The 109,526-nt window shown below is 67.3% G+C and carries 110 protein-coding genes (1 of these 110 running past the window's edge); 58 read left to right on the top strand and 52 right to left on the bottom strand.

What is annotated here, in order from left to right:
• Positions 1-627, top strand: partial view of an SMP-30/gluconolactonase/LRE family protein gene (locus tag GV161_RS18910; RefSeq protein WP_152017150.1) — the 3' portion only. Its footprint begins 303 nt before the window's first position; the window shows 627 of its 930 coding nt (coding positions 304-930); the start codon falls outside the window, past its left edge; it ends in the stop codon at positions 625-627.
• A 3-nt stretch (positions 628-630) separates the two neighbouring features.
• On the opposite strand, the gene GV161_RS18905 is transcribed toward GV161_RS18910, so the two are convergent.
• The 4 genes from GV161_RS18905 to GV161_RS18890 all read right to left on the bottom strand — a co-directional run bounded on the left by GV161_RS18905 (position 631) and on the right by GV161_RS18890 (position 4,964).
• Positions 631-1,704: an AbrB family transcriptional regulator gene (locus GV161_RS18905; RefSeq protein ID WP_152017149.1), complete on the bottom strand. Its 1,074-nt coding sequence runs from the start codon at positions 1,702-1,704 to the stop codon at positions 631-633.
• Between the two features lie 255 nt (positions 1,705-1,959).
• Complete coding sequence (locus GV161_RS18900) at positions 1,960-3,150, bottom strand: pyridoxal phosphate-dependent aminotransferase (protein WP_152017148.1); 1,191 nt, start codon at positions 3,148-3,150, stop codon at positions 1,960-1,962.
• A 153-nt stretch (positions 3,151-3,303) separates the two neighbouring features.
• Positions 3,304-3,723, bottom strand: a complete 420-nt coding sequence (mscL, locus tag GV161_RS18895) for a large conductance mechanosensitive channel protein MscL (RefSeq protein WP_152017147.1) — start codon at positions 3,721-3,723, stop codon at positions 3,304-3,306.
• A gap of 227 nt (positions 3,724-3,950) precedes the next feature.
• Positions 3,951-4,964 (bottom strand): zinc-binding alcohol dehydrogenase family protein, encoded by a 1,014-nt coding sequence (locus GV161_RS18890; protein WP_152017146.1) that lies wholly within the window; start codon positions 4,962-4,964, stop codon positions 3,951-3,953.
• Between the two features lie 96 nt (positions 4,965-5,060).
• Between GV161_RS18890 and GV161_RS18885 the strand changes: the two genes are divergently transcribed.
• Together GV161_RS18885 and GV161_RS18880 are read left to right on the top strand one after the other, a co-directional pair.
• On the top strand, positions 5,061-5,417 hold the full coding sequence (locus GV161_RS18885; RefSeq protein WP_152017145.1) for a helix-turn-helix domain-containing protein: 357 nt from the start codon (positions 5,061-5,063) through the stop codon (positions 5,415-5,417).
• 78 nt (positions 5,418-5,495) lie between these two features.
• On the top strand, positions 5,496-9,071 hold the full coding sequence (locus GV161_RS18880) for a PAS domain-containing hybrid sensor histidine kinase/response regulator (protein WP_152017144.1): 3,576 nt from the start codon (positions 5,496-5,498) through the stop codon (positions 9,069-9,071).
• A gap of 119 nt (positions 9,072-9,190) precedes the next feature.
• Here the strand turns inward: GV161_RS18880 and GV161_RS18875 are convergent, their stop codons facing one another.
• The gene (locus GV161_RS18875) at positions 9,191-9,754 is read right to left on the bottom strand and encodes a thioesterase family protein (protein WP_152017143.1); all 564 of its coding nucleotides are present in this window, start codon (positions 9,752-9,754) and stop codon (positions 9,191-9,193) included.
• Between the two features lie 288 nt (positions 9,755-10,042).
• Here GV161_RS18875 and GV161_RS18870 point away from each other — a divergent pair, with 288 nt between their 5' ends.
• The 4 genes from GV161_RS18870 (at position 10,043) to GV161_RS18855 (ending at position 12,673) form a co-directional block, all read left to right on the top strand.
• A complete protein-coding gene (locus tag GV161_RS18870; protein ID WP_193219601.1) occupies positions 10,043-10,507 on the top strand; it encodes an Lrp/AsnC family transcriptional regulator in 465 nt (154 codons plus the stop codon).
• 62 nt (positions 10,508-10,569) lie between these two features.
• Positions 10,570-10,827, top strand: coding sequence for an exodeoxyribonuclease VII small subunit (locus GV161_RS18865; protein WP_152017142.1), 258 nt, complete (start codon positions 10,570-10,572; stop codon positions 10,825-10,827).
• 23 nt (positions 10,828-10,850) lie between these two features.
• A complete protein-coding gene (locus GV161_RS18860) occupies positions 10,851-12,104 on the top strand; it encodes a YcxB family protein (protein WP_152017141.1) in 1,254 nt (417 codons plus the stop codon).
• A complete protein-coding gene (locus tag GV161_RS18855; RefSeq protein ID WP_152017140.1) occupies positions 12,101-12,673 on the top strand; it encodes a hypothetical protein in 573 nt (190 codons plus the stop codon). The genes GV161_RS18860 and GV161_RS18855 overlap by 4 nt, the downstream gene beginning before the upstream one ends.
• Here the strand turns inward: GV161_RS18855 and GV161_RS18850 are convergent.
• Positions 12,657-13,577, bottom strand: coding sequence for a LysR family transcriptional regulator (locus GV161_RS18850; RefSeq protein ID WP_152017139.1), 921 nt, complete (start codon positions 13,575-13,577; stop codon positions 12,657-12,659). The two genes, GV161_RS18855 and GV161_RS18850, sit on opposite strands and share 17 nt — an antisense overlap.
• A gap of 85 nt (positions 13,578-13,662) precedes the next feature.
• Between GV161_RS18850 and GV161_RS18845 the strand changes: the two genes are divergently transcribed.
• The gene (locus GV161_RS18845) at positions 13,663-14,211 is read left to right on the top strand and encodes an NAD(P)H-dependent oxidoreductase (protein WP_152017138.1); all 549 of its coding nucleotides are present in this window, start codon (positions 13,663-13,665) and stop codon (positions 14,209-14,211) included.
• Positions 14,212-14,257: 46 nt separating this feature from the next.
• Here GV161_RS18845 and GV161_RS18840 read toward each other — a convergent pair whose 3' ends face one another.
• Entirely contained in the window at positions 14,258-14,848 is a 591-nt protein-coding gene (locus GV161_RS18840) for a biotin transporter BioY (protein WP_152017137.1), read from the bottom strand.
• Between the two features lie 163 nt (positions 14,849-15,011).
• Entirely contained in the window at positions 15,012-15,680 is a 669-nt protein-coding gene (locus tag GV161_RS18835; protein WP_152017136.1) for a GntR family transcriptional regulator, read from the bottom strand.
• A 112-nt stretch (positions 15,681-15,792) separates the two neighbouring features.
• Between GV161_RS18835 and GV161_RS18830 the strand changes: the two genes are divergently transcribed.
• Entirely contained in the window at positions 15,793-16,713 is a 921-nt protein-coding gene (locus GV161_RS18830) for a pirin family protein (RefSeq protein ID WP_152017135.1), read from the top strand.
• A gap of 11 nt (positions 16,714-16,724) precedes the next feature.
• Complete coding sequence (locus GV161_RS18825; RefSeq protein ID WP_152017134.1) at positions 16,725-17,666, top strand: DMT family transporter; 942 nt, start codon at positions 16,725-16,727, stop codon at positions 17,664-17,666.
• A gap of 36 nt (positions 17,667-17,702) precedes the next feature.
• Here GV161_RS18825 and GV161_RS18820 read toward each other — a convergent pair whose 3' ends face one another.
• A complete protein-coding gene (locus GV161_RS18820) occupies positions 17,703-18,932 on the bottom strand; it encodes an MFS transporter (RefSeq protein ID WP_152017133.1) in 1,230 nt (409 codons plus the stop codon).
• A 182-nt stretch (positions 18,933-19,114) separates the two neighbouring features.
• On the opposite strand from GV161_RS18820, the gene dxs reads away from it, so the two are divergent.
• Positions 19,115-21,025, top strand: a complete 1,911-nt coding sequence (dxs, locus tag GV161_RS18815) for a 1-deoxy-D-xylulose-5-phosphate synthase (RefSeq protein WP_152017132.1) — start codon at positions 19,115-19,117, stop codon at positions 21,023-21,025.
• A 99-nt stretch (positions 21,026-21,124) separates the two neighbouring features.
• Positions 21,125-21,883 (top strand): TlyA family RNA methyltransferase, encoded by a 759-nt coding sequence (locus GV161_RS18810; protein WP_152017131.1) that lies wholly within the window; start codon positions 21,125-21,127, stop codon positions 21,881-21,883.
• Here GV161_RS18810 and GV161_RS18805 read toward each other — a convergent pair.
• Complete coding sequence (locus tag GV161_RS18805; protein WP_152017130.1) at positions 21,880-22,365, bottom strand: hypothetical protein; 486 nt, start codon at positions 22,363-22,365, stop codon at positions 21,880-21,882. The genes GV161_RS18810 and GV161_RS18805 overlap by 4 nt on opposite strands.
• A gap of 86 nt (positions 22,366-22,451) precedes the next feature.
• On the opposite strand from GV161_RS18805, the gene GV161_RS18800 reads away from it, so the two are divergent.
• The 3 genes from GV161_RS18800 to GV161_RS18790 all read left to right on the top strand — a co-directional run bounded on the left by GV161_RS18800 (position 22,452) and on the right by GV161_RS18790 (position 26,080).
• Positions 22,452-23,210 carry an SOS response-associated peptidase gene (locus GV161_RS18800; RefSeq protein ID WP_152017129.1) on the top strand — a complete coding sequence of 253 codons (759 nt, stop codon included), beginning with the start codon at positions 22,452-22,454 and terminating at the stop codon, positions 23,208-23,210.
• A gap of 62 nt (positions 23,211-23,272) precedes the next feature.
• The gene (locus GV161_RS18795) at positions 23,273-24,880 is read left to right on the top strand and encodes a gamma-glutamyltransferase (RefSeq protein ID WP_152017128.1); all 1,608 of its coding nucleotides are present in this window, start codon (positions 23,273-23,275) and stop codon (positions 24,878-24,880) included.
• A 57-nt stretch (positions 24,881-24,937) separates the two neighbouring features.
• Positions 24,938-26,080, top strand: a complete 1,143-nt coding sequence (locus tag GV161_RS18790; protein WP_159650293.1) for an AGE family epimerase/isomerase — start codon at positions 24,938-24,940, stop codon at positions 26,078-26,080.
• On the opposite strand, the gene GV161_RS18785 is transcribed toward GV161_RS18790, so the two are convergent.
• Genes GV161_RS18785 through GV161_RS18775 form a run of 3 tightly spaced genes read right to left on the bottom strand, consistent with a single transcriptional unit; the run spans position 26,077 to position 29,380 of the window.
• Positions 26,077-26,709 carry a DUF4166 domain-containing protein gene (locus GV161_RS18785; protein ID WP_152017126.1) on the bottom strand — a complete coding sequence of 211 codons (633 nt, stop codon included), beginning with the start codon at positions 26,707-26,709 and terminating at the stop codon, positions 26,077-26,079. The two genes, GV161_RS18790 and GV161_RS18785, sit on opposite strands and share 4 nt — an antisense overlap.
• 3 nt (positions 26,710-26,712) lie before the next feature.
• Positions 26,713-28,119, bottom strand: coding sequence for an FAD-binding oxidoreductase (locus GV161_RS18780; RefSeq protein ID WP_152017125.1), 1,407 nt, complete (start codon positions 28,117-28,119; stop codon positions 26,713-26,715).
• A gap of 19 nt (positions 28,120-28,138) precedes the next feature.
• Positions 28,139-29,380, bottom strand: coding sequence for a methyltransferase (locus GV161_RS18775; protein ID WP_244624267.1), 1,242 nt, complete (start codon positions 29,378-29,380; stop codon positions 28,139-28,141).
• Between the two features lie 95 nt (positions 29,381-29,475).
• Between GV161_RS18775 and GV161_RS18770 the strand changes: the two genes are divergently transcribed.
• Genes GV161_RS18770 through GV161_RS18760 form a run of 3 tightly spaced genes read left to right on the top strand, consistent with a single transcriptional unit; the run spans position 29,476 to position 31,610 of the window.
• Positions 29,476-30,519: a cysteine synthase A gene (locus tag GV161_RS18770; protein ID WP_152017123.1), complete on the top strand. Its 1,044-nt coding sequence runs from the start codon at positions 29,476-29,478 to the stop codon at positions 30,517-30,519.
• A gap of 4 nt (positions 30,520-30,523) precedes the next feature.
• On the top strand, positions 30,524-31,099 hold the full coding sequence (locus tag GV161_RS18765; protein ID WP_152017122.1) for a hypothetical protein: 576 nt from the start codon (positions 30,524-30,526) through the stop codon (positions 31,097-31,099).
• 4 nt (positions 31,100-31,103) lie between these two features.
• Positions 31,104-31,610 carry an MOSC domain-containing protein gene (locus GV161_RS18760; RefSeq protein WP_193219600.1) on the top strand — a complete coding sequence of 169 codons (507 nt, stop codon included), beginning with the start codon at positions 31,104-31,106 and terminating at the stop codon, positions 31,608-31,610.
• A 9-nt stretch (positions 31,611-31,619) separates the two neighbouring features.
• Here GV161_RS18760 and GV161_RS18755 read toward each other — a convergent pair whose 3' ends face one another.
• From GV161_RS18755 to GV161_RS18745, 3 genes are all read right to left on the bottom strand, one after another.
• Positions 31,620-32,987, bottom strand: coding sequence for a dicarboxylate/amino acid:cation symporter (locus GV161_RS18755; protein ID WP_152017121.1), 1,368 nt, complete (start codon positions 32,985-32,987; stop codon positions 31,620-31,622).
• Positions 32,988-33,174: 187 nt separating this feature from the next.
• A complete protein-coding gene (locus GV161_RS18750; protein WP_152017120.1) occupies positions 33,175-34,953 on the bottom strand; it encodes an SLC13 family permease in 1,779 nt (592 codons plus the stop codon).
• A 39-nt stretch (positions 34,954-34,992) separates the two neighbouring features.
• Positions 34,993-35,982 (bottom strand): magnesium transporter CorA family protein, encoded by a 990-nt coding sequence (locus GV161_RS18745; protein WP_152017119.1) that lies wholly within the window; start codon positions 35,980-35,982, stop codon positions 34,993-34,995.
• A 252-nt stretch (positions 35,983-36,234) separates the two neighbouring features.
• On the opposite strand from GV161_RS18745, the gene GV161_RS18740 reads away from it, so the two are divergent.
• Complete coding sequence (locus GV161_RS18740; RefSeq protein WP_159650292.1) at positions 36,235-38,697, top strand: methyl-accepting chemotaxis protein; 2,463 nt, start codon at positions 36,235-36,237, stop codon at positions 38,695-38,697.
• Between the two features lie 10 nt (positions 38,698-38,707).
• Here GV161_RS18740 and GV161_RS18735 read toward each other — a convergent pair whose 3' ends face one another.
• Together GV161_RS18735 and GV161_RS18730 are read right to left on the bottom strand one after the other, a co-directional pair.
• Positions 38,708-39,568 carry an NAD(P)-dependent oxidoreductase gene (locus tag GV161_RS18735; RefSeq protein ID WP_152017117.1) on the bottom strand — a complete coding sequence of 287 codons (861 nt, stop codon included), beginning with the start codon at positions 39,566-39,568 and terminating at the stop codon, positions 38,708-38,710.
• A gap of 14 nt (positions 39,569-39,582) precedes the next feature.
• On the bottom strand, positions 39,583-40,440 hold the full coding sequence (locus tag GV161_RS18730) for an SDR family NAD(P)-dependent oxidoreductase (RefSeq protein WP_193219599.1): 858 nt from the start codon (positions 40,438-40,440) through the stop codon (positions 39,583-39,585).
• A gap of 79 nt (positions 40,441-40,519) precedes the next feature.
• Here GV161_RS18730 and GV161_RS18725 point away from each other — a divergent pair, with 79 nt between their 5' ends.
• Positions 40,520-41,311, top strand: coding sequence for a class I SAM-dependent methyltransferase (locus tag GV161_RS18725; protein WP_152017116.1), 792 nt, complete (start codon positions 40,520-40,522; stop codon positions 41,309-41,311).
• A gap of 20 nt (positions 41,312-41,331) precedes the next feature.
• On the opposite strand, the gene GV161_RS18720 is transcribed toward GV161_RS18725, so the two are convergent.
• A complete protein-coding gene (locus GV161_RS18720) occupies positions 41,332-43,107 on the bottom strand; it encodes an acyl-CoA dehydrogenase (protein ID WP_152017115.1) in 1,776 nt (591 codons plus the stop codon).
• Positions 43,108-43,386: 279 nt separating this feature from the next.
• Between GV161_RS18720 and GV161_RS18715 the strand changes: the two genes are divergently transcribed.
• From GV161_RS18715 to GV161_RS18695, 5 genes are all read left to right on the top strand, one after another.
• Positions 43,387-44,361 (top strand): L-threonylcarbamoyladenylate synthase, encoded by a 975-nt coding sequence (locus GV161_RS18715; RefSeq protein WP_152017114.1) that lies wholly within the window; start codon positions 43,387-43,389, stop codon positions 44,359-44,361.
• Positions 44,362-44,442: 81 nt separating this feature from the next.
• Entirely contained in the window at positions 44,443-45,351 is a 909-nt protein-coding gene (locus GV161_RS18710; protein WP_152017113.1) for a LysR family transcriptional regulator, read from the top strand.
• Between the two features lie 115 nt (positions 45,352-45,466).
• Positions 45,467-46,186, top strand: coding sequence for a GntR family transcriptional regulator (locus tag GV161_RS18705; protein ID WP_152017112.1), 720 nt, complete (start codon positions 45,467-45,469; stop codon positions 46,184-46,186).
• On the top strand, positions 46,183-47,571 hold the full coding sequence (locus GV161_RS18700; protein ID WP_152017111.1) for a hypothetical protein: 1,389 nt from the start codon (positions 46,183-46,185) through the stop codon (positions 47,569-47,571). Before GV161_RS18705 ends, GV161_RS18700 begins: the two co-directional genes overlap by 4 nt.
• Before the next feature lie 46 nt (positions 47,572-47,617).
• Positions 47,618-48,592: a tripartite tricarboxylate transporter substrate binding protein gene (locus tag GV161_RS18695; protein ID WP_152017110.1), complete on the top strand. Its 975-nt coding sequence runs from the start codon at positions 47,618-47,620 to the stop codon at positions 48,590-48,592.
• A gap of 3 nt (positions 48,593-48,595) precedes the next feature.
• Here GV161_RS18695 and GV161_RS18690 read toward each other — a convergent pair whose 3' ends face one another.
• Positions 48,596-49,582 (bottom strand): MDR family oxidoreductase, encoded by a 987-nt coding sequence (locus tag GV161_RS18690; RefSeq protein WP_152017109.1) that lies wholly within the window; start codon positions 49,580-49,582, stop codon positions 48,596-48,598.
• Positions 49,583-49,669: 87 nt separating this feature from the next.
• Positions 49,670-50,905, bottom strand: a complete 1,236-nt coding sequence (locus tag GV161_RS18685) for an MFS transporter (RefSeq protein ID WP_152017108.1) — start codon at positions 50,903-50,905, stop codon at positions 49,670-49,672.
• A gap of 183 nt (positions 50,906-51,088) precedes the next feature.
• Here GV161_RS18685 and GV161_RS18680 point away from each other — a divergent pair, with 183 nt between their 5' ends.
• On the top strand, positions 51,089-51,442 hold the full coding sequence (locus GV161_RS18680; protein ID WP_152017107.1) for a VOC family protein: 354 nt from the start codon (positions 51,089-51,091) through the stop codon (positions 51,440-51,442).
• Between the two features lie 69 nt (positions 51,443-51,511).
• The gene (locus tag GV161_RS31365) at positions 51,512-51,646 is read left to right on the top strand and encodes a hypothetical protein (RefSeq protein ID WP_257791809.1); all 135 of its coding nucleotides are present in this window, start codon (positions 51,512-51,514) and stop codon (positions 51,644-51,646) included.
• A gap of 44 nt (positions 51,647-51,690) precedes the next feature.
• Here GV161_RS31365 and GV161_RS18675 read toward each other — a convergent pair whose 3' ends face one another.
• The 6 genes from GV161_RS18675 to GV161_RS18650 all read right to left on the bottom strand — a co-directional run bounded on the left by GV161_RS18675 (position 51,691) and on the right by GV161_RS18650 (position 57,471).
• Positions 51,691-52,608 (bottom strand): dihydrodipicolinate synthase family protein, encoded by a 918-nt coding sequence (locus tag GV161_RS18675; RefSeq protein ID WP_152017106.1) that lies wholly within the window; start codon positions 52,606-52,608, stop codon positions 51,691-51,693.
• Positions 52,609-52,651: 43 nt separating this feature from the next.
• Entirely contained in the window at positions 52,652-53,182 is a 531-nt protein-coding gene (locus tag GV161_RS18670; protein WP_152017105.1) for an O-acetyl-ADP-ribose deacetylase, read from the bottom strand.
• A gap of 75 nt (positions 53,183-53,257) precedes the next feature.
• Entirely contained in the window at positions 53,258-54,775 is a 1,518-nt protein-coding gene (locus GV161_RS18665; protein ID WP_152017104.1) for a tripartite tricarboxylate transporter permease, read from the bottom strand.
• A 22-nt stretch (positions 54,776-54,797) separates the two neighbouring features.
• Positions 54,798-55,286, bottom strand: coding sequence for a tripartite tricarboxylate transporter TctB family protein (locus tag GV161_RS18660; protein WP_152017103.1), 489 nt, complete (start codon positions 55,284-55,286; stop codon positions 54,798-54,800).
• Between the two features lie 92 nt (positions 55,287-55,378).
• Complete coding sequence (locus tag GV161_RS18655; protein WP_152017102.1) at positions 55,379-56,374, bottom strand: tripartite tricarboxylate transporter substrate-binding protein; 996 nt, start codon at positions 56,372-56,374, stop codon at positions 55,379-55,381.
• 62 nt (positions 56,375-56,436) lie between these two features.
• A complete protein-coding gene (locus tag GV161_RS18650) occupies positions 56,437-57,471 on the bottom strand; it encodes a 4-hydroxythreonine-4-phosphate dehydrogenase PdxA (protein WP_152017101.1) in 1,035 nt (344 codons plus the stop codon).
• Between the two features lie 242 nt (positions 57,472-57,713).
• Between GV161_RS18650 and GV161_RS18645 the strand changes: the two genes are divergently transcribed.
• Positions 57,714-58,400 carry a GntR family transcriptional regulator gene (locus GV161_RS18645; RefSeq protein WP_152017100.1) on the top strand — a complete coding sequence of 229 codons (687 nt, stop codon included), beginning with the start codon at positions 57,714-57,716 and terminating at the stop codon, positions 58,398-58,400.
• Positions 58,401-58,424: 24 nt separating this feature from the next.
• Here GV161_RS18645 and GV161_RS18640 read toward each other — a convergent pair whose 3' ends face one another.
• Together GV161_RS18640 and GV161_RS18635 are read right to left on the bottom strand one after the other, a co-directional pair.
• Positions 58,425-59,657, bottom strand: coding sequence for an HlyD family secretion protein (locus GV161_RS18640; protein ID WP_152017099.1), 1,233 nt, complete (start codon positions 59,655-59,657; stop codon positions 58,425-58,427).
• Positions 59,658-59,667: 10 nt separating this feature from the next.
• Positions 59,668-60,123 carry a hypothetical protein gene (locus GV161_RS18635; protein ID WP_152017098.1) on the bottom strand — a complete coding sequence of 152 codons (456 nt, stop codon included), beginning with the start codon at positions 60,121-60,123 and terminating at the stop codon, positions 59,668-59,670.
• Positions 60,124-60,275: 152 nt separating this feature from the next.
• Between GV161_RS18635 and GV161_RS18630 the strand changes: the two genes are divergently transcribed.
• From GV161_RS18630 to GV161_RS18600, 7 genes are all read left to right on the top strand, one after another.
• Entirely contained in the window at positions 60,276-61,190 is a 915-nt protein-coding gene (locus GV161_RS18630; protein WP_152017097.1) for a LysR family transcriptional regulator, read from the top strand.
• A 117-nt stretch (positions 61,191-61,307) separates the two neighbouring features.
• Positions 61,308-62,183: a shikimate dehydrogenase gene (locus GV161_RS18625; RefSeq protein ID WP_152017096.1), complete on the top strand. Its 876-nt coding sequence runs from the start codon at positions 61,308-61,310 to the stop codon at positions 62,181-62,183.
• 65 nt (positions 62,184-62,248) lie between these two features.
• Positions 62,249-63,385, top strand: coding sequence for an ABC transporter substrate-binding protein (locus GV161_RS18620; protein ID WP_152017095.1), 1,137 nt, complete (start codon positions 62,249-62,251; stop codon positions 63,383-63,385).
• Between the two features lie 110 nt (positions 63,386-63,495).
• Positions 63,496-64,374 carry a branched-chain amino acid ABC transporter permease gene (locus GV161_RS18615; RefSeq protein ID WP_152017094.1) on the top strand — a complete coding sequence of 293 codons (879 nt, stop codon included), beginning with the start codon at positions 63,496-63,498 and terminating at the stop codon, positions 64,372-64,374.
• Positions 64,371-65,384, top strand: a complete 1,014-nt coding sequence (locus GV161_RS18610) for a branched-chain amino acid ABC transporter permease (protein ID WP_244624266.1) — start codon at positions 64,371-64,373, stop codon at positions 65,382-65,384. Before GV161_RS18615 ends, GV161_RS18610 begins: the two co-directional genes overlap by 4 nt.
• On the top strand, positions 65,381-66,124 hold the full coding sequence (locus GV161_RS18605; RefSeq protein ID WP_152017093.1) for an ABC transporter ATP-binding protein: 744 nt from the start codon (positions 65,381-65,383) through the stop codon (positions 66,122-66,124). The genes GV161_RS18610 and GV161_RS18605 overlap by 4 nt, the downstream gene beginning before the upstream one ends.
• 99 nt (positions 66,125-66,223) lie before the next feature.
• Positions 66,224-66,958 carry an ABC transporter ATP-binding protein gene (locus GV161_RS18600; protein ID WP_152017092.1) on the top strand — a complete coding sequence of 245 codons (735 nt, stop codon included), beginning with the start codon at positions 66,224-66,226 and terminating at the stop codon, positions 66,956-66,958.
• Between the two features lie 75 nt (positions 66,959-67,033).
• Here the strand turns inward: GV161_RS18600 and GV161_RS18595 are convergent, their stop codons facing one another.
• Positions 67,034-68,023 (bottom strand): NADPH:quinone reductase, encoded by a 990-nt coding sequence (locus GV161_RS18595; RefSeq protein WP_152017091.1) that lies wholly within the window; start codon positions 68,021-68,023, stop codon positions 67,034-67,036.
• Between the two features lie 89 nt (positions 68,024-68,112).
• Between GV161_RS18595 and GV161_RS18590 the strand changes: the two genes are divergently transcribed.
• Positions 68,113-68,550, top strand: coding sequence for a helix-turn-helix domain-containing protein (locus GV161_RS18590; protein ID WP_152017090.1), 438 nt, complete (start codon positions 68,113-68,115; stop codon positions 68,548-68,550).
• Here the strand turns inward: GV161_RS18590 and GV161_RS18585 are convergent.
• A complete protein-coding gene (locus GV161_RS18585) occupies positions 68,517-69,503 on the bottom strand; it encodes an MBL fold metallo-hydrolase (protein WP_152017089.1) in 987 nt (328 codons plus the stop codon). The genes GV161_RS18590 and GV161_RS18585 overlap by 34 nt on opposite strands.
• Positions 69,504-69,692: 189 nt before the next feature.
• Between GV161_RS18585 and GV161_RS18580 the strand changes: the two genes are divergently transcribed.
• Both GV161_RS18580 and GV161_RS18575 read left to right on the top strand, forming a co-directional pair.
• Positions 69,693-70,655: a LysR substrate-binding domain-containing protein gene (locus tag GV161_RS18580; protein WP_244624265.1), complete on the top strand. Its 963-nt coding sequence runs from the start codon at positions 69,693-69,695 to the stop codon at positions 70,653-70,655.
• A 73-nt stretch (positions 70,656-70,728) separates the two neighbouring features.
• Positions 70,729-71,853: a zinc-dependent alcohol dehydrogenase family protein gene (locus GV161_RS18575; RefSeq protein ID WP_152017087.1), complete on the top strand. Its 1,125-nt coding sequence runs from the start codon at positions 70,729-70,731 to the stop codon at positions 71,851-71,853.
• Between the two features lie 12 nt (positions 71,854-71,865).
• Here the strand turns inward: GV161_RS18575 and GV161_RS18570 are convergent, their stop codons facing one another.
• The 4 genes from GV161_RS18570 to GV161_RS18555 all read right to left on the bottom strand — a co-directional run bounded on the left by GV161_RS18570 (position 71,866) and on the right by GV161_RS18555 (position 76,707).
• Positions 71,866-73,449, bottom strand: coding sequence for an L-aspartate oxidase (locus GV161_RS18570; RefSeq protein ID WP_152017086.1), 1,584 nt, complete (start codon positions 73,447-73,449; stop codon positions 71,866-71,868).
• The gene (gene nadA / locus GV161_RS18565) at positions 73,446-74,429 is read right to left on the bottom strand and encodes a quinolinate synthase NadA (protein WP_152017085.1); all 984 of its coding nucleotides are present in this window, start codon (positions 74,427-74,429) and stop codon (positions 73,446-73,448) included. Before nadA ends, GV161_RS18570 begins: the two co-directional genes overlap by 4 nt.
• 60 nt (positions 74,430-74,489) lie before the next feature.
• Positions 74,490-75,428, bottom strand: a complete 939-nt coding sequence (locus GV161_RS18560) for a hypothetical protein (protein WP_152017084.1) — start codon at positions 75,426-75,428, stop codon at positions 74,490-74,492.
• A gap of 76 nt (positions 75,429-75,504) precedes the next feature.
• Positions 75,505-76,707, bottom strand: a complete 1,203-nt coding sequence (locus GV161_RS18555) for an MFS transporter (RefSeq protein ID WP_152017083.1) — start codon at positions 76,705-76,707, stop codon at positions 75,505-75,507.
• Between the two features lie 48 nt (positions 76,708-76,755).
• On the opposite strand from GV161_RS18555, the gene GV161_RS18550 reads away from it, so the two are divergent.
• Positions 76,756-77,310 carry an Lrp/AsnC family transcriptional regulator gene (locus GV161_RS18550; protein ID WP_152017082.1) on the top strand — a complete coding sequence of 185 codons (555 nt, stop codon included), beginning with the start codon at positions 76,756-76,758 and terminating at the stop codon, positions 77,308-77,310.
• Positions 77,311-77,313: 3 nt separating this feature from the next.
• Here the strand turns inward: GV161_RS18550 and GV161_RS18545 are convergent, their stop codons facing one another.
• The 7 genes from GV161_RS18545 to GV161_RS18515 all read right to left on the bottom strand — a co-directional run bounded on the left by GV161_RS18545 (position 77,314) and on the right by GV161_RS18515 (position 84,380).
• Positions 77,314-78,042, bottom strand: coding sequence for a class I SAM-dependent methyltransferase (locus GV161_RS18545; RefSeq protein ID WP_152017081.1), 729 nt, complete (start codon positions 78,040-78,042; stop codon positions 77,314-77,316).
• Positions 78,043-78,148: 106 nt separating this feature from the next.
• Positions 78,149-79,582: an aldehyde dehydrogenase family protein gene (locus tag GV161_RS18540; RefSeq protein ID WP_152017080.1), complete on the bottom strand. Its 1,434-nt coding sequence runs from the start codon at positions 79,580-79,582 to the stop codon at positions 78,149-78,151.
• A gap of 38 nt (positions 79,583-79,620) precedes the next feature.
• Positions 79,621-80,316: an ATP-binding cassette domain-containing protein gene (locus tag GV161_RS18535; protein WP_152017079.1), complete on the bottom strand. Its 696-nt coding sequence runs from the start codon at positions 80,314-80,316 to the stop codon at positions 79,621-79,623.
• Between the two features lies 1 nt (position 80,317).
• Positions 80,318-81,067 carry an ABC transporter ATP-binding protein gene (locus GV161_RS18530; protein ID WP_152017078.1) on the bottom strand — a complete coding sequence of 250 codons (750 nt, stop codon included), beginning with the start codon at positions 81,065-81,067 and terminating at the stop codon, positions 80,318-80,320.
• Positions 81,064-82,017, bottom strand: coding sequence for a branched-chain amino acid ABC transporter permease (locus tag GV161_RS18525; RefSeq protein ID WP_152017077.1), 954 nt, complete (start codon positions 82,015-82,017; stop codon positions 81,064-81,066). The genes GV161_RS18530 and GV161_RS18525 overlap by 4 nt, the downstream gene beginning before the upstream one ends.
• Complete coding sequence (locus GV161_RS18520; RefSeq protein WP_152017076.1) at positions 82,017-82,922, bottom strand: branched-chain amino acid ABC transporter permease; 906 nt, start codon at positions 82,920-82,922, stop codon at positions 82,017-82,019. Before GV161_RS18520 ends, GV161_RS18525 begins: the two co-directional genes overlap by 1 nt.
• Before the next feature lie 162 nt (positions 82,923-83,084).
• The gene (locus GV161_RS18515; protein WP_152017075.1) at positions 83,085-84,380 is read right to left on the bottom strand and encodes an ABC transporter substrate-binding protein; all 1,296 of its coding nucleotides are present in this window, start codon (positions 84,378-84,380) and stop codon (positions 83,085-83,087) included.
• A gap of 224 nt (positions 84,381-84,604) precedes the next feature.
• On the opposite strand from GV161_RS18515, the gene GV161_RS18510 reads away from it, so the two are divergent.
• From GV161_RS18510 to GV161_RS18495, 4 genes are all read left to right on the top strand, one after another.
• Positions 84,605-85,747, top strand: a complete 1,143-nt coding sequence (locus tag GV161_RS18510; protein ID WP_152017074.1) for a CaiB/BaiF CoA-transferase family protein — start codon at positions 84,605-84,607, stop codon at positions 85,745-85,747.
• A gap of 7 nt (positions 85,748-85,754) precedes the next feature.
• On the top strand, positions 85,755-86,912 hold the full coding sequence (locus GV161_RS18505; RefSeq protein ID WP_193219598.1) for an acyl-CoA dehydrogenase family protein: 1,158 nt from the start codon (positions 85,755-85,757) through the stop codon (positions 86,910-86,912).
• Between the two features lie 137 nt (positions 86,913-87,049).
• Entirely contained in the window at positions 87,050-87,877 is an 828-nt protein-coding gene (locus GV161_RS18500; protein WP_152017521.1) for a MaoC family dehydratase N-terminal domain-containing protein, read from the top strand.
• A gap of 195 nt (positions 87,878-88,072) precedes the next feature.
• Positions 88,073-90,028 (top strand): bifunctional 2',3'-cyclic-nucleotide 2'-phosphodiesterase/3'-nucleotidase, encoded by a 1,956-nt coding sequence (locus tag GV161_RS18495; RefSeq protein WP_152017072.1) that lies wholly within the window; start codon positions 88,073-88,075, stop codon positions 90,026-90,028.
• 229 nt (positions 90,029-90,257) lie between these two features.
• Here GV161_RS18495 and GV161_RS18490 read toward each other — a convergent pair whose 3' ends face one another.
• Positions 90,258-91,043 (bottom strand): AprI/Inh family metalloprotease inhibitor, encoded by a 786-nt coding sequence (locus GV161_RS18490; RefSeq protein ID WP_152017071.1) that lies wholly within the window; start codon positions 91,041-91,043, stop codon positions 90,258-90,260.
• A gap of 214 nt (positions 91,044-91,257) precedes the next feature.
• Here GV161_RS18490 and GV161_RS18485 point away from each other — a divergent pair, with 214 nt between their 5' ends.
• Both GV161_RS18485 and GV161_RS18480 read left to right on the top strand, forming a co-directional pair.
• Positions 91,258-92,178 (top strand): helix-turn-helix domain-containing protein, encoded by a 921-nt coding sequence (locus GV161_RS18485; protein ID WP_152017070.1) that lies wholly within the window; start codon positions 91,258-91,260, stop codon positions 92,176-92,178.
• A gap of 87 nt (positions 92,179-92,265) precedes the next feature.
• The gene (locus tag GV161_RS18480; protein WP_152017069.1) at positions 92,266-93,990 is read left to right on the top strand and encodes an ABC transporter ATP-binding protein; all 1,725 of its coding nucleotides are present in this window, start codon (positions 92,266-92,268) and stop codon (positions 93,988-93,990) included.
• Positions 93,991-94,008: 18 nt separating this feature from the next.
• On the opposite strand, the gene GV161_RS18475 is transcribed toward GV161_RS18480, so the two are convergent.
• From GV161_RS18475 to GV161_RS18460, 4 genes are all read right to left on the bottom strand, one after another.
• Positions 94,009-94,434, bottom strand: a complete 426-nt coding sequence (locus GV161_RS18475) for a nuclear transport factor 2 family protein (RefSeq protein ID WP_244624264.1) — start codon at positions 94,432-94,434, stop codon at positions 94,009-94,011.
• A 104-nt stretch (positions 94,435-94,538) separates the two neighbouring features.
• Positions 94,539-95,648: a 3-isopropylmalate dehydrogenase gene (leuB, locus tag GV161_RS18470; protein ID WP_152017068.1), complete on the bottom strand. Its 1,110-nt coding sequence runs from the start codon at positions 95,646-95,648 to the stop codon at positions 94,539-94,541.
• A gap of 99 nt (positions 95,649-95,747) precedes the next feature.
• A complete protein-coding gene (locus GV161_RS18465; RefSeq protein WP_152017067.1) occupies positions 95,748-96,134 on the bottom strand; it encodes a RidA family protein in 387 nt (128 codons plus the stop codon).
• Positions 96,135-96,320: 186 nt separating this feature from the next.
• Positions 96,321-97,502: a lytic murein transglycosylase gene (locus tag GV161_RS18460; protein ID WP_152017066.1), complete on the bottom strand. Its 1,182-nt coding sequence runs from the start codon at positions 97,500-97,502 to the stop codon at positions 96,321-96,323.
• Between the two features lie 144 nt (positions 97,503-97,646).
• On the opposite strand from GV161_RS18460, the gene GV161_RS18455 reads away from it, so the two are divergent.
• From GV161_RS18455 to GV161_RS18440, 4 genes are read left to right on the top strand one after another with little or no spacing between them, the layout of a single operon-like run.
• Positions 97,647-97,907 (top strand): SemiSWEET transporter, encoded by a 261-nt coding sequence (locus tag GV161_RS18455; protein ID WP_152017065.1) that lies wholly within the window; start codon positions 97,647-97,649, stop codon positions 97,905-97,907.
• A 40-nt stretch (positions 97,908-97,947) separates the two neighbouring features.
• Positions 97,948-98,304 (top strand): DMT family protein, encoded by a 357-nt coding sequence (locus GV161_RS18450; protein WP_152017064.1) that lies wholly within the window; start codon positions 97,948-97,950, stop codon positions 98,302-98,304.
• Between the two features lie 4 nt (positions 98,305-98,308).
• The gene (locus GV161_RS18445) at positions 98,309-99,070 is read left to right on the top strand and encodes a class I SAM-dependent methyltransferase (RefSeq protein WP_159650291.1); all 762 of its coding nucleotides are present in this window, start codon (positions 98,309-98,311) and stop codon (positions 99,068-99,070) included.
• Positions 99,071-99,102: 32 nt separating this feature from the next.
• A complete protein-coding gene (locus tag GV161_RS18440) occupies positions 99,103-99,405 on the top strand; it encodes a hypothetical protein (protein ID WP_152017062.1) in 303 nt (100 codons plus the stop codon).
• Between the two features lie 3 nt (positions 99,406-99,408).
• On the opposite strand, the gene GV161_RS18435 is transcribed toward GV161_RS18440, so the two are convergent.
• From GV161_RS18435 to GV161_RS18425, 3 genes are all read right to left on the bottom strand, one after another.
• A complete protein-coding gene (locus tag GV161_RS18435) occupies positions 99,409-100,524 on the bottom strand; it encodes a PQQ-dependent sugar dehydrogenase (protein WP_193219597.1) in 1,116 nt (371 codons plus the stop codon).
• A 103-nt stretch (positions 100,525-100,627) separates the two neighbouring features.
• Complete coding sequence (locus GV161_RS18430) at positions 100,628-101,932, bottom strand: SAF domain-containing protein (RefSeq protein ID WP_152017061.1); 1,305 nt, start codon at positions 101,930-101,932, stop codon at positions 100,628-100,630.
• 131 nt (positions 101,933-102,063) lie between these two features.
• The gene (locus GV161_RS18425) at positions 102,064-103,038 is read right to left on the bottom strand and encodes a tripartite tricarboxylate transporter substrate binding protein (RefSeq protein ID WP_152017060.1); all 975 of its coding nucleotides are present in this window, start codon (positions 103,036-103,038) and stop codon (positions 102,064-102,066) included.
• Positions 103,039-103,239: 201 nt separating this feature from the next.
• Here GV161_RS18425 and GV161_RS18420 point away from each other — a divergent pair, with 201 nt between their 5' ends.
• Positions 103,240-104,220, top strand: a complete 981-nt coding sequence (locus GV161_RS18420) for a hypothetical protein (protein ID WP_152017059.1) — start codon at positions 103,240-103,242, stop codon at positions 104,218-104,220.
• Here GV161_RS18420 and GV161_RS18415 read toward each other — a convergent pair.
• Positions 104,217-104,705, bottom strand: coding sequence for a YaiI/YqxD family protein (locus GV161_RS18415; protein ID WP_152017058.1), 489 nt, complete (start codon positions 104,703-104,705; stop codon positions 104,217-104,219). The genes GV161_RS18420 and GV161_RS18415 overlap by 4 nt on opposite strands.
• Before the next feature lie 126 nt (positions 104,706-104,831).
• Between GV161_RS18415 and GV161_RS18410 the strand changes: the two genes are divergently transcribed.
• From GV161_RS18410 to GV161_RS18395, 5 genes are all read left to right on the top strand, one after another.
• Positions 104,832-105,017: a hypothetical protein gene (locus GV161_RS18410; RefSeq protein WP_152017057.1), complete on the top strand. Its 186-nt coding sequence runs from the start codon at positions 104,832-104,834 to the stop codon at positions 105,015-105,017.
• A gap of 10 nt (positions 105,018-105,027) precedes the next feature.
• Positions 105,028-105,258: a hypothetical protein gene (locus tag GV161_RS18405; RefSeq protein ID WP_152017056.1), complete on the top strand. Its 231-nt coding sequence runs from the start codon at positions 105,028-105,030 to the stop codon at positions 105,256-105,258.
• Positions 105,239-105,568, top strand: coding sequence for a hypothetical protein (locus GV161_RS18400; RefSeq protein ID WP_152017055.1), 330 nt, complete (start codon positions 105,239-105,241; stop codon positions 105,566-105,568). Before GV161_RS18405 ends, GV161_RS18400 begins: the two co-directional genes overlap by 20 nt.
• A 147-nt stretch (positions 105,569-105,715) precedes the next feature.
• On the top strand, positions 105,716-105,850 hold the full coding sequence (locus GV161_RS31360; protein ID WP_280179063.1) for a hypothetical protein: 135 nt from the start codon (positions 105,716-105,718) through the stop codon (positions 105,848-105,850).
• Entirely contained in the window at positions 105,847-106,044 is a 198-nt protein-coding gene (locus GV161_RS18395) for a hypothetical protein (RefSeq protein ID WP_152017054.1), read from the top strand. The genes GV161_RS31360 and GV161_RS18395 overlap by 4 nt, the downstream gene beginning before the upstream one ends.
• Before the next feature lie 12 nt (positions 106,045-106,056).
• Here GV161_RS18395 and GV161_RS18390 read toward each other — a convergent pair whose 3' ends face one another.
• Entirely contained in the window at positions 106,057-106,872 is an 816-nt protein-coding gene (locus GV161_RS18390) for a transglutaminase family protein (RefSeq protein ID WP_152017053.1), read from the bottom strand.
• Positions 106,873-107,136: 264 nt separating this feature from the next.
• Here GV161_RS18390 and GV161_RS18385 point away from each other — a divergent pair, with 264 nt between their 5' ends.
• The 3 genes from GV161_RS18385 to GV161_RS18375 all read left to right on the top strand — a co-directional run bounded on the left by GV161_RS18385 (position 107,137) and on the right by GV161_RS18375 (position 109,444).
• On the top strand, positions 107,137-108,339 hold the full coding sequence (locus GV161_RS18385; protein WP_152017052.1) for a pyridoxal phosphate-dependent aminotransferase: 1,203 nt from the start codon (positions 107,137-107,139) through the stop codon (positions 108,337-108,339).
• A gap of 17 nt (positions 108,340-108,356) precedes the next feature.
• Complete coding sequence (locus GV161_RS18380) at positions 108,357-108,956, top strand: sugar O-acetyltransferase (RefSeq protein WP_152017051.1); 600 nt, start codon at positions 108,357-108,359, stop codon at positions 108,954-108,956.
• Between the two features lie 65 nt (positions 108,957-109,021).
• Positions 109,022-109,444: a rhodanese-like domain-containing protein gene (locus tag GV161_RS18375; RefSeq protein WP_152017050.1), complete on the top strand. Its 423-nt coding sequence runs from the start codon at positions 109,022-109,024 to the stop codon at positions 109,442-109,444.
• Positions 109,445-109,526: the final 82 nt, after the last annotated feature.

The raw sequence follows: 109,526 nt of genomic DNA, 5'->3' as shown, positions 1-109,526 counted from the left end.
ACGCGCACCGAGCATGACGGCTCCATCACCGTGCTGGCGAGCCACTACCAGGGCAAGCGCCTGAACTCGCCCAACGACGTGGTGGTAAAATCGGACGGATCGATCTGGTTCACCGATCCCGATTACGGCATCCTCACCGACTATGAAGGCGACAAGGCGCAGAGCGAGATCGGCCGCTGCAATGTCTACCGCATCGACCCGCAGAGCGGCGAGATCGCCGTCGTCGCCGATGATTTCGTCAAGCCGAACGGGCTCGCCTTCTCGCCAGACGAGAGCGCGCTCTACATCGCCGACACCGGCGCGAGCCATGATCCGGAGAACGGGCCGCGCCATATCCGCAAGGTCGCGGTGACCGGCGAAGGCAAGACGCTCGGCGCCTCCTCGGTCTTCGCCACCTGCACGGCCGGACTGTTCGACGGCTTCCGCTTCGATGTCGCCGGCCGGCTCTGGAGCAGCGCCGCCGACGGCCTCCATGTCTACGACCCGGACGGCACGCTGATCGGCAAGGTGCTGGTGCCCGAAGTGGTCGCCAATCTCTGTTTCGGCGGGCCCAAGCGCAACCGGCTGTTCATCTGCGGCACGACCTCGCTCTACTCGCTGATGACGCACACCAACGGCATGGGGTGAGCCTCAGCTCGCGTCCTCGCGCTTCTCCGGCTGCACCCAGCCGACGAGGAATGGCATCAAGAGCCCGAGCAGCATGAAGCGCGTCAGGTGGTGTGCGCCGACATAGAGCGGGTCGAGCCCCATGGCGAAGGCGAGCATCGCCATCGCCTCGAGCCCGCCCGGTGCGAAGGCGGCCATGGCGCTGGCATAGGGCACGCCGGCGAGCCAGGCCGCCGGCCAGGCGAAGGCGAAGGCGACCGCCATTGAGACGACGAAGCCGCCGATCGCGAGCGGGAACAGCGCCGCGATCTCGCCCCGCTTCAGATTTGAAACGCGCCCGCCCATGGCGGCGCCGAGCATGATCATCACCGCGATCGCAATCTCCGGCGGCATGGTGCCAAGGACGAGGCCGGTGCCGTGCAACACTGCGCTCGCCAGCGTCGCGCCGAGGATGAAGGGTGCGGTGATGCCGATGCGCTCGAAGATCAGCCCCGTCACCAACCCGCTGCCGAGCAGCAGCGCCAAGTCGCCGACGCTCGCGATCGCGACCGGAGGCGGTAGGGCGAGTGGGGTGCCGCCGCTGCTCAGCTTCATGATGCTGGGCAGCACAGCGACCAGGACGAGGATACGGAAGAGCTGGATCGCGGCGATGCGGCCGATATTGGCGCCCTTGTCCTGCGCCACCGAGATCACGGCCGAGAGCGCTCCGGGCGCGGCGGCGAGCAACGAATCGATCCAGCTCCAGCGCGCGACGAAGCGCAAATAGGCCCCGGTCGCCAGCATGATGGCGAGGAGGCCGACGACCAGCACCAGCAGCGAGCCGGGATAGCGCGCCGTCGCGGCGAGCGCCTCGGGCGTCGCGGCCGAGCCGATCAGCGCGCCGGACATCACCATCGTCGAATCGAACCAGGGGCGGCGAAGGTCCGGCAGCGGCCGGGTGATGCCGAAGATCGAGACCACCAGCATCGAGCCCGAGAGCCAGGCCGCCGGAACCCCCAGCAAGGTGAAGAGCGTACCGCCGACCGCCGCGCAGGCGATCACCGCCGCTTCACGCGACAAGGTGCGCAGATGGTAGGGGACGTAGCTCGGGACAGGCATGAGGCTCGCGATGCGCCGTCAGGACGCATCGGGCATCAATGAAGGCGGCTGACGCTCAGGTCAAACGCCCCTGGCGCAAGCGGGGCATGACGGTCTGGTCTACTGCCTCGGAAGCCCTCCCCCCGCTTGTGGTGGGGAGGGTTGGGTGGGGGGCAGTACCGCTCGGCACTGGACTGAAAGAAGAGCCCAGCCCTGCTTTCCGGCCCCCCATCCCTAACCCTTCCCCACCGCAAGCGGGGGGAAGGGAAATCGCGGTCAGCCCGCCAGCGCCTTCTGCAGCCGCGCCACTGCCTCGACGAGGTCAGAAGCCTTGCGGGCAAAGCAGAAGCGCAGGCCGGTCTCGCCGCCGGGTCCGAAGGCGGTGCCCGGCGCCAGGCCGACATTGGCCGTATCGACCAGTTCGATCGCCAGTTTGCGGGAATCGGTCCAGCCGTCGACGCTGAAGAACTGGTAGAAGGCACCGTCCGGCGCCTGCAGATTGATGCGGTTGGTCGCCTTCAAGCCCTCGGCGACGATGCGGCGGCCTTCGGTGGCGCGCGCGATCTGCTCGGCGACGAAGGGCTCGCCCTCCTCCAGCGCCGCGATGGCGGCGCGCTGGACGAAGACCGGCGAGCCGGAGGTCGAATACTGGATCAGGTTCTCGACGATCTGGCCGAAAGCCGGCGGCACCTCGATCCAGCCGACGCGCCAGCCGGTCATCGCCCAGTTCTTCGAGAAAGTCTGGACGAAGAGGATCCGGTCCTCCTGCTCCATCACATCGTGGAACGAGGCGGCCCTTGGCGAGCCGTCATAGACGAAGCGGGCATAGATCTCGTCGGCGATGATCCAGATGCCATGTTTGCGGGCGATGGCAAGGATGGCAGCGAGCTCATCACGCGTCGCGGTCCAGCCGGTCGGGTTGGCCGGTGAGTTGATGACGAAGGCGCGGGTACGAGGCGAAATCGCCGCTTCGAGCTTCTGGAGGTCGAGCGTGAAGCGCCCGTCCTTGAACTGCATGGGAACGCAGACCGGGTTGGCGCCGGCAATGCCCATGGCGGCAGCGAAGTTCGGCCAGGCCGGGGTCGGGATGATCAGCTCGTCGCCGACGCCGGCGATCAGCCGAACCGCGATCTGGACCGACTGCATGCCGGAGCCGGTGACGTAGAAACGGTCCATGTTGAAGGGACGGCCATAGAGCGCGGTGTGATAACGCGCCAGCGCCTCGCGCAGTTCCGGAATGCCGCGCTGCCAGGTGTAGAAGGTCTCGCCCTCGGCCAGCGACTTGTTGGCGGCGCGGACGATGAAGTCCGGCGTCGGCAGATCGCCTTCGCCGACCCAGAGCGGGATCAGCCCAGGCTTGAGCCGGCCGTGATTGACGACTTCGACGATGCCGCTCTCAGGGGCGTTGCGCGCCTCGGGGCGCAGATCGGCGATGAGGCTGGTGCCGGCCGGTGCGTGCATGTTCATTTGGCGATCCTTCGGGCGACCCGTCGCGAGAAACATGCAGGCCAATCTAACGCAGATCGCGCCCTGGCGGCATGAATTGACGAGATCGACCCGATCGGTCGCTGTGATGGATCGCCGGGCGTGCCGAAGGCTCGGAACGCCCGGCGAAAGGCGTCAGGCCTTCTGCTTCAGCAGGTCGCGGATCTCGCCGAGCAGGACGACATCCTGCGCCGGGGCCGGCGGTTCGGCAGGGGCAGCAGCGGCTTCCTTGCGCTTGAGCCGGTTGATGCCCTTGACGACCATGAACAGCACGAAGGCGATGATCATGAAGTTGACGGCGATGGTCAGGAAGCTGCCATAGGCAAGCACGGCGCCCTGCTTCTTGGCATCCACCAAGACCGGCGACGTGACGGCTTTGTTGAGTCCGATGAAGTAGTTGGAGAAGTCGACGCTGCCGATGGCGCCGATCAGCGGCATGATGATGTCGCCGACGAGCGATTCGACGATCTTGCCGAAGGCCGCGCCGATGATCACGCCGATGGCGAGATCGACGACATTGCCCTTCAGGGCAAATTCCTTGAATTCCTTGATCATGGCGCGCCTTTCCGAATGCCTGGCCAGTCTTCGGCATCACGCTGCGCAATGCCGCCCCCGTGCGCACGCTAGACCAGCGACACTCATGGTGGAAGCAGGCTTCCGGCCGTTTTCCTCGGCATTTTCTCTCGAAAAAGGTCGATTCCGAACTGCGATCATCCACTATGCGAAGATCGCGCGACGACGAACGTTGCGGCAGCGATCCAGTCCTGCCGCAACGCCTCCCCTCAGAAGCCTTCAAGCACGATCTTGCCCTTGGCCTTGCCGCTTTCGAGCAAGGCATGGGCGCGCCTGAGATTGGCCGCGTCGATCCTGCCGAAATGCTCGCCGAGCGTGGTCTTGAGCTTGCCGGCGTCGACCAGGGCGCTGACCTCGTTCAGCAAGTCGTGCTGCTTGATCATGTCGGCGGTGCCGAAGATGGAGCGCGTGAACATCAGCTCCCAGTGCAGCGAGACGCTCTTGCGCTTGAGCTTCATCACGTCGATCGGCGCGGGATCGTCGATCAGGCCGAAGCGGCCCTGCGGCGCGATCAGCTCGACGATCTCGTCGAAATGCCGGTCGGTCTGCGTGGTCGAGAAGACGAAGGCCGGCGCGCCGATGCCGAGTCCGGCGACCTGAGCGGCCAGCGGCCTGGTGTGATCGACGACATGGTCGGCGCCGAGCTCCCTGACCCAGCTTTGTGTCTCCGGCCGCGAGGCGGTCGCGATCACCGTGACATCGCTGAGTCGCTTGGCGAGCTGGATCGCGATCGAGCCGACGCCGCCAGCACCGCCGATGATCAGCAGCGCATTCGCCGCGCCCGGCACCGCCCGGCGAATATCTATCCGGTCGAACAGCGCCTCCCATGCGGTGATCGCGGTCAGCGGCAGCGCCGCCGCCTCCGCGACCGAGAGGGAGGTCGGCCGGCGTCCGACGATGCGCTCATCGACCAGGTGGTATTCGGCATTCGTGCCGGAGCGGCCGATCGCACCGGCGTAGAAGACTTTGTCTCCCGGCTTGAACAGCGTCGCATCCGGGCCGACCGCCTCGACAGTGCCGGCGGCGTCCCAGCCGAGCACCTTCACGCCACCGTCCTCGGGTTGCGAGCGCAGGCGCATCTTGGTGTCGACCGGATTGACCGAGACCGCCTCGACTTTGACGAGCAGATCACGGCCGGCTGCCTCCGGCTTGTCGAGGGTGAGGTCGAGCAGCGCCTCGGGATGCTCGATCGGATGGGATGCGCGGTAGCCGACGGCCTTCATCGGAAAATCTCCTGTTGCAGGCCGAGAAATACGGATAGGTTCAGGAGCCGCAATACGCACAAATTGGACCAGTAGTATCAGAATGGATACTGTCGGATGCTGAAGACCAAGAAGCGCTACGACTGCGCCGCCGGCTGCCCGGTCGAGGTGACGCTCGACCTGATCGACGGCAAGTGGAAGGGCGTGATCGTCTACCACCTGCTCTCCGGCACGCTGCGCTTCAACGAGATCCGCCGGAAGCTGCCGAGCGCGACGCAGCGCATGCTGACCCGGCAATTGCGCGAGCTGGAGGAGTGTGGGCTCGTCCTGCGCACGGTCTACGCGCAGGTTCCGCCGCGGGTCGACTATGCCCTGACCGAGGAAGGCCGTTCGCTCGAGCAGATCGTCCGCGCCATGCATGCCTGGGGCGAGCGCCGGCTGGAACGGCTGGCGCAGGTCGCGACAGCCGCCTGAGGACAGGCCGAAAGGCCGATGGCGGCGGCGGCGCTGCGGCGATAGATTTGCCGCCGATCGCAGTCGCAAGGAGGCCCGATGCTACCGGCCTGGTCCGTCGTCCTGAGCGCGCTCGGCTATCTTTGCGCGCTGTTCGCGATCGCCCATCTCGCGGACACCGCTGGGCGTCGCCTGATGAGCGGGCGGGCGCGCACGACGATCTATGCGCTGGCGCTCGGGGTCTACTGCACCTCCTGGACCTTCTACGGCTCGGTCGGCTTCGCCAACCGGGCCGGCTTCGACTTCCTCGGCATCTATGTCGGCCCGGCACTGGTGATCGGGCTCGGGCACCGTTTCGTCGCCCGCATCGTCGCCATCGCCAAGTCGCAGAACATCACCTCGATCGCCGATTTCGTCGGCGCGCGCTACGGCAAGAGCGAGCGCGTCGCGGCACTGGTCTGCATCGTCGCGGTGGTCGGCGCCCTGCCCTATATCGCCCTGCAATTGAAGGCGGTGGCGAACTCGCTCTCGGTGTTCTTCGCCGCGGCCGGCGGGCCGCCGCCGATGACCGACATACCGGTGCTGAGCGACCTTGCCTTCCTCGTCGCGCTGGTGCTCGCCGGCTTCGCCTGCGCCTTCGGCACCCGCCATATCGACGCGACCGAGCACCAGGACGGGCTGGTGCTGGCGATCGCCGCGGAGTCGCTGGTCAAGCTCGTCGCGTTCCTCGCGCTCGGCGTCTTCGTCGTCTACGGCCTGTTCGACGGAGCCGGCGATCTCTTCGCCCAGGCGGCGCGTGCCGCCGGCGATACGCCGCCGATCTGGGAGCGGACATCGAGCTGGCCGATGTTCCTGACGCTGACGGCGCTGTCCTCCTGCGCCGCGCTGCTGCTGGCGCGGCAGTTCCACATGGCGATCGTCGAGAATCGCGACGTCCGCGATGTGCGCCGCGCCGCCTGGATGTTCCCGCTCTATCTCGTGCTGATCAACCTGTTCGTGCTGCCGCTGGCGGCGGCGGGTGAGGTCCTGCTGCCGGGGTCAGGCATCGACCGCGACATGACCGTGCTGCTGCTGCCATTGGAGAAGCAGGCCGGCCTGATCGCCCTCTTCGTCTTCATCGGCGGGCTCTCGGCGGGCACCGCGATGGTGATCGTCGCCTCGGTCGCGCTGGCGATCATGATCTCGAACCATCTCGTCACGCCGCTGCTGCTGCGTGGACGCGGCGTCAGCGTCGATCCAGAGCGCGCCGCGGCGCTGATCGAGGGCGGCGAAGGCCGCAGCGGCCCGACCGGCGGCGATCTCGGCTCGCAGGTCGTGCATATCAGGCGAGGCGCGATCGTCGCCGTGATCCTGCTCGGCTATGCCTATTACCGCGCCGCCGGCGAGGCGGCGCTGGTCTCGATCGGCCTGCTCTCCTTCGCCGCCACGGCGCAGATCGCACCGGCCTTCTTCGGCGGGCTGATCTGGCGGCGCGGCACCGCGCTCGGTGCCGCAGCCGGCCTGTCGGCTGGCCTGCTGACATGGCTCTACACGCTGCTGATACCGAGCCTTGCCAATCCGGGCGGCTACTGGGCGGACATCGTCGCGCACGGGCCGCTCGGTATCACCGCCCTGCGGCCGGAGGCGCTGTTCGGCCTGTCGCTGCCAGCCCTGCCACATGGCGTGCTCTGGAGCCTCGGCATCAACCTCGCCTGCTATCTCGGCTTCTCGATGCTGCGGCCGGCGAGCGCCATGGAGCGGCTGCAGGCCAACGCCTTCGTCGAGTCGGACCGGGCGACGATGGCCCAGTCCTTCTCGCTCTGGCGTTCCAGCGTCACCGAAGCCGAGCTGCAATCGACGATCGGGCGCTATCTCGGCCAAGAGCGGACGCAGCGCGCCTTCGAGGGCTTCGCCCATTCGCGCGGCGAAGTGCTGACCGGGACGCACGAGGCCGACATCCACATGCTGCGCTTCGGCGAGCACCTGCTCTCCTCCGCGATCGGCGCCGCCTCATCCCGCCTCGTGCTGTCACTGCTGCTGAAGCGGCGCAATCTCTCGACCGAGGCCGCCTTCAAGCTGCTCGACGACGCCTCGGCGGCGCTGCAATACAATCGCGACATCCTGCAGAACGGCCTCGACCATGCCGGCCAGGGCATCACCGTGCTCGACCGCGACCTCAGGCTCCTCGCCTGGAACAAGGCCTTCATCCAGCTCTACGACCTGCCGCCCTCACTGGTGCGCTTCGGCACCGGGCTCGACGAGATCGTGCGCTACAACGCCCAGCGCGGCGCCTATGGCGCCGGCCGGCACGACGAATTGATGGCGGCGCGGCTGGAGAGCTTCGTCAATGACCGCGAGCCGGTCCGGCTCAAGCTCTACCCCTCGAAGAACGTGATCGAGATCCGCTCGAACCCGCTGCCCGATGGCGGCATCGTCACCACCTATACCGACATCACCGACGCGGTCGCAGCCGAGGAGGAGCTTGAGCGGACCAACGAGACCCTGGAAAAGCGCGTGGCCGAGCGCACCGAGGAGATCAGGCACGTCAACACCGAATTGCAGCGCGCCAAGGCCGAGGCCGACGAGGCCAACGCCTCGAAGACGCGTTTCCTCGCCGCGGCCAGCCACGACATCTTGCAGCCTTTGAATGCAGCCCGCCTTTATGCGTCCGCCCTGGTCGAGCGCGATCGCAGCAGTGCGCAGCCCGACCTCGCCGAGAACATCGACGCCTCGCTCGACGCGGTCGAGGAGATCCTGACCGCCCTGCTCGAAATCTCCAGGCTCGACGGCGGCGCGCTCAAGCCGGAGATCAGCGCCTTCCGGCTCGACGAGCTGATGCGCCAGCTCCAGCGCGAATTCGAGCCGAGCGCCCAGGAAAAGGGGCTCCAGCTCGTCTTCGTGACGACCGCTGTGGCCGTCCGCTCCGATCGGCGCCTGCTGCGCCGCCTGCTCCAGAATCTCGTCTCCAACGCGATCAAGTACACGCCGAACGGCAAGGTGCTGGTCGGCTGCCGCCGGCGCGACGGACAGATCGCGATCGAGGTGCTCGATACCGGGCTCGGTATCCCCGCGAGCAAGCAGAAGACGGTGTTCCGCGAGTTCCAGCGCCTGGACCAGGGCGCCAAGGTGGCGCGCGGCCTCGGCCTCGGCCTCTCGATCGTCGAGCGGATCGCGCGCACCCTCGACCACAAGCTCGCCCTCGCCTCGACGCCGGGGCGCGGCACGCGCTTCTCGATCCAGGTGCCGCGGGCCGCACCGCTGCCGGCGATGGCGACGACGGCGGCCGCGCGCGGCACGCCATCGAGCAGCCAGCTCGCGGGCTTGAAGCTGCTCGCCATCGACAATGAGCCGGCGATCCTCGACGGCATGCGCCTTCTGCTCGGCGGGTGGGGCTGCAAGGTCGAGACTGCCGCCGACCTCGACGAGGCTTCCTCCGTCATCGCCGCCAGCGGCGTGCCGGACGTGCTGATCGCCGACTACCATCTCGATCATGGCGAGAACGGCATCGCGCTGATCTCAACCTTGCGGCAGAAGGTCGGCGGGCTGCCGGCGATCCTGCTGACGGCGGACCGCTCGCCGGAGGTGCGCGAGGAAGCGGCGGCGCTCGACATCCATGTGCTGAACAAGCCGCTCAAGCCAGGCGCGCTACGGGCGCTGCTGGCGCAATGGCGTGCAACAAGGCTGGCGGCGGAGTAACGAAACGCGTCATGCTCGGGCTTGACCCGAGCATCTCGGGCCAAAGGAGGTTCGGTCAGCCCCTTCTCGTCGTGAGATTCTCGGGTCTGCGCTTCGCTCCGCCCGAGAATGACGCCTCTCTACGGCTCCACCGCGGTCCCCGCCTGCCGCAACGCCTCCTCGGCAGCGAGAAACGCCGCGACCTCGGGGCTCGGCTCCGGGCTTTCCGCCATGACGCCCATCTCGGCGAAGAGGCGCTCGGCCGGCACATAGGCCCTGCCCTTGCGATCATATAGCGCCGCCCGCACTAGCGCGACCGCGGCGACGATCTCGCTGCCGTCGCGCCCGTCCGCCAGGACACGGTGCTGGATCACGACCCAGCCCTCGCTCCAGCAGAGCAATCGTGTCTCCAGCCTGAGCGCACGGAACAGGCGGACCTCGCGGCGGAAGCGGATCGTGCCGCAATTGACCACCGGCACCCAGCCATGGCGCAGGATCGCGCGCCACAAGCCGCTGCGCAGCATCAGGTCGGCGCGGCCGAGATCCATCAGCCCCCAATAGCGCGCATTGTTCATGTGCAGGCTGGTGTCGAGATCATGGGGCCATACCCGGAAAGGCAGGATCGAGGCCTCGAAAGGCGGCTTCAGCTTCGGCTGGAAGGGCCGCGTCAGCAGCAGCCAGATCAGGCGGAACCAGAGATTCATGACGGCGTCCCGGATGGAATAGTTCAGTTGTAAACTATTTTACCGCCACGGCCAGACCCGCCTATCCGGTGGATTTGAACGCGCCGCTTCACCTCGACACAAACTGGAAAAATGCGAATGCTGCGCCGCACGATCCTGCGGCTCAAGACGCCGCGACAGCGCCGCCATGCGGATTTGGCGGGATCACGCGCAAGATCATGCTTGCCAAGTGCGCTTTTTGCGCAGAAGCATCTGCGCTTTCCGGTGACCGCGTCAGACGGCACCGGCCCACGGGACGACGCTCCAGCGATGCAGATCGAACTCGATTCCCGCGACAAGACGATCCTGCGCATCCTCCAGAAGGATGGCCGGATCACCAATTCGGACCTCGCCGACAAGGTCCACCTCTCGCCCTCCGCCTGCCTGCGCCGCGTGCGCCAGCTCGAGGAGAGCGGACTGATCCGCGGCTATGTGATGATGCTCGACGAGCGCATCGCCGGCTTCCCCGGCACCGCCTTCGTCTTCGTCACGCTCGACCAGCAGGGCCGCGCCTCGCTGGAGAGCTTCGAGAAGGCGGTACAGGACCTGCCCGAAATCCTCGAATGCCACCTGCTCGCCGGCGCACACGATTACCTGATGCGGGTGATCTATCGCGACAGCGCCGATTTCGAGCGCATCCACACCGACATCATCACGCAATTGCCGGGTGTCACCCGGGTTCAGTCGACGCTGACACTGCGCACGATCAAGAAGACCTCGGCCCTACCGATGTGAGGCGCGGGGTTGCGGCGAAAGGGACCAGAGCCGATAACGGGCCGCCAACTGGATTCGTGCCCGTGACCGACGCCAAGACCAATGCCGATGTCGCCGGCCTGCCCTTCGAGGCGGCCCTGAAGGAACTCGAAGCCATCGTCGCCCGGCTCGAACGCGGCGATGTCGCGCTGGAAGAATCGATCGACATCTACACCCGCGGCGAGGCGCTGAAGGCGCGCTGCGACGCGCTGCTGAAGCAGGCCGAGGCGCGCATCGAGAAGATCACGCTCGGCGCCGACGGCAAGCCGACCGGCACCCAGCCGCTCGACGTCGGGAACTAGGAACGCAGTCGGCGCGGCGCCAGATGCGGACCACGCCCTCCGTCCCGGGCAAGCCGCTTGCGGCTCCGCCTCCGCTCGATCTTGCGATCCAGCTCACCGGCGAGGACCGCGTCGCCGGCGCGATGCATCTCTACCGCGACCTGATCGCGACGCGGCGCCGGAATGTCCCGATCTTCACCGGCATCGCGCTGCTCCTGATTGCGGTCGGGCAGCTTTCGACCTCCTGGGGCGGGCGCGGCCGCAGCGACTTCGTCCTGATGGGGCGCAATTTTCTCGACGCGCTGATCGGCCCAACCGGCATCCTCCTGCTGACCTTCGCTGTGGCGGGCGCCATCGCCTATGCCTTCTTCGGTGCCACCACGCGCCGTCGCCTGCGGCGCTGGTATCGGAACGAAGGCCTCGCGGGCGCGACGCCCTGCAGCTACCGCCTGCATGAGGGCGGCCTCGACAGCAGCGAGCCCCACCATCGCAGCCATATCCCGGCCTGGCGCCTGCGCGGCCTGGCCGAAGGTTCCGCCCACCTCTTCATCGAGATAGACGGCGCCGACGAGCTCATTGCCCTGCCGAAGCGCGACCTCTCGGCCGAACAGCAGAAGCAGCTGCACGGTTGGGCGCGGTTCTGCATCGGCCGGGCGAAACCGCCGGATATCGATGCATCGGAGCAACCGAAGTCGCTCCCGGCTGACGGAGCACATCTCGACCTGCGCTTCCACCTGACGCCGGAAGACCGGACGGCCGCGGTCCTCCGCCAGCAGGAGCGGTTCTGGCCACGCAGCCGCCTGCTGCGCCGAACCGCATTCGGCCTCGCCTTCGCCCTGCTGCTGGTCCCGGCGGTGATGCTGGTCCTGTGGAGCATCGATCCCGATCGCGTGCCGTTCGAATTCGCCCTGCCGCTCTTCGCCGAGATGGCGGTCAAGACATTCTGGCCGATCACCGCCGGGCTCTGCGGCCTCATTCTGCTCGGCCACGTCGTGACGCCGCTGTTCATGCGCCTCAATGCCAGAAGCCTCGGCAAGACCCTGCATCAGCGGGTGAGCGACGACGAAGTCCGCGTCCTAACCTCGCCGGAGGGCGTCGAGAGCCGGCAGCGCGGCCTCCAGAACCGCTATGAGTGGGCTGCCTTTACCGGCATCGAGCGGCGCGGCGAGCACATCTTCCTCGTCCTGCACCACGGCGATCCGCCGCTGCTGCCGGCCCGCGTCCTCAATTCCGACCAGATGCAGCTCTTCGATCGGCTGGCGGCCGAACATATCGGCCGTTCCGGAGAGGCCGTATGACCGGACGCCGCCAGTTTGCCCTTCGCCTTGCTCTGATCGCAGGCTGTGCGCTTCTGGCCGGCCGGGCAGGCGCAGAGCCGGTTGCACTGCCCGACGGCCTCGTCCTCGACCTGCCGGAGGGCTGGCGCGTCGACGGCCCCGCCGAGGGCGAGACCGGCAAGGATGGCCGGACTCGGATTCAGCTGGTCTGCGAGACCGAGGCCTGCAAGCGCACGCAGGAGACCTGCACGATCCTGATGCGCTCTCAGCCCGTCATCGGCGCCGATGACGCAGCTCGGCTCACCTCGCTCTACGCCGCACCGATGGACCGCCATTTCCGCATTCGCGCGGTCCTGCGCAGCACGAGCAAGGATGCGCAGGTGCTGCAGCCATTGGCGCGCGTCGCACTCGGGTCGCGCGACTGGTGGAGGATCGAGACCGATGCCCGCCACAACTACAAGTCCGGGCTGTTCGCCGAGACGGTGATCGACGGACGCTATCTCGGCGTGATCTGCAAGACCTGCGAGACCGGCAGCGAGCGCCATCAGGCCGGCCGCGCCATCATGGCGAGCGTCAGGCCGGCGGATTGACCGCGGCGGCGGCGCCGAGCACGGCCTCGATCAACCGCGCGACATGGCGAGCCGCCGGGTCACTCTCGCTGCGCCGATGCCAGGCAAGGTGCAGCGGGAAGCCCTCGACCGCGACCGGCGGCTCGAAGGTGACGAAGCGATCGGGCTCCTCCGGCGGCAAGGTCCTGCTCGGCAGCAGCGCGATCAACTCGGAACTCAGCAGCAGAGGCGGCACGCTGAGGAAGCTCGGCACCACCAGGCCGATATGGCGCTTGCGGCCGAGCCGGGCGAGCGCTTCGTCGAGCGGGCCATGCGTCTCGCCGCGGCCCGAGACCAGCACATGCGGGAAGGCGAGCCAGCGGTCGAGATCGAAGCCGGCTGCCGCCGGATGATCCCGACGCATCGCGACGACATAGCGCTCGCGCAGCAATTCCCTTCGGGTGAAATCGGCGTCGATCGTCGGAAAGACCGAGATGGCGAGGTCGGCTCGCCCTTGCGCCAGCGCTTCGAGCGTCGCCTGCGCCCCCTGCCAAGGCAGGATGGCGAGGGTCAGGCCCGGCGCGGTCTGCCTGAGATGCCCATAGATCTGGCCGGTCACCAGCGCCGGCGGTAGCTCCGCCGTCATCAGCCGGACGGTCTGCACCAGGCTTTTCAGATCGGGCTCGGGTGCGTCGAGCAGCGCGCCGACCTGGGCGAGGATATCGCGCAAGGGCTGCTGCAGGGCCTGCGCCTTCGCGGTCAGGCGCATCCGGCCCCTGCCCCGCAGCAACAGCGGATCGCCGAAGAGATGGCGGCAGCGTTCCAGCGCACTCGATGCCGCCGGCTGCGACAGGCCGACTCGCTCGGCGGCGCGCGAGACATGCGCCTCGTCGAGCAGGGCCTCGAGCACGACGAGCAGGTTGAGGTCGATCGCCCGTAAATTCATGAAATCGATAATACGATATATCGATCATCCATTGGAGTGATTTCTAAGGTCACCGCATCCTCCTTTCGAACCGACGGAGGTCGCCATGACGCAAACGCTGATCCTGCTCTTCCACCCCGATTATCAAAGCTCGCGCGCCAACCGAGCATTAGCTGAGGCAGCCGGCAGCCAGTCCTGCACTAGCGTTGTCGATATGCAGGCGCTCTATCCTGACGGACGCATCGACGGTGACGTGGAGGCCGCGCGGCTGCTTTCCGCCGAGCGCATCGTCCTGCAGTTCCCGGTGCAGTGGTATTCGACGCCGCCGCTGCTCAAGGCCTGGCAGGACGCAGTGCTGACCCGGATGTTCTACATCCACTATGAAGCGGAGGGTGTGAAGCTCGCCGGCCGGCCACTCCTGATCGCGGCGACCGCCGGCAACATCCCGGAGGCTTACACCCCGAGCGGCGCCAACCTGTTCTCGCTGCGCGACCTGCTGAAACCGCTGCAAGCGACAGCGCATCGCTGCGCCCTCGCCTGGCAGGAACCCTTCCTGATCTATGATGCGCGCCGGGCCGATGCCGAGGCGCTGGCGGCGGCAGCCGACCACTATGTCGCGCGGCTTGCCCAGCTCGAAGCCCGGCAGGCCGCTTGAGCGTCGGAGGGCTCAGCCCGGCGCCGAGGCGCCGGCCTGCCTCAATTCACGCCTCTTCGGCCTTGTTCGTGCGACGCACGAGCGCCATCAGGATCGCGGTCCCCAGCCCCGACTTCACCAGCGAGCCGAGCAGGAAGGGCACGATGCCGACGAGCATGGCCTTCTCCGCACCGATCAGGGTGGCGAGCCAGAGGCCGCCGAACAGCAAGCAGAGTGCATGGCCAAGCAGCATCGAGGCGAAGGCAAAGGCCGGGCGGCTACCATTCCAGCCACGCTCGGCGAGCCAGCCGACCAGGGCGGCAACGAACGGGAAGGAGGCAAGATAGCCGGCGGTCGGGCCCATGAAGGGGGCGAGGCCGCCGCTGCCATTGGCGAGTACGGGCAGGCCGAGCGCCGCCTCGCCGAGCCAGGTGAGGATGGTGAGCGCGCCCAACCGCCAGCCATAGAGCGCCCCGATCAGGATCACCGCCAGGGTCTGCATGGTCATCGGCACCGGCAGCATCGGCACGCTGATCTGCGAGGCGATCGCCAGGACAAGTGTGCCGAGCAGGACGGCGGCAGCCTTGATGTGGGCCGGGCGCGCCTGCAGGCCAAGCGGGCTGAAGCGAGCGGGTGTGGCGTAGCTGAGGTCGCTCATGGCTTCGTCTCCATCGACTGCAGAATTATAGATAATCCTGCACACTGATCTATCCCAGAGTTCATAAGGCCGAACAGATTGCAAGTCAGCAGGGCATGGCGGTCCGGCGCGCAGAAATGCACAGCCGAGCCGCAGCCATGCTTGCAGCGACTATGGGCCGGCTTCAGCCCTGGATCGCGAAGACGTCCCGCGTTCCGCCGGCAGCAGTCCGCACCGGCTTGGAGCCGATCCACTGGACATGGCGGGCGAGGATGGCGGCCGCCTCATCCACCTGCCCCACGCGCAGTGCGGCGAGAATGGCGCGGTGATCGTGATCGGTGCGCGCCTCCCAGTCCGAGCGCCAGGAAGAGAACAGAAAGCGCGCGCTGGCGGCATGAAGATCGTCGATCGCCGCCAGCAAACGCGGCATGGCGCAAGGCGTCACGATCAGGCGATGGAAGCGCCGGTTTGCCTCCTCCCAGGCGCGGACATCCGGCGAATTGTCGCCAGCGCGGGTCGCTTCCTCGGCCTCGTCGAGGATGGCGCGCGTCAGATGCGGGCCGGCATGGCGCAGCGCCAGCACCTCCAGCGCCGCACGCATCTCGGCGACCTCGCGGACCTCGCGCAGGTCGAACGCGGCGACGCGCACGCCGCGGCGCGGCTCGCTGACGGCAAGCCCCTGCGCTTCCAGCCGCTGGAAGGCTTCACGGACCGGGACATGGCTGGCGCCGAACTCGACGGCAACATGGTCCTGGCGCAGCCGCGCCCCCGGCTCGATCTGCCCGGAGATGATCCGCTCGGCGAGGATGCGGCTGATGCGGACCGGCAGGGTCTCTGATTTCTCTTTGGCCATGAATTATCGATAATTTCTTCCGTGCGTCGCGTCGAGCCCATGCGGCCGATCGTGCCCTTGCCGTACACAGCGTCCGGGGCCAGTCTCCCCTCCTTCACAGGAGGACATCGCCATGTCGCAGCTGCCCGATCATGACCCGGTCGCGGGCGATACCCGCTCCTGCGAGGCGCTCGAACAGGTGATCGTGCCGCGTGCGCATGATCTCGGCGGCTTTTCCGTCCGCCGCGCCTTGCCCTCGATCGGGCGCAAGATGGTCGGCCCCTTCATCTTCTTCGACCAGATGGGCCCGGCCGAATTCCTGCTCGGCGAGGGTATCGATGTCCGCCCGCATCCGCATATCGGGCTTTCCACCGTCACCTATCTCTTCGACGGCGAGATCATGCATCGCGATTCGCTGGGCACGGCCCTGCCGATCCGGCCGGGCGCGGTCAATCTGATGACGGCCGGGCGCGGCATCGTCCATTCCGAGCGCACCGCGCCGGAAGAGCGGCTGAAGGCGCCCAAGCTCTATGGCATCCAGACCTGGCTTGCTCTGCCGAAGACGCATGAGGAGGTCGCGCCCGAGTTCATCCATCACGCCGCGCCGGAGCTGCCGCGCATCGTCGGCGAAGGAAAGCGCGTTAGCTTGATCATGGGCTCGGCCTTCGGCGAGACCTCGCCGGTGAAATTCCCCTGGGACACGCTCTATGCCGAGGCGGTGCTGGCGCCAGGCGCGATCCTGCCGCTCGACCCTGACTATCACGAGCGTGCCGTCTACATCGTCACCGGCAAGATCGACATCGCCGGCGACGAGTTCGGCGCCGGCCAGCTCCTGATCTTCAAGCCGGGCGACCGGATCTCCATCCTCGCCGTCGACCAGAGCCGATTGATGCTGATCGGCGGCGAGCCGATGGACGGCCCCCGCCATATCTGGTGGAACTTCGTGTCATCCTCGAAAGAGCGGATCGACCAGGCCAAGCAGGAATGGAAGACCGGCCGCTTCGACACCGTCCCCGGCGACGAGGAGGAGTTCATTCCGCTGCCGGAGCGCTGAAGCCCGCAGCCATGTCGACCGAAAAGCCAGATCGTCCTTCCGCCGCAACGCCGGATGCGGCAGGCGGGGCGCGTCCTCCGCGCCAGCGGCTGGCCGGCTTTCTCTGGGCAACGCTCACGGTCTCGATCTTCGCCGGCTGGTTCGTGGTTACGCGCTTCAGCGTCACCCGTACCCTCAATGTCTGGGATCTGACCGCGCTGCGCTACGGCATCGGCGCGATCCTGCTGGCGCCGGTGCTGCTGCGCGATCTGCCGCCGCGGGCCTGGCGCAACGGCTTCATCTTCAGCGTCCTCTGGGGCGCGCCTTTCGCGGCCCTGGTCGCGCTCGGCGTGCAGATGACTTCGGCCGGGCGTGCCGCCTCGGTGACGCCAACCTTGATGCCGGTCTTCGCCGGGCTGCTCGGCTGGCTGCTGCTGCACCAGCCGCCCGGCAGGGTCAGGCTCGCCGGCTACACCGCCATTGCCGCCGGACTCTGCGGGCTGATCGCCACGGCCTCCAGCGGCGGGGCCGCGCCGAGCCTGCTCGGTCTCGGATTTCTGGCGCTGGCAGCGGCGATGTGGGCCGGCTACACGCTGCTCCTGCGCGGCAGCGGCCTCAACCCGCTGCAGTCGGCAGCGCTGATCTGCTTCTGGTCGGGCGTGATCTTCGCTCCGCTCTACGTCCTCCTCGGCATCGGCCATCTCGGACAGGCGCCACCGGCCGAGATCGCCGTGCAGGGCTTCTATCAAGGCGTGCTGATGAGCATCGTCGCGCTGATCAGCTTCAACCGGGCCGTGACCTTGCTGGGCGCTTCGGCCGCCGCGGCGATGATCGCGCTGGTGCCGGTGATCGCCTCGCTGCTCGCCATCATTGTCCTTGGCGAGGTTCCGACAATGGCGGAAGGGCTCTCGATCGCATTCATCGTCGCCGGCGTCCTGCTGGCGACGCGGCCGGCGTCGTCGCCAGCAGCCTAGCCCGGGCTGAGCTCGCCCGCCGCCGAGCCCCCCTCCTCACGCGAGTTCGGAGAGGTCACGCAAGCGCGGCACCCGTGAGAAGCCGATGACGAGCAGCTGGATCAGGAAGCCTGCGGTCGCAAGCTGGAGGCAGGCCGCGATGCCGAGATGCGTCGCCACGGAGGCTCCGATCGCGGCGCCCACCGGGCGCGCGCCGAAGGTCGCGGTCATGATCAGGGCGGAGACGCGGCCGAGCATCGCATTGGGCGTGACCGCCTGGCGCAATGTCATCGTCGAGATCGTCCAGATGATCGGCCCGACGCCGAACAGGAAGAAGCTCGCCGCGACCAGATAGACGGAGGGAAACCAGAGCGTCGCAAGCATCACGCCGGCCGCACAGAGGCCGGCGAACGGCCCGAGCAGAATCAGCGTCCCGAAGGAGACCCGCCTGGAGATATGGGACGCGAGTGCTGCGCCGACGATCATCCCCGCACCGTAGATGCCCAGGGTGATGCCGACCTGCGTCGCGCTGAGGCCGAGATTCTGGACGGCATAGGCGACATAGACCGCCTGGAGAATGAACCAGGAGACGTTGAAGAAGACCGCCGTCGTCAGGATCGGCCTGAGCAGATCGTGGCCGGCGACGAAACGTGCGCCCTCCTTGAGATCATGCAACAGGTCGCGCCGCGGGCCGGACGGCGTCTCATCCTTCGGCAGGCCGGCCAGCAGGAACGCGGCGAGGATGGAGAGCCCGGCAGCCAGACCATAGGCCGTCGATATGCCGATCCAGCCGACGAGCGCCCCGCCGAGCGCCGGACCGCCGGCATAGGCGGCGCTGCGCGCCAGCTCCAGCCAGCGATTGGCGTCGGCGAGCTGCGCGCGCGGCACCACCGACGGAACGAAGGCCGGGGCAGCGACGCTGTAGCAGACAGTGCCGATGGCTCCGAGCGCACCGAGGACGCCCAGCCAGGTCAGGTTGAGGCTACCCAGAGCGAGCAGCAGCGGGATCGCCAGCAGCGAAACCGCACGCAGCGCTTCCGTGCCGACCATGAGCCGGCGCCGCGAGGCGCGATCGACCATCAGGCCGGCCGGAATCGACAGCAGGAGAAACGGCAAGGTCTGCGCCGTCTGCAGCCAGCCGGTCTCGGCCGGCCCCGCCGCCAGCAGGAGGACAGCGGCCAGAGGGGCCGCGGCCAATGCGACCTGCTCGGAGAACTGGGCAAAGAGATTGGACCAGCCGATGCGGCGAAATGCCGTCGGCAGGGGCGTGATATCGGCCGGTTGCATGACCTGATGTCCTCGAAAGCAGTGATGAGGACACTAAAAAGCCCTACCGGCGTGGGAACCACCCGTTTCGTGGGAAGGCAAGACGCTCGCGGTGATCACGGGTGGAACTTCCAACTCTGGTTTGCCAGCGCGCCACGCAGGCTCTATTTCCAGATCGTCCCAGCGAAGGATCAGACAGCTTCGTGCCCCGTCCTGCTACGCCGCTCCTCGATACGGTTCACAATCCCGCCGACATGCGGGCGCTCGACGACGCGCAGTTGCGCCAGCTCGCCGACGAGCTCCGGGCCGAGACGATCGACGCCGTCTCGGTCACCGGCGGCCATCTCGGCGCCGGCCTCGGCGTGGTCGAGCTCACCGTCGCGCTGCACCATGTCTTCGATACGCCGCGTGACCGGCTGATCTGGGATGTTGGCCATCAGGCCTATCCGCACAAGATCCTGACCGGCCGCCGCGCCGAGATCCGCACCTTGCGTCAGCCGGGCGGGCTCTCAGGCTTCACCAAGCGCGCGGAGAGCGAATACGACCCGTTCGGCGCCGCCCATTCCTCGACCTCGATCTCGGCCGGGCTCGGCATGGCGGTCGGGCGCGACCTCGCCGGCGGGAAGAACAACGTCATCGCCGTGATCGGCGACGGCGCCATGTCGGCCGGCATGGCCTATGAGGCGATGAACAATGCCGGCGCGACCGGCTCGCGGCTGATCGTCATCCTCAACGACAACGACATGTCGATCGCGCCGCCGGTCGGGGCGATGTCGGCCTATCTCGCCCGCCTCGTCTCCGGCCGGACCTATCGCTCATTGCGCGAGGTCGCGAAATACCTCGCCGAGAGGCTACCGCGCTTCTTCCATGAGAAGGCGAAGCGGACCGAGGAATATGCCCGCGGCTTCTGGACCGGCGGCACGCTCTTCGAAGAGCTCGGCTTCTACTATGTCGGCCCGATCGACGGGCATAATCTCGACCATCTGCTGCCGGTGCTGCGCAATGTCCGCGATGCGCAGACCGGGCCGATCCTGGTCCATGTCGTGACGCAGAAGGGCAAGGGCTATGCCCCCGCCGAGGCCAGCGCCGACAAGTACCATGGCGTCGTCAAGTTCGACCCCGTCACCGGCCAGCAGGCCAAGGCGCCGGCGAATGCACCGAGCTACACCAACGTCTTCGCCAACGCCTTGATCAAGGCGGCGCGCGAGGACGAGAAAATCGTCGCGGTGACCGCCGCAATGCCGTCCGGCACCGGGCTCGACGCCTTCGGCAAGGAATTCCCGGGCCGCACCTTCGACGTCGGCATCGCCGAGCAGCACGCGGTGACCTTCGCCGCTGGCCTGGCGACCGAGGGCTTCAAGCCGTTCTGCGCGATCTACTCGACCTTCCTGCAGCGCGCCTATGACCAGGTCGTGCACGACGTTGCCATCCAGAAGCTGCCGGTGCGCTTCGCTCTCGACCGGGCCGGGCTGGTCGGCGCCGATGGCGCGACCCATGCCGGCGCCTTCGACGTCGCTTATCTGGCCTGCCTGCCCGACATGGTGGTGATGGCAGCCGCCGACGAGGCCGAGCTGACCCATATGGTCGCGACCGCGGCCGCCTATGACGACGGGCCGATCGCCTTCCGCTATCCGCGCGGCGAAGGCGTCGGGGTCGAAATGCCCCAGCACGGCGTACCGCTCGAGATCGGCAAGGGCCGGATTGTCAAGCAGGGCACGCAGGTCGCCCTGCTCTCGCTCGGCACGCGCCTCGCCGAATGCTTGTCCGCCGCCGAGCAGCTCGGCCAGCGCGGGCTTTCGACCACGGTTGCCGACGCCCGCTTCGCCAAGCCGCTCGACGGGGAGATGATCCTCCGCCTCGCCCGCGATCATGAGGTGCTGGTCACGGTCGAGGAAGGCTCGGTCGGCGGCTTCGGCAGCCATGTCCTGCAATTGCTGGCGCGCGAGGGCGCGCTCGATCGCGGCCTGAAGATCCGTAGCCTGGTGCTGCCCGACATCTTCCAGGACCACAACAAGCCCGAGGTGATGTACGCGCAGGCCGGGCTCGACGCCGCCGGGATCGTGCGCACCGTCGAAAAAGCGCTCGGCCCCGCCAGCGCCATCCGCCGCGCCTGACGCATGACCGCCGGCCTGCCGCGCCGGGCATGATATTATCGTACCCGGCGGTTCCGCCGGGTACGATAATATCGATTCCAAACGTTTAGAGCGGGGCTGATGCGAAAAACCGGTTCCCACTTTTCCGCACCCCGCTCTAGGGCCGACCTTCTCCTGGTCGAGCGCGGCCTGTTCGAGAGCCGAGCGAGGGCGCAGGCGGCCATCGCCGCCGGTCTGGTCAGCGCCGATGGCGTCGTGCTGCGAAAAGCCTCGGAGACGGTTCCGGATACCGCGTCGATCGAGGCGCAGTCGGCGCATCCCTACGTCTCGCGGGGCGGGGTGAAGCTCGCCGCGGCACTCGACGCCTTCGGCTTCGATCCGGACGGGCTGACCTGCCTTGATGTCGGCGCCTCGACCGGCGGCTTCAGCGACGTGCTGCTCCGGCGCGGAGCGGCGCACGTCTACGCCATCGATGTCGGCCAGGCGCAATTGCACGAGAGCCTGCAAGGCCATCCCCGCCTGACCAGCCTCGAGCGCCAGGACATTCGCACGCTCGATCCCGGCCTGTTCGCTGAAGCTCCAGCGCTCGCCGTGATCGACGTCAGCTTTATCTCGCTGAAGCTGGTGCTGCCGGCGGTGGCGCCACTGCTCGCCGCCAAAGCGCGGCTGGTCACGCTGGTGAAGCCGCAATTCGAGACCAAACGCTCGGCGCTGAAGAAGGGCGTTTTGCGCGACGAAGCGCTGCAGCAGCAGATCTGTACGGAGATTGCGGATGTGGCCGCCGGCCTCGGTTTCGCCATCGCGGGCCTCATCCCCTCCCCGATCGAGGGCGGCGACGGCAACCGCGAATTCTTGCTCGGCGGTGAGCGATCAGCCTAACCCGCCATCACGGCGTCGATATCGGCCTGCACCGCATTTGGATCGATATAGGCGGCCTCGCCCTGGCCGTTGGCGTTGATGAAGGCGGTGGCGCGAGCGATCAGGCGGCGCAGCGACAGGCTGGCGACATCGACGATCAGCCCGGGATCCTCCTCCACCGGCATCTCGTCGAGCAGCGCCGTCGCCGTATAGATCAGGCGGTCCATGGCGGTGCAGAGTGCATCGAAGCTCTGGGCCTCGCGCTGCCCCAGCCGATGATAGGCCGCCATCGCCTCGCCGGCGCAACGCAGCGGCGAGGTGGCGAAATGCTCGATATAGCCGACAGCGCGCCAGGCCTTGAGATCGCCGACGATCTCGCGGTCGATGGGCACCATCTCCAGCAGCATCAGCGCCTCGCTGTGCCGATTGAGGTAGTCGGTCGAAAGCTGCGGAGCTGTCCAGTCCGCCGCGGTCGGTGATGTCTCGGTCGCGGAAGCAGACATGAAGGGCCCCGAAGCGGCGCGACTATGCTGTGCCAACCGCAAACAAAGTCTTGATCCGGTCACGATAAGACGGAACACATCCTGCGATGTGTGGTCGCTATGCCATTACCTTGCCGCCGGAGGCGATGCGCGAGGCCTTCGCCTATCGCGAGCAGCCGAATTTCCCGCCGCGTTACAATATCGCGCCGACGCAACCCGTGCCGATCGTCCGCCTCGACGAGGGTCGCCGGCAGTTCATCCTGATGCGCTGGGGCTTCATCCCGGGCTGGGTCAAGGATCCCAAGGACTATCCTTTGGTCATCAATGTCCGCAGCGAGAGCGCCAGCGAGAAGCCGTCCTTCCGCGCCGCCCTCACCCGCCGGCGCTGCCTGATGCCGGCGGATGGATTCTATGAATGGCATCGCCTCGGCGAGGGCCGCCAGCAGGAAAACCGGCCTTATCTCTTCCGCAAGCCGGATCGCGGCTTATTCGCCTTTGCGGCTCTGTGGGAGACCTGGCACAGTCAGGACGGCTCCGAGATCGACACGGTCGCGATCGTCACCGGCCCGGCGAACGGGCAGATGGCGGCGATCCACCACCGCTCGCCTGTCGTCGTGCCGCTCGAGGCGTTCGACGCCTGGCTCGACCCTTCGGCGGAACCTGCGACCGTGCAGAGCCTGATGCGCCCGCCGCCCGACGATTTCTTCGAGATGTTCCGGCTCGGCGCCAGCGTCAACAAGGTCGCCAATGACGGCCCGGAGGTACAGGAGCCGTTCGATCCGGCTTCGGAACCGGTCCCCGCTCCAAAGCCCGCCATGCGTTCCCGTCGGGGCGGCCCCGACGATGCGCAGGGCAGCCTGTTCTAGCGCTGGCCATGGCGGCGCGCTTACTCTGGTCCCAAACGAGACCAACAGAGGGAACGCACGAGATGGATGGCCGCCGCCCGACGATGAGCTCTCTGCACGGCATGGTCGCCGCCGCCCACCCGCTGGCGGCACAGGCCGGCGCGCGCATCCTCAGCCAGGGCGGCAACGTCTTCGACGCGGTCGGCGCGGTCGCCTCCGCGCTCAACGTGGTCGAGCCGTTCATGTCGAGCCTCGCCGGGATGGGCTCGGCGATCATGTGGGTCGCCGCCGAGAAGCGCGTGCGCGTGCTCGATTTCGTGCCGCCCGTGCCGGAGAGCTTCCCGCTCGAACGCTTCACGCAGCGTTCCGAGCTCGAGCGCGGGGCACTTGCAGTGGCTCCGCCCGGCAACCTCGCCGGCTGGTGCGAACTCAACCGTGCCTATGGCCGGCTGTCGCTGGAGCAGATTTTCGCGCCGGCGATCGCGCTCGCTCAGGACGGCTTCCCGATTGCCGAGTTCGGCGTGATCGAGTTCAACGAGCAGGCGCCGCTGCTGCGTGAACGACCCGAACTCTATGAGAATTGGGCGCGCAATTATCTGCGCGACGGCGGGACCAGCGTCGCGCTCGGGCAGATCCTGCGCCAGCCCGAGCTGGCGTCGACCCTGCGCGACATCGCCGCGAAGGGGCCTGGCCATCTCTACCAGGGCGCGCTCGGCGAGACGATCACCAACCATCTCAAGGCGCAGGGCGGCACGCTGACCATGGCCGACCTCGCCAAGGTCAAGCCGAACTGGCGCGAACCGCTCGCCGCCGCCTATCGCGGCCGGCAGGTGCATGTGCCGCCGCCGGCTTGCGAAGGCTTCCAGTTCCTGTTGACCCTGCGCATCCTCGACGGCTTCGACCTCGGCAAGCTCGAGCGCAATGGCACCGAACATCTCGACATCGTCTACCGCGCCATCCGCCTCGCCGCCGGCATCCGGATCACGCACAACAACCCCACGCCCGAGAAGCTCGCCGAAATCCTCTCGGACTCCTTCGTCGAGCGGCTGCGGGCGCGGGTGCGCGACGGCGGGCCGATCGATGGGCCGACCGAGCAATGGATGCCGCAGGCCCCGGCAGGCGAGGACCCCGGACACACCACCTCCTTCTCGATCGCCGATCGCGAGGGCAACCTGATCTGCGTGACGCAGAGCATCGGCAGCCCGTTCGGCAGCGGCGTCGTGGTGCCGGGCACCGGGCTTTGCCTCAACAACTTCCTCTACTGGGCCGACGTCCAGCCTGGCAGCCCGAACCGCTCGCTGCCGGACTCTGAGCTGCCTATGTGCATGTCGCCGACGCTCTCGACCAGGGATGGCGTGCCCGTCCTCGCGCTCGGCACGCCCGGCAGCTACGGCATCATGCAGACGCAGGTTCAGGCCATGGTCCAGCATGTCGATTTCGGACTGCCGCTGCAGGAGGCAATCGAGGCGCCGCGCGCCCGGCTCTGGGACGGCCGCGAGGTCGAAGTCGAGAACCGGGTGGCATCGGCGACGATCGCAGCGCTAGCCGAGCGCGGGCACGGCATCTTCGCCAATGAGGGCGGCTGGACCATGCGCGTCGGCGGCATGCAGGCGGTGTCGCGCGATCCGGCGACAGGCCGACTCACCGGCGCCTGCGATCCGCGCCGCGACGGCTATGTCGCGACGCCCTGAACGGCCTTTGCGCTGGATCGAGCCTGCCTCATACGCAGCCCCAAGGATGGAAGCATTTTGAGCGCCGCCCCAGATGATCTGCATGCTTGGCTGACCACCACGTTGCTGCCGGGCTGGATCGAGCGTGCCTTCGATCCCGCGCGGCCCGGTTTCGTCGAATATCTCGGGCCGGATGGAACGTTCGAGACCAGCGATCTGCGCACGACGCTGGTTACGGCACGGCTGACCTATGTCTTCAGCCACGCGCATCTGCTGGGGGTCCCGGGAGCGCTTGCCGCCGCGCGCCACGGCCTCGCCTTCCTGACCAGCGTCTGCCGGGGCGCCGATGGGCGTTTCGTCCATTCCTGCACGGCGCATGGCGAGGCCGTCGACGGCAAGACCGACTTCTACGATCTCGCCTTCGTCCTGTTCGCGCTCGGCTGGTTCGCCAAGGCGACCGGCGAGACGGACGTGCTGGCCATCGCCGGCGAGGTGATGGATTTCCTCGATGGCGAGCTGGCGCATCCGGCCGGCGGCTTTCGCGAGGATACGCTGGACACGCAGCCGCGGCGGCAGAATCCGCATATGCACCTGCTCGAGGCCTGCCACGCCCTCGCGGCGGTGTCGCACGACCCGCGCTGGCTGGCGACGGCCGACAGGCTCGTGCGGCTGATGCAGGAGCGGATGCTGGACGCCAATGGCACGCTCGGCGAGTTTTTCGGCAAGGACTGGGCGGCCTTCCCGGGCTCGCGCGGGCTGATCCGGGAGCCCGGTCATCATTTCGAATGGACGTGGCTGCTCTATCACCACGAGCAGCTGACCGGTTCGAGCGAGGCTCGCGAGACGGCCCGCAAGCTCCATGCGTTCGGGCAGCGTCAGGTCGACGCCCCCGCCAGTTCATCGCGGCTGGTCGTGAACGAGGTAGACCCGACAGGGCGTGTACTGAATGGCGCTGCGCTGCTCTGGCCGCAGACCGAATACCTGAAGGCGCTGGTCGCGCGGATCGAATTCGAAGGTGATGCTGATGCCGCAGTACGGCTCGACCGGCATCTGCGCCTGATGTTCCGGCACTTCATCGACGCCAAGAGCGGAATCTGGGTCAACCAGCTCGACGACGAGGGGCGGCCGATCAGCGAGCGGGTGCCGGTCCGCGTGCTCTATCACCTCGTGTTGGCGCTCGCCGAAGTCTGCCGCGTCACCAAGCGCGGCTCTGCCTCCTAGGCACTCCCGCCCAGGGGCACGTCCTCGTCCGGCAGCGCAAAGACACCGCTATAGCGGAACAGCTCGCCGAACAGCGGATGCTTCAGCGTCATCCGCATGCTGAAACTGCGCTCGTCGATCGGCAGTTCCTCGATATAGCCGGTGCCGAGGAGAAGACCGACGGGCAGCGGCAAGTCGTGACCGAAGAGCCGCCAGACATAGCCTTCGTCGCGGAAGACCAGGGCCCCCTCTTCCGCCGTCACCCTGAGGCGCATGCCGACGCCGAAGCGGACGAACTCGATGACGCGGTTCGCTCCGGTCTGCTGCATGTGCGAGCGGAAGTGAAAAGGCTTGCGACCGGCAAAATGGAATACGCGGTTCCAATGCAATGTCCCGTCGCCCGGCTGCGCGGTGTAGTGGACTTCGATCGGCACGTCGCGGCCGCGATAGGGCACCAGCGCGCCGACGATCCGGGCGAAGGGCAGCAGCAGCCGGGCGAAGGCACTGTGCTCGACTTCGTGCATCACCCCTTTGACGCAGATGTAATCATCGCTGAACGACCGCAGGAAGTAGTGACGCCAGATGACCTCGCCGAGCCGGTGCCAGTCCTCGCCGAGCACCTCCTGGAAGACCGGCCGGCGCTCGCTCATGCGCTACAGCACCGAGCCGGGATTGAGCACGCCCCTGGGATCGAGCGCCGCCTTCACCGTCCGCATCAAGTCGAGCTCGACCGGGTCCTTGACGCCGGGCAGGAGTGAGCGCTTGAGGCGGCCGATGCCATGCTCGGCCGAGATCGAGCCCTTGAGCTCGGTGACGATGGCGTGCACGGCCTCGTTCATCACACCCCAGCCGGCGAGATAGGCGGCCTTGTCGGCGCCGACCGGCTGGCTGACGTTGAAATGGATGTTGCCGTCGCCGAGATGGCCGAAGGGCACCGGCCGGCAGCCCGGCACCAGCGCCTCGACCTTGGCGATGGCGCGCTTGAGGAATTCCGGCGTCGCCTGGATCGGCACCGAGACATCGTGCTTGATCGAGCCGCCCTCATGGGTCTGCACCTCCGAGAGCATCTCGCGCAACTTCCAGAGATCGGCGCGCTGGCCGAGCGAGCCGGCAAGCACGGCATCGGTGACGAGCCCCTCTTCCAAGGCTTCGCCGAGGAAGGTCTCGACCGCGTCGGTGAGTCCGGATTCGACCTGGGCCGAGACCTCCATCAGCACGTACCAGGGCGACGGCTCGGACAGCGGGTCGCGCGCGCCGCTGGCATGGCGGACGACGAAATCGAGGCCGATGCGCGGCATGATCTCGAAGGTGGTGAGCGTGCCGCCGGCGCTGGCCTTGGCCTTGTTCAGGAGCGCAAGCGCGGCTTCCGGATCAGGCACGGCAAGAAAGGCGGTGGCGCGCGCCGCCGGCAGCGGGAAGAGCTTCAGCACGGCAGCAGTGATGATCCCGAGCGTGCCCTCCGAGCCGATGAAGAGGTTCTTGAGGTCGTAGCCGGTGTTGTCCTTGCGGAGCTGGCGCAAGCCGTTCCAGACGCGGCCATCGGCGAGGACGACCTCGAGGCCGAGGCAGAGCTCGCGGGCGTTGCCATAAGCGATCACCGCCGTGCCGCCGGCATTGGACGAGAGATTGCCGCCGACCGTGCAGGAGCCTTCCGAGGCGAGCGAGAGCGGGAAGAGCCGCCCAGCCGCCTCGGCCGCCTCCTGCGCCTTCTGCAGAATGACACCGGCCTCGACGGTCATGGTGTCGCCGGCGGCATCGACCGAACGGATCCTGTCGAGCCGCTGCAGCGACAGGATGATCTCCCTGCCTTCTGCGACCGGGACCTGGCCGCCGACCATGCCGGTATTGCCACCTTGCGGCACCACCGTCGTGCCGGTCTCGCTCGCCCATTTCATCACGGCCGAGACCTCGGCGACGGAGCCCGGCCGGACCACAGCCTGCGCCTTGCCGTGGAAGAGACCGCGGGGCTCCTTGAGGTAAGGCACCATCGCGTCGGCGTCGGTGATGACGTTCCTGGCACCGACGATGCCGGCCAGAGCTTCGATAACGGACGCGCTCATCCTGCCTCCGGAAACCTGATCACTTGCGGCCGGCGCTCTTTCGGAAGACGCCGACGAGTTCGATATGGGCGGAATAGCGGAACTGATCGACCGGCGTCACGCGCTCAAGCGCATAGCCGCCTGCGACCAAAAGCGCCGCATCGCGGGCGAAGCTGCCGACATCGCAGGAGACATAAGCCACCAAAGGTACCTTCGACGCCGCAAGCCGCTTGACCTGCGCTTCCGCACCGGCGCGCGGCGGGTCGAGCACGACCGCGTCGAAGCCGTTGAGCTCATGCTCCAGCAGTGGCCGGCGGAAGAGATCGCGCTGCTCGACCGCGACCGGCTTCAGCCCTTGCGTATGGTTGGCGGCCCGGCTCAGCGCCTGGATCGCGGCCTTGTCGCTCTCGAAGGCGCAAACCTGCGCCTTATCGGCAAGCCGGACGCTGAACGGGCCGCAGCCGGCGAAGAGATCGGCGACGCGCTTCGCCCTCGGGATCGCTTCCAGCACCAGGCGTGACAGGGTCGCCTCGCCCTCCGCGGTCGCCTGCAGGAAGCCGCCGGGCCCCGGCGTCACCGTCGCCATGCCCATCAACTGGAAGGGCGCACGCCGCTCCACGATGATCTCACCATGCATGGCGAGGCGGGCGAGATCGAGCCGCTCGGCCGCCTCGGTCAGGGCCCGGCGCAAGCTGTCACCCGCCGGGCCGTGGCCGCGAATATCGACGTCGAGCCCGGCCTGCGAGGCGGTGAGCTGGATATCGAGCGGCTTGTTCGAGGAGCGCAGGCGGTTGGCCAGGAGCTGCGCCACGACGGGCGCCCGCTCCAGCCCCGGTGCCAGCACCGGGCAGGCCTCGACCTCGACCAGATCATGGGTCCTCGCCGCCATGAAGCCGACGCGCATGCCATCATCCTCGCGGCGGGCATGGAAGGTGACGCGCCTGCGGCCAGCGCCATGCGCATCGAGGAGCGGAGCGACTTCGGTTTCCAGCCCGGCACGTGACAGCGCCGTTATCACCTGCTGGCGCTTCCATTCGGCATAGAGGCCCTCACCCATATGCTGCACGGCGCAGCCACCGCAGCGGGTGAAGAGCGGGCAAATCGCGGCGATGCGCGAAGCCGAAGGCGTCAGGATCTCGACCATCTGCGCCCTGTCGCCATCGCGCACGGCCCGCACGTTTTCGCCCGGCAGCGCGAACGGCACGAAGACCTGACCGTCCGCCGTGTCGGCGACGCCGTCGCCGCGCTGGCCGAGCCGCGCGATCGTGAGCGTTTCATTCATGGCGAGGGCGGACATAGGGTGCTGGGCTCGTGACGTGATTGCGGGTTTGGCCTATCAGGTGCCGAGCGACAGGGAAATGGCTGGAGTTGCCTGACATGACTATCCGCAACGGCGTCGTCGAAGCGATCGGCAACACACCCCTGATCAAATTGAAGCGTGCCTCGCAGGAAACCGGCTGCGAGATCCTCGGCAAGGCCGAGTTCATGAACCCCGGCCAGTCGGTCAAGGACCGCGCCGCGCTCGCCATCATCCGCGACGCCGAAAAGAGCGGCGCGCTGCGGCCCGGCGGGGTCATCGTCGAGGGCACGGCCGGCAACACCGGCATCGGTCTCGCACTGGTCGGCAATGCGCTCGGCTATCGCTCGGTGATCGTCATTCCGGAGACGCAGAGCCAGGAAAAGAAGGACATGCTGCGGCTCGCCGGCGCGACGCTGGTCGAAGTGGCGGCTGTCGGCTACGTCAACCCGAACAACTATGTGAAGGTCTCGGGCCGCCTTGCCGAGGAGCTGGCGAGAACCGAGCCGAACGGCGCGATCTGGGCCAACCAGTTCGACAATGTCGCCAACCGCCAGGGCCATATCGAAACGACCGGCCCTGAGATCTGGCAGCAGACCGACGGCAAGGTCGACGGCTTCGTCAGCGCGGTCGGTACCGGCGGCACGCTCGCCGGCGTCGCGATCGCGCTCAAGGGCTTCAATCCGAAGATCCGGATCGCCCTCGCCGACCCGATGGGTGCAGCGCTCTACGCCTATTACACCACCGGCGAACTCAAGGCCGAGGGTTCCTCGATCACCGAGGGCATCGGCCAGGGCCGGATCACCAAAAACATTGAGGGCGCGCCGATCGACGTCGCCTTCCAGATCCCGGACGAGGAGGCGATTCCGCTCTGCTTCCAGCTGCTGGAGGAAGAGGGCCTCTGCCTCGGCGGCTCCTCCGGCATCAACGTCGCTGGCGCGATCCGGCTGGCGAAGGAGATGGGCCCCGGCCACACCATCGTGACCATCCTCTGCGACTACGGCACGCGCTATCAGTCGAAGCTGTTCAATCCCGAGTTCCTGCGCTCGAAGAACCTGCCGGTGCCTGGCTGGCTGGAGCGCGATGGCGGGCTGAAGGACGTGCTCGCCAAGGTACTGGCCTGACGCCGTGCTGCTCGATCGGCGCACGCTCCAGGGCATCGCCGAGGGCAACATCACGCAGGTACTGCGCCGCTGGCGCCGGCCCAGCGTCAAGAGCGGCGGCACGTTGCTGACCGCGATCGGCCAGCTCGCCATCGATGCGGTCCAGCGGATCACGGAAGACCAGCTCGATGCGGCCGATGCGAGGGCCGCTGGCTTCGAAACGCGCGAAGCTGCGCTCGCCGCGCTGACCGGCCGCGAGGGCAGCCTCTACCGCATCCGCATTTGTCTCGCCGGCCCCGATCCACGCGAAGCCTTGCGCTTTGCGGGGGAGCTAACCGAAGTCGAAACGAGCGAGTTGATCGCTCGCCTCGGCAGGTTCGATGCCCGCCGCCGCTGGACACATGTCACATTGCGGGTGATCGCGACCCATCCGGGACGTCGCGCGCTGGAGCTCGCCGCCTTGCTCGGCCGCGACGTGCTGCCCTTCAAGCAGGATGTCCGCAAGCTCAAGGCGCTGGGGCTGACTGAAAGCCTCGATGTCGGCTATCGGCTCTCTCCGCGCGGCGAAGCTCTGCTGTCGCGCCTCGGGCCGGGATCCTAACCTGATGCTCAACCCCACCTCGCCGCTCGCACGCCTGACTGAAGCTCCCATACGACTGGGCCGCATCGTCTGGATCGGTCTCAGACCGGCACGACGCGCCGTCATGACAGTCACCGACCTGGCAACGCTGGACGAAAGGCAAGGCCTGATCGGCGATCACTACAGCAGCCGCACCGGCGGGGCGCGTCACGTCACCGTGATCCAGCAGGAACATCTTGCCGCCATCGCCAGCCACCTTGGCCTCGCCACGGTCGCGGCCGATCTGCTCCGACGCAATATCATCGTGGCCGGCATCAATCTGTTCGCCCTGAAGAACCACCGCTTCTCGCTTGGCGAGGCCGTGCTGGAATGGACCGGCGAATGCCATCCCTGCTCACGGATGGAGGAGGTTCTCGGCCAGGGTGGTTACAACGCCGTGCGCGGCCATGGCGGCATCACGGCACAGGTCATCGAAAGCGGAACCATCGTGATCGGCGACAGGCTGGAGCGGCTCCCCGCAACCAGCCTGTAACGGGCGACGTCAGGCCGTCTGCGCCCCGGCCTCGATCGCTTCGATATCCCCGGCGCGATCATATTGCGCCTGATCGAGCATGCCCTGCCGCTTGGCGACGATGGTCGGCACCAGCGCCTGGCCGGCGACGTTCACAGCGGTGCGGCCCATGTCGAGAATCGGGTCGATCGCCAGCAGCAGGCCGACGCCGGCGAGCGGCAGGCCGAGCGTCGACAAGGTCAGCGTCAGCATCACCGTCGCGCCGGTGAGGCCCGCGGTCGCGGCCGAGCCGATCACCGAGACGAAGGCGATCAGCACATATTCCTGGATGCCGAGCGGGACGCCGTAGAACTGCGCGACGAAGATCGCCGAGATCGCCGGATAGATCGCGGCGCAGCCATCCATCTTGGTGGTAGCGCCCAGCGGCACGGCGAAGGCGGCGTATTCGCGGGGCACGCCGAGGCTCTTCTCGGTCACGGCCTCGGTCACCGGCAAGGTGCCGACCGAGGAGCGCGAGACGAAGGCGAGCTGGATCGCCGGCCAGGCGCCGGCGAAGAAGCGCAGCGGCGAGAGCCCATGCAGGACGAGCAGCGCCGGGTAGACGATCAGCAGCACGATCGCGAGGCCGAGATAGATCGCAAAGGCGTACCAGGAGAGCTGCTGCAGGGTCTGCCAGCCATATTGAGCGACGGCATTGCCGAGCAGGCCGATCGTGCCGATCGGCGTCAGCCGGATCACCCACCACAGGATCTTGCGCGTGATCGCCAGCAGCGACTCGTTGAAGGCAAGGAAGCTGTTGGCGCGCTCGCCGACCTTCAGCGCCGCGACGCCGACGACGATCGAGATCACCAGCAGCTGCAGCACGTTGAAGCCGAGCCGCGTCGTCGCCGCACCGCCATCGATCCGGGTCGAGGCCTGCAGGCCGAGCATGTTGGCGGGGACGAGGCCCTTCAGGAAGTCGAGCCAGGAACCGACCGAGCCCGGCGCCTTGGCGCTGGCGGCAAGCACGCCGGAATTGATGCCGGGCTGAATGATCAGGCCGAGCGCGATGCCGATCAGGACGGCGATGAAAGCGGTGAGCGCGAACCAGAGCAGCGTCTGCCAGACCAGGGCGGCGGCGTTGGAGAGCTGGCGGAGATTGCTGATCGAGGCGACGATCGCAGTGAAGATCAGCGGCGGCACCAGCGCCTGCAGCAGTTGCACGAAGATCGAGCCGGTCGTCGCGAGCGTCGTGGTCAGGGCGTTAGGCTGCCCGGCCGCGTCCGGGCCGATATTGCGGGCGATCCAGCCGAGCACGAGCCCGATCACCATGGCCGCCAGGACCTGGAAACCGAAGCTGGCATAGAACGGCTTAGCGCCGGCGGTCGCCGCGCCGGCTCGGGACGTCACTGTGGTCATGATGGGAACTCGTCAATCGCCGCAGTGCGGCTGAAGATATCTGCCGCTTACATAAGCACCGCGGCAACTTGCGGGAAGCCAGATACGTCCATATTGCGCCGCCAGAACAGCAGAACTGCTCTCCATGGAAACGCTCCGCGGAGAATTATTTTCTCCTGGCCCGTTTCGATGTCCGCGAATGCCCCGTTCAGCGCAGCGGCCAGACGAAGATGATCAGCGGCACCGCGAGCAGGATCACCAGCAGGGACAAGGGCGCGCCGAGCCGCGCATAGTCGCCGAAGCGATAGCCGCCCGGCCCCATCACCAGCGTGTTGCACTGGTGGCCGATCGGGGTGAGGAAGTCGCAGGCCGCGCCGATCGCGACCGCCATCAGGAAGGCATCGGGATTGTAGCCGAGCGTCTTGGCGAAGCCGGCGCCGATCGGCGCCATCACTAGCACCGTCGCGGCATTGTTGAGGAAGGGCGTCACCGCCATGGCGGCGATCAGCATCAACCCGACAGCCCCCCAGCCGGGCAGGCCGGCGCCGACCTGCGCCAGCAGGCCCGCGAAGACGTCGGTCGCCCCGGTGACGCGCAAGCTGTCGCTGACCGGGATCAGCGCCGCCAGCATCACTAGGATGGGCGCTTCGACCGACTCATAGGCATCGCGCAAGGTCAAGGCGCGGGTCACCAGCAGGAGCACCGCAGCGGCGAAGAAGGCGATCGCCACCGGCAGCAGACCGAGCGCGACGACGGTGACCGTGGCGGCGACGATCGTGCCGGTGACGAAGCGGCGCCGCGTGCTGCCGAGCTGAAGGCTGCGCGCCGCCAGCGGCAGCAGCCCGAGCTCGCGCAGGCGCTCGGGCAGCAGGTCCTCGTCGCCCTGCAGCAGCACGACATCGCCGGCGCGCAGGCGGATATCGCGCAGGCGCTCGGTGAAACGCTCGCCGGCGCGGCTGATGCCGAGCAGGTTGATGTGGAAGCGCGCGTGCAGGTCGATCTCGGCAGCGCTCAATCCCTCAAGCAGCGAGCCTTGCGTGACGATCGCCTCGCCGGTTCGCGCGGGATCGAGCGAGCCTTCCTTCTGCGTCGAGCGATGCTGACCGGTGAGCTCGAGTTCGCCCGCGGCGACAACCCGCTCCAACGCCTTGGGCTCGCCGCGCAGCAACAGGATATCGCCGGCGCGCAGGCTGGCATCGGGCAGCGGCGCCCGGCGGCGCTCGCCATCGCGCAAGATCGCGACGACCTCGACTTCGCCATCGCCCGGCCTCCTGAGGTCGGCAACCGTCTTGCCTGTGAGCGGCCCCTTCTCGGGCAGGCGCGCCTCGGTGACGTAATCCTTGATGTCGACGGCCTGGTCGAGCGAGCGCGAGCCCTGGCGATCCTTCGGCAGTAAGCGGTAGGCGACGCTGAGGAAGGCGCAACCGGCGAGCGCGATGCCGATGCCGACCGGGGTGAAGTCAAACATGGCGAAGGGCTCGCCACCGAGTTCCTGCCGCACGCGAGCGACGATGACGTTCGGCGAGGTTCCGACGAGCGTGACGATGCCGCCGAGCAGCGAGGCGAAGGCCATCGGCATCAGGAAGACCGAAGGCGATTTCCCGTCCTTGCGGGCAAGTTGATAGGCGATCGGCAGCATCATCGCGAGCGCGCCGATATTCTTGATGATCGCCGACATGGCGGCGACGACGAAAACGAGGACTGCGACCTGCGCCTGCGTCGAGCGCAGCAGCGGGGAGATGCGGGCGAGCGCGGTCTCGACCAGCCCGGAGCGCGCCACCGCGGCGCTGACGATCAGGGCGCTGGCGACGATGATGACGATGTCGTCGGAGAAGCCCTTGAAGGCTTCGTTGGCCGGCACGACACCGAGCGCGACGCCTGCCAGCAGCGCCAGGAGCGCGACCACGTCGTAGCGCAGCTTGCCCCAGACGAAGGCCGCCATCATCGCGGCGACCAGGGAGCAAGACAGAATCTGAGGCAGCGTCATGTAAGGCAAGCTATCCGAAGGCGCGCCGCCCCGGCACGGTCAAAGCCACTTTTTCCAGCGGAAGAACAGATAGGGCAGCACGGCGAAGAGAATCATCAGGCCGACTGCCATCGGGTAGCCGAGCTGCCATTCCAACTCCGGCATGGTCTTGAAGTTCATCCCGTAGATCGAGGCGATCAAAGTCGGCGGCATCAGCGCGACCGAGACCACCGAGAACAGCTTGATGATCTTGTTCTGCTCGATGCTGACCAGGCCCAGCGTCGCGTCGAGCATGAACTGCAGCTTGCTCGACAGGAAGGTGGCGTGCTCCTCGATCGCCTGGACGTCGCGCAAGGCGGAGCGCCATTCCGGGTTGAAGCCGCCGGCCGCCTTCTTGGTGCGCTTGAAATTGGCAGAGAGGTATAGCAGCACGCGCTCGACCGAGACCATGCTCTCGCGCACATTCGAGATGATGTGCTCGTACTGGCCGATCTTGCGGACCACGGCCTGATAGACGCGGCCCTGCTCGACGCTGGCGCTGTCGCCGTCGAAGATCTGGCGCGAGCGCATGTCGATGCGGTCGCCGACGCCGCGCAGCACCTCGGCGGCGCGGTCGACGATCGCCTCGATCAGCCCCTCGATCACGCCGGCCGGTTCGAGCTCGCAGCCGCCCGGCTTGGTGACGCGGTTCTTGAAGATGTTGAAGGCGCCGGGCTCGTCATAGCGCACCGTCACCAGCGCCTTCTCGGTCAGGATGAAGGTGACGTCGGCGAGGCGCGGGACGTTGGTGTCGGACTGGCAGATGATCCGCGCCGTCATGTAATGCGCGCCGTTCTCGGCATAGATGATCTCGGACGGTTCGAGATCATGCATCTCCTCCCGCGTCGGGATCGAGATGCCGAGATGCTGCTCGACCTTGGCATCCTCCGGCGCGGTCGGATTGAGCAGGTCGATCCAGATCGCGCCGGGCGGAATCTCGTCCTCGACGGCAAGGGTGCGCGGCGCGAGCTTGTCGCCGCTCGTCTGGCAGATGCCGTGGATCAGGAGCATGGCCGGTCGTCCGGAATCGGGCGCCACAGGGCGCGATTTGCACTGCACCAACTCCAAACGTCCGGCAGTGTCAAACCGATGACGTATCGGGGGCAGTTGCCGAATCGACAGGGTACCCACGCAATCGAGGGGCGTGCGCTCGGCGGATATGTGGTTAGCATAAAATAAATCGCTGGATGAGACACTTAACAGATCAGTCGCTCCTCCGGATTTGTCATGTTCAGCGCCGCGAAAAACCTCAGCATCAAGACTATGCTCCTGACTGTGCTCGGCCTCGCCAGCGCAGCGATCGTCACGCTCTCAACGCAGGCGCTCTGGCAGGCCTGGACACGCCACAACACGGCCGTCGAGGTTTCTGCTCTCGCTGATCTGAACAAGGCCTATTTCACGGCGCTGCAGAACCTGCGCTACGAGCGCGGCAATGGCGCGAGCGCGCTGACGATGCCCACTGACAAGAACGGCGGCATGATCGAAGACGTGCTGACGCGGCGCAAGCGGCTCGATGACGCCGTCGCGACGGCGCAGACGATCGTCCGGAGCAACGGCTACGACATCGCGCAGGCCGTCTCGAAAGAGATCGACGGCCATGTCGCAGCGCTCAAGCCCTTGCGGGCGAAGATCGACGGCAACTGGAAGCTGCCGCTGGACGCGCGGGAGAAGGAGCTGGCCGGGGCCAGCATGGCCCAGACCGGCAAGTTCCTGAGCGCGCTCGAGGCCGCCTCGGCGACGCTGGAGGAACGCATCCTCGCGCTCGACGCCAGCTTCGCCAACCTGACCTCCGTCCGTTCGATGGCCTGGGCCGCACGCTCGCTCAGCGGATCGTCGACGATCGTCCTCAACAACGCCGTCGCCCAGGACCGGCCGCTGGACGCCAAGGAAAGCAATGCCGTCCTTGTCAACGATGCGCGCATGGAGTTCGCCTGGGGCGTGGTGAGGCAGCTCATCGGCCAGGCCAGCACGCCGCAGGCGCTCAAGGACGCGCTCACCACCGCCGAGAACACCTATTTCGGCGGGGCCTTCAAGGCGACGCGGGCCGATCTGGTCGCCAATGCGACCGGCGGGCGCAAGCCTGCGATCAATCCCGATCAATGGCGTGACCAGATCGTCGCCGCCTCCGAGACCGTCGGCGCCGTGGCGAGCCGCGCCATCGATGTCGTGTCGGATGTGGCTGACGCGAAGGCCGCGGCTGCGATGCGCTCGCTCGTCATGTACGGGCTCGTGCTCCTGGCAGCGCTGGCGCTGGCGCTCATCGGGCTCTGGCTGGTGCAGAGCCGCGTGACTCGCCCGATCACCGCGCTGACCGCTTCGATGAAGCAGCTGGCTCAGGGCGATTTCTCGACCGAGGTCATGGACAATGGCCGCGATGACGAGATCGGCGGCATGGCGGCCGCCGTGCGGGTGTTCAAGGAGAACGGGCTGCGCGTGCAGGCCCTGGAGGCGCAGGAGCGCGCCGCCGCGGCCGAGCGGGCGGCACGGACCGAAGCCATGGTCGCCGTGGTCAGCGATGTCGGAACGGTCGTCGCGGCGGCGGCGGCCGGCGACTTCAGCGCGCGCCTGCGCCTGGAAAGCGCCGACGCGCAGATGCAGCAGCTGGTCGACGGCATCAACCAGCTCAACGCCGTGGTCGACGGCGCGACCACCGAGTTCGCCGACATCCTGGCATCAGTCTCGCAGGGCGATCTGACCCGCCGGATCGCGACCAGCTATCAGGGCCGCTTCGCCGAGCTGAAGCACTCGGTGAACGAGACGGTCGAGCGGCTCTCGGACACGATCGGCGGCATCCAGGCGACGACTTCCCAGGTCTCGGCCTCGGCCCGCGAGATCAAGGCGGGCGCCGACGATCTCGCCAAGCGGACCGAGGAGCAGGCCGCTTCGCTGGAGGAGACGGCTGCGACAACCGAGGAGCTCGCGGCGTCGGTCAAGGCCAGCGCAAGCTCCTCAAAGGTGGCGGCATCGTCCTCCGACGAGGCCACGAACGTGGCGCAGCAGGGCGGCGCGATCGTACAGAACGCCGTCGAGGCGATGGAGCGGATCGAGGCCGCCTCGCGCAAGATCACCGACATCACCTCCGTCATCGACGGCATCGCCTTCCAGACCAACCTGCTGGCGCTGAACGCCGCGGTGGAAGCCGCACGCGCCGGCGATGCCGGCAAGGGCTTTGCTGTCGTCGCCTCGGAGGTCCGGACGCTGGCGCAGCGCTCCGCCGAGGCCTCCAAGGACATCACCACCCTGATCCAGTCCTCGACCACCGAGATCGAGGAAGGCGTGAAGCTGGTCCGCTCGGCCGGGACGGTGCTCGACAAGATCGTCACGGCCTCCCGGCAGGTCGCGGCGACCGTGGTCGAGATCTCGGCAGCGGCAGGCGAGCAGGCGAATGGCATCGACGAGATGAGCCAGACCGTCGCCCATATGGACGAGATGACCCAGGCGAACGCGGCGCTGGCCGAGCAGAGCGCCGCCTCCGCCGCCTCGCTCGCCGACCAGATCCACAGCCTTGATCAGCTCGTCGCCGCCTTCCGCATCGCCGGCAGCAATGCGCATTCGACCAACGAGCCGGAGCGCCTGCGCAACCTTGCCGCTGTCGCCATGTCGGAGACCCGCTCGTCGGCGCCACGCGCGCCGGCGCGGAAGGCACAACCCGCCCCCGCAGCTCCGGAGCCCGCCCGCAAGGTCGCGAACGGCGGAGCGCGGGACCGCGAGTGGGAAGAGTTCTGAGCCTTCGGGCTCAGACGCCGCCCTTCACCCCCTGAGGCGGCTTGATCTCCTCGGGCACGAAGAAGTCCGGCATCAGCGGCACCGACGGATCGACGCGATAGGGCGTGAAGTCGGTGACGCCCTCGCCGGCCATGAAGTTGTCGTCGATCAGGAAGTTGCCCGAGAAGCTGCGCGAGGGCTTGTTGAAGACCATGTAGGCGGCGTCGGCCAGCATCTCCGGCGTACGGCTCGCCTGCACCATCTTGTCGCCGCCGAGCAGGTTCTTCACCGCCGCGGTCGCGACCGTGGTGCGCGGCCAGAGCGCGTTCACGGCGATGCCCTTCGGCGCCAGCTCGCCGGCGAGGCCGAGCACGCACAGGCTCATGCCGTATTTCGCCATGGTGTAAGCGAGGTGCGGCGCGAACCAGCGCATCTTCATGTCGAGCGGCGGCGACAGCATCAGGATGTGCGGGTTCTCCGCCTTCTCCAGATGCGGGATCGCGTATTTCGAGACCATGAAGGTGCCGCGCGTGTTGATCTGGTGCATCAGATCGTAGCGCTTCATGTCGGTCATCTGGGTGTTGGTCAGCGAGATCGCGCTGGCATTGTTCACGACGATGTCGAGGCCGCCGAAGGTCTCTGCTGTCTTGGCGATCGCCTCGGCGACGCTTTGCTCGTCGCGGACATCGACCATCAGCGGCAGGCACTTGCCGCCGGCCGCCTCGATCTCGGCGGCGGCGGTATAGATCGTGCCTTCGAGCTTCGGATGCGGCTCGGCCGTCTTGGCGGCGATGGTGACATTGGCGCCGTCACGCGCCGCCTTGATGGCGATGGCGAGCCCGATGCCGCGCGATCCGCCGGTGATGAAGAGCGTCTTGCCCTTGAGCGACATGGTGTCCTCCCTCGTTAACTCTGCAAGCTGAACCGGTCCGGCTGGCTGCCGTCCGCATCGGTGAAGCCATAGGCGCGGGCCAGATCGGCGACATGCAGCACCTGCCCGGAATGACGCGCGACATCCGGGTCCGCCGCCAGCGCCGCGACCGCGCCGCCGGCATAGAGCGGCGTCTCGGTGGTCTCATCGGCCATGCCGGCATCGCGGACCCGCTCGGTCAGGACATGACCGGGCGACAGGCCGAGCGCGGTGACGCCATAGGGCTTCAGCTCCTGCGCCATCGCCAGCGTCAGCCGGTTCATCGCCGCCTTGGACAGGTCGTAGAAGACATCGCCGAGATAGCCAGAGGCCGTGTCGAAGCTCACGGTGACGATCAGCCCCCGGCGCATCTGCACCATCGCCGGCGCGACGGCGCGCGCCAGCAGCAATTGCGCATAGACGCCGCTCTCGAAGCTCTGGCCGAGCCGCGCGACCGGGCGGCGCCAGAAGGGCGCGCCGAAGGCCGAGCCGTCGGAGTAACGCTCGCCATCATAACCTTCATTGCCGCCCCAGACCGCGTCGACGACGCAATCGAGCCGGCCGAAGCGGCGTAAGCACCAGGCGACGAGCTGGTCGACCTCGCGCTCGTTCGTATGGTCGCAGCGATAGGGCTCGCCGCGGCCACCGGCAGCCTCGACCTCGCGGGCGGTGTCCTCGAAGGTCTCGGAGCGCTGGTCCGTGCGCGGGCCGGCCTCGCTGGAGCGGCCGGTGACGATTACGGTGGCGCCGGCCTGGCCGAGCGCTCGGGCGATGCCGCGCCCAAGCCCGCGCGAGGCGCCGGCGACGAGGCAGACTTTGCCGGCGAGCGGCTTCAGCGGGCTGTCATCGTTCATTGCGACAAGCCTCGCGAACAGGCTGGCGCAATGCGAGCGGCTCCGCTAGAAGCCCCTCCCCCGAACGGCGAGGACGATCATGGAAGCGAGCGAAGTCGCGGCCTGCTGGGAGGCCAACGCCGAAACCTGGACCCGGCAGGCGCGGGCCGGCTACGACCTCTACCGGGACGCCCAGAACACCCCGGCCTTCTTCGCCAATCTGCCCGATATCGACGGGCTGGACGGCCTCGACATCGGCTGCGGCGAGGGCTCGAACACGCGCAAGCTCGCCGAGGCCGGTGCGAGCATTACCGCGATCGACATCGCCCCGACCTTCATCCGCCATGCGCAGGAGGCCGAGGCCGCCACCCCGCTCAGGATCACCTATCGCGTCGCCGACGGCATGGCGCTGCCCTTCGCCGACGCCTCGTTCGATTTCGCCACCGCCTTCATGTCGCTGATGGACATGCCGCACCAGGACCGCGTGCTCGCCGAGGCCAAGCGGGTGCTGAAGCCGAGCGGCTTCCTGCAGTTCTCGATCCTGCATCCCTGCTTCGCCACGCCCGGCCGTAGGGTGATGCGCGACGAGGCCGGCAACGTGCTCGGCATCGAGGTCCGCGAGTACTTTCGCATCAGCGATGGCGAGATCGAGAGCTGGCGCTTCGGCGCCGCGCCGGACGAGGAGAAGGCCAGGGTCGAGCCGTTCCGGGTGCCGCGCTTCCACCGCACGCTGAGCGACTGGATCAACCTCCTGGTCGCGACCGGCTTCCGGATCGAGCACATGCACGAGCCGGGTGTGGATGAAGCGACGGCCAAGGCCGTGCCCTATCTCGCCGACACCTATATCGCACCGCTCTTCCTGCACATGCGCGTGCGGAAGCCGGTGCGATAGGTCAGGCGCGGCAAGCGGCGTCACGCCGCGAAGACCGCAGCCGCATCCTCGACTGCGCCGGCGCCCTCGGTCACCGCGAGCTCCAGCGCGGTGGCTTCGCCGACATGATGCTCGGCATAGAAGCGGGCGGTGGCGAGCGCCGCCGCGCCCTGATCCTCGCCCTGCAGTGCCAGCGCCTTCTTCGCCAGGCCGGTACCGCCCTGGGCGAGTGCGAACAGCTTGAGATAGGGCGTCGCGCCAGCGAGCGCGCTCGCCTGATCGATACCCATCGTCGCCAGCATCCATTCGGTCGCGCGTTCGAGCGAGTCGACGGCGGCGCCGAGCCGCGCGGCGCTGTGGCCGAAGCCCGGCGTATTGGCCTCGCGGACAGCAGCGACGACGCCGCGCATCTCGCCGATCAGCGCCTTGACGGCATCGCCATTGGAGAGCGGCAGCTTGCGCAGCACGAGGTCGATCGCCTGGATGCCGTTGGTGCCCTCGTAGATCGTGGCGATGCGGGCGTCGCGCAGATGCTGGGCCGCGCCGGTCTCCTCGACATAGCCCATGCCACCATGGACCTGGACGCCTACGGAAGCGACCTCGACGCCGATATCGGTGGCGTAGGCCTTGGCGACCGGCGTGATGATCGCGGCGCGCTCGGCCGCCGCCTTGCGCCTGGCCTCGTCGGGCTCGCGATGCGAGCGGTCGAGCAAGGCGGCGAGAAGCAGCGAAAGCGTGCGCGCAGCCTGCGTCTTGGCACGCATCTCCATCAGCATGCGGCGGATGTCGGGATGGACGATGATCGGGCTCATCGGCGCGCCCTTCGGCGCATCGAGCGCTGTGCCCTGCTTGCGCTCCCGGGCGAAGGCGAGCGCCTGCTGATAGGCGCGCTCGGCGATGGCGACGCCCTGCACCGCGACGTTGAGGCGGGCATTGTTCATCATCGTGAACATGCAGGCGAGGCCGCGATTCTCCTCGCCGATCAGCCAGCCGATCGCGCCGCCCTCGTCGCCGTAGCTCATGGCGCAGGTCGGCGAGGCATGGATGCCGAGCTTGTGCTCGACGCCGGTGCAGCGGACATCGTTGCGCTTGCCGAGCGAGCCGTCGGCATTGACCAGGAATTTCGGCACGAGGAAGAGCGAGATGCCGCGTGTGCCGGCAGGGGCATCGGGCAGGCGGGCGAGGACGAGATGGACGATATTGTCCGTCATCTCGTGATCGCCATAGGTGATGAAGATCTTCTGGCCGCTGATGCGATAGGTGCCGTCACCGGCGCGCTCGGCCTTGGAGCGCAGCGCGTTGAGATCCGAGCCGGCCTGCGGCTCGGTCAGGTTCATCGTGCCCATCCACTCGCCGGAGACGAGCTTGGCGAGATAGGTCTCCTTCAGATAGTCGGAGCCATGGGCATGCAGCGCCTCGATCGCGCCGACCGTCAGCAGCGGGCCGAGCGCGAAGGCGAAGGCGGCCGAATTCCACATCTCGGTGCAGGCCGACTGCACCAGGGTCGGCAGGGCCTGGCCGCCATAGGCCTCCGGCCCGGGCAGCGCGTTCCAGCCGCCTTGTGCCCAGGCGTGATAGGCTTCCTTCCAGCCCGGCGGGGTGACGACCGTGCCGTCCTTGAGCTTGGAACCGACGCGATCGCCAACGACATTGAGGGGCGCGAGGACATCGCCGGCGAACTTCGCGGCCTCCTCCAGCACCGCCTCGGTGACGCCATCCGCCAGCTCCGGTGCCAGCCCCTCCGAGATCAGGGCGTCGAGCCCGGCGACATGGCGCATCGTCGCCAGGATATCCTCGACCGGAGCACGGTACGACATCGCTTACCTCCCTCGGCGCCCGCGCAGCATGGCGGGGCGTTCGTCTCGTTACGTTGACGGCGATGCTAGCCGCGAACTATGCGCTTGCCCACGCGCTAGAGCCGGATCCGACCAGATTGAATCAATCTGGTCGGTGAATCCGTCTCCAACTAAGAGATAGAGAACGCTTTTCCGATCGGCTTGCATTGCAAGCTGATCGGAGCGTGCTCTATGCGGCGCGGTCTCGCACATGCCATCCCGGCATTGTTATAGTTTACATATGAACTTTCAAGAGAGACCGTGACAGGAACTCGTCAGACCCAACGCCTTTCCGCCGACGAGGTTGGCATCGCCGCCGCCGCGGAACTGCTGCGCGCCGGCAAGCTGGTCGCCCTGCCGACCGAGACCGTCTACGGGCTCGCCGCCGATGCCAGCGACGACCGCGCGGTCGCCTCGATCTACGCCGCCAAGGAGCGCCCGAGCTTCAACCCGCTGATCTCGCATCTGCCGGATGTCGATGCTGCCAGGCGCCAGGGCCTGTTCGATGCACCGGCACTGGCGCTGGCGAAGGCGTTCTGGCCGGGCCCGCTGACGCTGGTCGTGCCCGCCTCCAGCGCCTGCACGATCTGCAGCCTCGCCCGTGCCGGGCTCGACAGCGTTGCGCTCCGGGTGCCGTCGCATCCGGTGGCGCGCGCTGTCCTGCAGGCGGCGGGCCGGCCGATCGCCGCGCCCTCGGCCAATCGCTCCGGCCGGGTCAGCCCGACGCAGGCCGACCATGTCCTCGCCGATCTCGACGGGCGCATCGACGCCGTGCTCGACGCCGGGCCGACGGCGGTCGGGATCGAATCCAGCATCGTCGCCTGCCTCGGCGGCGCCCCGCGCCTGCTACGGCCAGGCGGCGTGCCGCGGGCGGCGCTGGAAGCGGTAATCGGACAGGCGCTAGTCATCGTCGAGGAGGGCGGCGCAGCGCCGATCGCCCCGGGATTGCTCGCCTCGCATTATGCGCCCCGCGCGGCCGTCAGGCTCGACGCAGAGGCACCACGACCGGGGGAAGCCTGGCTCGGCTTCGGGCCGGAGCCTAACGCCGCCCTGCCCGCGCTCGCCTTCAACCTGAGCCCAACCGGCGATCTGACCGAGGCCGCCGCCAATCTCTTCGCCGCGATGCGTCGGCTCGACAATCAGCGCCCGGCCACGATCGCTGTGGCGCCGATCCCGATGCAGGGCCTTGGCGAAGCGATCAACGACCGGCTGCGCCGCGCCGCCGCGCCGCGCTGAGATCGGCATTATCGCCGGAGACCCGCTTGCAATTCCGCAAGATCTGGCAATGCTGCGCGCGGAGTTGCCGGAGAGTGACCATTGTCGACGTCGAAGCTCGCCTGGGATGATTTCCGCCTGATCAAGGCGATCGCCGATGCCGGCGGGCTGACCGGAGCGGCCGCAGCGCTCAACGTCAATCATTCCACGGTATTCCGCCGGCTCGGCCAGATCGAGGAGCAGCTCGGTCATGCCCTCTTCGAACGGCGCAAGACCGGTTATGTCGCGACCTCGGCCGGCGAGGAGATGACGACGCTGGCCTCGCGCATCGATGACGACGTCACCGCTTTCGGGCGCAGGCTCGCGGGGCGTGACCTCGCCCCTTCCGGCGACTTGCGGGTCACCACCACCGATACGCTCTATCTGCATGTGCTGCTGCCGATCTTCGCAGCGTTCCGGGCGGCGCATCCGCTAGTCCGACTCGACGTCGTCATGGCCAGCCAGACGCTCAACCTCTCGCGCCGCGATGCCGACGTCGCCATCCGCGCCAGCGATTCACCGGGCGAGACGCTGGTCGGCCGCCGCCTCGCCAATCTGAACTGGGCCGTCTATGCCCGCGCCGATGCGCCAACGACCGAGGCCGAGGCGCATGAGCCGAAGCTGCTGTTCAAGCGCGACTGGGTCGCACTCGGCGACCCGCTCGGCTACGTCAAGGCCGCCCGCTATGTCCGCGACCATGTCCCGGCCGAACGGATCGCGCTGCGCTCCTCGGCCGTACTCGGCCTGACGGAAGCGGTCGAGCAGGGGATGGGCATCGGGCCCCTGCCCTGCTTCATTGCCGACCAGCGGCCGGGGCTCGTCCGCCTGCTGCCGCCGGACCCGGACTTCTCCACCGGGCTGTGGATCCTGACCCATCCCGACATCAGGCACGCGCCGCGCGTGCGCGCCTTCATGGATTTCGTCGGTGGCGAGCTGGCGAAGCGGAAGGCGCAGCTTGAAGGCGCGGGCTAAGCCGGAGCACATCGCGCCACTTCGATCATCGCCCTCGCGCCGCGGCTGATTGAGCCGGCCGCGCTTGCGTCGCCTCGATAACCTGTATACCGGTACTCTGGTTAGGGAAACCGCCATGCCACGCCTTGCCCGCGACCATCAGCCCACGCCGCTTCCGGCCGCCGCCATCGACCGGACGATGCGCGCGCCGGAGCAGGTCTATCGCGTCCTGCGCTCGGCAATCGCCTCGCTCGCCATTCCGCCCGGCAGCCCGCTGTCGGAGGGCGAGGTCGGCGCCGCCTATGCTGTCAGCCGCACACCCGTGCGCGAGGCTTTCGCCCGGCTGGCCGAGGAGAAACTGCTCGACGTCTTTCCCAACCTCGGCACCTTCGTCTCACTGATCGACCCCGGGCTGATCGGCGAAGCCATCCTGATCCGCCGATTGCTCGAAGGCGAAGCCGTCTCACAGGCGGCTGCCAACCGCGACCCGGCGCTGATCACCGAGATGAACGCGGCGCTGGATGACCATGCCGAGGCCGTCGCAGCCGGCGACTCCGCCCGCGCCTATCAGTGCGACGAGCGTTTCCACCGCGCCCTCTTCGCCCATCAGGGATTGGAGCAGATGTGGGCGAGCGTCGACCGGGCCCGGGCCCAGCTCGAACGGGTCCACCACCTGATGGTCGCCCAGCGCGGCGCGCTCGGCGACGCCCTCGCCAAGCACCGCGCCATCCTCGGCGCGATCAAGCGAGGCGATGCCTATGCGGCACATGCCGCGATGCACGTCCACATCGAAGCCAACGGCTCCTTCCTCGACCGGCTCGCCGGCCACGCCCACCCGTTCGTGCGCACGCCATGACGGCACCCTCCAAGCGCTCGCTGGGCATTACGGTGATGCCGGACTATGCCCAGTCCGAGGGCGTCGACGCCGTCCTGGAGAACATCGTCGAGCGGCTGGGCTGCGACGTGATCTGCACGATGCCGTCGGTGGCCGAGCGCTGCTCTGAGCGGCTCGGCGTGCGCGAGCCGCCGGCCGATGCCGGCGCCGGCCTTGCCCGCACGCTCGACCGGCCGCTCTGGGGCGACACCGCGCTGTGGATGCGGACGGCGCCGAGCTTCGTCCCGAACGCAAGCTTCTATCGCGATGCGCCCTATGCTCCGCCGGAGCCGGACGCGCTGACGCGACGCGAAGGCCACATCGTCGCCGACATGCTGGCCAAGGCCAAGCGCGCCGGCCTCTCCGCCCAACTCCAGGTGATGGCGGCTGCGCCGCCCGCGCTGCGCGTGCAGCAACGTCCCGATGCCGGTGCGGACGAGCCGCTGACCGTGTTCGGCACGCCAGTGCGTGGTCGTGTCGACGCCAATGTCAGCCTCGCCAGCAAGGGCTTGCGCGCCTATATGCGCGCCCTCGTCGCCGACCTCCTGGCGAACTATCCCGATTGCGACGCGCTACGCTTCGACTGGCCGGAATATCCGCCCTATGCGCTGGATAGCCTGCTCTTCGACTTCAGCCCGCCGGCGGTGAAGCGGGGACAGGAACTCGGCCACGATGTCGAGGCGATCAGAGCGCGCGCGCTGGAAGGACTTCGCAAGACGCGAACGGACATGGCCGGGAAGGCCGCCACGATCGACGCCTTGCTGCGGCCGGGCGGCTGGGCGGCCGATCTCCTCGCCTTCCGCAGCGCCATCGTCACAGACTATGTCGGCGCCCTGACGACGATCGTGAAGGAAGCCTCCTACGGCCGGGTCGGCGTGGTGATGCAAGCCTTCCCGCCGCCGCTCAACCGGCTCTCCGGCGTCGACTTCGCGGCCATGGACGGCATCGCCGACGAGATCGCGGTCAAGCACTACACCATGCACTGGCCAATGATCGAACGCGGCTATGTCGAGCGGCTGGCCGCCGTCACCGGCCTCGACGCGGACAGCGTCTTCGCCACGGTCCATCACTGGCTCGGGCTCAACGGCGGCGCAGAGACGCGCGAAGCGCTGCGCTATCCGGAGCCGCACGAACCGCATCCGGCCGACGATGCTGCGCTACGCCGGACGGTCGAGATCGCCGCCGGCCAGATCAACCATTCGCGCCTCTCGGTGATCACACATGGCTACGGGCCGCTCGACGATGTCGAGCGGCGTTTCCGGGCCGTGCTCGAAGCGCCTTGCCGGCACCTGCACATCAACCGCTACGGCTACCTCTCAGACGCGAAGATCGCCCGGCTCGGCGCGATCTGGCGGGAGACAGCCTGAGCATCGCCTGCCGGCCATAGGACCGGCCAATAAGGGGGAGGACATCATGAAGCCGTTCAAGGCAGCCATCGCCGCCATTGCCCTTCTCGCATCCTGCGTCGCGGCCGCCGCGCAGGCGCCCTACCCGACCGCTCCGGTCAAGATCATCGTGCCCTTCGCGGCCGGCGGCGCTTCCGACCTCGTCGCGCGCACCGTCGCCGAGCGCCTGCAGGCGCTGTGGGGCCAGGGCGTGGTAATCGAGAACATCGGCGGTGGCGGCAGCAATATCGGCGTCGCCGCCCTCGCCCGCGCCAAGCCGGACGGCTACACGCTCGGCCTGATCAATGCCAGCAGCCATGGCATGAACAAATGGCTCTACAAGGAGAAGCTGTCCTATGATCCGCTGCGCGATTTCGCGCCGGTCAGCCAGCTCGCGATCACGCCGAACGTGCTGGTCGTCAATCCGGAGAAGGTGCCGGCCAAGACCGTGCCGGAGTTCATCGCGCTCTTGAAGCAGAAGCCGAACGCGCTGAACTTCGGCTCCTCCGGCGTCGGCACCTCGCTGCATGTCGGCATGGAGCTGTTCCAGCAGACCACCGGGACCAAGCTCACCCATGTCCCCTATCGCGGCTCCGGCCCGATGATGGTCGACCTGCTCAGCGGCCAGCTCGACGTCGCGCTCGATGGCGCCGCCGTGGCCTGGCCCTATGTCGAGGCCGGCAAGCTCCGGGCGCTCGCAACCTCGATCCCGCAACGGGCGAGCTTCATGCCCGACCTGCCGGCGCTGAGCGAGTTCCTGCCCGGCTTCGACGTCACCGCCTGGCACGGCCTCGCCGCGCCGGCCGGCACGCCGAAGGAGATCGTCGAGAAGGTCTCGCGCGATGTGCGCGGTATCCTCGAGACGCCGGAGATCCGCGAGCGGCTGGCAGCGCAGAAGATCATCGCACTCGGCATGACACCGGACGCCTTCCGCGCCTTCATCGAGGCCGAGATCAAGAAATGGGAGCCGGTCGTCGAGAAGGCGCAGATCCGGATCGAGTGACCCTCAACCGATCTCGACGACCACCCGGCCGCGGACCTTGCCGTCGAGCAGCGCGCGGCCGGTCTCGACGACGTCCTCAAGCGGGATCGTCGCCGTCATCGCCGCCAGCCTGTCGCGATCGAGATCGCGGGCGAGGCGGGCCCAGGCTTCGAGCCGGCGCGGCTTCGGGCACATCACCGAATCGATGCCGAGCAGCGCCACGCCGCGCAGGATGAAGGGCGCGACCGAGGCCGGCAGATCCATGCCCTGCGCCAGGCCGCAGGCGGCGACGGCGCCGCCATACTTCGTCATCGACAGCACATTGGCGAGCGTGTGCGAGCCGACGGCGTCGACGCCGGCGATCCAGCGCTCCTTGCCCAGTGGGCGCCCCGGACCGGAGAGCTCATTGCGGTCGATGATCTCGGCTGCGCCGAGGCCCTTGAGATAATCCGCCTCCTCGGGCCGACCGGTCGAGGCGATGACATGCCAGCCGGCCTTGGCGAGCAGCGCCGTCGCGACCGAGCCGACGCCGCCGGCTGCGCCAGTGACGACGACCGGGCCATCGGCGGGCTTCACGCCGTAGCGTTCCAGCGCGAGCAGGCTGAGCATGGCGGTGTAACCGGCGGTGCCGATCGCCATCGCCTCGGCCGGCGTCATCCCCTCGGGCAGTGGCACCAGCCAATCGCCCTTGACCCGGCTCTTCTGGGCATAGGCGCCGAGATGCGTCTCGCCCGTGCCCCAGCCATTGAGGATGACGAGGTCACCGGGCTTGAAACCGGGATGGTCGGAAATCTCGACCCGGCCGGCGAAGTCGATGCCGGGGATCATCGGCCAGCGCCGCACCACCGGCGCGCGGCCGGTGATGGCGAGGCCGTCCTTGTAGTTCAGCGTCGAATGAGTGACGCGGACGGTGACGTCGCCTTCCATCAGGTCCGCTTCGGCAAACTCGCCGAAGGCGATGCTGGTGCCGGCTTCGCCCTTATTGGCGATGAGGGCCTTGAAAGTCGACATGAACTCACTCCCGGGAAGCTATCGAACTTCCCCTAGGAGTGACCCGCCCGGCCGCCGCCTGCAAGCGGCAAGCCGGTGCGCCTTTGGTCAGGCCGGCTGCGGCGCGGTGCGCGCGACCGGCTTCTCGACGATCGGCAGGTTGATCAGCGCCGAGGCGACGCCGAGCGCGACCGAGAGCCACCAGACGATGTTGTAGGAGCCGAACTGCTCGTAGAGGATGCCGCCGAGCAGCACGCCGAGGAAGCCCCCGACCTGGTGCGAGAAGAAGGCGAAGCCGTAGAGCATCGCCATGTATTTGGTGCCGAACATCAGCATGACCAGGGCCGAGGTCGGCGGCACCGTCGAGAGCCAGAACACGCCGATGACGATGCCGAAGGCGATCGCGGTCGTCGGGCTCGGCGGCAGCAGGATGAAGGCGGTGATGGCGACGGCGCGGCCGAGATAGATCCAGGCGAGCAAATGGCGCTTGGGCATGCGGGCCGTCAGCCAGCCGGAGCCGAGCGAGCCGACCGCATTGGCGAGGCCGATCGCGGCCAAAGTCCAGCCGCCGACCCAGGCCGGCAGGCCGGTATCCTTGAGATAGGCCGGCATGTGCACGGTGATGAAGGCGAGCTGGAAGCCGCAGGTGAAGAACCCCAGCACGAGCAGTACATAGGAGCGGTGCTTGAAGGCCTCGGCCAGCGCCTGCGCAATGCTCTGGTTGGGGGCGGCGACGACGCCGGGCGCTGCAGCGGGCTGCTTGGACCCCCGCATCGCCAGCATCACCGAGAGCGGCAGCACCGGCAGCAGGGTGAAAGCGAAGACGATCAGTGCCTGCTGCCAGCCCAGCGTCTCGATCAGGATGTTGCCGATCGGTGGAAAGAGGAACTGGCCGAAGGAACCGGCGGCAGTGCCGGCGCCGAAGGCGAGCGGGCGCCATTGCTCCGGCAGCAGCTTGCCGAAGGCGGCGAGGATCAGGTTGAAGGAGCAGGCCGAGAGCCCGAAGCCGATCAGCACGCCGGCGCCGAGATGGAGCTGCAGCGGCGTCGAGGCGTAGGACATCGTCACCAGGCCGGCGGCATAGAGCAGCGCGCCGGCGCAGAGCACCCGGACCATGCCGAAGCGATCGGCGATCGCGCCGGCGAAGGGCGCACCCAGACCCCAGAGCAGGTTCTGGATCGCCAGCGCCAGGCTGAACGTGTCGCGCCCCCAGCCGAACTGGGAGATCATCGGAAGCTGGAACAGGCCGGCACTGGCGCGCGGGCCGAAGCTGATCAGCGCGATCAGACAGCCGGCGGCGACGATGATCTCCGGCGCGTAGCCGCGCCTGGCGGTTGCGGTCATGACGGGCTCCGGAGCGAGAATCGTGTGTCTGCACGATAGGGCGTGCAACCCGAGCATGCCAACGCGATTCCGTTACGTTGCGCATCACAGGATTGCATGGAGATCTGCCTCCGCTCCCGCCACAGCCCGGTCGCGCCGATGCGTCATAAGGGGCTGAGCAGACCCAGCACAAGGAGCCAAGCGATGCCCCCGTCCAGCAATGACCGCCGCATCGACTATGTCGAATTCGTCGTCGCCGACATCCCGCGCGCCCGCAGCTTTTACGAGAAGGCCTTCGGCTGGAAAATGACCGACTACGGCCCGGACTATTGCTCCTTCGCCGACGGCCGGCTGGAGGGCGGCTTCACCACGATCGGCACGCTGAGACCTGGCGGCCCGCTGGTGGTCCTCTATGCCGACGACATCGCGGCCGTGCAGGCGAGCGTCGAGGCCGCAGGTGGCCGGATCGTCAAGCCGGCCTTCGATTTCCCCGGCGGCCGGCGCTTCCACTTCGCCGACCCGGATGGCTACGAGCTCGCGGTCTGGAGCAAGAGCTGAACCTCAGAATTCGCCGGCAAACAGCCGGTTTTCGTGCTAGGGTCGCCTCCGCAATCGTGGAGGCGTCTTATGCGTGCCGTCATAGAGTTGCTGTCCGCCTACTCTTCCTGGCTGTCCCGGATGCTTCTGGTGACGCCGGAGTTCATCACCAAAGACCGCAGAGGCAACCTGCCGCCGCCATCCGGCGGCATCGGCGCCTATTGACAGTCGCTGCCCGCTTTTGACGGCGGGCAGCAAGAACAGCTGGGCTACTTACCCCAGCGCAAGGCGAGCGGATCGAGTTCGCGCGCGAGCTCGAGCAGACCTTCGCGCGTCTGCGGATGCAGCGGCGTCAGCGGATGGCGCACCGCGTCCGACTTGATCACGCCGCCTGCCTTCATCACCGCCTTGGCCGAGCGCAGGCCGCATTGGCGGTTCTCGTAGTTGATGATCGGCAGAACGCGGGCATAGAGCGCCGCCGCCTGCCTGCGGTCGCCTGCGGCATGAGCCGCGAGGATCGGCTTGATCAGGTCGGGGATCATCGCCGAGGTCATCGTGCCGGTGGCGCCGGCATCCAGATCGGCCATCAGCGTGATCGCCTCCTCGCCGTCGAACGGGCCGACGATCGCGTCGCCGCCAGCTTCGATCAGCGAGCGCAGCTTGCCCGCCGTGCCCAGCACCTCGATCTTGAAGTAGCGGACGAGCGGCACCTCCTTGTTGAGCCTGACCATGAAGGGCACGCTCATGCTCACACCCGAAAGCGGCGCGTCCTGCAGGATGATCGGGATACCGCAGGCGTCGGCGACGATCTTGAAGTGCTCGATCATGCCCTGCTCGTCGGCCTTGAGCAGCGCGCCGTGATAGGGCGGCATCATCATCAGCATTTTGGCGCCGGCATCGGCTGCCGCCTTGGCGCGCTGCGCTGCGATGCGGGTCGAGAAATGCGAGGTGGTGACGCAAACCGGCACCCGGCCCGCGACCTGCTCGATCGAAAGCCGCATGACCTCGTCGCGCTCGGCATCGGTCAGCAGGAACTGCTCGGAGAAATTGGCGAGGATGCAGATGCCGTCGACGCCCTGGTCGACCATCAGGTCCATGACCCGGCGATTGCCGTCATGGTCGACGTCGCCGTTCTCGTGGAAGATCGTCGGCGCGATCGGGATGATGCCCTTATAGGGTTCGCTCATGGCAAGGCCTCGGTTGTTCGTGGCTGGAAGAGGGTGGAGCTCATTACGCCTGCCGATCGCCGGCTTCGCCGAGTTCGTGTCGGTAGATCGCTAGATCCTCGGGCGAGAAGCAGCAGAAGGTGATCTGATCGAACGCTGCGCCGCCCTTCAGCGTGGCGGCCACCGTCGCCACGGCGATCTTCGCAGCGGCTGCGATCGGATAGCCGTAGACGCCGGTGCTGATGCTCGGAAACGCGATGCTGCGCGCGCCTGCGGCAGCCGCGACCGCCAGTGAGCGGCGATAGCAGGAGGCGAGCAGCATCGCCTCGCTCTGGCCGCCGCCTTGCCAGACCGGCCCGACGGTGTGGATGACGAAGCGCGCCGGCAGGCGATAGCCCTGCGTCAGCTTGGCGTCGCCAGTCTGGCAGCCGCCGAGCCTGCGGCATTCCTGCAGCAGTTCCGGCCCCGCCGCACGATGGATCGCGCCGTCGACGCCGCCCCCGCCCAGCAGCGAGTTGTTCGCGGCGTTGACGATCGCGTCGACGGGCAGCGTCGTGATGTCGGCCTGGATGGCGGACAGTCTCGATCCTGTCATCGGCGATCCGCCCTCGGCTCGGTTCTGGACGGGTCACCATAGCGTCGGCATCCAGGCTCCGGCAGTGCGCCTGGCTCAAGCCTTGGCTGCGCGGGCGGTCACCAGCTTGCGGATGCCGCGCCTCGTCGAACCGATCAGCGGGAAGAGCAGCAGCGCGAGGCCGATCGCCATCAGGCTCGCAACCAGCGGATTCGACCAGAAGATCGAGAGCGAGCCCTGGCTGAAGATCATCGACTGGCGGAAGGCGTCCTCGGCCTTGTCGCCGATGACCATGGCCAGAACCAGGGGCGCGATCGGGTAGTCGAGCTTCTTGAAGAGATAGCCGACGATGCCGAAGGCGAGCGCCAGCCAGATGTCGAACTCCTTGTTGCCGACGGTATAGGCGCCAATGAAGCAGACCACGACGATCGCCGGCCCGATGATCGAGAACGGGATGCGCAGGATCGAGGCGAAGAGCGGCACCGTTGCAAGCACGACGATGACCGCGACGACGTTGCCGAGATACATCGAGGCAATCAGGCCCCAGACGAAATCGGGCCGCTCGACGAAGAGCATCGGGCCGGGATTGAGGCCCCAGATCATCAGCCCGCCCATCATTACCGCAGCGGTCGCGGAACCGGGAATGCCGAGCGCCAGCATCGGCAGCATCGCCGAGGAGCCGGCGGCATGGTCGGCCGTTTCGGGCGAGATCACGCCCTCGGGCTCGCCCTTGCCGAATTTTTCGGGATTGCGCGAGGAGCGTTTGGCCATGGCGTAGCTCATGAAGGAGGCAGCGGTCGGGCCGCCCGGCGTGATGCCCATCCAGATGCCGATGATGCTGGAGCGCAGCAGCGCCAGCCAATAGCGCGGCAGCTTCAGCGCCGTTGCGAGCACGTCGCGCGGGCTGACCTTGGCCTTGACCCCATCGAAGCGCAGCCCCTCCTCCATGGTCTGCAGGAGCTCGCCGAGGCCGAACAGGCCGATCACCGCGATCAGGAAGCTGACGCCGGCGAGCAGCACGTCGAACTCGTAGGTCAGGCGGACATTGCCGGAGACCGAATCCATGCCGATCGAAGCGAAGGCGAAGCCCATCGCCATCGAGACGATGGTCTTCAGCGGTGAGGCGCCGCCGAGGCCGACGAAGCTGGCAAAGGTCATGAAATAGACCGCGAAATACTCCGGCGAGGAGAATTTCAGCGCAAAGCGGGCGACCCAGCCCGAGAGCAGCGTGATCAGGATGACGCCGGCCATCGCGCCGATGCCGGCCGAGAGGAAGGCGAAGGAAAGCGCTTCGGTCGCCCTGCCCTGCTTGGCCATCGGGTGGCCGTCGAAGGTGGTGGCGACCGAGGACGGTTCGCCGGGGATGTTGAACAGGATCGAGGTGGTCGAGCCGCCGAAGAGCGCGCCCCAATAGAGCGAGGTCAACAGAATGATCGCTGAGACCGGGTCCATCGAGAAGGTCAGCGGCAGCATCAGCGAGACGCCGTTGGGCGCGCCCAGGCCGGGCAGGACGCCGACCAGGATGCCGAGCAGCACGCCGGCGAACATCAGCGCGACGTGGTGGGTCGTCAGCGCGATCTGGAAACCGTGGAGGAGCGAGGCGAAGTTTTCCATGGAAACCGTCCGGCTCGCGAGTTCAGAGGCCGAGCATCGCTTCGATCGGCCCCTTGAGCAGGCCGACCTGGGCGAATTTCTCGAGGCCGAAATAGAAGAAGGCGGCAGTGCCGAAAGCCGTCGCGAGCGAGGGCAGCCAGCCATAGCGGCCCTGGAAGCGCATCGCGAAGACGAGATAGAGCAGCATCGCGACATACATGCCGAGGGTGACGCTCAGCACGACAAAGGCGAGCATCGGCAGGAAGAAGGACATGACGCGTTTGCCCTGCTCCTTGTCGAGGAAGATATCGGCGAGCGCCGCCGAACCTCCCATCCGCCGACCGATCGTGGTCACGATCGTGCCCGCGCTGGCGAGCGCGATCAGCAGGCCGCAATAGAACGGGAAGGCGCCGGGCTGCGGGCCGGAGGAGTCCCAGCCGATGCCGAACTCGCGGGCGCCATTGACGATGATGAGGCCGAAGGCGAGCGTCGCCAGCGCAGTCGCGATCTCGGCCTGGAAACGGCTGATCATCGGCGCTCCTCCCGAATGCAAACGATGTTCTGAACGATCGTCCCGGGGCAAGCGGCACTCGCCCGGGGCGATCCGATTTCAAGCCGCCCAGGTCAGTTGACGACCCAGCCTTCGCTCTTGAAGACCTTGGCGTTGGCGGCCTCGTCCTTGGCGACGAAGTCGGTGAGTTCCTTGCCCTTCATGAAGCGGGCGGTCTGGGCGGTACGGGCGATGAACTCGGCCCATTCCGGGGTCTTGCTGACCTTCTCCATCACGTCGGCATAGAAGGCGACGGCGTCGGCCGGTACCTCGGCCGGCAGCCAGACGGTGCGCGGCATCTGGAAGGCCTCGAGCGGCAGGCCGGCCTCCTTGCAGGTCGGGATGTCGCCCCAGCCCTTGCCGTCATGGATCGGCTCGCTCTTGGCGAGGCGGACCGGCGAGAAGACGCAGAGCGGCTTCACTTGGCCGGCCTTCCACTGGCCGATGTTCTCGTTGGGATTGTTGGTGTTGGAATCGACATGGCCACCGGCGAGCTGGGTCGCAGCCGCACCACCGCCCTGGAAGGGCACGTAGATCCATTTGGCGCCGGTCGCCTCCTGGATCATCGCGGTCAACGTCTGGTCGGTGTCCTTGGACTGGCTGCCGGCCATCTTCAGGCTGCCGGGCTTGGCCTTGGCCGCCTCGACATAGGCCTTGGCGTCGTTATAGGGCGAGTCGCCCTTCACCCAGATCAGGAATTCGTCGAGCGCCAGCGCCGAGACCGGCGTCAGGTCGGAGAGCTTGTAGCCGAGCTTGGCGACATAGGGCAGCAGATAGGCGTTGTTGGTGCCGAAGACGACCTTGTGGGCGTCACCCTTGGCACCCTTGCCGTAGATATAGCCCTCGGCGCCGCTGCCGCCGCCCTTGTTGAGCACCACGACCGGCTGCTCGATCAGCTTGTGCTTGGTGATGATCGACTGGACGATGCGGGCGAAATTGTCGGTGCCGCCGCCAGGGCCCGAGGTGACCACGAACTCGATCGGCTTGTTCGGCTGCCAGGCGGCGGCCGGAACCACCGCTGCGATGACGGAAGCGAGCGCGGCGCCGGCCGCGATGCAGAAACGTTTCATGCTGTTTCTCCCTGAATAGTCGTTGAAACGGAGCGGCTCTTCTCGGCCGCTGGGCTGGGGGCTCAGGCGGCCTTGCGGGCCGCCTTTCCCTCGCTCGCCATCTTGATCGCGAGCAACAATGCCGCGCGGGTGGCGCCGAGATTGGCGATGCCCTTGCCGGCGATCTCATAGGCGGTGCCGTGGGCCGGCGTGCAGATCGGGAACGGGAAGCCGCCGATCAGGGTGACGCCGCGGTCGAAGCCCATCAGCTTCATCGCGATCTGGCCCTGGTCGTGATACATGGTCAGCACCGCGTCGAAATCGCCGTTCTTGGCGCGCAGGAACACCGTGTCGGACGGGAACGGCCCCTCGACCACATAGCCCTTCGCCTTGGCCGCCTTCACCGCCGGCTCGATCGTCTCGATCTCGTCGCGGCCGAAATTGCCGCCGTCGCCGGCATGGGGGTTGATGCCGGCGACCGCGATGCGCGGCGGGTTGAAGCCGGCGGCACGCAGGTTCTTCTCGGCAAGGTCGAGCGCCCGCAGGATGCGCTCCTGGGTGATGTTCCGGGCGACCTCGGACAGCGGGATATGGGAGGTGACGCGGGCGTTCCAGAGCTTGTCCAGCACGTTGAACTCGCTGGCCGGGCCCTCGAATTCGATCGCGTCGCGCACGAAGCGGATCTCGTCGTCATAGCCGGGATAGGCGAAGCGCATCGCCGCCTTGTTGAAGGGGGTGAAGAACACCGCATCGGCCTTGCCGGACGCGGCGAGACGCAGCGCGCGGCGGAAATTGTCGGTCGCGGCCTTGCCGCCGGCGAGCGTCGCCTTGCCGCGCTGGAGATCGGCCGGATCATGGTTCTTGAGATCGACGAAGACCGGCTTGCCGGCGTCGGCCGGCAGGGCATCACCCTCGCCGATGACGCGAAGATCAGGCGTGAGGCCGGCATCGTCGGCGCCGAGCTGGAACAGGCGATAGTCGCCGAAGACGACATAGCGGGCAGCCTTGCTCAGATCGGGCTCGGCCAGGATGCGCGCGGTGAGTTCGGGGCTGATGCCGGAGGGATCGCCCATCGCGACCGCGATCACCGGCAAGGAAGCCTGCGCCTTGATATCCATCTCGTCCTCCCGAGGCCGGCCACCGCCGGTTGCTTGGCCTCCGGCCTATCATGGGGGCCGCCGCGAAAGCAAGTATGCTGTATGCAGCATAACATTCCTGCACTACTCTGCCGCGAGTCCGGCAGCCGCCTCGCCTGTCCACAGGCCAGACCGCACCCGGTCGGGCGGCTGCCTTCGCAGCCGCCCGTCTCGTTGACAGCGCGGAAGCGCCATGCCGTACAGAAAGACAAAGGAGAGCCGCGATGACGAACGAGGCCGGCATGTCGAGCGAGGCGCAGGATACCTATCCGCGAATCACCCGCCGCACCTTGCATGAAGAGGTGCTCGAACGGCTGCGCGACATGATCATCGAGGGCAGGCTCGCGCCCGGTCAGCGCATCAACGAAGGCGTCGTCGGTGCGCAGCTTGGCGTCTCACGCACGCCCCTCCGGGAAGCCATCAAGACCTTGGCGAGCGAGGGGCTGGTCGAGATCCAGCCGGCCAAGGGCGCGATCGTCCGCAAGTTCTCGGCGCACGACCTGCTGCAGATTCTCGAGGTTCTGAAGACGCTGGAACAGCTCGGCGGCCGGATGACCTGTGCACAGGCGAGCGACGAGACCATCGCCGCGATCAAGGCGCTGCATGACGAAATGATGGAGCTTTATCGGACCCGCAACCGGCTCGACTATTTCAAGCTCAACCAGGCGATCCACAGCGCCATCGTCGCCGCGTCCGGCAACGATGTGCTGGTCGAGATGCACGGCACTCTCCAGGCCAGGATCAAGCGCCTGCGCTTCATCGGCAATGAGGGCCCGGAGAAATGGGCCGGCGCCGTGGCCGAGCACGAGGAGATGATCGCGGCGCTGCTGAAGCGCGACGGTGAAGCACTCGCCGCCGTGATCGGCAAGCACATGGATTCGACGCTGGTGCGCGTGCGCGACGTGCTGTGACGAGCGGGGCCGGCGCGGCCTCGCTCAATGCCCGCTGAAGACCAGCGTCTTGATCGGCAGGACCAGCGCCTGGATGCGCAGCAGCATGGCGTGCACCACCCCGGTCGCGTCGACCGCGTGCAAGGCGATGCGCCGGAGCGTTCCGGTATCCTTGGCAGCGATGATGTCGTGGTTGTTGCTGTAGGCGTTGGCGATGCAGCTCGACCCCGGCGTCACCCCGTCGAGCCCACCCGGATAGAGCGGCTCCATATAGGTCAGGATCGTTCCGGGCCGCACGACCTGCTGAGCGTCGATCAACTGCTCGCCGCTGCGGACCTGGCCGGCCGCGATGAAATCCTGCACGCCGGTCACGACCATCGGGATCACCGTCCAGGGCTTTGAAATGCAGGTGACCTCGGCGACCATGCCGACCTTCATCACCTGCGCCTCGATCTGGCCGAAGCCGGCCTGCAGCCGCCCGCGGCCGGCCTCCTCCGGGATGATCGCGCCGGCCGGGCGCATGAACGGGTTGACGACATCACCGGGCCGCAGCGTGAACTGCTCGACATGCCCGTTGAAGCCGGCCCGCACCACCGTCTTGCCGAGCTCGACCTCGGCCTGCGCCAGCGCAGCTTCGGCACTCGCCCGCTCGGCCGGAAGCAAGGTCGAGATCTTCGCCTGGGCGGCCGCTTGTGACGCCATCGTCGAGGCAACCGCGGCCTCGCGCCCGGCTGTGATGTTCTCGAGCCGCTCGATCTCGCGGGTCGCAACGATGTCGTCGTTGCGCCGCTTCAGTTCGCGCTTGGTCTGCAGTTCGTCGAGCGCCTGCTGCAGCGCGCTCTTCGCCTCCTGGATCTTACCGTCAAAGGTGATGATGTCGGCTTTCGCGACCACGAGCGCGGCATCGACCTCGGCGAGCTTGCGCCGCGCCGTCTCGACCGCCGCCCGCTGGCTGGTGCTGTCGAGGGTGAAGATCGGCGCGCCCTGTGCGACCTTGCCGCTGACGCCGACATGGACCTGCGCAACCCGGCCATTGATCTCCGGGATGATCGGGACGCTGCGGAAAAACACGGTCGCGGATGTCGTCGAGGGGTGATTGTAGAAGATCACCGTGATCAGCCCGACCGTCAGCATCACGCAGGTGACAATCCCCCAGCGCAATTCGAACCAGACCGAAAAGAGCGTGATCTCCTTGCCCAGCCGCCTGCCCTGGCCGTAGCGGCGATAGAGGTAGTCCGGGGCGATGGTGAAGAGGGCGCAGACGAGAAGCTCGAGCATCGCCGTCTCCTCAATGCTGGCCGGCCGGCGCGGCCGCCACGACCGGCGGAGGCGCCGGCTTGTCGTCCGGAGGGGCGATACCGTGCTCGATGTCGGACGCCGCCTCCCCGCCACGGCCGGGCGCGATGCCGGCGATCTTCTCGAGCGCACCGGCCATCCGGCTGAACATGCCTGAGAAATCGGGGACGTCGATCAGGGCAAGCAGCAGGCCGATGACCCAGAACAGATGCACATGCGTGAACAAGGCGAGCAGCCCGAGCACGGCGACGATCTCGAACTGCAGCTTGTGGGACTTATGCGCGATGCGCTCGGGCAAGGTGTGCAGGCGCAGGAAGAGCAGGCCGACGCCCAGCACCGCTCCAATCAACAGGATCGCGGCGGCGACCGACAGGTAGTCCGTGCCGCCCGGATCGGTGATGAACGCCGGCAGGTGAGGCGGTGCCGCCGGATGAACCTGGTCAGCCATATCATCCCCCCGGAGCGATCGACGACCTTGGGTCAGGTGACTGGCAAACCGCAGCAAAGTCAATCGGCCCGCGCGGACTACGCATAGCGTCTTGACAGGTCGACGGCCCTCACCTCCGCTTGCGGCAAGAAGCCGGCGAGGAACGGTCAGCCATGCTCACCCTGCGCCAGATCGAGGTGATCCGGGCGATCATGATCACCGGCACGATCGCTGGTGCGGCGAAGCTGCTCAACGTCTCCGCACCCGGCATCAGCCGGCTGATGAAGCACACCGAGCGCTCGCTCCGGCTGAAACTGTTCGAGCGCCGGCAAGGCCGCTATGTGCCGACGCCGGAAGCCAAGGACATCTTCGAGCAGATCAACGGCGTCTATCGCAAGGTCGACGACCTGCATTCGATGCTGGCCCGGATCGAGCGCGGCGGCGATGTCGAGTTCAAGCTCGGCTCGGTGCCGAGCATCTGCCATGTCATGGTGCCGCGTACCATCGAGCGCCTCAGGCGCAAGCATCCCGACCTGCGCATCGACATCAACATCCTGAAGATCGAGGAAGCGCTCGACTATCTCCTGCTCGGCAAGGGCGAGATCGTGGCGATGAGCTACAAGCTGGATCATCCCGGCCTCGACTTCATGCCTCTCGCCATGGGCGAACTGCTCTGCATCGTGCCGCAGAACCATCCGCTCGCCGGCTACAGCAGCATCTCGGCCCGCGAGATCGTCCAGCACCAGCTGATCGGCATCGACCCGAACGACCCCTATGGCCGGATCATGAGCGAGATCTTCCAGCGCCAGGGCCTCCATTACGAGATGGCGATCAAGGCGCGGTTCGGCACAACCGTCTGCTCGCTGGTGCGGGCCGGGCTCGGCATCGCCATCATCGACCAGTTCACCGTCGCGCATGGCTCGATGCAGGGCATCGCCACGATCCCGATCGAAGAGCCGACCCGCTTCCAGACCTATGTCGCGATGAAGAACGACAAGGCGCTCTCGCTCTATGCCGAGACTTTCGTGAAGTTGCTGCGCGAGGAGATGAACGCGGTCGTTTCACCGCGGCTAGCCGCCGAAAGATAACATCAGGTTAGGCAGCAGCGACGAATTGGTCATCGCGTTACGGCTGCAAATCGGTTTAGCTGCAGGCTCATGCGCAAGCCCGCCGAGACGGGCCGTGACGGGGATGGAATACCGACCATGGTCATCGCCAGGAAGAGCAAGCGGGTGCTGCTCGGGCTGATCGGCTTCCCGATCGCGCATTCGGCGACCCCGACGACGCAGGAAGCCGCGGCGCGGGCGGCCGGGATCGAGGCGCATTACCATCTGATCGAGGCCGCGGGCGCCGGACGCGATGACCTGGCCGCCATGCTCGACGGCATCCGCCGACTCGGCTTCTCCGGCATCAACGTCACCTATCCCTACAAGGAAGCCGTCGTGCCACTGCTCGACGGGCTGTCCGAGCAGGCCGCCGCCATGGGCGCGGTCAACACGATCGTCGTCGACGATGGCCGCCTGACCGGCCACAACACCGACGCCTCGGGCTTCGCCACCGCCTATCGCCGGCTCGGCCGGCAAGATGGCGACAGGCCGGTCGCGATCATCGGCACCGGCGGCGTCGGCAAGGCGATCGCCTTCGCGCTCGCCGATTGCGGCGTCACTCGCCTGCGACTCTGCGACGTCGATCGGAGTCGAGCCGAAGCGCTGGCCGGGCTTCTCGGCACGCGGGCACGCGTCGAAATCGCCGCCAACGCCGAGGAGGCGGCCGAGGGCGCCGCCGGCATCGTCAACGGCACGCCGATCGGCATGCTGCCGGACCGCGGCATTCCGATCGAGCCCGGCGCGATCCGGGCCTCGCAATGGGTGGCTGACGCAGTCTATCACCCGCTCTGGACACCGCTGCTGAAAGCGGCGCAAAAAGCCGGCACAACAGTGATGACCGGGCGCGAGCTGGCGATTCACCAGGCGGTCGATGCTTTCCGGCTCTTCACCGGCCTGGAAGCGTCGGAAGCGGTTATCGGCGCCGCCTTCGACTCCGTGACCGCGACGGGCGAGACGACCGAGCACGCCGCATGAGCAAGACGACCCGGACAACACCGGGCGGGGATCAAGAAGCCTAAGGACAAGTGGAGGAAACGAGCATGAAGAAGCACTGGATCATCGCTGCCGCGCTCGGCATGGCCGTCAGCCTGCCGGCACTGGCGCAGGACAAGGTCAAGCTGGTCGACGTCGTCGAACTCTCGGGCGCAGGCGCGACCGCCGGCACCAACTGGAAGAACGGCATCGACCTCGCCGTCGCCGACATCAACGCCAAAGGCGGCATCCTCGGCAAGCAGATCGAGATCGTACACTACGACACCCAGACCAATCCGGGTAACACCCGCGCTGCCGTGCAGCGCGCCATCGACGAGGGCACCTACGCCGTGCTCGGCCCGGTCTTCTCCGGCCCGATCGGCGCCTCCATGCAGATCGCCCAGCGCGCCGAGATCGCCCAGCTCGTCGGCGGCGAAGCGGCCGGCCTGACCAAGCAGGGTAACGAATACCTGTTCCGGACCTCGCTGAGCCAGACTGCGGCTATGCCGAAGATCGCGAAATACCTGAAGGACACGGTCAAGGCCGGCTCGGTCGCCGTCGTCTGGGTCAACAACGACTTCGGCAAGGGCGGCCGCGACGCGATCATCCCCGAGCTCGAGAAGGCCGGCATCAAGCTCGCCGCCGACATCGCCACCGAGCAAGGCCAGGCCGACTTCGCCGCCGACGCGATCAAGGTCAAGAACTCCAATGCCGACGCGATCTTCGTCTATCTGAACGAGGAGGAGAGCGCCCGCTTCCTGCGCGCCGCCAAGCAGCAGAGCATCACCAAGCCGATGGTCGGCGAGACCACCCTGCTCGGCGCCAAGGTGATCGAGCTCGCGGGCGATGCCGCCAACGGCGTCAAGGGCCATGTCGGCCTCTCAATCGATGCGCCGATCCCGGCCTTCCAGGAGTTCGGCAAGAAGTTCCAGGCCAAGTACAACTACGCCTCGGACCATAACGGCATGAAGGGCTACATGGCCGTCTACATGGTGAAGTGGGCGACCGAGAAGCAGAAGAAGTTCGACAAGAAGGGCGTCGCCGACACGCTGCGCGGCGCGACCATCAAGACTTCGGAAGAGCCGGGCATCCTGATCGAGACCACGATCGAGAAGAACGGCGACCTCGACCGCGAGAGCTTCCTCGCCGAGGTCAAGGACGGCAAACAGGTGATCACGGCGACGCTGCCGAAGATCAACCCGTAACAGGCACGTCATTCTCGGGCGGCGCAGCGCGCCGACCCGAGAATCTCATCGTCCAGAGATGGTCGGGCCAGTCCCGACCATGATGCTCACCGAACCGAGCGAGCAAAGCCATGGCCGAATTCCTCGCCTATCTCATCGCCGGCATTGCCACGGGCGCGATCTATGCCCTGGCCGCGATCGGCTTCACCCTGGTCTGGCAGACCTCGCAGACGATCAATTTCGCCCAGGGCGAGTTCGTCATGCTGCCGGCCGTGCTGGTGCTGCTCGCGATCAAGCTGTTCGGCGCGCCGATCTGGCTCGGCGCCCTGATCGGCATCGCCGCCTTCATCCTGATCTTCGGCGTCGGCTTCAAGCTGACGATCGTCGATCCGATGATCCGGCACGGCGTCCTGCCGCTCGCCATCGCCACCATGGCGCTGTCGATCATCATGAAGGAAGGCGCCAAGGACGGCTTCTCGGCCGAGGCGCAGAAATTCCCCTCCTTCGTGCCGACCGAGACGATCTCGGTCTTCGGTGCCGCGATCTCGCTGCAGCATGTCGCGATCATTGCTGTCGCCTTCGGCGTGATCGGCCTGCTGCAATGGTTCGTCGGCAGCACCCGGCTCGGCCGTCAGATGCAGGCGACGGCGCAGAACCCGACTGTGGCGCGCATCCTCGGCATTCCCGTCGAGCGCATGGTGCTGCTGACCTTCGTGATCAACGCAGGCCTCGCCGTCGTCGCCTCGGTGCTGATCTCGCCGATCTACCTGGCGAAGTTCTCCAATGGCGAGGTCATCGGCCTGTTCGCCTTCATCGCGGCGATCGTCGGCGGCTTCAACCAGGTCCGCGGCGCCCTCGTCGGCGGGCTGATCGTCGGCATCGTCGACAGCATGGCCGCGGCCTACATCTCGACCTCCTACCGGCTCGCCGTGCCGCTGGTGCTGCTCGTCGTCGTCATCCTCGTCAAGCCGGAAGGCCTGATGGGCCGCAAAGAGGAGCGCCGGGTATGACTGCGCCCGCCACCCACAGCGCTGCCCCGGCGACGCGCCGCCTGCCCCTCCCCGCCTTCATCGACGGCACGCTGCTGACGCTCGTTGCCGCCGCGGTCATCCTCTGGTTCGTGCCATCGGGCATGGGCCGCTACGGCACCTATGTGCTCTCGCTCTGGCTGGTGATGAGCGTCGCCGTGATGGGCCTGAACCTGACGCTCGGCTATGCCGGCCTGAAATCGCTGGCCCAGGCCGCCTTCATGGGCATCGGCGCCTATGCGACGGCGCTGCTGACCAGCAAGGTCGGGCTCAACTGGTACGCCTCCTTCGCGATCTCCGGCCTGCTCACCTTCGCGGTCGGACTCGTGCTCGGCTTCCCGGCGCTCAGGGTCAAGGCGCATTACCTTGCCTTCGTCACCCTCGCCTTCTCGACGCTGATCTGGCTCGTGCTGCGCAATGAGCAATGGCTGACCGGCGGCGTCTTCGGCCTCTCCAACATCCCGCGTCCGAGCTTCTTCGCCCTCAAGCTCGACGGCGCGCTCGCCTTCCACCGCTTCGTCGTCGTCGTCACCTTCCTGCTCGCCGTGGTGCTCTGGTGGATGATCCGCTCGCCCTGGGGCCGCGCCTTCACGGCGCTGCGCGAGAACCCGATCCGCGCCGCGAGCCTCGGCATCGACACCCGCATGTACACGCTGCTCGCCTTCGCGATCGGCTCGGCCTATGCCGGCTTCGCCGGGGCGCTCTATGCGCCCCTGGTCGAGTTCATCGACCCCTCGCCCTTCTCGCTGTCGCAGAGCTTCTTCCTGCTGCTGATGGTGGTCGCGGGCGGCGCCGGCTACCTGCTCGGGCCGTTCATCGGGGCGCTGCTCGGCGTGGTGCTGCCGGAATGGCTGCGCTTTGCCGGTTCGCTCTACCTGATCATCTTCGCGGCGATCGTCATGCTGTTGCTGATCGCCTGCCCGCAGGGCATGAGCGGCCTGCTTGAGCGCGGCTGGAATCGATTGACCGGCAAGGCGGGAGGCAGCCGATGAACCAGGTCCTCGAAGTCTCCAACCTCCACAAGGCCTTCGGTGGTATCAAGGCGGTGAATGGCGTCTCCTTCAAGGTCAACGAAGGCGAGATCCTTGGCATCATCGGCCCCAATGGCTGCGGCAAGTCGACCCTGTTCAACTGCATCCTCGGCCAGCTCGAGCCGACCGAGGGCGCGGTCAAGCTCGACGGGCGCGACGTCACCAACATGCGCCCCTCCGAGCTCAACAAGCTCGGCGTCAGCCGCACCTTCCAGCTGCTGCAGGTCTTCCCCGAGCTCTCGGTGCGCGAGAACCTGATCCTCGCCGGCCAGGAGCATGAGGGCACGATGCTCTCGCGCTTCTTCGGCGCGCGCGATGCCGGGCTGACGGCGAAGGCCGAGCAGATGATCGGCTTCTTCAAGCTCGGCCATCTCGCGGACGCCAAGGCCGGCGGGCTCTCCTATGGCCAGCAGAAGCTGCTCGACGCCGCCATGGCCTTCATGGCGGGGCCACGCCTCGTCCTGCTCGACGAGCCGGCTGGCGGGGTCAATCTCACCATGCTCGGCGATCTCAAGGAGCGGCTGCGCGCCATCAACGCCGAACAGGGCGCGACCTTCGTGGTGATCGAGCACAACATGGATTTCGTGATGTCGCTGTGCTCGCGCGTCATCGTGCTGGCCGAGGGCAAGGTCCTGGCCGAGGGCGCCCCGGCCGAGGTCCGCGCCAATCCGGCGGTGATCGAAGCCTATCTCGGGCACTAGCCGTCATGCTCGGGCTTGACCCGAGCATCTCCTGATAGAGATTCTCGGGTCTGCGCTGCGCTCCGCCCGAGAATGACGTGAATGGGAACGGAGACGAGAATGACCCCCATCCTCGAACTCGACGGCGTGGTCGGCGGCTATGGCGCCATGACCATCCTCAACGGCACGAGCTTCAAGGTGCCGCGCGCCGCGATCACCACGGTGATCGGCCCGAACGGCGCCGGCAAGTCGACCGTGTTCAAGGCGATCTTCGGCCTGCTCAAGGTGCGCGAAGGCCATATCCGGCTGGAAGGCCGGGAGATCACCAACTGGAACCAGCGCAAGCTGCTGGAAGCCGGCATCTGCTATGTGCCGCAGGGCCGCAACATCTTCCCCGAGCTCTCGGTGCGCCACAATATCGAGCTCGGCGCGGTCGCGGCCGGCAGCCACATCACCGACATGCCCAGGCGGATCGAGGCGGCGCTCGACCGCTTCCCGTCGCTGCGGGCCAAGGCCGACGTCCAGGCCTCGACCCTCTCCGGCGGCCAGCAGAAGCAACTCGAGATCGTGCGCGGCCTGTTGCTCGATCCCAAGCTGGTGCTGATCGACGAGCCCTCGATCGGGCTCTCGCCGATGCTGGTGCAGGAGACCTTCGACATCCTGAAGGAGCTCAGAGCCAAGGGTGTCACCATCCTGATGATCGAGCAGAACGCCCGCTCGGCGCTGGAAATCTCCGACGAAGGCCTGGTGCTCGAGCTCGGCCAGACCCGCATGCAGGGCCCGGCAGCCACCATTCTCGCCGATCCCCGTGTCGCCCAACTCTTCCTCGGCGGAGCGATGACGGAAGCGGCCTGAGGGCGCCGCGTCATCAGCTTCGACCTGGCCATTTCGAGCAGCGGGCGAGACGGCGTCACGCCCGCTACGCGAGGGCTAGCTGGTCACCACGACCTTGCCGACTGCACGGCCGCTTTCGAGCAGCTCATGCGCCTGCGCGATCTCGTCGAGCGGGAAGCGCGCAGCGATCTCGTGGCTGAGCCAGCCGCCCCGCAGCCCCTCCCCGATCGCAGCGGCGGCCTCGTCATGCGCGGCCGCGTCCATGACATAGACCAGCACGAAGCGGATCGCGGCATCGAGCTGGAGCAGCGGCCAATAGGGCAGAACGGGCTCGGCAACCGCATCGGATGAATAGGTCGCGATCACGCCGCGCGGCGCCAGCACCTGCATGGTCAGGTCGAGATTGGCGCCGAAGGCGACCTCGACGACGCGGTCGACGCCACGCTCCTTGCCGGTGAACTCGCGAATGCGCCCGGCGAGATCATCGTTGTGGCGGTTGAGCACGAGATCGGCGCCGGCCGCCTTCGCCGAGCGAGCCTGCTCCTCGCGGCTGACCGTCGTAATCACCCGCGCCCCGCTTTGCTTGGCGAACTGGATGGCGTAGCGGCCGACTGCGCCAGCCCCACCAGTGACGAGCACGACCTTTCCTGCCACCGAACCGTCGGCGAGGACGCAGCGATGCGCCGTCATCGCCGGCACGCCGAGAGCAGCACCCTCCTCGAAGGAGACGCTGGCGGGCAGTGGCTGGACCTGCCGCGCCGGCAACGCGACATACTCGGCCGCGCCGCCGAAGGGCCGGCCGAGCGACGCCTCGTAGAACCAGACCCGCTCGCCGATGCGGCTCTCCAGCTCGGGCGAACCGGCGGCGACGATCTCGCCGGCACCGTCCTGATGCGGGATGACCAGCGGAAACGGCATCTGGTCGCGGCCGAGCCAGCCGGCGCGCCCCTTCCAGTCGGATGGGTTGATGCCGCTGGCGCGGACCCTGATCAACAGCTCACCCGGCCCCGGCTTCGGGTTTGGTTGCTCGCCGACTTCAAGGACCTCGGTCGCCGGTCCCTTGCGCTGATACCATGCTGCTTTCACTGCCGTGCTTCCTTGCGTGGTTGCGGAAGCAGGCAAGTGTCGTCATAGCTCATCTGGCACAAGTACGTACAAAGAGAACATGTACTATCATGGATGTAAGTGCCTTATCGCCTGACCACGCCACTGGAACGAGGCCGCGCCGCGAGCCGGCGGCCCGCACGGGCTGCGGTGTCGAGGCGACCTTGTCGGTGATCGGCGGGGTCTGGAAGCCGGTGCTACTGTTCCAGCTTCTGCGCGGCAAATTGCGCTTCAACGCGCTGTGCCGGCTGACGCCACGCGCGACACCGCGGATGATCACCCTGCAATTGCGCGAGCTGGAGGCGGATGGCGTGGTGCGCCGGATCGTCTATCCGGAAGTCCCGCCCAAGGTGGAGTACGAATTGACCGAGTTCGGGCAATCGCTGGAGCCGGTGCTGCTCGCCATGCGCGCCTGGGGCCAGAGCTTCCAGGCGCGCATGGACGCTGCAGAGACTGAGCCTGGGGGAGGATCAGCTCAGCCGCGCAGCATCTGCATCGCAGCGGGATAGTAGCGGAAGCCGTCGCCGGCCTTGGCGAGATTGCCGAAGCCCGGCCAGGCGAAGTGATAGGACATCACCGGCGTTTTCTGCTCGGCCAGCATGGTGAGCAGCTTCACCCGCGACTGCACCGACATCTTCGGGTCCCAGTCATAGGCGAATTCGATGCGCGGGTTCTCGGTCAGCAGCACCGGGTGATGCGTGAGATCACCGAGGAAGGTGAACGACTTCCCGCCCGAGGAGACGTTGAAGATGGTGTGGCCGGGGCTATGGCCCGGCGCCGAGATCGCAGTGATTCCCGGCAGGAACTCCTGGCCGTCCTTGAAGAAGACGATGCGGTCGCGCACCGGGCGCAAGTTGGCGCGAGCGTGGTCGCCGAACGCCTTGAACGGCGTGCCGAGCCGGGCGTCGTCGAGCCAGTAATCATGATCGATCTGGCTGATATAGATCTGCGCATTCGGGAAGTGTGGCTTGCCCTCGGCCGAGCAGATGCCGCCGGTATGGTCGATATGGGCGTGGCTGCAGACGATCGCGTCGATCGAGGCTGGGTCGATGCCGGCTTCCTGCATGCTCTTGAGCAGCCGTCCGGTCGTCGGGCCGAAGGCCTTGGAGAAGCCCATGCCGGTGTCGAACATCACCAGCCGGTCGCCAAAATTGACGATCGGGATGTTCTGCTCGAGCACGACATTGTCCTTGGCCAGGAAATTCGTCTCGAGCAGGCCGTAGACCTGCTCCTTCGGCAGGCCGAGGAAGCTGGAGCCGGGATCGCCGAGCGGCAGCGGTCCATCGGACACCACCGTGACCTCGGCCTGGCCAAGCGCGAAGCGATAGTAATAGGGCACCTGGCTGTTCGCGAGCGGGGCCTTGGCGAAGGCGCCGCCGGGCAAAGCCGCTCCGGCGGCGAGCGCGGCCGCACCGGACAGGAAGCCGCGGCGGCTGGTGGGCGGGATGAGCAGGTTCGACATGGCGTTCCTCCGGGTGGAAAGGGAGCGGCGTCGGGCGCCGTCTTCTTCGCCGGGCGGCCTTGCGTCACGTCAGGCCTTGCCGGAAGGAAAGGATGCACGCCTGCGGAGTGGACGGCCAATAAGGCTTCGCTCTAGTCTGCATAAGCGAAAGCTCGCGCTCGCGGGCCGATGAAGGGGAACGGGACGACGATGGATCTGCGCCAGTTGCGCTATTTCACGGCCATCGTCGAACAGGGCTCATTCTCCAAGGCAGCGCTCAAGCTCCGGGTGGCGCAGCCGGCGCTGAGCCAGCATCTGCGCCATATGGAAGACGAGCTCGGCGTCGCCCTGCTGCATCGCGGCACGCGCGGCGTGCAGCCGACCGAGGCTGGCGAGCGCCTGCTCGCCAAGGCGCGCATCATCCTCGCCGAATTCGCCGAACTGCGCGACAGCGTCCGCGGCGAGCAGGCGGCACCGGCCGGCGAGGTCCGCATCGGCCTGCCCGGCACGGTCAGCGAGCAGTTCAGCGTGCCGCTGATCGAGGCAACGCAGGAGCGCTTTCCGGATGTGCGCATCCGCATCGCCGAGGCGATGAGCGGCTTCGTGCTCGACTGGCTGCGCAAGGGCGAGGTCGATCTTGCGGTGATCTACTCGACCTCGGACCTGAAGGGGCTCGGCATCCACCATATCCTGACCGAGGAGCTCTGCCTGTTCGGCGTGCCGGCCCTGACGGCGCTGAAGACCGCGCCAGGACAGGCGGTAACGTTGACCGAGGCGGCCGGGCTCGACCTGATCCTGCCCGGGCCGGGTCATGGCCTGCGCGATCAGATCGACGAGGCTGCGGCGGGCATCAATGCCACCGTCCATGCCGCGGTCGAGATCGAATCCTATGCGCAGATCAAGCGCCTCGCGGAGCGCGGCCTCGGCTACGGCATCCTGCCGCGCATGGCGGTCCGGGCGCAGGAGAAGGCCGGCATCTTCCGGACATGGCCGCTGGAGGAGCCCTCGCTCTATCGCAAGGTCTACCTCGCTTATTCGACCGAGCGGCCGATGACCGCCGCTGCCCGCGCCATCGGCCAGCTCTCCTGGGAGATCCTGCGCGGTCTCGTCGCCGACGAGCGCTGGACCGCGACGCTCGGCGACGAGACCGATCCGCCCGCCTTATACGGCTGATCGGGATTTCGTCTTTGACAGGCGGCGCGGCGGGCCGAACACTCCTCGGCACATCAGCTCACGAGGATACGCCTTGAAGACCCGCGCCGCAGTGCTGCATGCCAGCCCCGTCACCGCGCCCTATGCGCAGTCGAAGCCGCTCCGGATCGAGGAGGTCGAGCTCGCCCCGCCGGCGATGGGCGAGGTGCTGGTCAGGGTCCGCGCCGCGGGCCTCTGCCATTCCGACCTCTCGGTGATCGACGGCAACCGGCCGCGCCCGGTGCCGATGGTGCTCGGCCATGAGGCGGCCGGCGAGGTCGAGGAGGTCGGCCCCGGCGTCACCGATCTCAGGAAAGGCGACCGCGTCATCATGGTCTTCGTGCCGTCCTGCGGCCATTGCGCGCCGTGCAGCGAGGGGCGCCCTGCCCTGTGCGAGCCTGGTAATGCCGCCAACGGCGTCGGCGAATTGATGGCCGGGGGGCGCCGGCTCTCGCAGAACGGCAAGCCGGTGCATCACCATGTCGGTGTCTCCGCCTTCGCCGAGCACACGGTGATGTCGCGCCATTCGCTGGTGAAGATCGAAGCCGATATCCCGCATGAGATCGCCGCGCTGTTCGGCTGCGCCGTGCTGACCGGTGTCGGCGCGGCGGTGAACACCGCCAAGGTCCGCGCCGGCGAGACAGCTGCCGTCGTCGGGCTCGGCGGCGTCGGCCTCTCGGCTTTGCTCGGTGCCGTCGCCTGCGGCGCCTCGCGCGTCATCGCCGTCGATCTCTCGGACGAGAAGCTCAGGATCGCCCGCGAGCTCGGCGCGACCGACACCTTCAACGCCGGTGCGCCCGATGTCGTCGAGGCGATCCGCGCCGCGACCAAGGGCGGCGTCGATCACGGGCTGGAGATGGCCGGCTCGGTCAAGGCGCTGGAACTCGCCTACCAGATCACGCGGCGTGGCGGCACGACGACGACGGCAGGCCTCGCCAACCCCGCGCATACCATGGCGTTGGCGCCGGTCAGGCTCGTCGGCGAGGAGCGGACGCTGAAGGGCTCCTATGTCGGCTCCTGCATCCCGGTGCGCGACATTCCCCGCTTCATCGACCTCTATTTGCGCGGCCGGCTGCCGGTCGACAAGCTCTGGACCAGTTCGAGCCCGCTCGAGGGGATCAATGAGGGCTTCGACGCGCTGAACGAAGGCCGGACGATCCGGCACGTCATCCAGATGTGAGGGCTGGCCGCTTCAAACGGGACAAGGTGCCGCCTCCAGTGGCCGCTCGCGCTGGCGCTCGATCGGACGCGCAACGATATTTCGAGCCTGTCCGAGAGCCTCGTCGAGCGAGAGGGTTGAACGCCGGCGCGCCGTCAAAGCCTGCGGGAAGTCCGTACGATAATGCGCCCCGACGCTCTCTTCGCGTCGCAGCGCCGCGACCGCCAACATCAGGCCGACGATGGCCGGATCGGCCGCAGCCGTCGAACCGGCCGCGAGCGGCAGCAGTTGGCGCACACCTGCTTCGAGGCCGACCCGGTCGCGCAAAACGCCGAGCGCATCGCCCAGAATAGCGCGCACCGGCGTGGCATCCGCGGGCGGCAATGACGGCACTGCCAATGCGTTTGCGCGGCGCTCCGGTCTCGCCAGCGCCCCGCTAAGACTTTGCGCGACCCAGGCGGCGCAAACGACGGCTTCGGTCAGCGAATTGCTGGCGAGTCGGTTGGCGCCGTGTAGCCCGGTGCAGGCGGCCTCGCCGCAGGCCCAGAGTCCTGCGACAGAGGAACGCCCCTCACCGTCCACGGCGATGCCTCCCATGTGGTAGTGCGCCGCCGGCCGGACCGGGATCGGCTGGGTCGCCGGGTCGATGCCTGCCGCTCGGCAGGCGGCGGCGATCGTCGGGAAACGCCGCGGGAAGCTGGGACCGAGTGCCGAGCGCGCGTCCAGGAAGACGCGATGGCCGGCCTGCAGATGCGCCCAGACCCGGCGCGCGACGACGTCACGCGGGGCGAGCTCCGCGCCGGGGGCGTCCGCCATGAAGCGCGCGCCGGTCTCGTCGATGAGCGTCGCGCCCTCGCCGCGCACCGCCTCGCTGATCAATGGCATCGGCCGCGCCGGACCATCGAGCACGGTCGGGTGAAACTGGACGAACTCCATGTCGGCCAGCATCGCCCGTGCCCGCGCCGCCAGCGCCAGCCCCTGCCCGCAGGATGTCAGCGGGTTCGAACTGTGCGGAAAGAGGCCGCCGACCCCGCCAGTGGCGATGACCACGCGGCTCGTCTCGAATACGACCGCGCGGCCAGTGCCATCGCGAGCCAGCACGCCGGCGACCTCGCCATCGGCGAGCAGCAAGGCCTGCGCCGTGACGCCTTCGAGGATCGCGGCGGACGGCGTTCGTCTCACCGCCTCGACAAGCGCCCGGATCAGCTCGCGGCCTGTCCCGTCGCCGGCGGCGTGAACAATACGGCGGCGCTGATGCGCAGCTTCCAGCCCAAGGCGCAAGGCGCCGTCCGGCGCCCGGTCGAACACGGCGCCGTGGCGCATCAGCGCCTCGATCGCAGCCGGAGCGGCCCTCGTCACCCGCTCGGCAATGTCGGGGTCGCCGAGCCCGGCGCCGGCGGCGAGCGTATCGGCGAGATGCAGCTCGGGGCTGTCGTCAGTGCCAAGGCTTGCCGCCAGACCGCCCTGCGCCCAGCCGCTCGACGACTGTGTCCCGAGAGGAGCCGCGGAGAGCAGCAGGACCGGCTCGGGCGCCAGATGCAGCGCGGTCATAAGACCCGCGAGACCGGCGCCGATGATCACCGGCCTGCCGTTCAGGCGATGGACCTCTGGCTTCATACCGCCAGCATGCGCTCGACGGCCCGTCGCGCGCCTTCCGCCGTCGCCGGATCGAGCGTCACCGCATGGTGCATTTCCTCCAGCGCCCGACGGATGTTCGGGAGCGTGATCCGCTTCATGTGCGGGCAGAGATTGCAGGGGCGGATGAAGTCGACATCGGGATGCAGGACCGCGACATTGTCGCTCATCGAGCATTCCGTCATCAGCACGACGCGCGCCGGCTTGTTGGCCGCGACATAGTCCGCCATCGCCGCCGTCGAGCCGGCGAAATCGGAGACGGCGACCACATCCGGCGGGCATTCCGGATGCGCCAGGACGACGACTCCCGGATGAGCCTCCCGCAACTCTGCGATGTCGCCCGCCGTGAAGCGCTCATGCACCTCGCAATGCCCCTTCCAGGCGATGATCTCGACCCTGGTCTCGGCCGCGATATTGCGGGCGAGATATTCGTCCGGCAGCATGATGACGCGCTCGCAGCCGAGGGATTCGACCACCGCCTTGGCGTTGCCTGACGTGCAGCAGATGTCGGACTCCGCCTTCACCGCAGCCGAGGTGTTGACATAGGTGACGATCGGCACGCCCGGATAGCGTGCCCGCATCAACCGCACATCCGCTGCCGTGATCGAATCCGCCAGCGAGCAGCCGGCCTCCAGATCCGGGATCAGCACGGTCTTGTCCGGATTGAGCAGCTTGGCGGTCTCGGCCATGAAATGGACGCCGGCCAGCACGATCACATCGGCATCGACCGTCATCGCCTTGCGCGCCAAAGCGAGGCTGTCGCCGACGATATCCGCGACGCAGTGGAAGATTTCCGGCGTCTGGTAGTTGTGCGCCAGGATGACGGCATTGCGCTTACGCTTGAGCTCGAGGATCGCCTCGACATCCCCGGCGAAGACCTGCCATTCAGCGGCGGGGATCACCCGACGCACACGTTCGTAAAGGTCCTCGGTTCGTGCCCGAGCGGCGGAAAATGCGACCATTTTTCTTATACTCCATGTGAGCATAAAGTCGGCATATGCTTACTCTGAGTATAAGGCATGTCAAGCCCTGGTCAGCGGCAACTTTGTTCCGCCGGCCGCCCGTTCGGCCAGGACGGCATGGCGGAAGCGAAAGAGCTTCGCGGGCCGTCCGCCAGTGTCGGATGTGGTGACGCCGGTCTCCTCGACCAGCTCCTGCTGTTCGATCAACCTGCGGAAATTCTGCTTGTGCACGAGCCGGCCGGCCAAGGCTTCGACGGCGCGCTGGATCTGAAGCAGCGTGAAAGCGGGCTGCATCAGCTCGAAGACGACCGGTCGATATTTGATCTTCGCCCGCAGCCGGGCGATCCCCGTCGCCAGGATGCGGCGATGATCGCCAGTCATCGCTTTGCCCGGGATGCGTGCCGTACCGGACGGCTCGCCGGGCTCTCTCACCCGCTCCGGCACCAGCGCCGCCTCATAGAGCAGTTCATAGCGCTGCAGGACGAGTTCCTCGTTCCAGACTGCCCCATCGAGCCCGAACACTAATGCGCAGCGACGCCAGCGTTCCTCCGACAGGAGCGTGGTGCCCCCGGCCTTTGCCCAAGCGCGCAATCGCGGCACGAGATGCTCGGCGATGACGGCGGGCGGGCCGTCGCGATGATCCTCCCAGGGGAAATAGTCGTACCAGCTGCGCCAGCCGACCTCGCCCCTCGCCTCGCGTGTCAGGCCGAGATAGCTGATCGAGATCCCGCGCTGGGAGGTGCCTGCCGCGCCCCGGTCGCGATCCGCGAAAGTGTAGAGCTGCTCGACATAGCCGAGAGGGTGATGCGTCTGTTCCTCGACCCAGATGCGCAGCCCGGTCTGCAGCGAGCGATGCGCGTCCTCGAACGGCCCGGACGGCAGGGCGTCGCCGTTCTGGACGGTCAGGACCGATGGCGAGCCGTTCACGACCGCGACGAGAATGGCGATCAGATCGACCGCGATGGCGCCAGCGAGGCTGGCCGTCGTCGTTTCAGGCACCCGATTCCCCTGTCTCGGGAGCCCTTATGCCATTGTCATGGCGTGCACGCACGCCTACCCGCGGGTCGACGTGGTGCTATCGATGACCCTGGGGCGCCGGGCTCGTTTCCGGCCCGCTGCGAGGAGCGAGGATCGCAGAAAGGGCCGCCACCAGCATCAGCGCAACCGCGAGCCCGGCGAGCGCCGAGAAGCCGGCACTCGCATAGAGTGGCCCGAAGCCCGTCGTCCCGGCGAAGAGCGCGAGATAGGTGACGCCGCTGTTGAGGCCCATGATCGCGCCGCGGCGGCCGGGATCGAGCGAAGCCAGCCGGAGGATCAGCACGTTCAGCGCGGCGTGATTGGCCATGCCCCAGCAAAAGACGACGGCGAGCAGCGCCGGGTAAGAGGCGGAGGCGGCGGTCATCACCAGATAGACGCAGCCGACCACGGCGAAGAACAGCGGCAGCAGGCGCGCCGGGCCGAGCCGATCGATCCAGCGATCGAGGAAGGTCGTCGCTCCGAAGCCAAGCCCGTAGCACAAAGCGAGGAGGCCACTGGCGCTGACCGGCAGGCCGAGCCCACGGTGCAGATGGTCGCCGACATAGGCGTAGACGCCATAGAACGAGGCCATGAAGGCGGCGCAGGCGAGCAGCAACGGCCCGATTCCCGGGACACGCAGGGCCGAAAGCGGCGACGGCGCGGCGCGCCCGGTCGGGTTGCCGCCGGCGGTCAGCTTCGTCGTCCCGGCCATGGCGGCAAGGCCTGCGACGACGACGATGGCGTAGACCATGCGCCAGCCCAGAAAATCAGCGATCACTGCCGAGAGCGAGACGCCCGCGACCATGCTGAGCGTCCAGCCGAACAGGACGACGCCGAGCGTGTCACTCTCCCGGCCGGCAGGCGCTGCCAGCGCGGCGAGCGTGTAGATCGATGGCAATGCGAGGCCGGCTGCGATCCCCGCCAGCAATTGCGCGCCGACGAAGGCCGGCAGGACGGGAGCCGCTCCGCTTGCTGCGAGCGCGGCGAGGAAAGCCAGCAACGCAGAGCGCAGCACCCGGCCGGCGCCGAAGCGGTCGATCAGCCCGGCGAGCAGCAGAGCGCTCGCCGCCGTGCCGATGCCGAAGGCGGCCGAGGCCGTCATCACCGCCGGCACGCCGCTGGCGAAGCTCTCCGCCACGCGCGGCGCGATCGGCCCCAGCGCCAGCGAATTGGCGCCGACCAGCCCGATGCACAGGCACAGCGCATAGGCCGCGGCGGGGATGCGGGGCCCATCTAAGGCAGTTTGATTTTTATTCGTCATTTTGACAGAATGGCCGAATGAAATTCAGGTTCAATCGAGGAATCGCGAATGCTCGAAAAAACAGATGGCGTTCGGCGCAGCCGTGGGTCCGAGCGCGAACTCGATGCGATGGACCGAAAGCTGTTAGGCGTCCTGGTCGAGGATGCGACGATCAGCTACGCCGATCTCGGCGAGCGCGTCGGCCTCTCGCCTCCCGCGGCGCATGAGCGGGTGAAGCGGCTGCGGCGCTCAGGCGCGATCAAGCGGGTCGCAGCGCTGATCGAGCCGGAGGCGACCGGCAAGACGCTGCTCGCCTTTGTCCATGTCGACACCACCGGCTGGGGCAAGACGACGACGCTGCTGGCGATCGAGGCCCATCCCGAGGTCGAGGAGATCCATTCGGTCGCCGGCGACACCTGCATGATGCTGAAGGTCCGCACCGAGAGCACCCACGCTCTCGAAGGCCTGCTGGCGAAAATCTACGACGTGCCCGGCGTCACCGCGACGCGCAGCTATGTCGTGCTCTCGACCTATCTGGAGCGGCCGGTCCAGCCAGGCATCACAAGCGAATGGCCGGGGCGGGTGAAGGATCCCCGTCAGCCGGCTGGAGCCGGTGCAATCTGAGCCTCAACCGAACATCGCGGAGGTTCCTGCCGGCTTCGCCGTGAACGGCACCTTGAGATGGTGCAGCCGCAGAGGCTGGTGCAGGAGATAGCCGCCCTTGTCGTGATCCGAGAGCGCTTCGAAGCGGGCGACCAGCTTGGCGCGTGCCGCCTGTGCCCGCTCCTCACGTGACGGGTCGACCGTCACGGCGCGCGCCAGGAAGGCCTCGGCATCGGGAAAAACCTCGATCCGGTCGTACTCGACCTGCCTGATCTCGCTGACGATGCCGCGGCGCCTCGCCCTGACGATCGCATCCTGTGCCGCCTGCCGGACGTCGGTTTCGTCCTCGATCAACCGCAACGCATCAAAGAACGAGCCCTCTGACAGCGATTCGACAACGATGACGCTACCGCCCTTGCCGACGACACGCGCGGCCTCGTCGAGCGCCAGCAGCATGTCGGGAATTGGGACATGGTGCAGGCTGTTGACGAAGATCGCGGCATGCATGCTGGTGTCGCCCCAGGGCAAGAGCTGGGCGCAGCCCTGCTTCAGCGTGGCGCTCGGCACGAGCGCCTGCGCGATCTCCAGCATGGCCTCGTCAGGATCGAGCCCGGCAACGCTGGCGCCACGTTCAGCCAGCGCCTGCAGCAGGTTGCCGCGGCCGCAGCCGATGTCGAGGATGCGCCGGCCCTGCAGCGGCGCAAGCAACTTCTCCAGGATATCGACGGTATCGCCAGCCGGCCGGATGTCCATGACAAATGAATGCTTGCGCCCGTAGCGGGGCGCAAGACCTGTTCTCGTACGATCCCAAGCTACTCCTTACGGGTGAACAACCTGGCCGCGACCGACGCGTTCCGCCTCACCCGTGCTTGTGGACGATCGTCTTGGCGACGGCGAACTCCTCCAGCGCCATAAAGCCCTTCTCGCGACCATGCCCGCTCTTGCCGGTGCCGCCGAAGGGCAGTTCGATGCCGCCGCCGGCGCCATAGCCGTTGATGAAGACCTGCCCGGCGCGGACGCGCTTGGCGACGCGCTGCTGGCGACCACCGTTGCTGGTCCAGACGCCGGCGACGAGGCCGTAAGGCGTGGAGTTGGCGAGCTTCACGGCGTCCTCCTCATCGTCGAAGGAGAAGGCAGCGAGGACGGGGCCGAAGACCTCCTCCTGCTCCAGCCGGTTGCCGCGCGGCACCTGACCGAACAGGGTCGGCGTCACATAGAAGCCGCCATTGGGCACGCCCTGCGCGATCGCACCCTCGGCGAGAACCGGGATGCCTTGCTCACGGGCCTGGTCGACGAAGCTCTGCACCCGGCCGCGCTGCCTGGCGTTGATCACCGGGCCGCAATCGAGGTCCATCTCGGGTGTGCCGGCGCGCAGCTTGGCGAACTGCCTGGCGACGGCGCCGACGAAGTCGTCATAGACCGTCTTCTGCACCAGCACGCGGCTGCCGGCCGAGCAGGTCTGCCCGGTGTTCTGGACGATCGCCTTGCAGACGATCGGCACGGCAGCGTCGAAATCGGCGTCGTCGAAGACGATCTGGGGCGACTTGCCGCCGAGCTCAAGCGTGCAGGTGATGAAGTTGTCGGCGCAGGCCTTCTGGATGATCTGGCCGACCTGGGGCGAGCCGGTGAACGAGATGAAGCCGACGCCAGGATTGCGGCAGAGCGCTTCCCCGGCCTCATGGCCGCGGCCAGTGACGATGTTGATCGCGCCATCCGGGAAGCCGACCTCGCTGGCGAGCTCGGCGAGGCGCAGCGCCGTCTGGCAGGCGTCTTCGGCCGGCTTCAGCACCACCGCATTGCCCATGGCGAGCGAGGCGGTGAGCGAGCGGCCGAACATCTGCGCCGGATAGTTCCAGGGCAGGATATGGCCGGTGACGCCATAGGGCTCGTGCACGACGCTGACATTGTAGCCGTTGAGGAACGGGATGATGTGGCCGTGCACCTTGTCGGCGGCGCCGCCATAGAACTCGAAATAGCGGATTGTCGCGTCGATATCGGCGCGCGCCTGCGCCATCGGCTTGCCGGTGTCCTGCGCCTCGATCCGCGCCAGCTCGTCGAAATGGTCCTGGACCTTGAGCGCCAGCCTGGAGATCAGCCGGCCACGCTCGGCTGCGGTCAGCTTGCCCCAGGCGCCCTCATAGGCGGCGCGGGCGGCCCTCACCGCATCGTCGATATCCTCGGCAGTACCGCAGGCGATGCGGGTGAACTCCTCGCCGGTCGCCGGCGCGAGCACCGCCATGGTCTCGCCGGTGCGGCCGGCGATATGCCGGCCGTTAATGAAATGCTGGGTCATGATGATCTCCGTCTACGGCGAGGCCGTCTCGATCCTGTTCAATGCAGCCCGGCCGCGGCGAGCGAGCTTTCGGCCAATTGCGTTTCGCTGACCTCACCGCGCTCGATCGCATAAGCCCGGCCCGCGAAGTTGCGCAGCAGACTGGGGTTGGATTCGGTGATCAGCAAGGCGATGTCGGGATGGCTGTCGCGCAAGGCGCGCAGGGCTGCGGCATAGCGGTTGGCCAGGACCGGGGCGAGGCCCTGGAAAGGTTCGTCGAGCAGGATCACGCGGCTGCCGACCATCAGCGCCCGGGCGAGCGCCGCCATCTTGCCCTGCCCTCCGGAGAGCCCCGCGGCAGGACGCTGGCGCAGATCGGCGAGCTCGGGAAGCACGGCATAGATGCGCTCCAGCCTTCGCGTGATCTCAGCCTCGCCGAACTTCATCACCTCGGCCGGCAGGCGGATATTCTCCTCGATGGTGAAGGTCGAGAACAGCCGGCGATCCTCCGGCGCATAGCCAATGCCGAGACGCGGCCGCTCGTGAGCCTTAACGCTGTCGAGCGGCTTGCCATCAAAGCTGATCGCACCGCCGGTGACCGTCATGAAGCCCATGATGGCGCGCAGCAGGCTGGTCTTGCCGGCGCCGTTGCGGCCGATCAAGGCGACGGTCGCGCCCTCCTCCAGTGACAGCGTGGCCCGGCGCAGCACCTGCACGCCTTCGATCTCGGCCGAGAGCTCCCTGATCTCCAGCATCTCAGACCCCCACCCCGATCACGGTCTCGCGCACCTCCGGGTGGCTCAAGATCTCCTCCGGCGTGCCCTGATGGGCGATGCGCCCGCCGGTCCAGACCGCGACGCGGTTGGCGTAGCGCGCAACCACGTCCATGTCGTGCTCGACGAAGACCGCCGTGGTGGCGCGGGCATCGAGCACGCGGGTCAGCGTATCCATCACCTGGAATTTCTCGGTCGAGGACACCCCGCTGGTCGGCTCGTCCATGAAGATCAGCCTGGGTTCGAGCGCGAGGGCGACCGCGATATCGATCAGCTTGCGCATGCCTTCCGGCAATTCGCGGACGATGCGGTTGCCGGTCTCCTTCAGCCCGACCAGGTCGAGCAGCGCCCACATCTCCTCGGCTTTGGGGTGGCGCTGCATCGCGAGGAAGGGCGACCAGGAGCCCTCACGCGCCGAGAGCGCCAGCAGCAGGTTCTCGATCACGGTGTTGTCGAGGAAGAGCTGCGGGATCTGGAAGGAGCGGCCGATCCCGAGGCGGGTGATCGCCTGCGGCGAGAGGCGCGTCACATCCTGCCCGTTGAAGACGACACGGCCGGATTGCGGCTTGAGATAGCCGGTGCAGAGATTGATGAAGGTGGTCTTGCCGGCGCCGTTCGGGCCGATGATGGCGATGCGCTCGTTCACCGCGACCTTGAGCGAGGCGCCGTTCGCCGCCTGCACGCCGCCGAAGCGCAGGTGGAGATCGTCCGCCTCAAGGATGACGCCGCTCATCGCCCGCCCTCCTCGTGCTGCGGCTTGCCGCCTTTGCCCGCGACGATGCCGTAGAGCCCTGCCGGCGCGAAGAAGATGATGACCAACAGCATGACGCCGAGCACGGCATGCCAGGTCTCGGGCGCATAGACCGCGGCATAGCCGCGAATGATCTGGAACATCAGCGCGCCGAGGAAGGGCCCGGCGACGCCGCCGATACCACCGAGGATCGCGATGAAGACGAATTCGCCCGAGCGCACCCAATAAGCCAGCTCCGGCGTCACATGGCCGGAGACCAGCGCGATGATCGCTCCCCCTAGACCCGCCAACAGGCCGGAGAGCAGATAGGCGCCGTAGAGCACTTTTCTCGGGGAGACGCCGAGATATTCAAGCCGCGTCTCGTTCGACTTGATCGCCTCCAGCGCCTTGCCGCCGGGCGAAAGCAGATAGCGGGCGACGAAGAGCGCGGCGAGAATGCAGAGCACCAGCGTGACGTAGAAGGTCGCGAGCTCGAACTGCTCGCGGCCGAATTCGATGCCGGCGAAGGTCGGGCGCGGCACGCGCTTTCCGTCGGCGCCACCGGTGATCGCAAAGAGCTTCTCCAGCAGCGAGAAGAACACCATCGAGATGGCGAGGTTGAGCATGCCGAAGAAGATCGCCCTGTAGCGCACAACGAAGAGGCCGACGATCGCCGCAAGCAGGCCCGACGCCGCCATGCCGACGGGGATCAGGATCAGAGCCTCGTGCCCGACCCTAGCCGCGGCCAGGAAGGCGACCACATAGGCGCTGAACGCGAAGAACAGGCCGTGGCCGAAAGAGACCTGGCCGGCGCGCAGCAGCACCATGATGCCGAGCGCCGCGAGGCCCTCGCACAGGGCCACGGTCAGGATCACCGTCGACCAGGGCGAGAACAGCGGGAAGACCGCGAGCGCCGCGATCAGCGCGAGGCCGAAGACGAGTTGGCGCGCCATCACACCTTCCTCGTCTGCACGGTCGAGAACAGGCCCTGGGGACGGACCAGCAGCACGAGCATCATGATGAGATAGGGAATCAGCACGTCGAATTCCGGGGCGAAATAGACGGCGGCCGAGCGGCCGAGACCGATCAGCAGCGCCGCCACCGCCGCACCCTCGATCCGGCCGAGCCCGGCCGTCGCCGCCACGGCGAAGGAGAGGACGAGCGTGCCGGCGCCGATGCCGGGGGTCAGCGACGTCGTGGCCGAGGCGAGCGCGCCGCCGAGCGCCGCCAGCGAGGCGCCGATGATGAAGGTGATCAGGTAGACCCGTGCCGCATCGATGCCCATCGCGGTCGCGGCCTCGCGATCCTGCGTCACCGCGATGATAGCGCGGCCGAAGCTGGTGCGGCGCAGGAAGAAGCGCAGGCCGAGCAGCACCGCAGCTGCGACCAGCGGCATCAGGATGAGCTGATAGGTCGTGTAGAAGATGCCGAAGACCTCGACCGTGCCGAGCCAGTTCATCGGCACATTGGCGAAATAGGGCTGCACGCCGAAGACGACCTTCTGCGCGTCCTCAAGGATCATGAAGACGGCGAAGGTGACGATCAGCTGCAGCACCTCCTCCTTGCCATAGACGCGGCGCAGCAGCGCGATCTCGACGAGGCCGCCGACAAGGATGCCGACCAGCGCGGCCGCGATCAGCAAGGTCGGGAAGGCGAGCCAGGTCGGCAGCCCGGCCGCGCCGATGCCGAGCACACCGGCCGCCGCGACATAGGCGCCGATCGCATAGAACGAGCCATGGGCGACATTGACGATGCCGAGCACGCCGAAGATCAGCGACAGCCCGACCGCGACCAGGAAGATCAGCGAGCCATAGGCCAGGCCGTCGAGCGCGGCGAGGAGGAGCATTTCAGGGGGCATGCCGTCCGTCTTCAGGTTTTTAGTTGAGCGCTTGCCCTCCGCACAGGTCGTCCCGGGCGACCGAAGGGAGACCCGGGATCCATTCCGGAACGGTTCAGGAATGGATTCCGGATCGGCGCCGCTGCGCGGCTTGTCCGGGATGACGGCGTGGATGCAAGGAGACTATTTCGCGTAGTCGAAGGTCTCGATCGACTTGTCGGTGACGAGATCGGGCTTCACCTTGGCGAACCAGTCGAGCGACTTCTCGCCGAGCGGCGTGGTCACGAGCTTGCCGGGGTAGAGCGCCATCTTGTCGTAGACCGCAAACGGATACTCCGGCACCCGCTTGGTGGTGCCGAGCAGCTGGTCCTCCAGCCCCTGATGATCCCCGCGGATGGTGATCGTGCCGGTGAGCGACTTGAACTCCAGCCCCTCGAAGGCGGCGATGACCTCTTCCTTGCTCGGCCATTTGCCGCCGGCGCCCGCCTTCTCATAGGCTTTCACAAGGCCGGTCAGGGCCTGCTGCATGTGGAAGGTCGGGTAGATCGGATAGACGCCGGTCTTGTCCTTGTACGCCTTGACGAAGGACTGCATCTCCGGCGTGTCCTTGTGCTTGGGGTGGCGCCAGTAATGGTCGCCGCGCGAGCCGACGATCACGCCCTCCGGCAGGACATTGCCGAGCCGCTCCAGCGAGCTTTCGGCCAGCGGCAGCACGAAGGTCGACTGCTTCAGCAGGCCGCGCGCCGCCGCCTGCTGGACGAAGGTGTCGAGATCTCCGCCCCAGGAGGTCGAGATCACGACGTCGGGCCGCAGCGCCGACAGCCTTGTGATCTCGGTCGAGAAATCCGGCGCGCCGAATTTCGGGAAGAGCTCGGCGACGACCTTGACGTCGGGCTTCAGCGCCTTGAGGCCGGCCTGCAGCAGAGCCCAGGATTCGCGGCCCCAAGCATAGTCCTGGTTGACCACCGCGACACTCTTGAAGTCGGGTTTGACCTTCATCAGGTAGAGCAAGGTCGCCATCATCTCGGCGCCGGCATGAGCCTGCGTCCGGACCGAATACTTCCACTTGCCATCCTCGAAGATGGTCTGCGTGCCGCAATCCCACATCACGTTGACGACCTTGAGGTCCTCGGCGACGGGTGCGAGCGCATTGCAGGAGCCGGACGAGATCGCGCCCAGCATCACCTGCGCGCCCTGCTCCTGCACGACGCGGCGATATTCGGAGAGCAATTGGTTGGTACCGGCGCCCTCGTCGACATAGACCGGCTTCAGGGGCACGCCGAGCACGCCGCCCTTGGCATTGATCTCCGCGATCAGGAGGTCGGCGGCGTTGCGGCCGGGCACACCAAACACCGAAGCTGGCCCCGACAGGAAGGTGGCGATGCCGACCACCAGCTCCTTCGGCTTGTCCTGCGCCAAAGCCGAACTTGCGAGCAGCGTGCCGGCCAGCGCGGCCAGCGCCAGTTTCATCGTCTTCATGAGCATCCTCCCTGAACCTCGCATGACATCGGGCGCTCTTGAGCGGCGCCTCGTCCGGCGAAAAGGGGCGCATAGAGCCAGCAGTCGGACAAGAAGGATAAAGCGATGAAGGCCATAGGGTTTTTCTATGGAGCAGGCGCTATGGCAGCCATCGCGAAACGCTATTTGACTTCATCAGGCCGACAACGATCTCTCGCGCGGAACGGAAGGCGCACGACTGACTGATGACCAATGCTCTCGATGGAATCCTGGTGGTGGCGCTGGAGCAGGCGGTGGCTGCTCCGCTGGCGAGCTGCCGGCTCGCCGATGCCGGCGCCCGCGTCATCAAGCTGGAGCGCGAGGAAGGCGATTTCTCGCGCGGCTATGACGATTATGCCGGAGGGCTTTCCTCCTATTTCGTCTGGATCAACCGCGGCAAGGAATCCTGCCGGGTCGACCTCAAGGACAAGACAGACCTCACTTTAGTCGAGGCGATGCTGGCTGAGGCCGACGTCTTCATCCAGAACTTCGCGCCCGGCGCCACCGACCGGCTGGGCATCGGCAGCGAGGCGTTGCGCCAGCGCCACCGCAAGCTGATCACCTGCGACATCTCCGGCTATGCACCGGGCACGCCGCACTACACCAAGAAGGCCTATGACCTGCTGATCCAGGCCGAAGCCGGCCTTGCCGCCGTCACCGGCAGCCCTGACTCCGGCCCAACGCGGATCGGCATCTCCATCGCCGACATCGCCACCGGCAACGCCGCCTATGCCGCGATCCTGGAGGCCTTGATCCGGCGTGGTCGTACCGGCGAAGGCTCGCGCATCCAGCTCTCGCTGTTCGACACCATCGCCGACCTGATGAACGTGCCCTATCTGACGCGGCGCTATGGCGGGATCGAGCCGCCGCGGCTCGGCCTCGCCCATCCCTCGATCGCGCCCTATGGCGTCTTCCGCCTCGCCGATGCCGAGGTGCTGATCTCGATCCAGAGCGAGCGCGAATGGCAGATTTTGGCCCGCGATGTGCTGGGCGATGCCGGCCTGCTCGAAGATCCACGCTTCGCCAGCAATGTGCTGCGCGTGCGCAACCGCCCTGGCCTCGATGCCGCGATCCAGGCGATCCTGATCACCCGCTCTTACGCCGAGACGGCGGCCGGGCTCGATGCGGCCCGCATCGCCTATGGCACGGTCTCGACGATGGCCGATCTGATCGCCCATCCGGCTGCGACCGCCCTGCCCGTCCCGACTCCGAACGGCCCTATCGAAGTGCTGGCGCCGCCGGTGCTGGTCGACGGCCAGCGCGTGCCGATGCGGGCGCCACCTGGCCTCGGTGAACATGATGAAGCGTTGCGCCGCGAATTCGCGGCAAAGGCGGCGCGATCAGCCTGAGATGAGCATGACGACAGCCAACGATCACACCGACATCCGCGAGGCGGTGGCAAGGCTCTGCGCCGACTTCCCCGGCGAGTACTGGCGCAAGCTCGACCGCGAGATGGCCTATCCCGCCGAGTTCGTCACGGCGCTCACCGAAAGCGGCTTCCTCTCGGCGTTGATCCCGGAAGAGTATGGCGGGGCGGGCCTGACCCTTTTGGCCGCGGCGGCGATCATGGAGGAGATCCAGCGCCAGGGCTGCAATGGCGGCGCCTGCCATGCCCAGATGTATGTGATGGGCACGGTGCTGCGCCATGGCAGCGCCGAGCAGAAGCAGCGCTATCTGCCCGGGATCGCCTCAGGCGAGCTGAGGTTGCAGGCCTTTGGCGTCACCGAGCCGACCAGCGGCACCGACACCACCGCTTTGCGCACCACCGCCCGGCGCGAGGGCGACCACTACGTCGTCAACGGCCAGAAGATCTGGACCAGCCGAGCTGCGCAATCGGACCTGATGCTGCTGCTCGCCCGGACCACGCCGCGCGACCAGGTGCAAAAGCGCACCGACGGGCTCTCGGTCTTCATCCTCGACATGCGCGAGGCGCTCGAGAATGGCCTCACCATCCGGCCGATCCGCACGATGATGAACCACGCCACTACCGAGGTCTTCTTCGACAACGTCAAGGTCCCGGCGGCCAACCTCGTCGGCGAGGAGGGCAAGGGCTTCCGCTACATCCTCTCCGGCATGAACGCCGAGCGCATCCTGATCGCGGCCGAATGCGTCGGCGACGCCAAATGGTTCATCGACAAGGCCTCGAACTACGCCAGGGAGCGCCAGGTCTTCGGCCGGCCGATCGGCCAGAACCAGGGCATCCAGTTCCCGATCGCGAGGGCCTACGCCAATATGCGCGCGGCCGAACTGATGGTCCGCGAGGCGATCTCCCTCTACGAGGCCGGGGAGAACCCGGGCGCCGAGGCCAACATGGCCAAGCTGCTGGCGGCCGACGCCTCCTTCGAGGCGGCGAATGCCTGCATCCAGACCCATGGCGGCTTCGGCTTCGCCGAGGAGTACGACATCGAGCGCAAATTCAGGGAGACGCGGCTCTACCAGGTCGCCCCGATCTCGACCAACCTGATCCTGTCCTATCTCGCCGAGCATGTCCTCGGCATGCCGAGGTCGTACTAACCCTTCATTTGGTCGTCCCGGGCGAAGCGCAGCGCAGACCCGGGACCCATGCCTGAACCGTTCCGGAATGGATCCCGGGTCTCCCTACGGTCGCCCGGGATGACTCGGAATGTGGAACCAAGGACGAGCGAGTGAACATCGACCATCTGAAATCCTGGATCGGCAGGACTGAACAGGCATCCGACCTGATTACGTCGCGGCTCGTCGCCAGCTACGAGGCGACGTTCTCTCCTCACCTGGCGCCCTACCCACAAGGCGAAGCGCCGCTCGCCCTGCATTGGTGCCTCGCGCCGCCGATCTCGCCGATGGCGGCGCTCGGACCGGACGGGCACGCAGCCAAGGGCAAATTCCTGCCGCCGGTCCCCCTGCCGCGGCGGATGTGGGCGGGCGGGCGGATCGAGACGATCGCGCCCTTGCGAGCCGGCGACGAGGTCATCCGCCGATCGGCTATCAGCGACGTCTCCTACAAGGACGGCCGCACCGGTCCGCTCTGCTTCGTCGCGGTCGACCATGAGCTCGTCACGGCTCGTGGCGTCGCGCTGCGCGAGCGGCACAACATCGTCTATCGCGAGGCGACCCAGCCGAGCTCCGAGCCGCCGGCTGCGGCTGCCGAGCCGCGCCCGGCCGACCTGACCTGGACGGTCGAGGCAGACCCGGTGCTGCTGTTCCGCTATTCGGCGCTCACCTTCAACGGCCACCGCATTCATTACGACCAGCCTTATGTCACCGGCGTCGAGGGCTATGCCGGGCTCATCGTGCATGGGCCGATCCAGGCGACGCTGATCATGAACATCATCGCCACCCTCTCCGGCGGCGAACCGATCCGGCTCGACTATCGCGGGCTCGCCCCGCTGATCGCCGGCGAAGCGTTCCAGGTGAAGGCGAAGCGGCTCCCGGACGGCACCATCGCCGCCTGGACCGAGGGCGCCGACGGGCGAGTGCGGATGGAGGGCGTGAGCCGGTAACACTCGCGTCATTCTCGGATGGAGCGAAGCGCAGATCCGAGAATCTCATGACGAGAAGGCGCTGATTGGAGCCTCCTTCGGCTTGAGATGCTCGGGTCAAGCCCGAGCATGACGGCTGCACCCCCATCTTCCCCGGTGTCACGGTCCTGTCATGGTGCTAGCGTCTCTCGCAGCACCTCGCTTCAGGAGCCGACGATGGACCGCGCCCCCCGTTTCAGCCGCCGTGACACGCTCAAGGCCGGGGCCGCCATCGCCGCGGCGGGAGCGCTGGCCACACCGTTGGCAGCGCAGGCCCCAGCCAAGCTCAAGCTCCGGCTGCTGGAGACCAGCGACCTCCATGTCAACGTCGTGCCTTACGACTACTTCCGTGACGCGCCCGACGACACGGTCGGCCTCGCCAAGACCGCGAACCTGATCAAGGCCGCCCAGGCTGAGGCGAAGAACAGCCTGCTCTTCGACAATGGCGACTTCCTGCAGGGCTCCTCGCTCGGCGATTTCGTCGCCTACAAGAAGGGGCTGAAGGCCGGCGAGACCCATCCGATGATCGCCGCGATGAACGCCCTGCCCTATCAGTGCGGCACGCTCGGCAATCACGAGTTCAACTACGGGCTGGAATTCCTCGAGCACGGCCTCGCCCGCGCCGAGTTCCCGATCGTCTGCGCCAATGTCGACCGGGTCGGCGGCGGCACGCTGATCGAGCCCTGGCGCATCTTCGAGCAGAGCTTCGAGGACGAGGCCGGGACGAGGCATGTCCTCAACATCGCGGTGATCGGCTTCGTGCCGCCGCAGATCATGCAGTGGGACAAGGGCAATCTCGACCGCAAGGTGACGGCGACCGACATCGTCGACGCCGCGCAAAAGTACCTGCCGGAGATCGCGCTCGCACATCCCGACCTCACCATCGCGCTCTGCCATTCCGGCATCGCCGGCGGCGAGCGCAAGGGCGGCGAGGAGAATGCGGCGCTGCATCTCGCCAGGCTCGACGGCATCGACGTCGTGCTGACCGGCCACCAGCACCTCGTCTTCCCCGGCGGCAAGGCCTTCGACGGCATTCCCGGCGTCGACAACAAGAAGGGCTCACTGCACGGCAAGCCGGCCTGCCAGCCGGGCTTCTGGGGCTCGCATGTCGGCATCGTCGACCTGGAGCTGGAAAAGCGCGACGGGCGCTGGCGCATCGCCGATTTCAAGGTCGATCCCAAGCCGATCTATGAGCGCACGCCCGACCGCAAGATCGTGCCGAAGGCGGAGGTCGAAGCCGCCGTGCTTGCGACAGTGAAGGCCGACCACGAGGCAACGCTGAGCTATATGCGCGAGCCGGTCGGCACCACGAGCGCCCCGATCAACAGCTATTTCGCCCTCGTCGCCGACGACCCGTCGGTGCAGATCGTGGCGGAGGCGCAGATCGCCTATGCCAAGCCGCTGATGGCGCAGACGCCGCACAAGGACTTACCCGTCCTCTCGGCCGCGGCACCGTTCAAGTCGGGCGGGCGCGCCGGGCCGGCCTTCTTCACCGACATTCCGGCCGGGCCGATCGCAATCAAGAACGTCGCCGATATCTATCTCTACCCGAACACGGTGCAGATCGTGAAAGTCACCGGCGCGCAGATCCGCGAATGGCTGGAGCGCTCGGCCGGCATCTTCAATCGTATCGACGTGGCGAAATCCGAGGAGCAGCCGCTGATCAATCCCGGCTTCCCGGCCTTCAATTTCGACGTGATCGACGGCGTCACCTACCAGATCGACGTGACTCAAGCCTCGCGCTATGACGGCGACGGCAAGCTGGTCGTGCCCGACGCCCATCGCATCGTCGATCTCGCTTTTCAGGGCAAGCCGATCGACGAAAAGGCCGAGTTCATCGTCGTCACCAACAACTACCGCGCCTCTGGCGGCGGCAATTTCCCGGGCACCAAGACGACGGTGCTGCTGGAGGCGCCCGACCTCAATCGCGACGTGATCGTGCGCTTCATCATCGAGAAGAAGACGATCAACCCCGCAGCCGACAACAACTGGTCGCTGAAGCCGCTGCCGGCGAACGTCAACGTCACCTTCCCGACCGCTCCGGCCGCCGTGAGCAAGAAGCCGGAGACGCTGAAGGCGCAGCCGGTCGGCGATGCCGGCGAGGGTTTCGTGAAATACCGGCTGGGCGGCTGACCGCCCCTTCCGGCGCTTCAGAAGCGGGCGTTTCCTTGGAGATGCGCCAGTCGAGCCCGGCTTGCGCCACCGGCGCCTTGCGGTCGACCAGCGGCAAAGACCCATGCCGCTCGCGCCGGGATCGACGTCACCGGTGCAGAGGCGACGGCAGCGCAGATGAACCGGGCGAAGGCGCCCCTTCGCAAGCAGCATGGAACATCGCCGCCAAGGGACCGGACCGTCACGACCATCACCCGGGCCCGCAGCCGTTCGAAAAGAGAATCCGGCGCCGCCCGTCGCGCTCGAAGGTCTTCACGACGTAGCCGGTGAGACCCGACCAGCGCATGCGGCACCACTCGGCTCCGTCGCTCTGCCGCGCGCAGGAATCGGCGACGATGCAGGTATCGACTGGGATGAGCGCCAGCGCCGGGGCTCCAAGAGACGGGAACTGGCGAAGGTTGAACGGATAGACGATCCTGACCGTCGCGGTCTGTCCCGGCGCGAGCCGCGGCGCTGCAAGGTCCCTGGACTCCGCGCAGCGCTGCGACTGCCCGTAATAGACCGAGCATCCCGAAGAGAACGGTGCGGATCCGAATGACGGCAAGTCGCTCCCATAGCCGGACTGCATCCCGGAGGCGGTCAGCCGGATCGGACGCCCGGCCTCGTCGGCTCCGAACAACCCTCCCCGCCCGAAGCGCAGCATGATGAGCGGCCGATCGGAAATGTCGTTCAGCGAAATGCCGCCGCGCTGTGCCTGCCAGCGCGACACGCTGACGAGGGCTGATCCGCAGCCGCGAGGGTTGGCGCGATGCGCCCCCATGATGCTGCCCGGCCCCGTCAGCTCGATGCTGCAGCTCTGCCGGCTCCCGAAGGCGTCCGCAACCTGCACAGACCAGGTGCCCGCGAAGGAACCGCCCCGCCCCGATTGCGCCGAGGCGGGATGAGAGGCGAGGATAAGCGTCAGGCCGGCAGCAACGACCACATGTCGCGCAAACCGGGCGAAGAGCATTGCAGACAAGCGGCTTAGGCTGGGCACTCGCCCTCCTCCGGCAGATTCCGGTTCCACTGTGAATTGCCGCCACAAGGAACTGTTAGGCGTAGTGTCTCGTATCGGCTTGTCCGGTCGTCTCAGGCAGGCCAATCTCGCTGGGATTCGTTGATTCTGCCGTGGATACCCGGCTGATCGGTTTCAAGCCGGCGCGTCTCAAGCAGCGCGCACGACCAACCTCGATCCAGGACGCAAAGCTGAGATGATGGAGATTTCGACCAGCGGGCTCGAGCGGGAAGACCCGCTCGGTTTCTGGTCGCAGACCGTGCTCAAGCGCATGGCGGTCGACAGGCGCGACGAAGCGGCTACGCCTTTTCATGCGCGGCTGAGGCGGGCTGCCGGCGAGGCTGGAGAATTCTGGGATCATTTCTCGACGCAGGTGCGTGTCGAGCGCTCGCAGCATCGCTGTCGCGCCGACAATGGCGATGAGATCTATGTCGGTCTTGTCCTGGACGGCCGGTCCGAGGTGAGTTTCGACGATGATCGCCTGCTGCTCCGGGCAGGTGACGTCTATGTCAGCGATTTCTCGCGGCCGATCCGGGCGAACTGGCTGGAGCACCGGGAGCTCGGCGTGGTGTTCCAGCGAAGCACCGGCCGCCAGAACGTCGGGCGCCTGGCGCAAGGCGGCGCGGTCAAACTCCTGATCTCCCATCTGCGCACCCTCGCAACCGAGATGAATGCGCTGTCTGCCGACGAGCGGAGCGCTGCCGTCGACATCGCCGTCCGGTTCGCGCGCCTCGCGCTTGCCGGCGACGCTGCCCGCACGATGGAGTGCGACCGGCCATCGCTTCTGGCCGCGACCCGCCAGTTGATCGCGCAGCGCCATGCCGACCCGGAGCTGACCGTCGAATCCCTGGCGACCGCATTGGGCTGTTCTCGCGCCTCGCTCTATCGTGCCTTCGAGCACGAGCCGGCGGGCGTTGCTGCGGCGATCTGGGCCGCGCGGCTGCAACATGCCGGCGACCTCCTGCTGGCGGAGCCCGCGACGGCGATCGGCTCGGTCGCATTCAGGTCGGGTTTCCTCGATCAGGCCAATTTCAACCGGATGTTCCGGCGCGAGTTCGGCATGGCGCCCGGAGAATTCCGGGAAGCGGCGAGGCACAGGCAAGCCAGCGCGCGCTGAACTGCCGGGAGACCGGCGCCGCGACCGCCCCTGCCCCGCCCGCAGCTCATGGCTCGCCGCCGCGCCGCGTGCTAAAGCCCGCACGCCATGCTCGCCCGCTTCTTCGCCTATTACCGCCCGCATCGCGGGCTCTTCCTGCTCGACTTCGGCTGCGCCGTCGTGTCCGGCCTGCTCGAGCTCGGCTTTCCCATCGCGGTGAAGCTCTTCGTCGACCAGCTGTTGCCGAGCGGGAACTGGAGCCTGATCGTGCTGGCCTCGCTCGGCCTGATGGTGATCTATCTGGTCAATGCCGGCCTGATGGTGGTGGTGACCTATTGGGGCCACATGCTCGGCATCAACATCGAGACCGAGATGCGCCGCAAGGCGTTCGACCATCTGCAGAAGCTCTCCTTCGGCTGGTTCGACAACCAGAAGACCGGCCATCTTGTCGGGCGCCTGACCAAGGATCTCGAAGAGATCGGCGAGGTCGCCCATCACGGGCCGGAAGATTTGTTCATCGCGGTGATGACCTTCATCGGCGCCTTCGTGCTGATGCTGATGGTGCATCCGCAGTTGGCGCTGATCACCGCGATGATCGTGCCGCTGATCGCCTGGCTGACCAGCCGCTATGGCCGGCGGATGACGGCGAACTGGCAGAAGCTGTTCGGCAGCGTCGGCTCGTTCAACGCCCGGATCGAAGAGAATGTCGGCGGCATCCGCGTCGTCCAGGCCTTCGCCAATGAGGAGCACGAGCGCAGCCTTTTCGCGGTCGACAACCAGCGCTATCGCCGCACCAAGCTCGACGCCTACCGGCTGATGGCGGCTTCGACCTCGCTCTCCTATTTCGGCATGCGCCTGACCCAGATGGCGGTAATGATCGCCGGCGCCTATTACGTGCTGATCGGCGACCTGACTGCCGGCGGCTTCGTCGGCTTCCTGCTGCTGGTCACCGTGTTCTTCCGGCCGATCGAGAAGATCAATTCGGTGATCGAGACCTATCCGAAGGGGATCGCCGGCTTCCGGCGCTATACCGAGTTCCTCGATACGCGGCCTGATATCGCCGACCTGCCCGGCGCCATCGCCGTCTCCGATCTCAAGGGCGACATCGCCTATGAGAATGTCAGCTTCGGCTATACGCCCGACCGCAAGATCCTCCGGGGTATCGACCTTACGATCCGCGCCGGCGAAACCATCGCCTTCGTCGGGCCGTCAGGGGCCGGCAAGACCACGATCTGCTCGCTGCTGCCGCGCTTCTACGACGTCGAGAGTGGCAAGATCACCATAGACGGCATCGATATCCGCCAGATGACGCTGGCCTCGCTGCGCGGCCAGATCGGCATCGTCCAGCAGGACGTCTTCCTCTTCGCCGGAACGCTGCGCGAGAACATCGCCTATGGCAAACTGACAGCGAGCGAGGACGAGATCGTCGAGGCGGCCAGGCGCGCCCGGCTCGACGAGATGATCGCGCGTTTGCCTGATGGCCTCGACACGGTGATCGGCGAGCGCGGCGTCAAGCTCTCGGGCGGGCAGAAGCAGCGCCTCGCCATCGCTCGGATGTTCCTGAAGAATCCGCCGATCCTGATCCTGGACGAGGCGACCTCGGCGCTCGACACCGAGACCGAGCGCGCCATCCAGGCTTCGCTCGCCGAACTGTCGAAGGGCCGGACCACGCTGGTGATCGCGCATCGCCTTGCGACGATCCAGGACGCCGACCGCATCATCGTCATCGACGAAAGCGGCGTCGCCGAGCAGGGCCGGCATCAGGAGCTGGTGCTGCGGCCGGGGATCTACCGGCGCCTGCACGAGGCGCAATATGGCGGCCGGGCGAGCTGAGAGCTTCCGCCGACTGGCTCAGGCCAGCGCAGCCCTGATCGCCGCCGTATCGAAGTAGAAAGGAGTGCCCTCGATCAGCCGGCCGTCCTCAAAACGCAGCACTTCCGCGAAAGGCTGTGTGATTGTCCTGCCGTTAATACGTGCGGTGAGGCGCAAGGTGCAGCTCATGAAGACGGTATCACCGGTCTTCGCCGGCTGCAGACCATCGACCGAGAGATCGCTCCAGATCTCGCGCATCGTCCTGAACAGGCGTCCGATCCCGCCCAGCCCGCGCCAGTCGCCGGCATAGGGCAGCGATGCCGGCTCATGCACGACGACATCGGGATGGAAGGCGGTCGCGAGCAGGTCGAGATCGGCCTCGTCCTGCTGCAGGAAACGCATCTCCACAGCGAACATGCGTTCGAGCAGCTCCATGGCGGACAAGCTGCTGGTGTTGGCATTCATCGGGAACCTCGGAGTCAGCGCGGCCGAAGCGGCCGCGCTGACTCCGAGGAAGCCTTCATCACCCGTCAGCCGCCACCCGCTTCCTATGCCGGCGGCGGTCGGCCTCAACCTCGCGCTTCGAGCGCCTTGACGATGGCGTCGCCCATCTCGGTGGTCGAGACGGCGTTGGCGCCGGGTGCGGCGATGTCCTTGGTGCGGGTGCCGGCGCCGAGCACGTCGGCGATGGCGCCCTCCAGCCGGTCGGCCGCCTCGCCGGCGCCGAAAGAATAGCGCAGCGCCATGGCGAAGGAGCCGATCATCGCAATCGGGTTGGCGAGGCCCTTGCCGGCGATGTCGGGGGCCGAGCCGTGCACAGGCTCGTAGAGCGCCTTGCGCTTGCCGGTGGCCGGATCCTCGGCGCCGAGCGAAGCGGAGGGCAGCATGCCGAGCGAGCCGGTCAGCATCGCCGCAACGTCGGAGAGGATGTCGCCGAACAGGTTGTCGCAGACGATGACGTCGTATTGCTTCGGCCAGCGCACCAGCTGCATGGCGCAGTTGTCGGCGAGCACATGCTCGAGCTCGACGTCCTTGTAGTCGCGAGCGTGCTGGGCGGTGACCGTCTGCTTCCAGAGCACGCCGGTCTTCATGACGTTGTGCTTCTCGGCCGAAGAGACCTTGTTGCGGCGGGTGCGCGCCAGCTCGAAGGCGACGGCGCAGATGCGCTCGATCTCGCCGGTGGTGTAGAGCTGGGTGTCGACGCCGCGCTTGCTGCCATCCTCCAGCGTGACGATCTCCTTCGGCTCGCCGAAATAGACGCCGCCGGTGAGCTCGCGCACGATCAGGATGTCGAGGCCCTCGACGACCTCGGGCTTCAGCGACGAGGCCGAGGCCAGCGCCGGATAGCAGATCGCGGGGCGCAGATTGGCGAACAGTCCGAGATCCTTGCGCAGACGCAGCAGGCCGGCCTCGGGGCGATGCTGATAGGGCACATCAGCCCATTTCGGACCGCCGACCGCGCCGAACAGCACGGCGTCGGCCTCCTGGGCGAGCTTCATGTCGCCTTCCGAGATCGCCGCCTTGTGGGCGTCATAGGCGGCGCCGCCGACGAGGCCGCGCTCAAGCGAGAACGAGCCGAGGCCCTGCTTCTCGAACCAGGAGACGATCTTCTCGACCTGGCCCATCACCTCGGGGCCGATGCCGTCGCCGGGGAGCAGCAGGAGCTTGTGGTTCGCCATGGGTTGAGCCTCGCGCAACAGAAATGCGCTGGCTGCTTAGGGGCGCGCTGCGATGGGCGCAAGGCCGGGATTGCAGCCCTGCCCCGCTGCGACGGACACTCAGGACGATGTCAGCCGCGCCGTGACCTCGATCTCGACTTTCATCTCGGGCTTGAGCAGGCCGGCGACGATGTACATGCCCCCTGCCGGCCGGATCTCACGGAAGACTTCGCCGCAAACGGTGAGCACCGGCTCGCAATAACTCCGGTCGATAACGAAATACTGCGCCCGCACCACTTGCGCGAGCGAGGAGCCGGCTTCGGTCAGCACCGCCTCCAGCGTGCGGAAGATGTTGCGCGCCTGCTCGGCTGCGTCGTCCGGCAGCGTCATCGTGGCGTAGTCGTAGCCGGTCGTGCCGGAGACGAAGACGAGATCGCCGTCGACGACGGCGCGCGAGTATCCGAAGGAACGCTCGAAGGGCGAGCCGGTGGAGATGAGACGGCGCATTGCTTCTCCGGATGAAACACTGGTCATCCCGGGCGACCGAAGGGAGACCCGGGATCCATGCCGGAGCATTTCCGATGAAGGTTCAGGCATGGATCCCGGATCGGCGCCGCTCACGCGGCTTGTCCGGGATGACCGAACCTTTCATGCAAGAGAGCAGCAGAGGCCACCCGTTTTCTGGGACCGCGGCTAGACCCGCCCGCCCTTCAGCGCGCGCAGGACCTTCTCGCCCGGACGACCGGTCTGCGGCATGCCGATCTTGGCCTCGATCTCCTTGATCGCCGCCCGCGTCAGCGCGCCGACGGCACCGTCAGGCTCGCCGACATTGTAGCCGCGCTGGGTCAGCAGGCGCTGCAATTCGCGACGCTGCTCGCGCGACAGCGGCAGATCGTCGGTCGGCCAGTCGCCCTGCACGCCAGGCCGGCCGCGCAGGCGGTCGGAGAGCAGCGAGATCGCGAGGGCATAGGAATCCGCGCCGTTATAGCTGTAGGCGGCGTCGTAGTTCTTGAAGACCAGGAAAGCCGGGCCGTTGCGGCCGGCCGGCATCAAGAGGCCGGCATTGCCGGAGCCGGAAAGTGCCGAGCCGTCGAACTTGACGATGCCGCGCGCCGCCCAGGACGAGACCGGCTGCTTGGGATTGCGCCCGGTCGGGCCGGAATAGCCGCCGGGAACGCGGACCTCATAGCCCCAGGTGGCGCCGGTGACCCAGCCGGCCTTGGCCATGAAATTCGCGGTCGAATGCAGCGCGTCAGGGATCGAATCGACGAGGTCGCGCCGGCCGTCGCCATCGCCGTCGACGGCGAGCCGTAGATAGGTCGAGGGGATGAACTGGGTGTGGCCGAAGGCGCCGGCCCAGGAGCCGAACAGCCGCTCGGGGCGGACATCGCCCCGCTGGATGATCTGCAGGGTGGCGATCAATTCGCCCTTGAAGAAGGCGTTGCGGCGCGGCGCCAGGCAGGCGCCGGTCGAGAGCGCCTGGACCAGCGGCATCTTGCCTCGCGCCTTGCCGAAATCGCTCTCGACGCCCCAGACCGCCGCGATCGTGTGGCGGTCGACACCGAAGCGCTGCTCGGCGGCGGCGAGGGTCGATGCGTGCTGGCGCATCATCGAGCGCCCTTCGGCGACCTTCTCATCGTCGACCAGCGTGCCGAGATAGTCCCAGATCGGCGTCTTGAACTCCGGCTGGTTGTTCATCGCCTCGATCACCTTCATGTCGGGCGTAACGCCCGCCATGGCGCGATCGAAGGTGGCGCCGGAGACGCCCTTGGTCGCGGCCGCCGAGCGCAGGCCGGCGACGCACGAGTCGAAATCGGCCCGGGCCGCGGTCGCGGCGGCGAGGACGAGAGGCAAGGCCAGGATCAATGTGCGCATAAGTCCACCGAATCGCAGGATTGACGCAAAACTAGGGCGCTGCGGTTAACGGAGGTTAACCATGCGACGCCTGCCGAGCGCAGAGCGCCGAAACCGGCTATGTCTGATCGATCTCGACTCCCGCGCGAATCGCCGCAGGCCTGCATGTCCACCGCCGCCATCGAAGCGCTCGGCTTCTGCGCCGCCCTGCTGACCACCTTCTGCTGGCTGCCGCAGGCCTGGCAGACGATCAAGACGCGCGACACCAGCGGCATCTCGCTGTGGACGCAGGCGCTGTTCGCCACCGGCATCGTGCTCTGGCTGGCCTATGGCGTGCTGATCGCCTCCTGGCCGCTGATCGGCGCCAATACGGTGACGCTCGCGCTGGTGCTGATCATCCTGACGATGAAACTGCGCTACGGCTAAGCCGTTTCTCCCACCCGCCTTCACGATTCCGGACCCTGCCATGCCAGCTCTCAGCACCGCTCATCTCTTGCCGATCGGCATGCTGATCGGCTCGAACGTCTTCATGACCTTCGCCTGGTACGGCCACCTCTCCTACAAGAGCACGGCGATCTGGCTGGCGATCCTGGCAAGCTGGATGATCGCCCTGCCGGAATACATGCTCGCCGTCCCGGCCAACCGCATCGGCTCCGGCGTCTATTCGGCGGCCGAGCTGAAGACGATGCAGGAGGTGATCACGCTTTGCGTCTTCGCCGGTTTCTCGGTGTTCTGGCTGAAAGAGCAATTGACCTGGAACCATGCCATCGGCTTTGCGCTGATCGCAGCCGGCGCCTTCTTCATCTTCCATGCCAAGGCCTGACGCGATGGCGCCGATCCCGCAGTCCGGCCACCCTGCGGTCGAAGCCTATCTGGCCGAGGGCTATGAGCGCGTCGTCGGCATGTCCTCGCGCTTCGCCGCGGCGATCTGCGCGCGTCTGCTCCGGCTTCAGACGGAAGAAGGCGTCAGCGGGCCGATCGCCGAGATCGGCGCCTTCGAGGGCCGCTTCTTCATCGCCCTCGCCCATGCGCTCGAACCCGGCGAGATCGCCCTGGGCATCGACATTTTCGAATGGCCGAATCCCGAGGTGAGGGACCGTTTCGAGGCGAACTGCCTGAAGCACGGCATCGCCGCCGAGCGCCGCGTCACCATCAAGGCCGATGCCGGCGCGATGTCCCCGGCCGAACTGATCGGCCATGCTCGCGGGAGCAAGCTGCGCTTCATCCATATCGATGGCGAGCATTCGCGCGCGGCGCTCGGCAAGGACCTTGCGCTCGCGACCGCCTGCCTCGCCGAGGGTGGCCTGATCGTGCTCGACGACATGCTGCATCCTGGCTACCCGACGCTGATGGTCGCGGTGCAGGACTATCTTTCGGCCAATCCCGACATCGTTCCTTTGTGCATCATCGACCGCGAGACGATTGTCGGCGCGACCAAGTTCGTGCTTTGCCAGCGCGACTGGTTCGAGCGCTATCAGGCGGCCATGCTGACGATCTTCGCGAAGCAGATCTGGCCGCTCGGAGCCGACTTCGAGCCACATTGGTGCCTCGTTCTGTCGCTCGATACGCGGCTCGCCGAGATCACCTGATTCTGCTCGGTTTTTCCCTGAGGATGCCTGCCTTGCTCAAGCCGATGACGCTCGCCCTTTGCCTTGCCACCCTGTCCGGCGCAGCCCTTGCCGGACCGACCTGCTCGCCGAGCGACGAGCGCGCCCGCATCCTCGCCTCGGCCTCGCCGGGTAATCTCCATCGCGACTGGAAGGGCGGAAACCAGGTCGGTTATGGCTGGTCGCTGCAGGTCGACCGCAGCGTACGCGACGCAGCCGGGACCGAATATTATGTCGGCGACCTCTATGACACGCGCGGGCAGCTCGCGACCCGCAAGGTCTTCGTCGTCGAGCGCGAATGGGATTGCGGGCCGTAAGTCTCAGCGCGCCGGCCGAACGCGCAGCACCTTTCCGTTCGAATCGTCGCTGAGCAGATAGAGGAAGCCGTCCGGCCCTTGCCGGACGTCGCGGATGCGCTCGCCGAGATTGGTCAGCAGGCGCTCCTCGCCGGTGACCTTCTCGCCGTCGGTCGAAAGACGCGCCAGCAACTGGCCGGCAAGCGCGCCGACGAAGAGCGAGTTCTTCCAGGCCGGCCACTTATCGCCGGTGTAGAAGGCGGCGCCGGACGGCGCGATCGAGGGATCCCAGTAGAACAGCGGCTGCTCCATGCCGGGCTTTGAGGTGCCCTCGCCGATCTTCACGCCGGAATAGTCGATGCCGTAGGTGATGACCGGCCAGCCATAGTTGAGGCCGGCCTTGGGCGTGTTGATCTCGTCGCCGCCGCGCGCGCCGTGCTCGGCCGTCCAGAGCTGTCCTGTCTGCGGGTGGAGCGCGGCGCCCTGCACGTTCCGGTGGCCGATCGACCAGATCTCCGGCTGCCAGCCCGGCTTCTTCGGATTATCGGCAGGCGCGCCGCCTTCGGGCTTGATGCGCAGAATCTTGCCGAGATGGTTCTCCGGGTTCTGCGCCTGGTCGCGCTGGCTGTAGCGGTCGCCGACCGTGACGAAGAGGGCGCCCGTCCGATCGAAGACCAGTCGCGAGCCGAAGTGCATGTTGCTGGCGATCGTCGGCATCTGTCGGAAGATCACGCTGAGGCCTTCCAGCGCAGTGCCGTTGGCGCTCAGCCGGGCGCGGGCGACGCTGGTACCGTTGCCGTTGGCGCGCGGCTCGGCGAAGGAGAGATAGAGATGGCGGTTCTGGGCGAAGTTCGGATCGAGCACGACATCGAGCAGGCCGCCCTGCCCGCGCGCCACGACGTTGGGCACGCCCGAGATCGGGGACGAAAGCTTGCCGTCGGCGCCGACCAACCGCAGGCGGCCAGGCCGCTCGGTCACCAGCATGCGCCCATCCGGCAGGAAGGCGAGACCCCAAGGGTTCTCCAGCCCGCTCGCCACCGTTTCGACCGCGAGTTCGCCGGCGCTCGACGGATAGCGCTGCTGGGCCGTGGCGGGCGTTACCGCGAGAGCCAAAGCGAGGGCGATGAAGGCGAACCGCATGCAGAAACTCCCGAAGTCGATATCCAATCTGCTGCCGCTTCGCGACGACAGCACGGCCCGCCCCGAACGAGACAGGGCGAGCGCTTCAGGAAGAATGCACGATTCAAGCGCCGGTTGCTTCGAGCTCACGCCGAAGTGAGACGATCTGCGAGGTTTCATCCAGCGCAACGTCCGCGCTGGTGACCACGGCGCCAGCAGCGACGTCGCGCTTCAATGTCACGCCATGCGCCAACCCGATCGGCAGCGCCTTCGCCGCGCGGCTGGCGGCTGCCGGCATCAGCTTGCCGTAGACGGTATAGCCGCCCTCCCCATCCAGCATCTCGCCGGCCTTGAGATCGCGCTTGGCGGTCGCGACCGCATCGCCGCGCCAGCTCCTGGTCGCGCCGGTCGGCTCACCGCGCAGGGCCGCGTTCAGCACCGAGAGCGAGAGTTCTAGCCCGATCAGGTGGAAGGGCTTGTACATCGCCGCATAAAGGCCGGTTGAATCGGTCGGCAGCCCATACTGCTTGAAGCAGGCGGCGGCATAGGGGTTCGGCGCCTTCAGCACGACATAGACGCCCCAGCGCAGGTCGCGGAAGACCGGCCGCCCATCGCGCTCCAGCGAGGAGACGACCTCGACCATGCCGTCATGCTCGAGCTGGCCACCGACCGCCTTCGGCCGCAGCACATGGGCGAGGTCGTCGACGCCGCAGGGCGGGAAGGCGAGGCCGTCGGCCGGCACGTCGAGACCGCTGGCATTGGCGATCGCCGCCATCTCGATCGCCGATTTGGTACCGTCGAGGAAGGAGTTGAACATTTGCGGGTTCATGCCCGCCGCCCTCGCCGCCTCCGGCGTCGAACCGTAATGGCTCCAGACTTCATCGGGCGTGACCCGGTGATAGGCCGGCAGGTATTTGGTGCCCTTGCCGGCGGCCGCGACGGTGAAGCCGGTCGCACGAGCCCAGTCGACCATCTCGGCGACGAGCGCCGGCTGGTCGCCATAGGCCATCGAATAGACCACGCCTGCCGCTTTCGCCTTCGCTGCCAGCACCGGGCCGACCAGCACATCGGCCTCGACATTGACCATGACGACATGCCGGCCCGCCGCGATCGCGGCGAGTGCATGGCGAGCACCGGCAGCCGGATGGCCGGTCGCCTCGATCACCACCTCGACGCCGTCCATTTCCGCTGCAGCGACGCCGCTATCGACGAAGCGCGTGGCGGCGATGCGGGCTTCGTCCCAGCCGACGGTGCGGCAGGCATTCTTCGCCCGCTCGGGATCGAGATCGGCGATCGCGGCGACCTCCAGTCCCGCGATATGCGGCACCTGCGCCAGGAACATCGAGCCGAACTTGCCGGCGCCGATCAAGGCGCAGCGGACGGGGCGGCCGGCCTCGGCGCGAGCGGCGAGCTTGGGCATCAGGTTCATGGGAAAGGCTCCGGCTTATCGAGGTCGTGGTCGGCCTTGAGCCGACCATCTCAGGACGAGAAGGCGCCCTGGCGTTTCCGAGATTCTCGGATCTTCGCTTCGCTACGTCCGAGAATGACGGTCGCCCGGGCTCACTCCGGCTTCACCCCGGCTTCCTTGATGATCTTCTCCCAGGTCGCGATCTCCTGCTGATGATAGGGCCGGAAGGCGGCGGGATCACGGACCTTGAGGGTGAAGCCGAGCTTGAGGATCTGCTCGCTGATCGCCGGCTTGGCGATCGAGGCCAGCACTGCCTTGGACAGCGTGTCCAGCACCGGCGCCGGCGTCGCGGCCGGGGCGAAGAAGGCGGCCCAGCTGTCGGCGTCGGCATCGGTCACGCCCTGCTCGCGCAGGGTCGGGATATCCTTGGCGCGCGGGTTGCGCTCTGGGCTCGCCAGCGCGATCGCCCTGAGCGTGCCGGCATTGATCTGCTCGAGCACCGAAGGCAGCGTCGAATTGGCGATGTCGATGCGCCCGCCGATGATCTCCTGCACCAGAGGCGCCGCGCCGCGGAACGGCACATGCGTCATCTTGATGCCGGTGCGCTGCATGAACAGCTCCATGGCGAGATGCGAGCCGGAGCCTACGCCGGTCGAGCCATAGTTGAGCTTGCCGGGATCGGCCTTGGCCAGCGCGATCAGCTCCTTGATGTTTTTGGCCGGCAGGTCGTTGCGCACCACGAAGGCGTGCTCGAAGGCGCCGACACCGGCGACCGGCGCGAAATCCTTGACCGCGTCATAGCCCGGCTCCTTCAGCAGGAACATGTTGTTCCCGTGCGTCTGGTTGTTGCCGAAGATGAAGGTGTGGCCGTCGGCGGCGCCATGCGCGACGGCGCGGGTGCCGACCGCCCCCGAGGCGCCGGCGCGGTTGTCGACGAGGACGTTCTGGCCGATCGAGGTCGAGAGGTCCTGCGCGACGAAGCGCGCGATCGCATCGGTCGGCCCGCCCGCCGGATAAGGCACGACCAGGGTGATCGGCTTCGAGGGATAGCTCTGCGCCCGCGCAATGGCCGGAGCGAAGACGGCGCCGGCAACGAGGCCGAGCGTGGAACGGCGGGTCAGCGACATGGATTTCCTCCCGGGAGCCCGTTTGAGAGGCGGGCTTTCGCGGCAGGATTAGGGGCAACGTCCCAATTCGTCCAGCCGCCCGCCGCTCACCAGATGCACTGCTTGGCGATGTCGTGCCGCTGCTGCTACGTTGGCGCGGATAGCCGTGCCTAGAGCGAGACTTTCTCCGCTCCAATCTGCTCCCAAAGTGCAGGTGACCAAATGGCGATCCGGCCCTTCATCCTCGAGCCAAATTACGACTCGTACTTCGACCGCGCGGGACCAGGACAACCCGCGCAGCTTCGCATCAGGTTGAAGGTGACGCTCATTCCCCTCGACCCCTCCACGGCGTGGGCAAGAAGCGCCCATGCCTCCAAGCTTCCGGGAGCGCGCCCGGGCCCGCTCCCCCCGTCTCATCTGGCTGCGAGCGAGGCCGACTTCAAACGCGGCAGCGTCGTCGACGCCGGCGGCCAACCCGTGCCTTGCCGGAGCTGGCTCGCCAGCGAATGGCAGGATTTCACCAAGCGCTTCAAGCACATCGTCGAGACCGTCTGGAACAACCAGATGGTGTTTCTCCCGACCGAGAACGGCGACAGCCTGAGCGACGCCGATTTCTGGCAGCTGATCGGCAATCCAAAAGTGCCGGCGCATGTCGCCGGCGTGCTCGAGATCGATCTGCAGCCGACCGGTGCGGGTAGCCATGCCGTCATCGAGGTCGCGCATCTGGCCAACCCAGGCGCAAGTTTCCGGGACCGGATGACCCGCATCACGGACGAAAGCGTCCAGTTCGGGGAGCACAATTTCAGGGCGGGCCGGGCCCGCGGGATCGGTGGGAAGACCGGTCAGTTCGCTGCCGCGCACGAGGTCGGCCACTGGCTCCGCAACCCCGGATCGACTGTGTTCGACCACATCGACCGGTCCTATGCGCTCACCCTGCCCAGAGCGCAGCAGGACACTGCGCAATATGGCCGGACGCTCGGGCAGTACTATTCGATCATGGGCGGCGGAACCGTCGTGACGGATCACGATGCCACGCCGTGGATTTCGCGCCTGCGCCGGCAGACACCGATGAAGCTCGGCTGGATGTATGTGCACAGGATCGACTTCCGCCGCAGCCTGAACGAAGTGTCTCCGCGTCAGAAGCGGCTGCTGCTGGCTGCGGGATTCCTGCCCAAGCTTCTTCAGCCGGGGCAAGTTCCCTAGCTTGGCGAAGCGGTAAACCCCGCCCGCTTCAGCCGCTGCACCGCGACGTCCAGGGCCTGCAGGAAGGCCGAGCGGTCCTTCTGCGAGAACGGCTTCGGCCCACCGCTGACGCTGCCCATGGCGCGCAGGTCCTCCATCATGTCGCGGGTCGCCAGCGCCATGCCGATCGAGGCCTCGGTGAAGGGCTTGCCGGTCGGGCCGATCACGTCGGCGCCGGCCTTGATGCAGCGGTCAGCGAGCGGAATGTCGGCGGTGATGACGATCGCACCGCGGCCGGCCCGTTCGGCGATCCAGTCATCGGCGGCATCGAAGTTGCCGGGCACGACGACGCGCTCGATCCAGGGCTCGCGCGGCACCTGCATGAAGCTGTTGGCGACGACGAAGACCTTGAGCCGGTGCCGCTCGGCGACGCGATAGACCTCCGGCTTCACCGGGCAGGCGTCGGCGTCGATATAGATCACGATGGTGTTGGCGGGAGCGTCCATGGCGCCGGCATCGCAGCCGAGCGGGCCCCACGCAAGCCCTTATGCCGGCCTTATGCGCGCGAGAACCTTCCGCATGGCAGCCTTATCGGGGGCGGACCTACATCATCGGCATCGATGGAGGTCGATATGTCGATGAACAACGCCTTGTTCCGCACCAGCCAGCAGCGCCGCGCCCGCGCCGTCTATGACAGCGTCGCCAGCCGCCGCCCGGTCGTTGGAATCCTCTGCGCCGAGATGGTCGCGCTTGCCGTGTTCGCACTGGCCGCCGCAGCCTTCATCGGCCTGCGCGCCTGGTTCGCCCTGCCGAACTGAGCACGACGCCATGGGACAATTCAAGCCGCTGCAGCCGCTCAACGGCGAGAGCCATCTCTTCCTGGTCGGCCAGTCGAGCCACGGCTTCTGGGTCGCGCGCGACCTCGAAGGACGGAGCGAGGGCATCTTCCGCAACCAGAAGGAGGCAGTTCGCTTCGCCCTTTCCGAGGGCGGCCATCTCAATGCCGTGCTGATCTCCCCCAACGGAGTCGAGCCGAGCTATGGCCTGGGTATCCATTGAGGGCATGCCCAGTGCCGACAAGGCGAGCCGCGACCTCGACAGGGCGCTGCTCGCCATCTTCCTGGAAGCCGCAGGCGCTCTGATCGACCAACTCGTCGAGGCCGGCATCGGCGATCCTGCCGACATCGCCCAGCGGCTCAACCGCCGCGGCTTTCCCTGTTTCGGCCGGCCGCGCTGGGGCGCAAGCACTGTCGCCATGGTGCAGCGCCGGTGGGCGCTCCGGCACGCTGGGGATGGGGCGCTGCCGCGCCAAGAAAGCGCGTGCTCTCCATCCGACTCTGTCTTACGCTCCGCAACTGCTTCGGCTTGATGGCCCGGTTTCCGCGAGCCGGCCGTGGCAGTCGGAAGCCGGCCGCCATGACCTAAGCTCGCAGCCGTCCCGACCAGCGCAGCGCAGGTTCAAGCCCCTTCGATTCGAAGTGGCGATGCCTGTCATTCCGACCGAAGGAGACGAGACATGGCAAAAGGCGAGCAGCGCAGCAATCGCGAGGCCAAGAAGCCCAAGAAGGACAAGCCGAAGGCGAGCGCGACCCCTCCGGCGGGCTTCGCTTCGGCCGTCGCCAAGGCAGCGGCGACACCGAAGAAGAAATGATCCGCTTCCGCACGATCGACCCCACCCAGCCCGAGAAGCCGGCACCGCAGCCGGCTCCCGTGCAAGCTGTCGCGGCCGTACAGACAGAACCAGTGCCGGAGGGCGCCGCTCCGGCAACCCGCAAGGGCCTGGCCCGCAAGACGCCACTGCGCGCGAAGAAGAAGACAGAGGCCGCCCCGCTCTTCGACAAATGAGGCCGGGCGGCCTCAGGCCGCCTCGCTGACCTCGTCCGTCCAGACCTTGAAGCCCGTCAGCGTGTTCGGCCCAAAAGTGGTGGCGATCGCGACATCGGCAGCATCGCGTCCGCGTGCGATCAGCACCCGGCCGATGCGCGGGACGTTGTTGCGCGGATCGAACATCTGCCAGCCGCCATCCAGGAAAGCCTCGAAGGAGGCGGCGAAATCGCCCGGCGGCCAGGGCGGCGGCGTGCCGACATCGCCGAGATAGCAGGTGCAGTAGCGCGCCGGGATGTTCATCGCCCGGCAGAAGGCGATGGCGAGATGGGCGTAGTCCCGGCAGACGCCGCGCCCTTCGCGATAGGCCTCGGAGGCGCTGCGGGTCACGCTGGCGTCCATATAGTCGAAGGCGATGCGCTGGTTGACGAAGTCGCAGATCGCCTGCACCCGCGCCGCGCCCGGCGGCGTATGACCGAAAAGCTCCCAGGCGAGATCGAGCAGGCGATCGCTGTCGCAGAACCGGCTGGCGAGCAGGAAGACCAGGCACTCTTCCGGCAAGCGCTCCACCGGCACCTGCCCGGCCGTGCGGTCGAACGCCTCCGGCAGGCCGCTATCGCTGATCACCGCATCGGCGGAAATGCGTATCGTGCCCTGTGGCGCCACCAGGCGGCTGCACCAGTTTCCGAAGCCGTCGCGATAGGCCGTGACCGGTGTCGGCGGCTGGATGCGCATGTGATCCGGCGCCGAGAGATCGGAGACCCGGCTGAAATGCACGTGCAGCATCAGGATCATCGGGGTCGGCTGTGGAAAGACGTAGTCGAGCTCGTAGCCGATCCGGAGTTTCATGCATGAGCCTTCTGCGCGTCGGCGCGCTGTATTCTTTTGGCTCCCCAGCTTGCTCTACCAAGCACGTTTCGGGCCAAGGTGATACGGTTGCGGGCGCCTGCCGGGGAGAGGCCGTTTTCGCCCCCGGATTATGGGCACGCCCCGCTGCCATTCCTGTCGTTTCTGGCCGATATCAAGCACTGTCGCTTGCAGTGCCCGCCCCGGGGGCCTAAACCACGCCCCGCGCCCGCGATGGGCGCCATTGCCCTCCCGGAGATCTGGATCATGGCTTTCCTTGCCGACGCCCTGAAGCGCGTGAAGCCGTCTGCGACCATCACCATCACGCAGAAGGCGCGCGATCTGAAAGCGCAGGGCAAGGACGTGATCTCGCTCTCCGTCGGCGAGCCCGATTTCGACACGCCGGACAATATCAAGGAAGCCGCGATCGCCGCCATCCGCCGCGGCGAGACGAAGTACACGCCGGTCCCCGGCATCCCGCAGCTGCGTGAGGCGATCACCCGCAAGCTGAAGCGCGAGAACGGCCTCGACTACAAGGCCTCGCAGACCATCGTCGGCACCGGCGGCAAGCACGTCATCTACAACGCCCTGCTCGCCACGCTGAACCCGGGCGACGAGGTGATCTGCGTCGCGCCGTACTGGGTCAGCTATCCCGAGATGGTCGCGCTCTGCGGGGGTACGCCGACCTTCTGCGAAGCCACCATCCAGAACAACTTCAAGCTCCAGCCGGCCGATCTCGAGGCTGCGATCACGCCGAAGACCAAGTGGCTGATCCTGAACTCGCCCTCGAACCCGTCGGGCGCCGCCTATACCCATGCCGAGATGAAGGCGCTGACCGATGTGCTGATGCGCCATCCGCATGTCTGGGTGCTGACCGACGACATGTACGAGCACCTGGTCTATGGCGACTTCAAATTCGTCACCCCGGCGCAGGTCGAGCCCGGCCTCTACGAGCGCACGCTGACCATGAACGGCGTCTCCAAGGCCTATGCCATGACCGGCTGGCGCATCGGCTACGCCGCCGGCCCGCAGCAGCTGATCAACGCCATGGACCTCGTCCAGGGCCAGCAGACCTCGGGCACCTCGGCGATCTCGCAATGGGCCGCGGTCGAGGCGCTCGACGGCACGCAGGAGCACCTGCCGGTGTTCAAGAAGGCGTTCGAGCGCCGGCGCGACCTCGTCGTCTCGATGCTGAATCAGACCCGCGGCCTCAAGTGCCCGACGCCGGAAGGCGCCTTCTACGTCTATCCCGACTGCTCGGGGCTGATCGGCAAGACGCTGCCGAACGGCAAAAAGATCGAGACCGACGAGGACCTGGTCATGGGCCTGCTGGAGAACGAGGCAGTCGCCGCCGTGCACGGCACCGCCTTCGGCCTCGGCCCGAACTTCCGCATCTCCTACGCCACCTCGGACGAGAAGCTGGAAGAGGCTTGCCGCCGCATCCAGCGCTTCTGCGCCGAGCTGCGCTGAGACGAGCACGGGGCGCGATGACTCTCGAAGAGCAGCGCGCCCTGATGCTGTCGGGGCGCATGTATGACGACCTCACGCCCGAGCTGATCGCGGCCCGGGCGCGGGCGGTCGGCCTGACCGACGCCTACAACCGCAGCTTTGGCCAGCCGCAGGCGGCGCGCGAGGCGCTGTTGCGCGCTTTCCTGCGCGATGTCGGCCCCGGCGCGTATTTCGAGCCGAATTTCCGTTGCGAGCTCGGTTTCAACATCAGCATCGGCCGCAGTTTCTACGCCAATTTCGACTGCGTCATGCTGGATGGCGCCGAGATCACCATTGGCGACCATGTCCTGCTCGGGCCACGCGTCGGCATCTATACGGCGAACCACGCCTTCGACCCGGCCGAGCGGGTGGCGGGCGGCTGCTATGTCAGGCCCGTGACGATCGGCAACCGCGTCTGGGTCGGCGGCGGCGTCCAGATCACGCAGGGCGTCAGCATCGGCGACGATACGATCATCGGGGCCGGCAGCGTCGTGACCCGCGACATTCCGGCCGGGGTGATCGCAGCCGGCGTGCCCTGCAAGGTGCTGCGCGAGATCACCGAGGCTGACAGGACCGGGTTTCGCTCGACGCGCCCTTGATCAGGTGCAGCCGTTTCCAAGCTTCGTGAATTGCGGCCGCCCGCACCTTTGGGTAACGCTCCGGCATGAACCGCCGTGCGCTCCTGCTGTTCGCCGCCTTCTGCTCGCTATCGGCCCGCGCCGTGGCTCAGCAGGCACTGCCCTCGCTCTCGGTGCGCGAGGCGCATGACGCCGCCAAGGCCGGCAAGCTCACCCTCGTTGACATCCGCACGCCGGAGGAATGGACCGATACCGGCGTGCCGGAGGGCGCGATCAAGCTCGACATGACCGGCAGCGCCTTCGAGGTCAGGCTGGCGGCGCTGAAGCTCGACCACCCTGGCAAGCCGATCGCGCTGATCTGCCGGACCGGCAACCGCACCTCGACCTTGCAGAAGACGCTCGCGGCGCGCGGCTGGAGGGAGCTGGTCGATGTCCGTGGCGGCCTGCTCGGCAATCCCAAAGACAAGGGCTGGCTGGCGGAAGGCTTGCCGGTGACGAGCTATCCGTGACGAGCTTCCTTCTCCCCTCGGGGGAGAAGGCCCGGCAGGGGATGAGGGCGCCTCGACTGAGTGAGCCGTTATTCCCTCATCC

It is taken from the genome of Bosea sp. 29B (assembly GCF_902506165.1).
GTDB lineage: Bacteria > Pseudomonadota > Alphaproteobacteria > Rhizobiales > Beijerinckiaceae > Allobosea.
Note: the sequence above shows the minus strand (reverse complement) of the source record. Positions and strands in the feature narration are given on the sequence as shown.

What these genes read in the sequence shown, in the direction of transcription:
- GV161_RS18830 (WP_152017135.1), top strand. Translation starts at nt 15,793, where the DNA reads ATGTCGCAGCTGCCCGATCATGACCCGGTCGCGGGCGATACCCGCTCC.
- GV161_RS18405 (WP_152017056.1), top strand. Translation starts at nt 105,028, where the DNA reads ATGGGACAATTCAAGCCGCTGCAGCCGCTCAACGGCGAGAGCCATCTC.
- GV161_RS18695 (WP_152017110.1), top strand. Translation starts at nt 47,618, where the DNA reads ATGAAGCCGTTCAAGGCAGCCATCGCCGCCATTGCCCTTCTCGCATCC.
- GV161_RS18885 (WP_152017145.1), top strand. Translation starts at nt 5,061, where the DNA reads ATGCTGAAGACCAAGAAGCGCTACGACTGCGCCGCCGGCTGCCCGGTC.
- GV161_RS18530 (WP_152017078.1), bottom strand. Translation starts at nt 81,067, where the DNA reads ATGAGCGGCGTCATCCTTGAGGCGGACGATCTCCACCTGCGCTTCGGC.
- GV161_RS18600 (WP_152017092.1), top strand. Translation starts at nt 66,224, where the DNA reads ATGACCCCCATCCTCGAACTCGACGGCGTGGTCGGCGGCTATGGCGCC.
- GV161_RS18570 (WP_152017086.1), bottom strand. Translation starts at nt 73,449, where the DNA reads ATGAAGCCAGAGGTCCATCGCCTGAACGGCAGGCCGGTGATCATCGGC.
- GV161_RS18425 (WP_152017060.1), bottom strand. Translation starts at nt 103,038, where the DNA reads ATGTCGCTGACCCGCCGTTCCACGCTCGGCCTCGTTGCCGGCGCCGTC.
- GV161_RS18665 (WP_152017104.1), bottom strand. Translation starts at nt 54,775, where the DNA reads ATGGAAAACTTCGCCTCGCTCCTCCACGGTTTCCAGATCGCGCTGACG.
- GV161_RS18860 (WP_152017141.1), top strand. Translation starts at nt 10,851, where the DNA reads ATGCGGACCACGCCCTCCGTCCCGGGCAAGCCGCTTGCGGCTCCGCCT.
- GV161_RS18820 (WP_152017133.1), bottom strand. Translation starts at nt 18,932, where the DNA reads ATGCAACCGGCCGATATCACGCCCCTGCCGACGGCATTTCGCCGCATC.
- GV161_RS18555 (WP_152017083.1), bottom strand. Translation starts at nt 76,707, where the DNA reads ATGACGAATAAAAATCAAACTGCCTTAGATGGGCCCCGCATCCCCGCC.
- GV161_RS18785 (WP_152017126.1), bottom strand. Translation starts at nt 26,709, where the DNA reads ATGAGCGAGCGCCGGCCGGTCTTCCAGGAGGTGCTCGGCGAGGACTGG.
- GV161_RS31365 (WP_257791809.1), top strand. Translation starts at nt 51,512, where the DNA reads ATGCGTGCCGTCATAGAGTTGCTGTCCGCCTACTCTTCCTGGCTGTCC.
- GV161_RS18750 (WP_152017120.1), bottom strand. Translation starts at nt 34,953, where the DNA reads ATGACGCTGCCTCAGATTCTGTCTTGCTCCCTGGTCGCCGCGATGATG.
- GV161_RS18535 (WP_152017079.1), bottom strand. Translation starts at nt 80,316, where the DNA reads ATGCTGGAGATCAGGGAGCTCTCGGCCGAGATCGAAGGCGTGCAGGTG.
- GV161_RS18700 (WP_152017111.1), top strand. Translation starts at nt 46,183, where the DNA reads ATGACGGCACCCTCCAAGCGCTCGCTGGGCATTACGGTGATGCCGGAC.
- GV161_RS18660 (WP_152017103.1), bottom strand. Translation starts at nt 55,286, where the DNA reads ATGATCAGCCGTTTCCAGGCCGAGATCGCGACTGCGCTGGCGACGCTC.
- GV161_RS18380 (WP_152017051.1), top strand. Translation starts at nt 108,357, where the DNA reads ATGACTCTCGAAGAGCAGCGCGCCCTGATGCTGTCGGGGCGCATGTAT.
- GV161_RS18415 (WP_152017058.1), bottom strand. Translation starts at nt 104,705, where the DNA reads ATGGACGCTCCCGCCAACACCATCGTGATCTATATCGACGCCGACGCC.
- GV161_RS18780 (WP_152017125.1), bottom strand. Translation starts at nt 28,119, where the DNA reads ATGAGCGCGTCCGTTATCGAAGCTCTGGCCGGCATCGTCGGTGCCAGG.
- GV161_RS18825 (WP_152017134.1), top strand. Translation starts at nt 16,725, where the DNA reads ATGTCGACCGAAAAGCCAGATCGTCCTTCCGCCGCAACGCCGGATGCG.
- leuB (WP_152017068.1), bottom strand. Translation starts at nt 95,648, where the DNA reads ATGGCGAACCACAAGCTCCTGCTGCTCCCCGGCGACGGCATCGGCCCC.
- GV161_RS18655 (WP_152017102.1), bottom strand. Translation starts at nt 56,374, where the DNA reads ATGAAACGTTTCTGCATCGCGGCCGGCGCCGCGCTCGCTTCCGTCATC.
- GV161_RS18385 (WP_152017052.1), top strand. Translation starts at nt 107,137, where the DNA reads ATGGCTTTCCTTGCCGACGCCCTGAAGCGCGTGAAGCCGTCTGCGACC.
- GV161_RS18635 (WP_152017098.1), bottom strand. Translation starts at nt 60,123, where the DNA reads ATGGCTGACCAGGTTCATCCGGCGGCACCGCCTCACCTGCCGGCGTTC.
- GV161_RS18730 (WP_193219599.1), bottom strand. Translation starts at nt 40,440, where the DNA reads ATGAACGATGACAGCCCGCTGAAGCCGCTCGCCGGCAAAGTCTGCCTC.
- GV161_RS18685 (WP_152017108.1), bottom strand. Translation starts at nt 50,905, where the DNA reads ATGACCGCAACCGCCAGGCGCGGCTACGCGCCGGAGATCATCGTCGCC.
- GV161_RS18585 (WP_152017089.1), bottom strand. Translation starts at nt 69,503, where the DNA reads ATGTCGAACCTGCTCATCCCGCCCACCAGCCGCCGCGGCTTCCTGTCC.
- GV161_RS18650 (WP_152017101.1), bottom strand. Translation starts at nt 57,471, where the DNA reads ATGGATATCAAGGCGCAGGCTTCCTTGCCGGTGATCGCGGTCGCGATG.
- GV161_RS18880 (WP_152017144.1), top strand. Translation starts at nt 5,496, where the DNA reads ATGCTACCGGCCTGGTCCGTCGTCCTGAGCGCGCTCGGCTATCTTTGC.
- GV161_RS18740 (WP_159650292.1), top strand. Translation starts at nt 36,235, where the DNA reads ATGCTCCTGACTGTGCTCGGCCTCGCCAGCGCAGCGATCGTCACGCTC.
- GV161_RS18630 (WP_152017097.1), top strand. Translation starts at nt 60,276, where the DNA reads ATGCTCACCCTGCGCCAGATCGAGGTGATCCGGGCGATCATGATCACC.
- GV161_RS18475 (WP_244624264.1), bottom strand. Translation starts at nt 94,434, where the DNA reads ATGAATGCCAACACCAGCAGCTTGTCCGCCATGGAGCTGCTCGAACGC.
- GV161_RS18505 (WP_193219598.1), top strand. Translation starts at nt 85,755, where the DNA reads ATGACGACAGCCAACGATCACACCGACATCCGCGAGGCGGTGGCAAGG.
- GV161_RS18455 (WP_152017065.1), top strand. Translation starts at nt 97,647, where the DNA reads ATGTCCACCGCCGCCATCGAAGCGCTCGGCTTCTGCGCCGCCCTGCTG.
- GV161_RS18705 (WP_152017112.1), top strand. Translation starts at nt 45,467, where the DNA reads ATGCCACGCCTTGCCCGCGACCATCAGCCCACGCCGCTTCCGGCCGCC.
- GV161_RS18900 (WP_152017148.1), bottom strand. Translation starts at nt 3,150, where the DNA reads ATGAACATGCACGCACCGGCCGGCACCAGCCTCATCGCCGATCTGCGC.
- GV161_RS18465 (WP_152017067.1), bottom strand. Translation starts at nt 96,134, where the DNA reads ATGCGCCGTCTCATCTCCACCGGCTCGCCCTTCGAGCGTTCCTTCGGA.
- GV161_RS18850 (WP_152017139.1), bottom strand. Translation starts at nt 13,577, where the DNA reads ATGAATTTACGGGCGATCGACCTCAACCTGCTCGTCGTGCTCGAGGCC.
- GV161_RS18525 (WP_152017077.1), bottom strand. Translation starts at nt 82,017, where the DNA reads ATGGCGCGCCAACTCGTCTTCGGCCTCGCGCTGATCGCGGCGCTCGCG.
- GV161_RS18615 (WP_152017094.1), top strand. Translation starts at nt 63,496, where the DNA reads ATGGCCGAATTCCTCGCCTATCTCATCGCCGGCATTGCCACGGGCGCG.
- GV161_RS18905 (WP_152017149.1), bottom strand. Translation starts at nt 1,704, where the DNA reads ATGCCTGTCCCGAGCTACGTCCCCTACCATCTGCGCACCTTGTCGCGT.
- GV161_RS18870 (WP_193219601.1), top strand. Translation starts at nt 10,043, where the DNA reads ATGCAGATCGAACTCGATTCCCGCGACAAGACGATCCTGCGCATCCTC.
- GV161_RS18645 (WP_152017100.1), top strand. Translation starts at nt 57,714, where the DNA reads ATGACGAACGAGGCCGGCATGTCGAGCGAGGCGCAGGATACCTATCCG.
- GV161_RS18430 (WP_152017061.1), bottom strand. Translation starts at nt 101,932, where the DNA reads ATGAACCTGATGCCCAAGCTCGCCGCTCGCGCCGAGGCCGGCCGCCCC.
- GV161_RS18760 (WP_193219600.1), top strand. Translation starts at nt 31,104, where the DNA reads ATGCTCAACCCCACCTCGCCGCTCGCACGCCTGACTGAAGCTCCCATA.
- GV161_RS18675 (WP_152017106.1), bottom strand. Translation starts at nt 52,608, where the DNA reads ATGAGCGAACCCTATAAGGGCATCATCCCGATCGCGCCGACGATCTTC.
- GV161_RS18480 (WP_152017069.1), top strand. Translation starts at nt 92,266, where the DNA reads ATGCTCGCCCGCTTCTTCGCCTATTACCGCCCGCATCGCGGGCTCTTC.
- GV161_RS18890 (WP_152017146.1), bottom strand. Translation starts at nt 4,964, where the DNA reads ATGAAGGCCGTCGGCTACCGCGCATCCCATCCGATCGAGCATCCCGAG.
- GV161_RS18395 (WP_152017054.1), top strand. Translation starts at nt 105,847, where the DNA reads ATGATCCGCTTCCGCACGATCGACCCCACCCAGCCCGAGAAGCCGGCA.
- GV161_RS18640 (WP_152017099.1), bottom strand. Translation starts at nt 59,657, where the DNA reads ATGCTCGAGCTTCTCGTCTGCGCCCTCTTCACCATCGCCCCGGACTAC.
- GV161_RS18720 (WP_152017115.1), bottom strand. Translation starts at nt 43,107, where the DNA reads ATGTCGTACCGTGCTCCGGTCGAGGATATCCTGGCGACGATGCGCCAT.
- GV161_RS18390 (WP_152017053.1), bottom strand. Translation starts at nt 106,872, where the DNA reads ATGAAACTCCGGATCGGCTACGAGCTCGACTACGTCTTTCCACAGCCG.
- GV161_RS18495 (WP_152017072.1), top strand. Translation starts at nt 88,073, where the DNA reads ATGGACCGCGCCCCCCGTTTCAGCCGCCGTGACACGCTCAAGGCCGGG.
- GV161_RS18590 (WP_152017090.1), top strand. Translation starts at nt 68,113, where the DNA reads ATGGATGTAAGTGCCTTATCGCCTGACCACGCCACTGGAACGAGGCCG.
- GV161_RS18485 (WP_152017070.1), top strand. Translation starts at nt 91,258, where the DNA reads ATGATGGAGATTTCGACCAGCGGGCTCGAGCGGGAAGACCCGCTCGGT.
- GV161_RS18435 (WP_193219597.1), bottom strand. Translation starts at nt 100,524, where the DNA reads ATGCGGTTCGCCTTCATCGCCCTCGCTTTGGCTCTCGCGGTAACGCCC.
- GV161_RS18875 (WP_152017143.1), bottom strand. Translation starts at nt 9,754, where the DNA reads ATGAATCTCTGGTTCCGCCTGATCTGGCTGCTGCTGACGCGGCCCTTC.
- GV161_RS18805 (WP_152017130.1), bottom strand. Translation starts at nt 22,365, where the DNA reads ATGTCTGCTTCCGCGACCGAGACATCACCGACCGCGGCGGACTGGACA.
- nadA (WP_152017085.1), bottom strand. Translation starts at nt 74,429, where the DNA reads ATGGTCGCATTTTCCGCCGCTCGGGCACGAACCGAGGACCTTTACGAA.
- GV161_RS18680 (WP_152017107.1), top strand. Translation starts at nt 51,089, where the DNA reads ATGCCCCCGTCCAGCAATGACCGCCGCATCGACTATGTCGAATTCGTC.
- GV161_RS18510 (WP_152017074.1), top strand. Translation starts at nt 84,605, where the DNA reads ATGACCAATGCTCTCGATGGAATCCTGGTGGTGGCGCTGGAGCAGGCG.
- GV161_RS18610 (WP_244624266.1), top strand. Translation starts at nt 64,371, where the DNA reads ATGACTGCGCCCGCCACCCACAGCGCTGCCCCGGCGACGCGCCGCCTG.
- GV161_RS18400 (WP_152017055.1), top strand. Translation starts at nt 105,239, where the DNA reads ATGGCCTGGGTATCCATTGAGGGCATGCCCAGTGCCGACAAGGCGAGC.
- GV161_RS18755 (WP_152017121.1), bottom strand. Translation starts at nt 32,987, where the DNA reads ATGACCACAGTGACGTCCCGAGCCGGCGCGGCGACCGCCGGCGCTAAG.
- GV161_RS18580 (WP_244624265.1), top strand. Translation starts at nt 69,693, where the DNA reads ATGGATCTGCGCCAGTTGCGCTATTTCACGGCCATCGTCGAACAGGGC.
- GV161_RS18690 (WP_152017109.1), bottom strand. Translation starts at nt 49,582, where the DNA reads ATGTCGACTTTCAAGGCCCTCATCGCCAATAAGGGCGAAGCCGGCACC.
- GV161_RS18810 (WP_152017131.1), top strand. Translation starts at nt 21,125, where the DNA reads ATGCGAAAAACCGGTTCCCACTTTTCCGCACCCCGCTCTAGGGCCGAC.
- GV161_RS18460 (WP_152017066.1), bottom strand. Translation starts at nt 97,502, where the DNA reads ATGCGCACATTGATCCTGGCCTTGCCTCTCGTCCTCGCCGCCGCGACC.
- GV161_RS18725 (WP_152017116.1), top strand. Translation starts at nt 40,520, where the DNA reads ATGGAAGCGAGCGAAGTCGCGGCCTGCTGGGAGGCCAACGCCGAAACC.
- GV161_RS18605 (WP_152017093.1), top strand. Translation starts at nt 65,381, where the DNA reads ATGAACCAGGTCCTCGAAGTCTCCAACCTCCACAAGGCCTTCGGTGGT.
- GV161_RS18545 (WP_152017081.1), bottom strand. Translation starts at nt 78,042, where the DNA reads ATGGACATCCGGCCGGCTGGCGATACCGTCGATATCCTGGAGAAGTTG.
- GV161_RS18835 (WP_152017136.1), bottom strand. Translation starts at nt 15,680, where the DNA reads ATGGCCAAAGAGAAATCAGAGACCCTGCCGGTCCGCATCAGCCGCATC.
- GV161_RS18840 (WP_152017137.1), bottom strand. Translation starts at nt 14,848, where the DNA reads ATGAGCGACCTCAGCTACGCCACACCCGCTCGCTTCAGCCCGCTTGGC.
- GV161_RS18445 (WP_159650291.1), top strand. Translation starts at nt 98,309, where the DNA reads ATGGCGCCGATCCCGCAGTCCGGCCACCCTGCGGTCGAAGCCTATCTG.
- mscL (WP_152017147.1), bottom strand. Translation starts at nt 3,723, where the DNA reads ATGATCAAGGAATTCAAGGAATTTGCCCTGAAGGGCAATGTCGTCGAT.
- GV161_RS18540 (WP_152017080.1), bottom strand. Translation starts at nt 79,582, where the DNA reads ATGACCCAGCATTTCATTAACGGCCGGCATATCGCCGGCCGCACCGGC.
- GV161_RS18670 (WP_152017105.1), bottom strand. Translation starts at nt 53,182, where the DNA reads ATGACAGGATCGAGACTGTCCGCCATCCAGGCCGACATCACGACGCTG.
- GV161_RS18515 (WP_152017075.1), bottom strand. Translation starts at nt 84,380, where the DNA reads ATGAAGACGATGAAACTGGCGCTGGCCGCGCTGGCCGGCACGCTGCTC.
- GV161_RS18745 (WP_152017119.1), bottom strand. Translation starts at nt 35,982, where the DNA reads ATGCTCCTGATCCACGGCATCTGCCAGACGAGCGGCGACAAGCTCGCG.
- GV161_RS18775 (WP_244624267.1), bottom strand. Translation starts at nt 29,380, where the DNA reads ATGAATGAAACGCTCACGATCGCGCGGCTCGGCCAGCGCGGCGACGGC.
- GV161_RS18550 (WP_152017082.1), top strand. Translation starts at nt 76,756, where the DNA reads ATGCTCGAAAAAACAGATGGCGTTCGGCGCAGCCGTGGGTCCGAGCGC.
- GV161_RS18795 (WP_152017128.1), top strand. Translation starts at nt 23,273, where the DNA reads ATGGATGGCCGCCGCCCGACGATGAGCTCTCTGCACGGCATGGTCGCC.
- GV161_RS18625 (WP_152017096.1), top strand. Translation starts at nt 61,308, where the DNA reads ATGGTCATCGCCAGGAAGAGCAAGCGGGTGCTGCTCGGGCTGATCGGC.
- GV161_RS18845 (WP_152017138.1), top strand. Translation starts at nt 13,663, where the DNA reads ATGACGCAAACGCTGATCCTGCTCTTCCACCCCGATTATCAAAGCTCG.
- GV161_RS18420 (WP_152017059.1), top strand. Translation starts at nt 103,240, where the DNA reads ATGGCGATCCGGCCCTTCATCCTCGAGCCAAATTACGACTCGTACTTC.
- GV161_RS18770 (WP_152017123.1), top strand. Translation starts at nt 29,476, where the DNA reads ATGACTATCCGCAACGGCGTCGTCGAAGCGATCGGCAACACACCCCTG.
- GV161_RS18520 (WP_152017076.1), bottom strand. Translation starts at nt 82,922, where the DNA reads ATGCCCCCTGAAATGCTCCTCCTCGCCGCGCTCGACGGCCTGGCCTAT.
- GV161_RS31360 (WP_280179063.1), top strand. Translation starts at nt 105,716, where the DNA reads ATGGCAAAAGGCGAGCAGCGCAGCAATCGCGAGGCCAAGAAGCCCAAG.
- GV161_RS18735 (WP_152017117.1), bottom strand. Translation starts at nt 39,568, where the DNA reads ATGTCGCTCAAGGGCAAGACGCTCTTCATCACCGGCGGATCGCGCGGC.
- GV161_RS18410 (WP_152017057.1), top strand. Translation starts at nt 104,832, where the DNA reads ATGTCGATGAACAACGCCTTGTTCCGCACCAGCCAGCAGCGCCGCGCC.
- GV161_RS18375 (WP_152017050.1), top strand. Translation starts at nt 109,022, where the DNA reads ATGAACCGCCGTGCGCTCCTGCTGTTCGCCGCCTTCTGCTCGCTATCG.
- GV161_RS18855 (WP_152017140.1), top strand. Translation starts at nt 12,101, where the DNA reads ATGACCGGACGCCGCCAGTTTGCCCTTCGCCTTGCTCTGATCGCAGGC.
- GV161_RS18450 (WP_152017064.1), top strand. Translation starts at nt 97,948, where the DNA reads ATGCCAGCTCTCAGCACCGCTCATCTCTTGCCGATCGGCATGCTGATC.
- GV161_RS18800 (WP_152017129.1), top strand. Translation starts at nt 22,452, where the DNA reads ATGTGTGGTCGCTATGCCATTACCTTGCCGCCGGAGGCGATGCGCGAG.
- GV161_RS18620 (WP_152017095.1), top strand. Translation starts at nt 62,249, where the DNA reads ATGAAGAAGCACTGGATCATCGCTGCCGCGCTCGGCATGGCCGTCAGC.